The sequence below is a fragment of the Nitrosomonas sp. genome, assembly GCF_020852615.1.
In the GTDB taxonomy this organism is placed as follows: Bacteria; Pseudomonadota; Gammaproteobacteria; order Burkholderiales; family Nitrosomonadaceae; genus Nitrosomonas.
This window is the reverse complement of sequence record NZ_JADZAJ010000032.1, coordinates 57672-159802: the sequence shown is the minus strand read 5'-3', so window position 1 is coordinate 159802 and position 102131 is coordinate 57672. Positions and strand designations below refer to the sequence as shown.

The 102131-nt window shown below is 51.4% G+C and carries 97 protein-coding genes and 1 pseudogene (1 of these 98 only partly in view); 46 read left to right on the top strand and 52 right to left on the bottom strand.

What is annotated here, in order from left to right; all coding sequences use genetic code 11:
• Positions 1 to 190: 190 nt before the first annotated feature.
• The 15 genes and pseudogenes from IT527_RS08180 to IT527_RS09730 form a co-directional block, all read right to left on the bottom strand.
• On the bottom strand, positions 191 to 331 hold the full coding sequence (locus IT527_RS08180; RefSeq protein ID WP_292968037.1) for a hypothetical protein: 141 nt from the start codon (positions 329 to 331) through the stop codon (positions 191 to 193).
• 206 nt (positions 332 to 537) lie between these two features.
• Positions 538 to 972, bottom strand: a complete 435-nt coding sequence (locus tag IT527_RS08175; RefSeq protein ID WP_292968036.1) for a hypothetical protein — start codon at positions 970 to 972, stop codon at positions 538 to 540.
• 203 nt (positions 973 to 1175) lie between these two features.
• A pseudogene (locus IT527_RS08170) lies at positions 1176 to 1274 on the bottom strand (IS1595 family transposase); the annotation flags it as partial.
• A 405-nt stretch (positions 1275 to 1679) separates the two neighbouring features.
• Positions 1680 to 2006, bottom strand: coding sequence for a hypothetical protein (locus tag IT527_RS08165; protein WP_292968035.1), 327 nt, complete (start codon positions 2004 to 2006; stop codon positions 1680 to 1682).
• A gap of 76 nt (positions 2007 to 2082) precedes the next feature.
• Positions 2083 to 2484 carry a hypothetical protein gene (locus IT527_RS08160; protein ID WP_292968034.1) on the bottom strand — a complete coding sequence of 134 codons (402 nt, stop codon included), beginning with the start codon at positions 2482 to 2484 and terminating at the stop codon, positions 2083 to 2085.
• 108 nt (positions 2485 to 2592) lie between these two features.
• Positions 2593 to 2820, bottom strand: coding sequence for a hypothetical protein (locus IT527_RS08155; RefSeq protein WP_292968033.1), 228 nt, complete (start codon positions 2818 to 2820; stop codon positions 2593 to 2595).
• A gap of 322 nt (positions 2821 to 3142) precedes the next feature.
• Complete coding sequence (locus IT527_RS08150; RefSeq protein WP_292968032.1) at positions 3143 to 3370, bottom strand: VOC family protein; 228 nt, start codon at positions 3368 to 3370, stop codon at positions 3143 to 3145.
• Positions 3295 to 3534, bottom strand: a complete 240-nt coding sequence (locus tag IT527_RS08145) for a hypothetical protein (protein ID WP_292968045.1) — start codon at positions 3532 to 3534, stop codon at positions 3295 to 3297. Before IT527_RS08145 ends, IT527_RS08150 begins: the two co-directional genes overlap by 76 nt.
• Positions 3535 to 4088: 554 nt before the next feature.
• Entirely contained in the window at positions 4089 to 4637 is a 549-nt protein-coding gene (locus IT527_RS08140) for a hypothetical protein (RefSeq protein ID WP_292968031.1), read from the bottom strand.
• A gap of 95 nt (positions 4638 to 4732) precedes the next feature.
• Entirely contained in the window at positions 4733 to 5167 is a 435-nt protein-coding gene (locus IT527_RS08135; protein ID WP_292968030.1) for a GFA family protein, read from the bottom strand.
• Between the two features lie 69 nt (positions 5168 to 5236).
• Positions 5237 to 5614, bottom strand: coding sequence for a hypothetical protein (locus IT527_RS08130; RefSeq protein WP_292968029.1), 378 nt, complete (start codon positions 5612 to 5614; stop codon positions 5237 to 5239).
• Positions 5615 to 6127: 513 nt separating this feature from the next.
• Positions 6128 to 6331 (bottom strand): hypothetical protein, encoded by a 204-nt coding sequence (locus tag IT527_RS08125; protein WP_292968028.1) that lies wholly within the window; start codon positions 6329 to 6331, stop codon positions 6128 to 6130.
• An 85-nt stretch (positions 6332 to 6416) separates the two neighbouring features.
• On the bottom strand, positions 6417 to 6932 hold the full coding sequence (locus IT527_RS08120) for a DUF1993 domain-containing protein (protein WP_292968027.1): 516 nt from the start codon (positions 6930 to 6932) through the stop codon (positions 6417 to 6419).
• A 187-nt stretch (positions 6933 to 7119) separates the two neighbouring features.
• Positions 7120 to 7425: a hypothetical protein gene (locus tag IT527_RS08115; protein WP_292968026.1), complete on the bottom strand. Its 306-nt coding sequence runs from the start codon at positions 7423 to 7425 to the stop codon at positions 7120 to 7122.
• Positions 7400 to 7705, bottom strand: a complete 306-nt coding sequence (locus tag IT527_RS09730) for a cupin domain-containing protein (RefSeq protein ID WP_363278135.1) — start codon at positions 7703 to 7705, stop codon at positions 7400 to 7402. The genes IT527_RS08115 and IT527_RS09730 overlap by 26 nt, the downstream gene beginning before the upstream one ends.
• 116 nt (positions 7706 to 7821) lie before the next feature.
• Here IT527_RS09730 and IT527_RS08110 point away from each other — a divergent pair, with 116 nt between their 5' ends.
• From IT527_RS08110 to IT527_RS08090, 5 genes are all read left to right on the top strand, one after another.
• Positions 7822 to 8811, top strand: a complete 990-nt coding sequence (locus tag IT527_RS08110; protein ID WP_292968025.1) for an integron integrase — start codon at positions 7822 to 7824, stop codon at positions 8809 to 8811.
• Between the two features lie 289 nt (positions 8812 to 9100).
• The gene (locus IT527_RS08105) at positions 9101 to 10435 is read left to right on the top strand and encodes a pitrilysin family protein (protein ID WP_292968024.1); all 1335 of its coding nucleotides are present in this window, start codon (positions 9101 to 9103) and stop codon (positions 10433 to 10435) included.
• The gene (gene rsmD, locus IT527_RS08100) at positions 10426 to 10977 is read left to right on the top strand and encodes a 16S rRNA (guanine(966)-N(2))-methyltransferase RsmD (RefSeq protein WP_292968023.1); all 552 of its coding nucleotides are present in this window, start codon (positions 10426 to 10428) and stop codon (positions 10975 to 10977) included. Before IT527_RS08105 ends, rsmD begins: the two co-directional genes overlap by 10 nt.
• The gene (gene coaD, locus IT527_RS08095) at positions 10970 to 11449 is read left to right on the top strand and encodes a pantetheine-phosphate adenylyltransferase (RefSeq protein WP_292968022.1); all 480 of its coding nucleotides are present in this window, start codon (positions 10970 to 10972) and stop codon (positions 11447 to 11449) included. The genes rsmD and coaD overlap by 8 nt, the downstream gene beginning before the upstream one ends.
• A 17-nt stretch (positions 11450 to 11466) precedes the next feature.
• Positions 11467 to 11736 (top strand): YfhL family 4Fe-4S dicluster ferredoxin, encoded by a 270-nt coding sequence (locus IT527_RS08090; protein ID WP_292968021.1) that lies wholly within the window; start codon positions 11467 to 11469, stop codon positions 11734 to 11736.
• Here IT527_RS08090 and IT527_RS08085 read toward each other — a convergent pair.
• Positions 11702 to 12421 carry a YggS family pyridoxal phosphate-dependent enzyme gene (locus IT527_RS08085; protein WP_292968020.1) on the bottom strand — a complete coding sequence of 240 codons (720 nt, stop codon included), beginning with the start codon at positions 12419 to 12421 and terminating at the stop codon, positions 11702 to 11704. The genes IT527_RS08090 and IT527_RS08085 overlap by 35 nt on opposite strands.
• 184 nt (positions 12422 to 12605) lie before the next feature.
• Between IT527_RS08085 and IT527_RS08080 the strand changes: the two genes are divergently transcribed.
• Positions 12606 to 13649 (top strand): type IV pilus twitching motility protein PilT, encoded by a 1044-nt coding sequence (locus IT527_RS08080; protein ID WP_292968019.1) that lies wholly within the window; start codon positions 12606 to 12608, stop codon positions 13647 to 13649.
• A gap of 8 nt (positions 13650 to 13657) precedes the next feature.
• Positions 13658 to 14794, top strand: coding sequence for a PilT/PilU family type 4a pilus ATPase (locus IT527_RS08075; protein ID WP_292968018.1), 1137 nt, complete (start codon positions 13658 to 13660; stop codon positions 14792 to 14794).
• 185 nt (positions 14795 to 14979) lie between these two features.
• Here IT527_RS08075 and IT527_RS08070 read toward each other — a convergent pair whose 3' ends face one another.
• The 5 genes from IT527_RS08070 to IT527_RS08050 form a co-directional block, all read right to left on the bottom strand.
• Positions 14980 to 17244, bottom strand: a complete 2265-nt coding sequence (locus IT527_RS08070; RefSeq protein ID WP_292968017.1) for a DEAD/DEAH box helicase — start codon at positions 17242 to 17244, stop codon at positions 14980 to 14982.
• 925 nt (positions 17245 to 18169) lie between these two features.
• A complete protein-coding gene (locus IT527_RS08065) occupies positions 18170 to 19441 on the bottom strand; it encodes an aminotransferase class I/II-fold pyridoxal phosphate-dependent enzyme (protein ID WP_292968016.1) in 1272 nt (423 codons plus the stop codon).
• Positions 19442 to 19635: 194 nt separating this feature from the next.
• Complete coding sequence (locus IT527_RS08060; RefSeq protein WP_363278132.1) at positions 19636 to 23043, bottom strand: EAL domain-containing protein; 3408 nt, start codon at positions 23041 to 23043, stop codon at positions 19636 to 19638.
• Positions 23027 to 23464 carry a response regulator gene (locus tag IT527_RS08055; protein ID WP_292968015.1) on the bottom strand — a complete coding sequence of 146 codons (438 nt, stop codon included), beginning with the start codon at positions 23462 to 23464 and terminating at the stop codon, positions 23027 to 23029. The genes IT527_RS08060 and IT527_RS08055 overlap by 17 nt, the downstream gene beginning before the upstream one ends.
• A 2-nt stretch (positions 23465 to 23466) precedes the next feature.
• Entirely contained in the window at positions 23467 to 25350 is a 1884-nt protein-coding gene (locus IT527_RS08050; protein WP_292968014.1) for a PAS domain S-box protein, read from the bottom strand.
• A 316-nt stretch (positions 25351 to 25666) separates the two neighbouring features.
• Here IT527_RS08050 and msrA point away from each other — a divergent pair, with 316 nt between their 5' ends.
• The gene (gene msrA, locus IT527_RS08045) at positions 25667 to 27001 is read left to right on the top strand and encodes a peptide-methionine (S)-S-oxide reductase MsrA (RefSeq protein WP_292968013.1); all 1335 of its coding nucleotides are present in this window, start codon (positions 25667 to 25669) and stop codon (positions 26999 to 27001) included.
• 71 nt (positions 27002 to 27072) lie between these two features.
• Positions 27073 to 29691 (top strand): aminopeptidase N, encoded by a 2619-nt coding sequence (gene pepN / locus IT527_RS08040; protein ID WP_292968012.1) that lies wholly within the window; start codon positions 27073 to 27075, stop codon positions 29689 to 29691.
• Between the two features lie 118 nt (positions 29692 to 29809).
• Here pepN and IT527_RS08035 read toward each other — a convergent pair whose 3' ends face one another.
• Both IT527_RS08035 and epsC read right to left on the bottom strand, forming a co-directional pair.
• Positions 29810 to 30994, bottom strand: a complete 1185-nt coding sequence (locus tag IT527_RS08035; RefSeq protein ID WP_292968011.1) for an NnrS family protein — start codon at positions 30992 to 30994, stop codon at positions 29810 to 29812.
• Positions 30995 to 31091: 97 nt separating this feature from the next.
• Complete coding sequence (epsC, locus tag IT527_RS08030; protein WP_292968010.1) at positions 31092 to 32018, bottom strand: serine O-acetyltransferase EpsC; 927 nt, start codon at positions 32016 to 32018, stop codon at positions 31092 to 31094.
• Between the two features lie 237 nt (positions 32019 to 32255).
• Here epsC and glk point away from each other — a divergent pair, with 237 nt between their 5' ends.
• On the top strand, positions 32256 to 33293 hold the full coding sequence (gene glk / locus IT527_RS08025) for a glucokinase (protein ID WP_363278129.1): 1038 nt from the start codon (positions 32256 to 32258) through the stop codon (positions 33291 to 33293).
• 14 nt (positions 33294 to 33307) lie between these two features.
• Entirely contained in the window at positions 33308 to 34000 is a 693-nt protein-coding gene (locus tag IT527_RS08020) for a DUF4126 domain-containing protein (protein ID WP_292968009.1), read from the top strand.
• Here IT527_RS08020 and IT527_RS08015 read toward each other — a convergent pair.
• From IT527_RS08015 to IT527_RS07980, 8 genes are all read right to left on the bottom strand, one after another.
• A complete protein-coding gene (locus IT527_RS08015; RefSeq protein ID WP_292968042.1) occupies positions 33994 to 34353 on the bottom strand; it encodes a DMT family protein in 360 nt (119 codons plus the stop codon). The genes IT527_RS08020 and IT527_RS08015 overlap by 7 nt on opposite strands.
• Before the next feature lie 67 nt (positions 34354 to 34420).
• Positions 34421 to 35221 (bottom strand): hypothetical protein, encoded by an 801-nt coding sequence (locus tag IT527_RS08010; protein ID WP_292968008.1) that lies wholly within the window; start codon positions 35219 to 35221, stop codon positions 34421 to 34423.
• A gap of 21 nt (positions 35222 to 35242) precedes the next feature.
• On the bottom strand, positions 35243 to 35932 hold the full coding sequence (pgl, locus tag IT527_RS08005; RefSeq protein ID WP_292968007.1) for a 6-phosphogluconolactonase: 690 nt from the start codon (positions 35930 to 35932) through the stop codon (positions 35243 to 35245).
• Positions 35914 to 36582, bottom strand: a complete 669-nt coding sequence (locus tag IT527_RS08000; RefSeq protein ID WP_292968006.1) for an HAD family hydrolase — start codon at positions 36580 to 36582, stop codon at positions 35914 to 35916. The genes pgl and IT527_RS08000 overlap by 19 nt, the downstream gene beginning before the upstream one ends.
• Positions 36579 to 37526 (bottom strand): NAD-dependent epimerase/dehydratase, encoded by a 948-nt coding sequence (locus IT527_RS07995; protein ID WP_292968005.1) that lies wholly within the window; start codon positions 37524 to 37526, stop codon positions 36579 to 36581. Before IT527_RS07995 ends, IT527_RS08000 begins: the two co-directional genes overlap by 4 nt.
• Positions 37519 to 38454, bottom strand: coding sequence for a phosphoglycerate dehydrogenase (locus IT527_RS07990; RefSeq protein WP_292968004.1), 936 nt, complete (start codon positions 38452 to 38454; stop codon positions 37519 to 37521). Before IT527_RS07990 ends, IT527_RS07995 begins: the two co-directional genes overlap by 8 nt.
• Positions 38451 to 39212 (bottom strand): aldolase/citrate lyase family protein, encoded by a 762-nt coding sequence (locus tag IT527_RS07985; protein ID WP_292968003.1) that lies wholly within the window; start codon positions 39210 to 39212, stop codon positions 38451 to 38453. Before IT527_RS07985 ends, IT527_RS07990 begins: the two co-directional genes overlap by 4 nt.
• Before the next feature lie 19 nt (positions 39213 to 39231).
• Positions 39232 to 39990 carry a 3-deoxy-manno-octulosonate cytidylyltransferase gene (locus IT527_RS07980; protein WP_292968002.1) on the bottom strand — a complete coding sequence of 253 codons (759 nt, stop codon included), beginning with the start codon at positions 39988 to 39990 and terminating at the stop codon, positions 39232 to 39234.
• Between the two features lie 360 nt (positions 39991 to 40350).
• On the opposite strand from IT527_RS07980, the gene IT527_RS07975 reads away from it, so the two are divergent.
• The 5 genes from IT527_RS07975 to IT527_RS07955 all read left to right on the top strand — a co-directional run bounded on the left by IT527_RS07975 (position 40351) and on the right by IT527_RS07955 (position 43419).
• The gene (locus IT527_RS07975) at positions 40351 to 41472 is read left to right on the top strand and encodes an O-antigen ligase family protein (protein ID WP_292968001.1); all 1122 of its coding nucleotides are present in this window, start codon (positions 40351 to 40353) and stop codon (positions 41470 to 41472) included.
• A 26-nt stretch (positions 41473 to 41498) separates the two neighbouring features.
• Positions 41499 to 42149: an O-methyltransferase gene (locus IT527_RS07970; RefSeq protein ID WP_292968000.1), complete on the top strand. Its 651-nt coding sequence runs from the start codon at positions 41499 to 41501 to the stop codon at positions 42147 to 42149.
• Between the two features lie 56 nt (positions 42150 to 42205).
• Entirely contained in the window at positions 42206 to 42463 is a 258-nt protein-coding gene (locus IT527_RS07965; RefSeq protein ID WP_292967999.1) for a DUF2024 family protein, read from the top strand.
• Positions 42464 to 42542: 79 nt separating this feature from the next.
• Entirely contained in the window at positions 42543 to 43061 is a 519-nt protein-coding gene (locus IT527_RS07960; RefSeq protein ID WP_292967998.1) for an invasion associated locus B family protein, read from the top strand.
• 10 nt (positions 43062 to 43071) lie between these two features.
• Positions 43072 to 43419, top strand: coding sequence for an arsenate reductase family protein (locus IT527_RS07955; protein ID WP_292967997.1), 348 nt, complete (start codon positions 43072 to 43074; stop codon positions 43417 to 43419).
• Positions 43420 to 43473: 54 nt separating this feature from the next.
• Here IT527_RS07955 and IT527_RS07950 read toward each other — a convergent pair whose 3' ends face one another.
• From IT527_RS07950 to rpsP, 5 genes are all read right to left on the bottom strand, one after another.
• A complete protein-coding gene (locus tag IT527_RS07950; protein WP_292967996.1) occupies positions 43474 to 44508 on the bottom strand; it encodes a glycosyltransferase family 2 protein in 1035 nt (344 codons plus the stop codon).
• Positions 44509 to 44784: 276 nt separating this feature from the next.
• Positions 44785 to 45174: a 50S ribosomal protein L19 gene (gene rplS / locus IT527_RS07945; protein WP_292967995.1), complete on the bottom strand. Its 390-nt coding sequence runs from the start codon at positions 45172 to 45174 to the stop codon at positions 44785 to 44787.
• Between the two features lies 1 nt (position 45175).
• Complete coding sequence (gene trmD / locus IT527_RS07940) at positions 45176 to 45988, bottom strand: tRNA (guanosine(37)-N1)-methyltransferase TrmD (protein WP_292967994.1); 813 nt, start codon at positions 45986 to 45988, stop codon at positions 45176 to 45178.
• Positions 45989 to 45998: 10 nt separating this feature from the next.
• A complete protein-coding gene (gene rimM, locus IT527_RS07935; protein WP_292967993.1) occupies positions 45999 to 46511 on the bottom strand; it encodes a ribosome maturation factor RimM in 513 nt (170 codons plus the stop codon).
• Between the two features lie 28 nt (positions 46512 to 46539).
• Complete coding sequence (gene rpsP / locus IT527_RS07930) at positions 46540 to 46809, bottom strand: 30S ribosomal protein S16 (RefSeq protein ID WP_292967992.1); 270 nt, start codon at positions 46807 to 46809, stop codon at positions 46540 to 46542.
• A gap of 226 nt (positions 46810 to 47035) precedes the next feature.
• On the opposite strand from rpsP, the gene IT527_RS07925 reads away from it, so the two are divergent.
• From IT527_RS07925 to greA, 11 genes are all read left to right on the top strand, one after another.
• A complete protein-coding gene (locus IT527_RS07925) occupies positions 47036 to 48307 on the top strand; it encodes a (Fe-S)-binding protein (protein WP_292967991.1) in 1272 nt (423 codons plus the stop codon).
• Positions 48308 to 48387: 80 nt separating this feature from the next.
• Positions 48388 to 49014, top strand: a complete 627-nt coding sequence (gene coq7 / locus IT527_RS07920) for a 2-polyprenyl-3-methyl-6-methoxy-1,4-benzoquinone monooxygenase (RefSeq protein WP_292968041.1) — start codon at positions 48388 to 48390, stop codon at positions 49012 to 49014.
• A 44-nt stretch (positions 49015 to 49058) separates the two neighbouring features.
• Complete coding sequence (locus IT527_RS07915) at positions 49059 to 49619, top strand: YqgE/AlgH family protein (protein WP_292967990.1); 561 nt, start codon at positions 49059 to 49061, stop codon at positions 49617 to 49619.
• Positions 49612 to 50064, top strand: coding sequence for a Holliday junction resolvase RuvX (ruvX, locus tag IT527_RS07910; RefSeq protein WP_292967989.1), 453 nt, complete (start codon positions 49612 to 49614; stop codon positions 50062 to 50064). The genes IT527_RS07915 and ruvX overlap by 8 nt, the downstream gene beginning before the upstream one ends.
• Positions 50051 to 50554, top strand: a complete 504-nt coding sequence (pyrR, locus tag IT527_RS07905) for a bifunctional pyr operon transcriptional regulator/uracil phosphoribosyltransferase PyrR (protein WP_292967988.1) — start codon at positions 50051 to 50053, stop codon at positions 50552 to 50554. Before ruvX ends, pyrR begins: the two co-directional genes overlap by 14 nt.
• A 72-nt stretch (positions 50555 to 50626) precedes the next feature.
• On the top strand, positions 50627 to 51577 hold the full coding sequence (locus IT527_RS07900; RefSeq protein ID WP_292967987.1) for an aspartate carbamoyltransferase catalytic subunit: 951 nt from the start codon (positions 50627 to 50629) through the stop codon (positions 51575 to 51577).
• Between the two features lie 13 nt (positions 51578 to 51590).
• On the top strand, positions 51591 to 52862 hold the full coding sequence (locus tag IT527_RS07895; protein WP_292967986.1) for a dihydroorotase: 1272 nt from the start codon (positions 51591 to 51593) through the stop codon (positions 52860 to 52862).
• 41 nt (positions 52863 to 52903) lie between these two features.
• On the top strand, positions 52904 to 55009 hold the full coding sequence (locus IT527_RS07890) for a M3 family metallopeptidase (protein WP_292967985.1): 2106 nt from the start codon (positions 52904 to 52906) through the stop codon (positions 55007 to 55009).
• 208 nt (positions 55010 to 55217) lie between these two features.
• The gene (gene carA / locus IT527_RS07885) at positions 55218 to 56369 is read left to right on the top strand and encodes a glutamine-hydrolyzing carbamoyl-phosphate synthase small subunit (protein ID WP_292967984.1); all 1152 of its coding nucleotides are present in this window, start codon (positions 55218 to 55220) and stop codon (positions 56367 to 56369) included.
• Positions 56370 to 56394: 25 nt separating this feature from the next.
• Complete coding sequence (gene carB, locus IT527_RS07880) at positions 56395 to 59592, top strand: carbamoyl-phosphate synthase large subunit (protein WP_292967983.1); 3198 nt, start codon at positions 56395 to 56397, stop codon at positions 59590 to 59592.
• 172 nt (positions 59593 to 59764) lie between these two features.
• The gene (greA, locus tag IT527_RS07875; protein ID WP_292967982.1) at positions 59765 to 60241 is read left to right on the top strand and encodes a transcription elongation factor GreA; all 477 of its coding nucleotides are present in this window, start codon (positions 59765 to 59767) and stop codon (positions 60239 to 60241) included.
• A 3-nt stretch (positions 60242 to 60244) separates the two neighbouring features.
• Here greA and IT527_RS07870 read toward each other — a convergent pair whose 3' ends face one another.
• Complete coding sequence (locus IT527_RS07870) at positions 60245 to 61225, bottom strand: L,D-transpeptidase family protein (protein WP_292967981.1); 981 nt, start codon at positions 61223 to 61225, stop codon at positions 60245 to 60247.
• A gap of 274 nt (positions 61226 to 61499) precedes the next feature.
• Here IT527_RS07870 and IT527_RS07865 point away from each other — a divergent pair, with 274 nt between their 5' ends.
• The 6 genes from IT527_RS07865 (at position 61500) to IT527_RS07840 (ending at position 67620) form a co-directional block, all read left to right on the top strand.
• Complete coding sequence (locus tag IT527_RS07865; RefSeq protein ID WP_292967980.1) at positions 61500 to 63323, top strand: fatty acyl-AMP ligase; 1824 nt, start codon at positions 61500 to 61502, stop codon at positions 63321 to 63323.
• Between the two features lie 79 nt (positions 63324 to 63402).
• A complete protein-coding gene (locus IT527_RS07860; protein WP_292967979.1) occupies positions 63403 to 64326 on the top strand; it encodes an NAD(P)-dependent oxidoreductase in 924 nt (307 codons plus the stop codon).
• A 112-nt stretch (positions 64327 to 64438) separates the two neighbouring features.
• Positions 64439 to 64696, top strand: coding sequence for an acyl carrier protein (locus IT527_RS07855; protein WP_292967978.1), 258 nt, complete (start codon positions 64439 to 64441; stop codon positions 64694 to 64696).
• Positions 64693 to 65877: an aminotransferase class I/II-fold pyridoxal phosphate-dependent enzyme gene (locus IT527_RS07850; protein ID WP_292967977.1), complete on the top strand. Its 1185-nt coding sequence runs from the start codon at positions 64693 to 64695 to the stop codon at positions 65875 to 65877. The genes IT527_RS07855 and IT527_RS07850 overlap by 4 nt, the downstream gene beginning before the upstream one ends.
• Positions 65878 to 65889: 12 nt before the next feature.
• Positions 65890 to 66648: a peptidoglycan editing factor PgeF gene (gene pgeF / locus IT527_RS07845; protein WP_292967976.1), complete on the top strand. Its 759-nt coding sequence runs from the start codon at positions 65890 to 65892 to the stop codon at positions 66646 to 66648.
• Between the two features lie 183 nt (positions 66649 to 66831).
• Positions 66832 to 67620: a ZIP family metal transporter gene (locus IT527_RS07840; RefSeq protein WP_292967975.1), complete on the top strand. Its 789-nt coding sequence runs from the start codon at positions 66832 to 66834 to the stop codon at positions 67618 to 67620.
• Here the strand turns inward: IT527_RS07840 and IT527_RS07835 are convergent.
• The 10 genes from IT527_RS07835 to IT527_RS07790 all read right to left on the bottom strand — a co-directional run bounded on the left by IT527_RS07835 (position 67617) and on the right by IT527_RS07790 (position 77697).
• Positions 67617 to 70220 (bottom strand): glycosyltransferase family 39 protein, encoded by a 2604-nt coding sequence (locus tag IT527_RS07835; RefSeq protein WP_292967974.1) that lies wholly within the window; start codon positions 70218 to 70220, stop codon positions 67617 to 67619. The two genes, IT527_RS07840 and IT527_RS07835, sit on opposite strands and share 4 nt — an antisense overlap.
• Before the next feature lie 109 nt (positions 70221 to 70329).
• Positions 70330 to 71346 (bottom strand): endolytic transglycosylase MltG, encoded by a 1017-nt coding sequence (gene mltG, locus IT527_RS07830; RefSeq protein ID WP_292967973.1) that lies wholly within the window; start codon positions 71344 to 71346, stop codon positions 70330 to 70332.
• A 136-nt stretch (positions 71347 to 71482) separates the two neighbouring features.
• Positions 71483 to 72724, bottom strand: a complete 1242-nt coding sequence (gene fabF / locus IT527_RS07825) for a beta-ketoacyl-ACP synthase II (RefSeq protein WP_292967972.1) — start codon at positions 72722 to 72724, stop codon at positions 71483 to 71485.
• 33 nt (positions 72725 to 72757) lie between these two features.
• Positions 72758 to 72997 carry an acyl carrier protein gene (gene acpP, locus IT527_RS07820; RefSeq protein ID WP_292968040.1) on the bottom strand — a complete coding sequence of 80 codons (240 nt, stop codon included), beginning with the start codon at positions 72995 to 72997 and terminating at the stop codon, positions 72758 to 72760.
• Positions 72998 to 73150: 153 nt separating this feature from the next.
• Positions 73151 to 73894 (bottom strand): 3-oxoacyl-ACP reductase FabG, encoded by a 744-nt coding sequence (gene fabG / locus IT527_RS07815; protein ID WP_292967971.1) that lies wholly within the window; start codon positions 73892 to 73894, stop codon positions 73151 to 73153.
• A 55-nt stretch (positions 73895 to 73949) separates the two neighbouring features.
• Positions 73950 to 74888: an ACP S-malonyltransferase gene (gene fabD, locus IT527_RS07810; protein WP_292967970.1), complete on the bottom strand. Its 939-nt coding sequence runs from the start codon at positions 74886 to 74888 to the stop codon at positions 73950 to 73952.
• Between the two features lie 3 nt (positions 74889 to 74891).
• Positions 74892 to 75854 (bottom strand): beta-ketoacyl-ACP synthase III, encoded by a 963-nt coding sequence (locus IT527_RS07805; RefSeq protein ID WP_292967969.1) that lies wholly within the window; start codon positions 75852 to 75854, stop codon positions 74892 to 74894.
• 10 nt (positions 75855 to 75864) lie between these two features.
• The gene (gene plsX, locus IT527_RS07800) at positions 75865 to 76911 is read right to left on the bottom strand and encodes a phosphate acyltransferase PlsX (RefSeq protein WP_292967968.1); all 1047 of its coding nucleotides are present in this window, start codon (positions 76909 to 76911) and stop codon (positions 75865 to 75867) included.
• 50 nt (positions 76912 to 76961) lie between these two features.
• Positions 76962 to 77144: a 50S ribosomal protein L32 gene (gene rpmF / locus IT527_RS07795; RefSeq protein ID WP_292967967.1), complete on the bottom strand. Its 183-nt coding sequence runs from the start codon at positions 77142 to 77144 to the stop codon at positions 76962 to 76964.
• Positions 77145 to 77187: 43 nt separating this feature from the next.
• Entirely contained in the window at positions 77188 to 77697 is a 510-nt protein-coding gene (locus IT527_RS07790; RefSeq protein ID WP_292967966.1) for a YceD family protein, read from the bottom strand.
• Between the two features lie 68 nt (positions 77698 to 77765).
• Here IT527_RS07790 and IT527_RS07785 point away from each other — a divergent pair, with 68 nt between their 5' ends.
• The 9 genes from IT527_RS07785 to IT527_RS07745 all read left to right on the top strand — a co-directional run bounded on the left by IT527_RS07785 (position 77766) and on the right by IT527_RS07745 (position 88353).
• A complete protein-coding gene (locus IT527_RS07785) occupies positions 77766 to 78362 on the top strand; it encodes a Maf family nucleotide pyrophosphatase (RefSeq protein WP_292967965.1) in 597 nt (198 codons plus the stop codon).
• Positions 78363 to 78485: 123 nt separating this feature from the next.
• Positions 78486 to 78857, top strand: a complete 372-nt coding sequence (locus IT527_RS07780; RefSeq protein WP_292967964.1) for a hypothetical protein — start codon at positions 78486 to 78488, stop codon at positions 78855 to 78857.
• A 211-nt stretch (positions 78858 to 79068) separates the two neighbouring features.
• A complete protein-coding gene (locus IT527_RS07775) occupies positions 79069 to 80382 on the top strand; it encodes a TolC family protein (RefSeq protein WP_292967963.1) in 1314 nt (437 codons plus the stop codon).
• Positions 80379 to 81878 carry an efflux RND transporter periplasmic adaptor subunit gene (locus tag IT527_RS07770; RefSeq protein ID WP_292967962.1) on the top strand — a complete coding sequence of 500 codons (1500 nt, stop codon included), beginning with the start codon at positions 80379 to 80381 and terminating at the stop codon, positions 81876 to 81878. The genes IT527_RS07775 and IT527_RS07770 overlap by 4 nt, the downstream gene beginning before the upstream one ends.
• A 131-nt stretch (positions 81879 to 82009) precedes the next feature.
• Entirely contained in the window at positions 82010 to 85180 is a 3171-nt protein-coding gene (locus tag IT527_RS07765; protein ID WP_292967961.1) for a CusA/CzcA family heavy metal efflux RND transporter, read from the top strand.
• Positions 85181 to 85601: 421 nt separating this feature from the next.
• Positions 85602 to 86000, top strand: a complete 399-nt coding sequence (locus IT527_RS07760; RefSeq protein ID WP_292967960.1) for a hypothetical protein — start codon at positions 85602 to 85604, stop codon at positions 85998 to 86000.
• Between the two features lie 21 nt (positions 86001 to 86021).
• Complete coding sequence (locus IT527_RS07755) at positions 86022 to 86309, top strand: HPr-rel-A system PqqD family peptide chaperone (RefSeq protein WP_292967959.1); 288 nt, start codon at positions 86022 to 86024, stop codon at positions 86307 to 86309.
• Positions 86306 to 87229, top strand: a complete 924-nt coding sequence (locus IT527_RS07750) for an HprK-related kinase A (protein ID WP_292967958.1) — start codon at positions 86306 to 86308, stop codon at positions 87227 to 87229. Before IT527_RS07755 ends, IT527_RS07750 begins: the two co-directional genes overlap by 4 nt.
• Positions 87229 to 88353 (top strand): nucleotidyltransferase family protein, encoded by a 1125-nt coding sequence (locus IT527_RS07745; RefSeq protein WP_292967957.1) that lies wholly within the window; start codon positions 87229 to 87231, stop codon positions 88351 to 88353. Before IT527_RS07750 ends, IT527_RS07745 begins: the two co-directional genes overlap by 1 nt.
• On the opposite strand, the gene mgtE is transcribed toward IT527_RS07745, so the two are convergent.
• The 5 genes from mgtE to IT527_RS07720 form a co-directional block, all read right to left on the bottom strand.
• Entirely contained in the window at positions 88339 to 89769 is a 1431-nt protein-coding gene (gene mgtE, locus IT527_RS07740) for a magnesium transporter (protein WP_292967956.1), read from the bottom strand. The genes IT527_RS07745 and mgtE overlap by 15 nt on opposite strands.
• Positions 89770 to 89946: 177 nt before the next feature.
• Positions 89947 to 90681, bottom strand: a complete 735-nt coding sequence (gene mtgA / locus IT527_RS07735; RefSeq protein ID WP_292967955.1) for a monofunctional biosynthetic peptidoglycan transglycosylase — start codon at positions 90679 to 90681, stop codon at positions 89947 to 89949.
• The gene (aroE, locus tag IT527_RS07730) at positions 90678 to 91511 is read right to left on the bottom strand and encodes a shikimate dehydrogenase (protein ID WP_292967954.1); all 834 of its coding nucleotides are present in this window, start codon (positions 91509 to 91511) and stop codon (positions 90678 to 90680) included. The genes mtgA and aroE overlap by 4 nt, the downstream gene beginning before the upstream one ends.
• Before the next feature lie 26 nt (positions 91512 to 91537).
• Positions 91538 to 92452, bottom strand: coding sequence for a TonB family protein (locus IT527_RS07725; protein WP_292967953.1), 915 nt, complete (start codon positions 92450 to 92452; stop codon positions 91538 to 91540).
• A gap of 3 nt (positions 92453 to 92455) precedes the next feature.
• Complete coding sequence (locus IT527_RS07720) at positions 92456 to 94315, bottom strand: RNB domain-containing ribonuclease (RefSeq protein ID WP_292967952.1); 1860 nt, start codon at positions 94313 to 94315, stop codon at positions 92456 to 92458.
• 348 nt (positions 94316 to 94663) lie between these two features.
• On the opposite strand from IT527_RS07720, the gene gltX reads away from it, so the two are divergent.
• From gltX to IT527_RS07700, 4 genes are all read left to right on the top strand, one after another.
• On the top strand, positions 94664 to 96055 hold the full coding sequence (gltX, locus tag IT527_RS07715) for a glutamate--tRNA ligase (protein WP_292967951.1): 1392 nt from the start codon (positions 94664 to 94666) through the stop codon (positions 96053 to 96055).
• Between the two features lie 54 nt (positions 96056 to 96109).
• Positions 96110 to 99823 (top strand): methionine synthase, encoded by a 3714-nt coding sequence (metH, locus tag IT527_RS07710; protein ID WP_292967950.1) that lies wholly within the window; start codon positions 96110 to 96112, stop codon positions 99821 to 99823.
• Positions 99824 to 100114: 291 nt separating this feature from the next.
• Complete coding sequence (gdhA, locus tag IT527_RS07705; RefSeq protein WP_292967949.1) at positions 100115 to 101458, top strand: NADP-specific glutamate dehydrogenase; 1344 nt, start codon at positions 100115 to 100117, stop codon at positions 101456 to 101458.
• A gap of 247 nt (positions 101459 to 101705) precedes the next feature.
• A protein-coding gene (locus IT527_RS07700) for a lytic transglycosylase domain-containing protein (protein WP_292967948.1) crosses the window boundary here: on the top strand, positions 101706 to 102131 show its start. 1482 nt of this gene lie beyond the right edge of the window; the window shows 426 of its 1908 coding nt (coding positions 1-426); its start codon is at positions 101706 to 101708; its stop codon lies off the right edge, out of view.

Below are 102131 nucleotides of genomic sequence, written 5' to 3'. Positions count from 1 at the left end.
TTCTACAACCGCACCCGCAAACAGGCACGACTTGGTTATCTGTCGCCTGCTGCTTTCAGCCAACAATACTATGCAAAACAGATGACCGCTTAACCCGTTGGACTCTGTGATTGACGACCTACCTCACCTTTAGCTTTCCAACCTTGTCCATAGTCATGGGCGCTTAGTTTATTTCACTTTTGCCGGTGGCTCAGGTATGACGAGTTCTTTGGCGTCCCTCGGGTGGAGCATTACGGCGAGCACCCGTGTGCGCCCCCTGGCGCTCGGAAGGTGCAGTTCGAACCATTCGAATAGAGTCGTTTGCCAGCCGGGCAGAGACAGTATGAGCCATTTCCAATTCATGATCGACGAGATAGCACAGCCCGTGTTCGAAACTGCCTGGAATAATCTGCCGGGAGAAATTGACAGGTAACAGATCAGACCATTTTGAACCGGTTTGAATCGTGCCATCCCATAGCTCCCGATAATTTTCTCCACTCCTGATTATTCCAGAAAAACTAACAGGCTCAGGTTTTTCTACATCCTCAACGTCTGAGTTCAGGGGCGCGCCGCCGATAGGCGGAGCGTCCCCTGCAACGATGGGTAGGGGCGGTTTTCATATACGCGAACATTTGATGCTGCCTCCACGCATACGAATTGCATGTGCCCTTCCCTGGCTTTGGAGAAAGGACAAACCACGAAATTGCCCCAAACATCCCGGCCAAAACCGACCAACGATCTGGTATTTGGAGGAATGGATTTCGATTCCCCATCGTCAATGACGCCAAGCAAGCGATGCGTGCCTTTAGGCCAGATGCGGAGGCTTGGGTTGCCGTTGTATGTCGATAGCTTACCTTGCACACTGAAGCAGGAATCGACCAACAGCGGGTTCGTCTTGCAACCAAGCGCCATATCGACTTTCTCGGAAACCGCAAGAACTTCTCCGAATGCAAAATTTGCTATAGCGGCAACAACAAGCAATACGGTGCGCATACCACCCCTAACGAATGAAAGGGGCTTCCCCGTCCCAAGCGCAGCGCGCATTTGCGCAATACGGCATCACAGTGCCACGACGGGAAGTGCACTCTCTCATCAACACGCTTGTTTTGTGGAAGGGGAAGACCATGACCATCGTAACCGCAGGAATCGACTTGGCAAAGAACATCTTCGCTGTTCACGGCGTGGATGCCGATGGTAAGCCATTTGTCGCGCAAGTGCAGGTGCGCCAGCGGCGTGCCGCTCAAGGCGTTGAAGGTTTTGCCGCAATGGCGGCACAGGTAGCGTTGCAGGCGGCTGGCGTGCCCATCGTGGAGAACTTGCGCGCTGCTGCAATCAGGCATACGGGCCTGTCGTGCTGGCGCCGCTGGAGAATCTGAATGACTTCGGGCTTCTTGTCCATTTCCTTCAGATGCGCCAGCAGCCTCTGGCGCTGGCGCGTGCTCAGGGCCACTGCGCCAAGGTGAAAATCTGCTGCAGTGCCTTGTCCATCATGCGTTCCTCCACGTGGCTACGTCCCAATGGACTGCATAGGTGTTGGAGAATTTGCACCGCTCGATGTTCAATAGATACCGCTACTTGAGCCCATGAAAAGATAGCGGCTCGCGCTTGTCTGACAAGCGCTGGAGGCGTAAAACATTGCAACCAGCGCCGCAGCGGCAGGGCACCCCGGCCCCCAGCCCCCGGCGCGTGCAAAGCCGCGGTCAGAGGCTCGCCAGTTCAAGTATCTCCTGCCCCATCAGCAGGCACTCACCGCCCGCGCGGTAGTAGATTAGCCGCATGCGGTAATTGCCCTTGTAGATATAGCCCTTGACCTCGAAGACAGAAAACTTCTGGCGCTGGTTCGCCGGATTGGTGAGGGGCGGCAGCTCCTTCGCCTTCGCTTCGACGCCCGCCCTGTCGTCGTTATTGCTGTGGAACAACAGCAGCTTCCGGGCCTGGGCGATCGCATCCGCCGCACACCCGGTATCGGCCGCCAGGCAAGGGCTGGCCGCCAGCAGCAGCAAAAGAGGGGCGATTTGCTTGAACACACAGCCTCCCAATGAAAATGCGCTTGCTCGAAGGCGAGCACGCCCGGGTGAAAACCAGAAACAGGTTCGTGTTTCTTTACTGGGGCGGACCGAACAGGAGCATCAGTCTCTCCTTCTGTTCGGAGTACGTGAATTTCGGGTTGTTGAAAATGCAATTAAGTTTCACGGTATCGCATAGCTCCTGGATCCCTCCAGGGTTGCCCCTTGATTCGGCATACATTTTCCGCCTGCTTTCAACGAAACGCGTCCGATACGCTTCCGAGGAACGGGCAACCAAGGGGCGCGGGACCAGGATGGTGCCGCAACTGTAAGGCTCTGCCAGCAGTTGCCTGTATGAACTTTCTTTCTGACTTTCTACCTTGATGCAGGTTTCAATCATCGACTCGATTTCCGGGTTTCCCAATGCGGCATCGCTTTCCGCGGCATGCGATATGGGAAAAACTGCCTGAAGCAGTACCGATAAAACCAGTATTTTCATGCGCATCCATCAACCCCTTCATAAAAAAAGAAACCACTTCCGGAATCACGGAAGCTGGGCTCTTGCCGTTGTGGCAGTTATCTCAGCGCGGCGCTTGAAAATGTAAGACTAAATCAATTTCAGCCCTGCCAAAATCCATAAAATCAAAACGATCCAGATCACTGATGTGATAATTTTCCCTATTTTCGTCGAAACGATATACGCAACAATGAACGTTGTAATAATGGCTATCGATTCGTCTTTGGTCTTGACCCAGACATATCCGCCTGCGATGAGTCCTGTCAGAGCCGACAAGCCGTACGAGTTGCCCTCCCCTGAGGGAGGAGCATTCTCCATCGTGACTCCTGCCCCGTAACAACTGGGGCATGGTTTGTACACAGGCTTCATCTCTCCGCCAGGTTTTGATGAATCCAGAACGTAGGTAAGCGCTTTCCCGGAGCCTTCGCACTTACGACAGAGTCGACTAGTCATGCTGTGAACCCTGAGTAGTGAGCGTGTAGTGCCAGCAATCTGAATTCTCCACTTGGACTGATGGCTAGTGCCAATACATCTAAAAGAGAAAGAATTGATTTTCCATGATACTCACCGTCCAAATCAACCCGCAGCCATGACGCCGTGAAACGACGGCGGAAACAGCAGTTCGAATGCCTTATTGGATCTACACTGTTTCATGACAAACCGCTTCGATGTTGTGCCCATCTGGATCGCGGACAAAGGCACCGTAATAGCTAGGGTGATAGTGCGGACGTAAACCCGGTTTGCCATTGTCTTTACCGCCAGCAGCAATTGCAGCCGCATAGAACGCATCGACTACAGCACGGCCTGCAACGCGAAAAGCAATGTGAATAGGTGGGACGGGACATTGGGACCGCCACCACCAACCCAAAAGTCAGGCTTTGGAGCTACACCAAAGCCGGCTGCATCATGGCCGCCAGTTAGTTCCGCCGGAACCTCCAGCAATAACCGATAGCCCATGGGGGCCAACGCTGCGATATAGAACGCTTTGCTGCGCTCATAGTTGCTGACGGAGACACCAGTGTGGTCAATCATTTTGTATCCTTGCCAAGCCCAACGCAGAGCTAAGCGGCCGCTGGAGCGTAGCGGAAGCGGGTCGGCTTGAGCGCCGGGTTAGACAAAGAAGATGTTTCATAGTCCGACTTTTATCCAGGCAAAGATGAACGCAACAGGGAAAAGCAAAGCTGTCAACCAGCCTCCCCACGTTGTAGCCCAATGGACGCCTAAATCGCACCTTTAGAATACAACTGGCTGTAACAGCAGATACTATGCCAACTAAGATTAATAACGCAACTGAGATTCCAAGGAAAGGCAGCCAATACAGTGCGAGTTGTATCTTTTCAATTGACGCGGCCAATTTGTCTTTCTCTACCGTCAACAACACGGCGTATCCGGCAAAGAGTAACGATTGAGAACCGATTAACCAGGTAAGCCGATGGTTGATTAGCTCATCTTCGTGATGAGCAAGCTCAAAGTAACCTTCTTCACCTTGATACATTCATATTCTCCGTTACTGTCTAATGTGCAAGCTCAGCCGACGGCAAAAAAGTGCAGCTTTTTGACGGTCGGCTGGAGCGGGATGTTAGATTTCATTGGCCAATGATCGCGGCAGATCCAAGCACTTGAAGTTGTGCTGTTTCAGACGAGGCGGTTGTTAAGGTGAATAGCATCTTGCGCGGCGCGTTTGGGACAGACCACTCGTAGGCGACGGTCTGAGTTGAGCCGTTCGCTGTGGTTTGCGCTTGCTCATTTCTCACTTGTCTCGCTACGAGTGGTGAAGGCGCGCTAGCCACGAGGCCGGCGAATTTTTTCTTTGCTGTCTCTGTGTCCGCTCTGCGTGCGTGTACTGCACAAAGATTTTTCCCAGTAGGAAGCGCCAATACAAACGTTCCGTACTTGTCTGGAACGGGCCATGCATCCCCGGCGTTGCCAGCTAGAAAATGAGCTGCCTTTTCAGGAGGTAACTTTGGCATTGGTTCCAACTTTTCATGCAGTGCCTCAAGGTTATTTAGATGCTTGAGGCAAAGTGAAGCGTAGATGTTTGCGAATGAGCTCGCTTGGTTTTCTCCGTCGGTAGCAGCGAATGAAAAATTTGAGATAAGGCTGAAAATGGCGAGTGTGGCGATAAACTTTGGCATAAGCGCTCTATGAAATCTAACGCAGAGCTAACCGGCGCTGCGCGGCTTTATCGCGCAGCGTCCAGCGACTGAAAGGAGCGAGGTTGAGCGCCGGGTTAGGCATGTGTTTTTGAGTGAAGAAGCTCAAGAAATTCAGATAACTCAGGCACGGTTTCATATTTCACTCCGGGCGAGGCAATTGTGTCCCAGGCGGCTTTGGACGCAATAGACAAATGAGCACAGATTTCCAACTGCGCGTTTGCATCGAGCAAACCGGCAGGCACCCAAACATAGGGCAAATTTCTAAGTGGATTGGGTACAGGAGAGCCGCATTTTGAGCAAAAATCAGAGCGAAACCCCGAGTCTTTAACCCAAGAACTAATGATCTCCTCGCCACGAAGCCAGCGGAAATTTTCAGCGGCAACAATCGTTGCTGCATTTGAAGAAGAGCCGCCCTGCTTACGACAAAGTGAGCAGTGGCATTGGTAGAGCTTTGGAATGCGGCCAAGGATTTCGAACTTGACTTGGCCGCACAAACATTCACCATGCATAGAGAACTCCTAAATGCCTAACACCTGAGTTAAGCCGCGCCGCGAAGCGGCGTCGGCTTGGACGAATTGTTAGGCCGCATCTGACTCCTCCCGGGACTCTTCGATCAGCCGAGAGTCTTCAAAAGCCGACTGGAGGCTTGTGTACCAGCAGTAGTCCGCGCCGAAATTGTTCGCGGACGAAAAGACCAAACCCCAAGGCGCGCTCGGCCCAAAGCCGCGCTCTGCGTAAACGATGCCGTAGTCATATTTCGAGCTCTCCGCGATGACCCAAGTGGGGAGTTCGATGTGATCGCGGGACCAATCCCACTGTCGCAGCTCGAGGCGGGGTTCAACCAGGAACTTGCGGAGCGCATTGACTATGTCTGGACTCGAGAAGTGCTCAAGCTCCGCCGCGACCACGCCGGCGATTTCCGGGGCTCTACGTTCGGGCGCGGGTGAGATATCCATGTGGCCTAACGCTTGAGGTAAGCGGCGCCGGCCGCAAGGTTTGCAAGAACGAAAGCGGTTGACCGGCGTCCGCTTGACCGAAATGTTAGGCGGCAGCCCCGCAATCTTGCCGCTCGGCCGAAAGATACCGCTGTGGCTGTGGTGCCACAAGTGCGATAACCGTTGTGGCCTGCGCCCAAAGCGCTACCCGCTTGCGACGACCGGACGGCTGCGACGAACCGCGCGCGTTGAACGCATGGAAACGCGACAAGCCACCACGCAATGCGCATCCGCCAAAACCGAAACGCGCGCGTTGGCTGCGAAAGACTGGCTTGCGCCGACTGGCCACCACGCAGGCCAAGCGCGGCACCCACCGAAGCAAAGCGATGCGCCACGAAGCACGCGCAAAACGATTGCGACACCCCACCTGACAAAAGAAACGAGCTGCCGCCTAACGTTTGAGCTAAGGGGCGCAGGGGCAGGCGAAGCCTGACACTGTGTCCCGCTTGAGCGCATTGTTAGGCCGCAGATCCGTCACGGCAGTGGACCAATCTTGGAAATCCAAGGGCGCTTGCCGATGAGTCCACCGTAGACAGCATTGACCCCAAGCGCGAAAAGCACTCCGCCACCGATGTACCGCCAAGCACCTGGCGTCTCTGTCAGAAGTGCGGCGTAGATCCCTGCGCCGAGTAAGAGGAGACCAAAGAAGATGACGAACGCACGTTCTCCGTTCTTCATGAATCCCCCGAAAGTATGGCTGAGGTCTAACGCCTGAGTTAAGCCGCGCCGCGAAGCGGCGTCGGCTTGAATGAATTGTTAGGCTTCATTGCGCCTGCCTTACCAAAGGCGCAAGGTGAAGCATGTAGTCGCCTTTTCCGATCTCCAGTCCTTTCATCCGAAGAATGTCATATGCGGTTACCATGTGAAAATAGAAATTGGGGATTAAGAAGTCATTGATATATTCCTCTCCGCGAAGCTCAATATAGAGTCCTCCGCCCAATTCAATGCGGGCCGTTTCAGATCGCTTGGAGTCGTTGGTATTGATGGCATGGAGCAACTGCTTGGTGCTGCTGATATGGGACTGAGCGTGAGCTACGGAGGTAACGCTAGGGTCAAGGTTGTCATTGGGCATCCCTCCGCACCACAAGGAGAAGTTCCTTGGCTGATTGCATGTGAAAGCTATTTGCGTGCCCAATGGGTGCATGTCCGGGGCAATGCGCTCAGCCAGGAATGACTCGTCACTGCCGAAATGGGTAGATGCTTTCTTTAGAAGTTGCTCAAGCGTGTCCAGACGAGAGGAAAAGATGGACTGCGCTGTAGCGATTGCGCTCTTACTCACACGACCTCCTGATATCACCCATGAAGCCTAACGCAGAGCTAAGCTGCCGCCGGAGCGCGCAGCGCGAAGGGAACCGAAAACGGGGCTAAACTGCGAAGCAGCCCCGTTTGAGGCGGTCAGCTTGAGCGACTTGTTAGGCTGGTGGTTTGCTGTTGAACTCACTGCACTTTCTCCGAAAGCTGCTGAGCTAATGCTGCAAGATTATGCCAAGCACGAAAGCCGCGCAAGGTTCTAACAAGGTGACGCGCCCGCACCACGGCGAGCAGATTTTCAAACACTGCGTTGCTGACACAACACAAACAAAACTGCTGTGCAAAAGAACACGCGGAAGCTGGGGCGAACGCGGCACACCATTTGCTAAAACTACAGCAATAAAATGCAACCAAAAAACAAAACCGTGTTTGACGCCTAACGCTGAATTAACCAGCGGAAAAAGCGCAGCTTTTTGCGTCTGGTTGAATGACTTGTTATGAGCTGACGATGTTGAAGTCATACTCCCCAACTCCTTGCACAAGAAGGTATTTTGCCTCCTTCTCCTGAGGATTTGAAACCCGATGTACTCGGCCAGGCTTAACCTCACAACGATGCCCTGGCTCTAGCAAAAGGCTCTCACTAGGGTTTTGCAAATCGATGAGGATGCTACCAGACAAGCAAAACATGTTATCGACCACGTTCTGGTGAAAGTGCCACGGAGCGACCTCTTTAGGTGCCAAGGACAAAACTCGGACGCTCACGTTGTTGGTCTTAAGGATTACTTCCTCACTCCATTGCATACTCAAAATCCTGGTGACTCATAACGTCCAGTATACACCGCAAGCGGTGTATACTTCCTTGTAAAGAGGTGTATAACAAACATGTTATTCCGTAACATATTGAATGTAAAATGAAAATGAATAAAACACCACCGATTTCTGTACCTGAACCACCCAAGCTGCTCGATCAGTTGCGTGGCAGGTTGCGTTTAAAGCATTACAGCATAAGGACCGAGGTGCAGTATGTCCAGTGGGTACGGCGCTTTATTCTGTTTCATGATAAACGACACCCGCAAGAGATGGGAGCCGGAGAGGTTGAGTCTTTTTTGACGCATCTTGCTGTGTCGGACAAAGTGGCGTCATCGACACAAAATCAGGCACTTTCAGCTTTGCTGTTTTTGTATCGGGAGGTGTTGGAGGTTGATTTACCCTGGCTCGACAACATGGTGCGGGCGAAGCGGCCGGCGCGTTTGCCGGTGGTATTGACGGTGCAGGAAGTCCAGGCGGTGCTGGAGCGCATGGAGGGAACACATGGGCTGATGGCACGCCTGTTGTATGGCACGGGTATGCGGCTGATGGAGTGTGTGCGTTTGCGGGTGAAGGATGTGGATTTTGCCCGGGGCGAAATTCTGGTGCGGGATGGCAAGGGGGCGAAAGACAGAGTGACGATGCTGCCGCAGCGCCTCATACCGGCCTTGCAAGAACATCTGCAGCGGCGGCGCCTGTTGTACGAGGATGATTTTGTGAAGGGGATGGCTTCGGTGTATCTGCCGGATGCGCTGGAGCGAAAGTATCTGAATGCGGCGACTGGCTGGGTCTGGCAGTACATTTTTGTTGCCAGGAGTTATTCGATCGACTCGCGCAGCGGCACGGAGCGGCGCCATCATATGGATGAAAAACTGCTGCAGCGCGCGATGAAGAAAGCAGTGTTGGCAGCAGGGCTAACCAAGCCTGCCACACCGCATACCTTGCGCCATTCCTTTGCCACGCATCTTTTGCAGGCGGGCTACGATATTCGTACGGTACAGGAATTGCTGGGGCATAGTGATGTAGCAACCACAATGATTTATACCCATGTGTTAAACAAGGGGGGTAAAGGTGTGATTAGCCCGCTGGATCACTTGTAAGTTATTTATTTCCCGACCGAAACGGTCATTTCCCTGTTATCCGGGTTTTTCTTCATTTTCTTCAGATGTCACCTGTTTTAGTCATTGGCTGTGAAAGGTGAGGTAATTTTTCTGGCCTTGTGATTGGAAACTTCTGCCGGCATTGGCATACAATGTTTGTGCATTTAACACTAAGGAAAGGCTGGTTAAAGCGACAAACGTCATTGCGACTGCGAATGTAATGGAGCAGGAAGCAACCCAGATGATGGGATAAATCAGCGTTTCCCTAAATTTACCGGGAAAGGGATATATGCGATTTTTACAGTTCTTGATCATATTCTGGCTGGGTATTCATGCGCAGTGGGCGCTGGCCTTCCTGCCAATTCAGCACTGGCAGACGGCTAACGGGGCGCAGGTTTATTTCGTTGAGAATCATGATTTGCCGATTCTTGATCTCAGTGTTGAATTTCCGGCAGGCAGCAGTACTGATACGGCGGAAACCTCCGGCCGTGCTGCGCTGGTGCAACGGTTGATGAGTATGGGGGCAGGTGGCTTGTCTGAAGATAAGATTGCCGAGACACTGGCGGATGTGGGAGCCAACCTGGGTGGATCGTTTGATCTGGATCGGGCGGGGTTGTCGTTGCGGACACTGAGCCGGGAGAAGGAAAGAACTCGTGCGCTGGATGTGCTGGCGCAGATTATTCAGCACCCCGAGTTTCCCGGGAAAATTCTGGAACGGGAACGGGCCCGTATCATCGCTGCACTCAAGGAGGCGGATACCAAACCGGAAGTCATTGCTGACCGGGTGCTGATGAAGCTGTTATACGGTAAACATCCTTACGGTCTGCGTGAAACAGGAGAGGCAGCCACGCTGACTGCACTGCAGCGACAGGATCTGGTTGATTTTTACCGCGCACGTTACACGGCCGGCAATGCCATCATCGCAATAATAGGGGATATCCGGCGTGAAGAAGCGGATCGCATTGCGGAAACATTGACACGGAATTTGCCGGCAGGGAAATCAGATACAACCCTGCCACCAGTCGGGAAGCCGGTACCGGCGACCGAGAAGATCGCACATCCGGCAACGCAAAGCCATATCCAGCTGGCGTATCCGGGATTAAGCCGCAAGGATCCCGATTATTTTCCTTTGCTGGTAGGTAATTACATTCTGGGAGGGGGCGGGTTTGTTTCCCGGCTGATGAAGGAAATTCGTGAAACACGCGGGCTGGCTTACAGTGTTTACAGCGTATTTATGCCGTACCGGGAAAAAGGGCCTTTTGAAATCGGTTTGCAGACGAAGAAGGAGCAGGCAGAGCAGGCGCTGCAACTGACACGGAAGACGCTCAGCGATTTTGTTGAGCAAGGGCCGACCGAGGAAGAATTACAGGCTGCCCGGCAGAATATTGTGGGAGGTTTCCCGCTGCGTATTGATAGTAATCAGAAAATTCTGGGATACCTTGGAGTTATCGGTTTTTACGATTTGCCGCTGACTTATCTGGAAGATTATGTGAAGGCAGTGGAAAAAGTGACGGTGGCGCAGATTAAGGATGCATTCCAGCGCCGGATTGATCCGGCAGGGATGGTGACAGTGGTTGTGGGTGCAGAGCAGAAGCAGACTGCTCCTGATTTTTCATGTTGTTAGCAGGCAAAGTTCGCATTATCGGCGGGCAGTGGCGCAGCAGGCTGATTCAGTTTGCGGATGATACGTTAATCAGGCCGACACCGGACCGGGTGCGGGAAACATTGTTTAACTGGCTGGGACAGGATTTGACCGGTAAAACCTGCCTGGATCTGTTTGCCGGCAGTGGTGCGCTGGGGTTTGAAGCCGCTTCGCGAGGGGCGGAACGGGTGGTGATGGTCGAGCAAAGTATGAAAGCAGTTCGCAATCTGCGCGATTCAATCGAAAAACTGGGGGCGTCACAGGTGGCGCTGGAACATGCCAGTGCCGGAACATTTCTTGCGACCGGTGCAGAACGCTACGATATCGTTTTTATTGATCCTCCGTTCAAATCCGGATTGCTGGTTGAAGTGTTACCGTTATTGCCGGAAAAACTGAAGGAAGGAGGGGTGGTCTATGTTGAAAGCAGTGACAGGCTGCTTCCGGATAATACCTGGTCAATCTGGAAACAGAGCCGGGCGGGCCATGTTCATTACGGGTTGTTAAGCCTTAATCTTGATGGATAAAGTTATTTACCCGGGTACTTTTGACCCGATTACACGTGGACATGAGGATCTGGTTCATCGCGCATCCGGGTTGTTTGATCAGGTAGTCGTGGCTGTTGCTGCCAACAGCGGAAAAACTCCTTTTTTCTCGCTGGAGGAACGGGTGGAAATGGCTCGCACGGTTCTGGCCGGGTACGCTAACGTGGAAGTAACGGGGTTTTCCGGTTTGCTGATGGAGTTTGCACGGCAGCAGCAGGCCCGTGTCATCGTGCGGGGTCTGCGGGCAGTATCTGATTTTGAATATGAATTTCAGCTGGCAGGAATGAATCGTGGTTTATACCCTGATGTGGAAACAATATTTCTGACGCCGTCAGAACAATACACATTTATTTCAGCCACTATCGTGCGTGAAATTGCACGCCTGGGTGGAGATGCGAGCAAGTTTGTACACCCGCTCGTGGCTGAACGGCTTTATGAAAAACGAAACAGGTAAATAAAGAGAGTAAAGAGATGGCGCTGATTATTACTGATGAATGTATCAACTGTGATGTATGTGAGCCTGAGTGCCCCAACCGGGCAATTTCACAGGGTGAGGAGATTTATGAAATTAACCCGGACTTGTGTACGGAATGCGTGGGCCATTACGACACGCCGCAATGTGTGGAAGTTTGCCCGGTCAGTTGCATCATTACCGATCCCGGCAGAGTTGAAAACCACGAACAGCTGATGGAGAAATACCGGTTTCTCACTGCCGGCGCGAACCAAGCTCCTCGGGGATAGCGTAGCGCCGCGGACCAAAAATAGCAGTACCTATTCTGACCATTGTGGCACCTTCTGCAATCGCATTCTCCAGATCTTCCGACATACCCATTGAAAGCGTGTCCAGGTTAAAACCCTGTTGCTTGAGCTGTTCATAAACCTCGCGCAGCATCTGAAATTGTTCACGCTGCAGTGCGGTTACGGCGGTCAGTTCCGGAACCGCCATGATGCCGCGTAACTGAAGACGGGGCAGCTCGCTGACGAAAGCGGCCAGTTCAGCTGCTTTCTCCGGATCCACGCCGCTTTTGGTAATTTCTCCGCTGACATTAACCTGTACGCAAACCTGCAGCGGCGGCGATGATTCCGGCCTGGCTGCTGAAAGGCGGGCTGCAATTTTTTCCCGGTCAATTCCGTGTACCCAGGAAAAGTTTTCGGCAATCAGTTTGGTTTTGTTGCTTTGAATCGGACCAATGAAGTGCCATTCAATCGGTAAGTCTGCCAGCGCATGGATTTTTACCAGACCTTCCTGAAGATAATTCTCACCAAATACGGTTTGCCCTGCTTCCCAGGCCTCGCGCAATTTATCCGGTGTGTTGGTTTTACTGGCTGCCAGCAGCCGAACACTTTCCGGATCACGCCCCGCTTTTTTTGCAGCTTCAATAATGCGGTTTTTGACGTTTTGCAGGCGGGAAGCGATCGTTGTCATGGTGATTGAATAAATGGGTTAAATAAACGGGTGTGAGGAACATAACAGCGGGATTTTACCGGCCGTTTGGAAATACATTCAATTTTGGGAGATTTTTTCCGTTTTAGATCAGGTCGACCTGTTAACGCCGGCCATAAAACACTGCCAGCCGGTCACTCCCAACAAAGCTGAGGAAATATTCCGAATGAACATAGTAGAACTACTCTCATTTGTGGTCAAGAATAGCGCTTCTGATCTGCACTTATCTGCCGGCATGCCACCTATGATCCGGGTGCATGGAGAAATCCGGCGCATCAATCTTCCGGTGCTGGAACACAAGGATGTGCATGACATGGTGTACGACATCATGAACGACAGTCAGCGTAAATCTTATGAGGCCCATCTGGAATGTGATTTCTCGTTTGCTATCCCCGGTCTGGCACGCTTTCGTGTCAATGCCTTCAACACCCAGCGGGGAGCAGCGTCAGTTCTGCGTACTATTCCATCCAAAGTGCTGACACTTGAAGAGCTGAAAGCTCCCAAAATTTTCGCTGAAATTGCGCAACAGCCGCGTGGTGTAGTGCTGGTTACGGGGCCGACCGGATCAGGTAAATCCACCACGCTTGCGGCCATGATCAATGACATTAACGAAAACCAGTATGGCCATATTCTAACGCTGGAAGATCCGATCGAATTTGTGCATGAAAGCAAAAAATGCCTGATCAATCAGCGTGAAGTCGGGCGGGATACACACAGTTTCAGTAACGCATTGCGTTCTGCGCTGCGGGAAGATCCGGATATTATCCTTGTGGGGGAAATGCGGGATCTGGAGACTATCCGTTTGGCAATGACCGCTGCAGAAACCGGTCATCTGGTTTTTGGCACACTGCATACCAGCTCGGCTGCCAAGACCATCGACCGGATCATTGATGTATTTCCGGCCGAAGAAAAGGAAATGGTGCGTGCGATGTTATCGGAATCATTGCGTGCCGTTATTTCCCAGGCGCTGCTGAAAACCAAAGATGGTAAGGGACGGGTGGCAGCTCATGAAATTATGGTTGGAACACCCGCTATCCGTAATCTTATCCGGGAAGGCAAAGTGGCACAGATGTATTCAGCGATCCAGACCGGGCAGGGGGTTGGAATGCAGACGCTCGACCAGAATCTGGCGGATCTGGTGAAGCGTAGCGTTATTTCAGTGGCGGAAGCACGTACCAAAGCCATGAACAAGGATAATTTCCGGGGTTAAGTACCGTTATGGAAAAAGAACAGGCACTCAAATTTATGCATGATTTGCTGCGGCTGATGCTCAGCAAGAAGGCTTCCGATTTGTTTATCACGTCAGGTTATCCGCCGGCGATGAAAATTGACGGCAAGATGACACCCGTTACACAGCAGCCGCTTTCTTCCGTACATACCGCAGCACTGGCGCAAGCCATCATGAATGACAAGCAGGCAGCAGAGTTTGAATCCAGCAAGGAGTGCAATTTTGCGATTAATCCGGAGGGGATCGGCCGCTTTCGCGTCAATGCCTTTGTTCAGCAGCAGCGAACAGGGGTTGTGTTACGGACAATTACCACGAAAATCCCGGATTTTGATGATTTAGGGTTGCCCCAGGTACTGAAAGAAATTGTCATGAGCAAGCGTGGCCTGGTGATTTTTGTCGGTGGAACCGGTTCGGGAAAATCAACCTCAATGGCAGCGCTGATCGGCTATCGCAACAAAAACAGCCACGGACACATTATTACCATCGAAGACCCGGTTGAATATGTGCATGAGCATATCAACTGTGTCATCACCCAGCGGGAAGTCGGGGTGGATACGGAATCATGGGAGGCTGCGCTGAAGAATACGCTGCGGCAGGCGCCCGACGTTATCCTGATTGGCGAAATTCGTGATCGGGAAACAATGGAGCACGCCATTGCCTTTGCCGAGACCGGGCATTTATGCATGGGCACCCTGCATGCAAACAGTGCCAATCAGGCACTCGACCGTATTATTAACTTCTTTCCGGAAGAGCGGCGTGCTCAGCTGCTGATGGATTTATCCCTGAATATGCGAGCACTGGTGGCGCAAAGGCTGATTCCCAAAAAAACAGGCAGCGGACGTGCTGCAGCGATTGAAATAATGCTCAACTCTCCCCTGATTTCCGATCTGATATTCAAGGGAAATGTGCATGAAATCAAGGAAATCATGAAGAAATCAGGTGAGCTGGGTATGCAGACTTTTGATATGGCGCTGTTCGAACTTTATGAGAATGGCGTCATTTCCTACGAAGATGCCTTGCGCAATGCCGATTCCATGAACGAACTGCGGCTGCAAATCAAATTGCACGGATCGGAAGCGAAAAAACTTGATACCGGGGCAAGTATCGAAAATCTGACCCTTATTTGAAATTGAACAATCAGGAATCTTCTGAAAAACGTAGGTGAGGCGGTGCAAGCTGTTTTTCAGGGCGCGGCCTGATGGTTGCGCCAAGTTTTAACAACCAATGCAAAAGCACCACGTCGCTGCCAGTGTTTCACTTACACCTGCTCAAACACAAGCTGCAGAACGACCCAGTCGACCCCAATATGCGGTTATTGAGGGAGTGACATCTGTTCCCGTTCGCGCGCCGGGATTTTCTGGAGGGGCAGAAGATCCATGACATCACAGAATAGCGAGCGATTCTTCCAGTCGTTTCTGTCGCCGACCACATAGAAACGTCGCTTGGCCCGCGTCGCAGCCACGTTGAGGAGATTGGGCTCCGAAACGGCCCAATTGCGGGCGCCTGAGCCAGCCGTGTTGCCACCCAGTACCAGGATGACAACCGGCGCTTGCTTGCCCTGCATGGTGTGAATCGTACCGAACACCATTTTCTTGCCCACTATTCGTTTGAGATTGTTTCGTACGTCGGTGAAGGGCGTGATGACGGATATGTCTTTGGCCTCCACGCCATCCTCACGCAATAGCGCCAGCAGTTCCTGCAATACCTTCCCTTCGGCGGGTACCCAATTCCCTTGCGACGTGCCATTAGCATGTATCCAGCCAGTCAACAAGCTGGCGCGCGTCTCCTTCTCGGGATCTGGTGCGATCGTTCCGTACACCATGGCACCGTCATAGGCGATACGATTGGCGAGCTCGTGCATCGGCCTGTCGCAGCGGCGATGTACGACCAGTGGCAACCCAACCCAAGTCTTGCTACCGATCGGCCCGGCCATGCGTCCCCACGGGGTGGCTTCGTCGGCCAGTGTCTGTGCGGATTGTCGGTTGGGGAGCCAATGTGCCTGGCGTTGTTCCGATGAGCGGGCCGCATTGATCTCGGCATGCGTGTTGAGCCAACCCCAGAAGCCCTGCGGGCCTTTGTCTTTTTCGGGGGACGCATTGTCGTGATCATCGTTGCCACCGTCACTCTCTTCCAAAGTTTCCAAAGCGGAAAGGTCGGAGGACTGGGTATCTACGGTGTTCTCGATTTCCTCGTCTGACTCGACATCTGCATCTTCTTCAGCTTCCGAATCTGCCTTGTCCTTGCCGCCAAAGGGGCGCTGACCAAAGAAATAGCAATCCACGAAATTTTTCCGCCGGGCCTTGCTGCCCAGTGCACCGGAAATCAGTCCCCAGGCTGGTTTGCCGCTGGTCAGCTCCCCCAGATCGGCGAAGTACTCAGCATCCGGCAGCCAGCTCTCGTCGATCTTGTCGCGCTGGGGCAATTCGAGCGTGACATTCTCCACGGCGCCGTTATTGGACGAGGCGACCACGATCTCGAAGCCATATAGCGCTGGGTTGAGCCTGAAGCAAGCCTGCGGCTTGCCACCGTCACTGGCCTCTTCACGCCCGTTGTTCGCGAACCCGTCGGAGGCTCGGCGCAACTTGGCAAGTGCATCGGCCCGGCTGGCAATAATGGTGGCAATCAAGTCGCGCAGCAGCGTCGTCTTACCCGTGCCTGGCGGGCCGTTGATGCCCAGCAGTCCCTGGCCATTACCTGGGGTGGCCAGGATCGTATTAACGGCCAGTTGCTGAGAATGCACAAGTCCCAAATGCCGCTCGGAGGGCCAGCAGCTATTGGCGTAGGCATCCGGCATCAGTCTGTCGATCAGCGGCAGGGACGCGCGATCATCGTCAACGTGCAGACGCTGCTGGGGGTCGTACTGGCGGAGGTATTGATCCAGTGGGTCACTTTTCACGCCCTGACTGATGCTGTCGGCGACATCGGCAAGATCATCGAGCAAGAAGCTGTTGAGCGGATTGTCTTCCGATTCGGGCTTGTCAGGCTTGACGGGTTGGGAACGAAAACGAAATTGATGCCGATCCATATGACCAAAGAAGTCAGCCACGCCGAGGAACTGGAGAATCCATTGGGTCAACTCCCGCAGGGAGTCTCCGGATACCTGGCCTGCAAGCAGAGTTTTCGCCTGATCGCCGGCAGCTTTTTGATCGTCCTCGAATCCCCTTGTCCAATCCTTTCCAGTCAGTACCCGCCCCAAGAACCACGCCTCACTGGAGAGTACGAAACTGTTATCGACCATTTGGCCGGCCATGGTGAACTTCGCAGCGAACAGCGCCGATTCTCGAAACTGTGGCTCCCGATAACCTTGATCGGCCCCATAAGCTTCCTTCAGTTTTTCCGCGACGAGCCGACTGTCATACAGGTGAGCATAGAGTGTGTGGCTCCAAACGCGCTTCTTGGGTAATACCTGTTTGCTTACGACACTCTCAGAAGCCCAGGGAAGAACAGGATGCCGGATTGGCGTGTCGTGAATGAACGCACTATATGAGTTACTGCGTTTCTTTAGTTTGGGCGCTGATTGGGGTTGAAGCAGCTCGACTGCGTACCAATACCGGACGATGTTCTCCTGCTCTATCAAGATTTTCTCCCCTTCATATTCAATTTTTTTCCTTGCGTTTGGTAAAACCTAACTTTCAGCTTGCTCGTTTGAGCTGGAATAGATCTTCGATCTTGGCAATTAGGCCCTAATAATGCGCATTTCCTAAATGATCGCGTGCCATGGCGATGCGATGGTCGCTGTGTTTTTCCTTCACTTGCTGGACTGGGTTGTGCAAATGGATGCCGTGCTCAATGCTGACGGTTCATCTCCACAATGTTATGAAGGGTGGTCCCTGATATGCCGCACGAACTCGTCATGGAACTTCATGCCATGCCTCAAGCATGCTACCGCAGGGCGCGACGGGGGGATTTGCGCTTTCTGTTGAGGTGATCGGCCTTGTCCGCATCAGGGGGCAAGCCGGCGAAGCAGCCTGGCCGGGAAGCCGAGTCGGCTCAGTCTCCTTGCGAGGGCAGTTGGCCCATACGTCCTTAGTTTGTTGTGAATCCTGACTGGGGCACGGCTACGCCTTGGACTTCATGGCTGCAGCTACGGTGACGCTGATCCCGCACATGCTAAAGGTGTTCATGATGGGGGATCAAGGATTCAGAAGAGTACTTCCCCAAAGCCAGAGCCACAAAAGCCAATCTGGCAGTATGAAATCCGCCCGCTACACATGAAAGTGCAGCGAACGATTGTACTTTCGCTTTTGGGGAGCGATGAAGGTATGGGAATATACGATGAAGGGTAAGTCGTGTGGTTGCTGGTTGTGAGCTGACTCGCCCGCTGCAGCGCTCCCAGGCTTGCTGCCGCGATGCTCCTGTGCGGCACCTGGCCCGCAGGTCGCCAAGTACGCGCGGGGCTGGAATTTGGCCTGACTCATTGCCCTGTATAACCTTTAGTGCTGCTGTCCAGTTGCACCAGAAGCTTGATAGCGTATAGGCAGCGATTTACACGTACGGTATACCTATACTTCCTCAAATGCCTGTTCAATATCGGCAATCAGGTCATCAATGTGCTCGATACCGACACATAAACGTACCAGATCGGCACTGACACCCGCTTTGGCCAGTTCTTCATCATTGAGCTGGCGGTGAGTGGTCGTGGCAGGGTGGCAGGCCAGGGTTTTGGCATCACCAATGTTGACCAGCAGTGTGATCAGCTCCAGTTTATCCATGAAACGGGCGCAGGCTTCACGCCCTCCCTTGATCCCAAAGCTCAGGATGGATGAAGGAATACCGCCATCCATGTATTTCTGCGCCAGTGCGTAATCGCGATTATCTTCCAGGCCGGCAAAATTGACCCAGTTGACTTTGGGGTGTTTCTGCAGATAGCGGGCAATCTCCAGCGCGTTAAAACAGTGGCGTTCCATCCGCAGCGGCAGGGTTTCAATCCCCTGTAAAATCAGGAAGGAATTAAAGGGTGAAATTGCCGCCCCCATATTGCGCAGCGGCACCACTCGTGCGCGGCCGATAAATGCTGCCGGGCCAAACGCATCCACGTACACCACACCGTGATAGCTGGGATCAGGCTTGTTGAATTGCGGAAAACGCGGATTGTCTTTCCACGGAAACCTGCCGGAATCCACAATAATTCCGCCGATACTGGTGCCATGCCCGCCCATATATTTGGTTAAGGCATGGACGATAATATCGGCACCATGCTCGAAGGGGCGGCAAAGCACCGGGGTGGGTACGGTGTTATCCACCACCAGCGGTATGCCGACTGCATGCGCTGCTTCAGCCAGTACCGCAATATCCACCACGTTACCCGCCGGATTACCCAGTGATTCGCAATAAACCATCCGGGTTTTATCGTCGATGGCAGCGGCAATCGCTGCCGGATTGCGTCCATCCACCATGCGGACTTCAATCCCCTGATTGGGCAGCGTATGGCAAAAAAAATTGTAGGTCCCGCCATACACCTGGCTGGTGGAAATGATGTTATCACCCGTCCTGGCCAGCGTCTGTACACAGGCGGTGATGGCCGCCATACCGGAAGCCAGCGCCAGTGCACCCACTCCGCCTTCCAGCAACGCCACCCGCTCTTCCAGCACAGCTGTGGTCGGGTTCATGATGCGTGTGTAGATATTGCCCTGCACCTTCAGATCGAACAGATCAGCTCCGTGCTGGGTATCGTCAAAATAGTAGCTGGTGGTCTGATAGATGGGGACTGCTACCGCATGTGTCTGCGGATCACCGGCAAAACCACCGTGAATGGCAACTGTTTCTCGTTTCATTGTGTTTCCTCCACTATGTGTTTGACACTGCAAATCAGTCCGGGAGTCTAGCATCACCCGTGATTTTGTGCCCGCAGCCGGTGCCGGGCTTGTTTCCGGTCACAATACGCTGTGAATGCGGATGCAGATGCCGGGTCTGTACATGGTGCGATGGGTATCTGCAGCCACCTGTTCCACCCGCTGATACCGGTAATTTACTGAAAAGCCGAGTGCTCGCGCAGCCATGCTTCAAGCTCGGCTGCCGGCACCGGGCGATGAAACAGGTATCCCTGGTAATAATCGCAATCGTGCTGGCGCAGAAAATCCAGCTGCTGTTCCGATTCGATTCCTTCTGCCAGTACGCCCAGTTTCAGCCCGCGCGCCATGGCAATAATTGTTGCGGCAATTTCACGATCATTGGGGTCATGTGCCAGGTCACGTACAAAACTCTGGTCAATCTTCAGCTTGTCGATAGGAAAACGCTTCAGATAAATCAGCGATGAATAGCCGGTACCAAAATCATCAATCGCCAGCCGGACTCCCAGCGCTTTCAGTTGATTCAGTATCTCAATCGAATGCTCGGCATGTTCCATGAACATGCTTTCGGTCAGTTCCAGTTCCAGGCAGGCTGCAGGCAGCCCGGTTTCTTTCAGTATTTTCCACACCTGCTCGATCAGATTTTCTGCCTGGAATTGCCGCACCGACAGGTTGACAGCCATCGTAATGGGGGGCAGACCGGCATCAATCCAGGCACGGCCCTGCATACAGGCAGTGCGCAGCACCCATTCACCCAATGGCACGATGAGGCCGGTATCTTCTGCTATCGGGATAAATTTTCCAGGCGGAACGAGTGCCTTTCCCGGCGGCTGCCAGCGTACCAGCGCTTCCACCCCGACCGTATTACCGGTACGCGCATCAATCAAAGGCTGGTAGTGCAGGATAAATTCCCCGGCAGCAAGCGCGTAGCGCAAACGGTTTTCCATGATCAGCCGTTCATTCGCTGCAACACTCAAGGCTTCCGTATGATAGTGGTAGGTATTGCGGCCCTCTTTCTTCGCCTGATACATCGCCATATCCGCATGCTGAATCAGCTCGGTTACACTATGCGCATCACCCGGAAAAAGGCTGATCCCAATGCTGGCACTGATAAAAATTTCGTGACTGCTGGATAACATAAAAGGTGTTGCAAGCAGGTTGATCAGAATTTGTGCCACAACTGCCGCTTCCCCCGGTTCCTTGATGTCTTCCAGTACCAGCAGAAATTCATCCCCTCCCAGGTGCGCGAGGGTATCTTCTTCGCGCAAGCGGTTTTTCAGCCGTTCTGTCAGCTTGATCAGTAACTCATCTCCTGCCGGATGACCCAGGCTGTCATTGATATTCTTGAAACGATCCAGATCGATATAAAGTACGCTCACCAGCAATCCATGCCGTTGTGCGCGTTCAATTGCGTGCTGCAGACGGGTTTGTACCAGCAACCGGTTGGGCAGACCGGTTAGCGGATCGTAATGTGCCAGGTGTGCCAGCTTGGCTTCAGATTGTTTGAGCTGTGAAATGTCAGTAAATACCCCCACATAATTGCAGGGCCCTTCTTTGTTGCAGTTTGCCTGATTGATGCACACGGCACTGATTGCCAGCCATTGCGGGTAAATTTCGCCATTTTTACGGCGATTCCAGACTTCTCCGCTCCAGTAACCTTTTTCCTTCAGGCTGGACCACATCTCCTGATAAAACGCCTTGTCATGGCGGCCTGACCGGATAATCTTCGGATTTTTGCCTAATACCTGAGCTGTGCTGTAACCGGTAATCTCGGTGTATGCCTGATTAACCGCAACGATGCGTGGCTCCAGATCGGTAATCACTACGCCTTCGCGAATAGATTCAAATACGGTAGCCGCCAGTCTCAGGGCTTCTGCCGCATAAATCTTTTGTACGACCAGTGCCGTAAAGGAGGCAAATTCTTCAATCAGCGCCAGATCAGCCGGCGCAGGTTCACGCACGGTACGGTAATAAACAGCGAACGTACCCAGTACACTCCCTTTCTCATCCTTGAAAGGCAGGGACCAGCATGCATGCAAATCCGCTTCGTGCGTCAGCTCCCGGAAAGGCTGCCAGTTTGCGTGGTGATCAATATCCGAAATAATGACTGCCTGCCCCCGGAAAGCAGCTGCGCCACAGGAGCCTACACCTTCGCCAATTTGCAGCTGATCAATCGCGGCGTTGTAGTCATCCGGCAAACTGGGTGCCGCCCCCAGTTTCAGGCATTTTGTCTGCTTATCCAGCAGCAGGATGGAAACGAGCATGCCGGGGCTGATCATTTCAAGGCGCCTGGCAATATCACTCAGAATGGCTGGAAGTGGCTGGCCGGCAATAACCAGATCCAGTGCCGACTGATGTGCCTGCCTGATAAGCTCGATCCGTTTGTGTTCGCTGATGTCCAGAAAAGCACCAACCACTTCTTGCGGCCGACCCCGGGCATCACGAATTAACCGCAGGTCATCGAACAACCAGATGATTCGTCCGTCGCGGTGATAAAAACGGTATTCATGCGCCAGTTTATCCTCAGCCGTCAGGAGTGACTGGTGTGCCAGTGCCGACTCGCGATCATCCGGATGCAAGTGCGCAACCCACCAGCCGGGGGCAAATATTTCTTCCCGGGTGTAGCCAAGCAGCTGTTTGCAGTTTTCACTGACCCAAACGATCTGCAGTCCGTCGTCTGCAAAATGAAGGTTGTACAATACGACCGGACTGGCTGCCAGCAGATGGGAAAGACGCAGATTTGCCTGCCTCAGGCCGATCCGCTGACGTGTCAGCTCGGCCAGCCACCGTGCTTTCTCCAGCATGGCAGGAATTTCATACAGATAACCCTCATGCTTGGACAGGTAATCTTCCACGCCCAGATGCAGTGCATACGCGGCTACCTGCTCATTCCCCTGTCCGGTAATCAGCACGACAGGAATATCCAGTTTGCGTTCCTCGCGTAACAGCCTGACAAGTTCCAGGCCATCCATACCCGGCAGGCAGTAATCAATCAGCAGGATATCGAAATCCGCTGCCTGATCCGGATCGGCCGGCAGCAGTGCCAGTGCATCCTGTGCATTTGTTACTGCTGTCAAATGCAAATGCGGCGCATACCTGGCCAGATGACGGCGCATCAGGTCGATGTCAAAATGGTTGTGTTCAACATACAGCACTCGCGACCAGGGTGAATCCTGATTCGGGCTTCTGGTACGAAAACGTGCACGCGCGTTATACAACACACGCGGCAACCGCTGCAGATAATCGCCTTCCTTGATGAGATAACCATCAGCACTGCCCCTGAAGGCGGCAACCGCCCTGGCATGACTGCCTGATCCGGTAACAATCACCACAGCCAGTGGCAATCGCTGTTCCCGGACATAGCTCAGCATTTCCAGGCCGGAGCCATCCGTCAGGTTGAGATCAGTCAGCAACACATCAAACTGATCCGGCTGTTCCAGATAGCGCAACCCCTCAGCCAGTGATACCGCCGTGGTCAGGGTAATATCAGGTGCGATACGCGCCAGTGTGCGGCACGCAATATCTGCATCACTGGGACTGTCTTCAATATAGAGGACATGCATTGGGGTTTTATCTTTTTGTTTCATTGAGTACGCACCAGTAGAGCTTGATCTGCTGTGCCACATCCATAAAATTATCGAAATCAACCGGTTTGACAATGTAGGAGTTGGCTCCCAGATCATAGGCGGCCTGAATATCACGATCTTCTTTGGAAGTGGTCAGCACGACAACCGGAATACGGCGTAATGCGGCATGTGATTTGAGTGTCTGCAATACGGTAAGGCCATCGATCCTGGGTAATCTCAGGTCAAGCAGAATAACTGCCGGCAGAGGTTCTCCGGCTTCCCAGCGCGGTATCCAGGCAAGGGCTTCCTCACCATCCCGTGCAACCAGAACGGGACTGGCCAGTCTGCAGCGCCTGAAAGCACGCAGAGTCAAATCCACATCCTGCGGATTATCTTCAATAAGGAGGATGGGTGGAAGTAAATCCATTACAGAAGATGACATCGTTACTCCTGTTTTTCCTGGAATTCAGATGGCTGAAATTCAGGCAGATGGAAATAGAAAGTGGCACCTTCTCCGGGTGCACTTTGTACCCAGATCTGTCCCCCCATGCGATGAATGGCTTTTCTGGCCAGCGCCAGACCTATTCCTGTCCCGGGGTAATCTTCCTGATGATGGAGACGCTCAAAGATTTCGAAAATCCGCTGACTGTATTTCATGTCAAAACCGATACCATTGTCACGGATCCACAGGGTGATCCGTTCATTGTCGCGCGCGAAGCCGAATTCGATACGGGGGTGCGCTGCATGCCGGCTGAATTTGATTGCATTTTCCAGCAGATTGCGCAGTACCATGGCCAGGCCGTCGCGATCTCCTTTTACCATGAGTGGTGGCAAATCGGCGATGATTTCAACCCGGTTCATAATATCCTTGTGAAACTCTGCCAGTACCTGCCCAACCAGTGCGGATAAATCCAGCGCGGCAGATTCCAGCTGACACCGTTCCATACGCGAATAAGCCAGCAAATCATTGATCAGCGCATTCATCTGCTGTACTCCCGCCCGTATATTGCGAATGAACAGACATCCTTCGTCATCCAGCTGATCGGCATAATCTTCTTCCAGCAGCCGGCTGTAACCATCCACACCACGCAGTGGCGCTTTCAGATCGTGAGAAACGGAATAGACAAAACTTTCCAGTGACTGGTTGAGTGCCTTCAGCTCAGTGGTGCGGCTTGCAATACGCTCTTCCAGATCGATATTCAGTTGTTGCAGGGCTATTTCAGTCTGTTTCTGGCGGGTAATATCTTCGGTAAGCATGACAATACCACCGACTGTGCCGTTCCCCTGGTACCAGGGCCGTATTTCCCAGCGAAGCCACTGTACACTGCCGTCAGCCCGCACGAGACGGTCTTCCTCGGCATGTATGATTTCGCCATTCAGGCAGCGGCGATGAAGGGCTTTCCATTCTTCGCCGATTTCCGGAAAAACGTCATAGTGACTCATCCCTGACAAATCACGGTCATCCAGCCGGTAATCCGTGCGCCAGCGCTGACTGTAGGTCAGGTAGCGCATTTCCCGGTCAAACATGGCCAGTGCAGCCGGTGCATGTTCAATGAACAGCCTGAGCTGTTCCCTGCTTTCCTGCAGGGCCATTTCAGCCAGTTTGCGTGCGGTAATGTCCTGCGTTGTGCCATGCATGGCAATAATACGTCCATCAATATCCCGGATTGCTTCTCCGCGGGTGATGACCCAGCGGTGGGAGCCATCCTGACGTACGATTTCCGCGTCACACTGAAATACGCTGCCCTCACTCAGGCATTTCTGCATCGCGGCCGATAGCCTGTTCCAGCTTTCTGCCGTGTAGTAACCGGCTGTTTCATGATCATTTGCCGGCGGCAGTGCCGGATCCCGGCCATAAATGGTGTAAACCTCACTGGACCAGGTCAGTTTGTCAGCACCATTCCATGTCCAGTGCCCAAGACAGGCAATACGTTTTGCTTCTTTGAAATCGGCCTCAATTTCCTTGCGGCTTTGTATGTTCTCGATAATGGAAATGAAATAGTCCGGCGTATCATCCGGTTTACGTACCAGGGAAGCCCGGAGATTAATCCAGATAACGCTGCCATCCTTGCGGATATAGCGTTTTTCCATGGCAAAAGTGGAAACTTCACCACCCAATATGCGCCTGGTGTTGTCGAGATCGGCTTTCAGGTCATCCGGATGCGTTACATCCTGGAAAGTCAGTGCCATCAGTTCATCCCGGGTATAGCCCAGCATGGCACACAATTTGTGATTGACGCACAGCCAGCGCCCATCCAGCGAAATAATCGCAATACCTACCGTCGCCTGTTCAAATGCAGCCTGAAAATATGAATTGCTTTTCGACATGTCATTTACAAGGGATTTCATCGGAAAAACTGCCATCAGAATGTTATAAACGTTTCATATTTTGGAAGAAAAACAGCCGACTATGAATCTTAAACCCGATTTCAGGACAGTGTTCTTCATTTCCATCATAAAGGCTTTTTTAACAGGATCGTTGGCGGAATACCCGGCCAATTCCGGTTTTGATCCCGTTCCGGGGGAATTCATGGCATGATCCGCCAGAACATTTACCGGGAACGGAACCTCTGATCATTTTTCAGGCCCAACCGGAAATATGCATGAATGTCAAAAAGTTGTTCCTGTCTCACGTCTGGAAAAAATGAAAATAATAATTGCTGCATTCACCGGCCTGATACTGACAATGGCCGTAACCATCTTTGCTATGGAGCGCACTGTGACATCCAATTCCACTCATACCGGCAGGGTTACCGGTGCAAACACAGAATCTGTTGTGCTGGGCATGGGCTGCTTCTGGGGCGCCGAAAAACGTATGAATGAACTGCCCGGGGTTATTGATGTGGAAAGCGGCTATGCCGGAGGGGATAATACTCATGCCGGTTATGAAGACGTATTAGATTTTGAGCGCAGGTTGCATATGGGCAAAGCCGGCGGACGCAACCATGCTGAAGTCGTCAAAGTTACCTTTAATCCGGAACAGGTGTCGCTGAAAAGCGTACTGGCAAAATTCTGGGAAAGTCACAATCCTACCCAGGGAGATCGTCAGGGTAACGACATCGGCAGTAATTACCGCAGTGCCATTTACCATCATGACGAAAATCAGAAAACCCTCGCGCTGGCCACACGTGACGCCTATCAGCAAGCACTGTCTGCCGCGGGATTCGGCCAAATTACCACTGAAATTTTACCGCTGAAAAATTACATCACGGCGGAGGAATATCATCAGAATTATCTGGAAAAAAATCCGGATGGTTATTGCGGCCTGGGTGGTACTGGCGTGAAATACCCTGCCAGCCATCATTCACACGACACCTCCACGACCTCGCACGCTCACCAGACGCAACCACTTAACAGCAGAGATTTGAGCTTTGAACAGCAACTGATAGTGTTTGAATCTGAAAACTGCGAATTCTGCGCGCAGTTCAAACAGGATATGCTTGATCACTGGCAGGCGGATATTCCTGTTGCCACGACACTGAATGCCAGCCTGCCCGCTGGCTGGGTGCTGGATAAACCGCTGTTTGCCTCTCCCACCATGGTGTTATTCAGAGAAGGCAGGGAAGTGGCGCGCTACACCGGCTATAACGGAGAGAAGGAAAAATTCTGGCAATGGCTTGGATTTCAGTTATTGACACCGGAACAGCAGAAAATTGCCTTTGAACAGGGGACTGAACGTGCTTTTACCGGCTCCAATCTGGATGAAAAACGCCCCGGCAGGTTTGTGGATCCGATTACCGGTGCCACGCTGTTTCTCAGCCAGACTAAATTTAACAGTGGCACCGGCTGGCCCAGTTTTATTGAACCCATGGAAGGATCCGTTACCTATCATGAGGACAACTCCGGCTACATGCAACGGATTGAAGTGCGCAGTGCCAGTTCCGGTATCCACCTTGGCCATGTGTTCAATGACGGTCCGCCTCCCGGCCACAAGCGCTACTGCATCAACGGCAATGTCCTGAAATTCATACCGGATTGATCTGTATAACTTGAAATCAGAAGGCTGAAGTGGGTTAATGCAGATTTTCCACCTATTGCTTACGATTGATTATGTCTGCCACACCTGTTACTTACCTTGCCGATTACCGCGTACCTGAATTCCTGATTGAGAAAACCCACTTAACCTTCGAACTGCACGAAGGCTATACCGATGTCAGCAGTCGGCTGACTGTTGTCCGTAATCCGCAAAGCATCAAAACTGATCACCTGATCCTGCACGGCGAGCAGCTGGAATTACTTGCCCTGGCCATTGACAAGCGCTCGCTTGGTATCGGGGATTACCGGACAACACCGCAAAACCTGATGGTTTACAACGTGCCGGAACGTTTTGTTCTGCACTGCAAAACCCGTATCTATCCCGAGAAAAATACTGCACTGGAAGGACTGTATCGCTCAGGTGGCATGTATTGCACGCAATGCGAGGCCGAGGGTTTTCGCAAGATCACCTATTACCTGGATCGCCCGGATGTCATGAGCGAATTTGAAACAGTGATCATTGCCGGAGAAGGTATGTGCTCGACCATGCTATCCAATGGCAATTGTGTGTCTGACACCGTACAGGATGGCAAACGCATCGTTCACTGGCACGATCCTTTCAAAAAACCCGGTTACCTGTTTGCACTGGTTGCAGGCAACCTGGCCTGCCTGGAAGATCACTTCACCACACAATCAGGCCGGCAGGTTTTATTGCAAATCTATACGGAAGCCAAAGATCAGGACAAATGCCATTTCGCCATGCAGTCACTCAAAAAGGCTATGCGCTGGGATGAGCAAACCTATGGCCGTGAATATGATCTGGATCGCTTCATGATTGTTGCTGTGGATGATTTCAATATGGGAGCCATGGAAAACAAAGGGCTCAACATATTCAATACTTCCTGCGTACTGGCTCATCCGGCCAGTACCACTGATGCGGCATTTCAGCGTGTGGAAGGGGTGATTGGCCATGAATATTTTCATAACTGGTCGGGTAACCGCGTTACCTGTCGTGACTGGTTCCAGTTAAGTCTGAAAGAAGGGCTGACGGTTTATCGTGATTCGGAATTTTCAGCAGACATGAACAGCCGTGCAGTCAAGCGTATTGAAGATGCCAACCTGATGCGCAGCGTGCAGTTTGTTGAAGATGCCGGTCCGATGGCACACCCGGTACGGCCGGATTCCTATATGGAAATATCTAATTTCTATACCGTCACCATTTATGAAAAAGGGGCTGAAGTGGTGCGCATGCTGGCCAATATTCTGGGACCCAAGCTGTACCGCCAAGCCACTGATCTGTATTTCAGCCGCTTTGATGGTCAGGCAGTCACCTGTGATGATTTCGTGCAATGCATGGAGGAGGTATCCGGCAGGGATTTGCGCCAGTTTCGTCTGTGGTATTCACAGGCCGGCACTCCGCAGCTGTATATCAGCGACAACTATGATGCCGTTCAGCAGCAGTACAGTCTGACAGTTCGCCAGCACACCCCCGCCACTCCCGGGCAGGCAGAGAAAAAGGCACTGCACATCCCGCTCAGAATTGCACTGTATGGCGGTAAAGGTGCACTTGCTCTGATGATTGACGGGCAGAACAAAGGCACAGAAACCGTACTGGATATCTGCCGGGAACAGCAAACTATCGTCTTTGAACAAATAGCAGAAAACCCGGTACCATCTTTATTACGTGGTTTTTCCGCACCCGTTAAAGTGTTTTATGACTGTCAGCTGGCACAACTGCAACAGCTGATTCTGCTGGACAGCGATGGTTTTTGTCGCTGGGATGCCATACAAAGCCTGATGCGCATTGTGTTGTGCAACGCTATCGACGGCAAAGACAACCGTGCCGAACAAGCCGTGCTGCTGGATACATTCAGACCGCTGCTCACCGGTCACGCTTCCATGGATACAGCATTACTGGCCTGCATGTTAAGTTTGCCTAACGAACCATATCTGGCCAGCCTGTATGACAAGGCTAATCCGGCAGCAATCAGCCAGGCCAGAACACAATTGCAGCAGCAGATTGCCACGCAGTTGCAGACAGAACTGCTGAGCTGCTATCAGACGCTGCAGGACAAGTCACAGGGGTTATCCGCGTCTGCCATGGCAGCACGCAGTTTACGCAACGCAGCACTGGCATATTTGCTGCATCTGGACAACGCTGATTACCGCAACCTGGCGCAGCAGCAATTTGCCCGGGCTGACAACATGACCGATCAATTTGCTGCCTTGCGGGCACTGGTGCATGCTGAACATGCCCATGTAACCGCACAGGAGGCGTTACAGGTGTTTTATCAGCAATGGCAGCACGAGGCACTGGTGGTCAATATGTGGTTTCAGGTACAGGCCACCCGACCCTGGGGGGAGGTATTACAAACCGTGCACCAGCTCTTAAACCACGCGGCGTTCGATGCGCGCAACCCGAATAAACTGCGCGCTGTGATTGCCGCGTTTGCCAATCAGAACTTTGCCGGTTTTCATGATCGTTCCGGCAAAGCCTATCAGTTCCTGGCAGATCAAATCGCCGGTATTGATCAGCGCAACCCGCAAATAGCCGCCCGCCTGCTGACGCCATTAACACACTGGCGTCAGTTTACTGACGAACACGCCACATTGATGCGCAAAGCACTGGAATCTCTTGCACAACGGGAATTGAGCAAAGATGTGTATGAGGTGGTGAGCAAAAGTCTGGGCTAACAGGAAATTGCCGGAAAGCGCTGCGTATGGGCGCTTGTTGCTACTGTCATTGTTGCTGGATAAATAGAGCGTAACGGTGGTATTGCTCTGCCTGCCACAGCATCGCTACCGGTTGCTTTCACACTGCCGGCGTTTGTGATGACTGGGTGGAAGTGCGTTTTGCGCGCGGTTCAATCAGGCCTTTCAGCACGATGAAGAGCGCAAACAGGAAAGCGAGGCTCCAGCCTGATGCGGCCACGATCAGCAGTATTTCCCGGTGATCACTCAGATTGGCCGCCATGCGTGTGATGGCGGCAATCGACATGAATCCCGTCATGACCACGATCAGTAATAGGCGTGAAGGATATTGCTTCACGTGCAGCAGGGTGACGCGCACGATGACGTTGGTTGCCAGTGTACCCAGCGCGCCGACGGTAATGGCGTGTACCACCGTGCTGAAATGACTGCCACCGTTCAGTTTTGCCCATCCCAGCAGGATCAGGCCCAATGCCAGCCAGCCGTAACCCAGCCCAAGACAGATCAGATCAGGACGCGCCAGGCAGTGCCATAACTGCCAGCGGAGCAGGCGTATTCCCGCCAGTATCCCGCTCAGGATCAGCAGGGTGCCGGAAAGCGGGACAGCAATGGGTGCCAGCAGATAGGCAGCAGTTATCGTGATGATCAGACTGCCTTCGATATTGGGTTGTACCCGGGCCTCCAGCTCCCTGCCCTGACGATAAAATTCCCCGGCGGCTGCCGGAGCCAGCATGCGGCCACCGATAAACAGCATCAGTAAAGCGAACAGTTGCACGCTTTCATCGACCAGGTAGCGGTGCAGCAGGTATGCATCAAACCGGCCGGCCAGGATGACCGCAATGGTGGTCATACAGATCAGGCCAAGCAGAGGGACAAGTGAGCGGTTACGCCATTTTTTGGCGGCCCACAGGCGGGGAAGCAACTGTCGGGCGAGCAGTATGACAAACAGGGCATTGAACGCCAGTGTAAACCAGGCAAAAGGGGCCGTCAGACCAGTGATTCTTGCCAGCAGCCAGCAACCCAGAAACCACGCCAGCCGCCGGGCAGGCATCGGTCCCAGCAGATAACCGGCGATCAGCGCCGGGGCAAGCCCAAACAGCATTTCAAAGGCATGTCCGGCGGGTAAAGCCAGGGCTGCCGGACCAAGGCCATGCCTTGCCAGCATGGCCAGCGGGATGACCAGTATTGCGTAAATGCATGCTGCCGTAAAAAACCACTGGTGAGCGTAGGCTTTAGTTTCCCCCGGCAGATACCGGGAAAATCCTTTTGCCGATTGTTCGGTATTCATTTTCGTGTTGGCTGGTTCCTGCAAACCGGTTTGCAGGAAATGAAAAAACGGGGTGAGAGGAATCCGTGTTGTCCGGGTGTGATGGATTGACCGTGTTTCAGTCGTTATGCGTTTGCGCCTGGGTGATGCGGCTGCCGGGAGGCACACTGCGTGTCAGCCAGACATTGCCGCCGATGGTGGAGCCGCGTCCGATGGTGATACGCCCCAGAATAGTTGCTCCGGCATAGATGACCACATCATCTTCTACAATGGGATGGCGGGCGATTCCCTTGACCAGTGAACCGTGCTCGTCCACCTGAAAACTTTTGGCACCAAGAGTGACTGCCTGGTACAGACGTACGTTGTTGCCAATAACCGTGGTTTCACCAATAACGACACCAGTACCGTGGTCGATAAAGAAGCTTTTGCCGATTTGCGCCCCCGGATGGATTTCGATACCGGTTTGCGAATGGGCAATTTCAGAAATCATGCGGGCGATCAGCGGTGTGCCCAGCTGATACAGCTCATGCGCCAGCCGGTGCCAGGTAACGGCAGCAACACCCGGGTAGCACACCAGCACCTCATCAATTCCCCGTGCAGCGGGATCGCCCTGATAAGCAGCCAGTACGTCTTCATCAAGTATGCGACGAATTGCAGGCAGGCGTCTGGCAAATGCCTGGGTGATTTCGGCGGCCTGTGCGTAGGTTTCATGATTGAGTTCTTCCGTTCCCGAATTGAAATACAGCTCATGCTGAATCTGGACCAGGAGGGCGCGCAATGACGAATTCAGGGTATGACCAACGTAATGGTCGACGCCTTCCACTGCCAGATCGGATGGCCCCAGCCGGTTGGGATACAAAGCGGTACGCAGGCCATCGATAATCCCGGCCAGTACCTTGCGGGAAGGGAGCTGGGGTGGATTAAGATTTCCCTGCCGGTTGAGAAGTGCGGTGGTGCGCACATCCCGCAATTCCGCCACAACGTTGTCGAGCTGTAAAGTTGTGGTTTTTAACAGCAAATCACCCGCAACACTGATATCTGTCACAATACCCCCATATTTTTTATCACGATCTAATCAATCCCGGGAGAACGGGCCCGGAATAAACCTGCCGGCCATGCCGGAATTCAGCCCGGGCTTCTGGTCGTTAAACTGGAAACATTAAATTGGAAAAACTGGCGGCCTATTGTACCCGCCCCCGTCGCTTTTGCTACCTTGAGATTATTGACTGAGGGTAAAAACAGTCGGTTTCCGGGTATTTTTACCGGTATAAATGATATAGATATGCATACTGAACCGGAGAGGATAGAACGGATGGATCAATACCTGTTGTATGGTGATATTGGTGGCACCAAGACGTTATTACGCTCAGCTGTAATCAGGGGCGGGGTGGTTGAATGTCATCATGAGCATCTTTATGACAGTCATGAATATGCTGATTTTGACGCCATTCTGGCAGATTTTCTGGCACAGTCCGGCTGCCAGCCGGCTGTTGCCTGTTTTGCCATAGCCGGGCCGGTCGTTGAACAGGAAGTACACCTGACCAATCTGCCCTGGATAATCAGTGCACATGCCATTGCAGAGAAATTCTCGATTCCCGCTGTAAAAATTGTCAATGATTTTGAGGGAACCGCAGCTTCTATCGACGTACTGCCACAGGGTGATCTGGTCACCCTGCAGGCCGGCAAGCCTTCCCCTTCGGCACCGCGTGTGGTACTGGGAGCGGGCACAGGCATGGGGGTTGCCTGGCTGATAAAGCACGGACGGTATTACGAACCGCTGGCAACGGAAGCGGGACATGTCGATTTTGCACCAACCAGTGCGACTCAGATTGAATTGCTTCGCTACCTGATGGCAAAATTCCATCGTGTTTCAATTGAGCGACTGCTTTCCGGCCAGGGGCTGACTCATATTTTTAATTTTCTGCAGACCGACGCAGCTAAAGGTGAGCATCTGAAAAGTATTGAACTGAATACAGATGATGGCGCAACCGTAACCCGTCTGGCATTTGAGCACCGGTATCCGATCGCCTTGCAGGCGCTGGATCTGTTTGCAGAAATTTATGGCACTTACGCAGGCAACCTGGCGCTGACCGGATTATGCCGGGGCGGTGTTTATATCGCAGGAGGGATTGCACCGCGCATCATTCAGGTTCTGCGGCAACCCGGATTCATCCGGGCGTTTGTAAACAAAGGGCGATACAGTGCACTGGTACGCGAGATTCCGGTTTATGTGGTGATGAATCCGAAAGCCGGCCTGCTGGGGGCCGGGCTGCTTGCGCAGCGTCTGCTGCAGCAACCGGCGATAGCACTTGCGGAATAATGGAGATTGACTGAATGAACGGCTATGAAAATCTGGTTGCAACCCTGGCACTTACCATGGGCAGCTCCTGGGCAAGCGGCATCAATCTGTATGCAGCATTACTGATACTGGGCCTGGGCGGCGCTACCGGCAATATTACTTTGCCGCATGAGCTGGCTGTACTGGAAAATCCTTTCATTATCGGAGCAGCGGGCGTCATGTATCTGGTGCAGTTCTTTGCTGACAAGATACCGGGTGTGGACAGTATTTCGGATGCCTTGCAGACCTTCGTGCGTATCCCGGCCGGTGTCATGCTGGCTGCGGGTGCTGTGGGGGATGTCTCGCCCGCACTGGAAATTGCAGCAGGTATTCTTGGCGGAGGAGCGGCGGCAACCAGTCATGCTGCCAAAACCGGTACACGCCTGATGATCAATACTTCACCAGAGCCGGTGTCCAACTGGACTGCTTCCATCAGTGAAGATTTAATGGTGGTTGGCGGACTGTGGACAGCGCTGAATCATCCGATTCTGTTTCTGATCCTGTTTGTTATATTTATCGGCCTGGCAATCTGGCTGCTGCCAAAACTGTGGAGACTGATCAGGGGGTTGCTGGTGAAAACAGCGCAATTCCTGAGGATTATGTCACCACCCGCAGCAGCGGAGGCTGCAAGCAGCCGGGAGGACGGGAAATCTCCCCGGCATCCTCCTGAATCTTCAGATGGTTACTGATCCGCCGCTATCTCGCCGCGAAAAATGAAGTACACCGCACCGAGAATGCATAACCCCGCCCAGAGGTAGTCGAGCTTGAGCGGTTCTTTCATGTAGAGCAGGCTGAAGGGTACGAATACAGACAGAGTGATGACTTCCTGCAGGATTTTGAGCTGTCCCAGGGATAAAACACTGAATCCGATGCGATTTGCCGGCACCTGCAGCATGTATTCAAAGAAGGCAATTCCCCAGCTGACCAGGGCTGCCACCAGCCATGGTTTGCTGCTTAAATCCTTCAGATGTGCATACCAGGCAAATGTCATAAAAATGTTGCTGATGGACAGCAGTCCGATGGTAAGCCCAATCTCGCGCATAATGAACCGGTGTCTGGTTAATGGTTGCATTCCGTCAGAATCGGGACAGCGTGGCGGGTGACAGCCGCTACGGGTCCGAAATCCGGTCTGTGATCCAGGTCGATGATTTATTGCCTTTCAGGTAAGTTGATCGCTGGTGGGGCGAGAGCAGATCCAGATCGGGAAACCACGGCATGTGCAGTGCGGAAAAATTGCCGGCAACCCGTACCGCATCGAAAAAATCCCCCCGATAGTATTTTTTGTGATAGATCGCGAAAGTGGTATCGATTGGCGCGGCGTATACTTCCAGCCGGTCATGCTTGAGCGGCTTATTCCAGAACCGTGATTCCCATTGCGATACAGTCACCAGTTTTTCGTAAGGAATAATTTTACCGAGGCTTGACTTCATGCGGCAACTGGTCAGCTCGTGCTCGGTCTGATAGGGCAGGGCAAAGCCCGCCTTGAAGCACTTGAAGTAATCGCAGACACCGATAAGTTGCTGAATAAAATCTGCAGGCAGATGCCGGTTAAACAGCAAATCCGGATCGGTGTAACCGAAAATATCCGGTAAAACATCATAAATCGGGCACTGAAACCCGGTGCGTGCCCCCATGTTGATCGCAGATCGTACGACAAAAGCCTGTTTTGCCATGCTGATTTCAGAAAGGATAGCGAGTGTTTCAGCATCCTTCGAGGCGTTATCAATAATGAGCGGTTTGATGGATCGTGCATTGAGCTGCCGTACACAGTGATCGACATAGATACCGTTGTTATAGGATATGACGATGATCGGCAGGGCTCCTTCCAGAGAATCCACTGCTGATTTGACTTGTACAGCGAGTTTCCGGGCAGGTTTTTTATAAAGATAGCGGCGCAGAAATTTTTTCAACGTTCAGTTCACCCGGGTGCGTTATGAGTCCGTTTCGAATAACTCCACCGGTTTCAGCTGCATGAGCCGGACAAACGGTATATTTGGGTCGGGTAACGCAATGAGCCGGTCAACCCGTTGCCTTTTTTCCTTCCCTGAGATGACCAGTACGATACGTTCACTGTTGACGAGTGCACGCAGGCTCAGGCTGATACGCAGGGAGGGTGCCGCTGGTGGTGTGGCGGTCTGGCACAGGCTGGCTGAGTTCATATCCAGCGTCATGCCGGGAAACAGGGAAGCGATGTGACCGTCCGTTCCCAGACCAAGGATAACAAGGCTGAATGGCAACGGTAATCCGAACAGGCGTTCATTGAGGCCGGTGATAGCCTGATCAGGGTGAGCACATTCAGTTTTGAGGGGGATGAAGCGGGGTTGCCGCGGCATATGCTGCAAAAAATGTTCGTGTACCAGTCGCTCGTTGGATTGCTCGCTGGTAGGTTCAACCCAGCGTTCATCACTCAGCGTGATGAAAACCTGCTGCCAGGGAAGATCCATTTGTGCCAGCCGGGGAAGATAAGTAGCGGGCGTGTGTCCGCCGGGAACGACCAGGCTGGCCTGGCCGTGTTGTGCAATCGCATTGCGCAGTGTGATGGCGGCAGACCGGGCCAGTGCTTCCGATAACGAGGTCAGGTCACTGAAAGTATGGCGTTTGATCAGGTGGTCAGTGGACACAGGTCAGATACGGTTTCGACGGGTTCGGGAAAAGGGTTGATATCGCCCGGGCGGACGCGACCCAGAAATACGATACCGTTTTGATGTGCACTTTCATAATCGACCAGTGCATCCCCAATCATCAGTACGCGTCCGGGGTCAAGCGGGTAAGCGGACAGAATGTCAGCCACCAGATTTTCCTTAAGTCGGGGAGAGCCGCGTACCTCAGTAAAGTAGCAGGATAACCCGCGCCGTTCGACAATGACCTGTAACTCGTTTTCCGGGGTGCCGGAGGCAACGAACAATGGGATCTGGTTTGCCATTTTATTCAGCAATGCTTCCGCGCCTGCAACCGGCTGGCAGGCAATGACCGCGTTCATGACCAGTTCGGAAAATTGCCGGTCCAGCTCCTGTTCTTCTTCTCTGGTGAGCGGGGGATTGTTCAGCAGATTCTGCTGGAAATAGTGAAATTTAAGGTAGCGTGACATACCGCCATTGGCGCGGTGGTAATCCACGGCTGCCTGTGCGATGGCATCACCATGATGCCGGTACAGATCGGCAAAGGCTTGCGCTTTGATGTCACCGGATTCTACGATGACACCATCGAAATCAAAGATGATAGCCTGCCAGTAATCAGCAGGCCGGGCTGTTATGTTTCTGTTTGTGTTCATGCCTGATTATCGGTAGAAGAGGGAATGGCATCATTCTCTGCTGTATCACCATGATTGATCTGCTGGTGAATTTCCTGGATACAGTCAAGCAACCCCTGGCCCAGGTCGACATGTTCATTAAGCACCAGCTTGCGGCCAATGCGCGGCTGAAATGCGTACGGCGTAATCTGGTAATGGTGCCCCGGTTTGTCCTGATCGAAATGCAGTGCAACATCCCATGGCATCATTTCCGAGATCATGGTCATAACATCGCGGATACGCATTTTTTCCTGCCCGGTCAGGATCAGGTGGCGGTTGGCAAATTCCGGAGCAAGCACCTGCACACTCATGCGGGCGGCATCTTCGACATGAATATATTCCCGGATCGCATCACCGCTGCCGTGATAAGTGACAGAATGGTTTTGTATGGCTTCATACAGCATGCGGTAGATGCCATTACGCCTGTCGGAACGGCGGCCGTAGAGCGAGCCGTAGCGCAGAATAGTGTATTCCAGCCCGTAGCGTTCATGGTAGGTCTCAGTGAAGCGCTCGGCAGCCTGTTTGCTGGCGCGGTAGAAGGAACCGGATTCCGAGTAAACATAAATGCTGCTGGCAAAGATGAAACGGCGGACACCGGTGATCCGGGCTGCTTCCAGCGCGTGCATGTTACCGATCACATTGATATTTGCAGTGCCCAGCGGGTTGTCATTGGCTTCGTCGATATCAGCGATGGCAGCAAAGTTGTAAACTGTCGTTGCCCCCTCGACAGCCCTGATGACCTGATTGATGTCCATCAGGTCGCCGGTAATCATTTCCTGATCGGGGTGCCGGAACGGCGAAGGATGGCGATCAAACAGCCGTACCTGATAACCGGCATTGGACAGGGCATCAGCGACATGGCTGCCCAGAAACCCGCCTGCTCCCAGTACAACGGCTGTTTGTCCGGGCTGTATTCCTTCATGCATTGATCAACCCTGCTTCGATGAGCCCTTTTCGCAGATTTTCAGCGGCTTCGAGTTCCATACGCTGCCGTGTTTCTCGTGCAAGCGAGCCAATATGGGAAGTCAGTATCGCCTGATTACACTTGCACAACGGGCCCTGATACGGTTCCTGTTCAAAACTGTCCAGGGCAGCCGCTTCAATATAGCCGCTATCCAGTGCTGCACATAAGGCGGCCTCATCGACTAATCCGCCGCGGGCAGCATTGATGAGGATCGTCCCCGGTTTCATGCGGGCAATGGCATCAGCGCTGATCAGGTGGTGAACTGACGGAGAATAGGGTAAGTGCAGGGTAATGAGGTCGGCCTGTTCGAGCAGATCAGCCAGGGAAACGAGTTCGATTCCAGAGGGCGCCTGTTGCAGATAAGGATCATGTGCGATGACTTTAGCGCCGAATGCCTGGCACAGTGCCGCAACACGGCGACCGATATGCCCCAGCCCGATAATGCCAACGGTACGTGCAGCCAGCAGTCTTCCCTGCGAGCGTGGCCACTCTCCCTGGCGCACGGAACGATCGGTATGATTGATCTGGCGCAGGCAATCGAGCATCAGTCCAAGTGTCAGCTCCGCAACGGCCTGTGCCGGGGCCTCGGGTGTGTTGGAAACTCTAATGTTCCGTCGTTGGGCAGCTGCCAGATCGACACTGTCCATCCCGGTACCGCAGCGTGCAATCACCCGCAGAGCGCTGGCGCTGGCCAGTACCCGTTCTGTCAGTGGTTCGACTCCTGCCAGCAGGGCAACAGTGTCATTTCCCAGCAGGCCGATAATTTCATCTTCGGTGAGCTTGCGCTGGTAAGGGTTGCCGGTGATGGTGAAGCCTTGTGCACGCAGTTGCTGTATGGCCGGATTATGATCGAAGCCGAAGGATGAAGTGGAAACGACGATTTTGCTCATAAAGATGCTTTGATGTGGTTCAGATGAGTGCGGCAGAGGGAATCAAGCATACGAATATCCAGGCCGTATCCCAGAAACGTGAAACCTTGCCCGATACGCTGTTGCAGCAGTGCCGGATCAGGTTCGACAACATGAATACCGCCTGCTGTCTGGTGACGGATTCCAGCCTCAAGCACCACCTGAATGGCGGCCTGTACATCAGGATGATCCAGTTCACCCGGTCGTCCCATTGAGCCTGATAAATCGTAAGGGCCGATGATGTAGGCATCAATACCAGGGGTGGACAGAATTGCGTCGATATGTTCGATGGCCTGGATATGTTCAATCATCGCGATGACGACGGCGCTGTCACGCAGCCATTGCCGGTATGCCTGAAAACTGGCGCCATAACCCTGTGCACGCGCCAGTCCGACGCCGCGTGTTCCTTCAGGCGGGTAGTAGACAGCACTGACTGCAGCGCGAGCATCTTCTGCAGATTTGATCATTGGCACCATGATTCCGCTGGCACCGGCATCCATGACGCGCTTGATCTGGTCGGGATGATTGGAAGTCAGCCGCACAATCGCCGGACACTGCTGTCCATCCAGCACCTGAATAAGGGCCTGTACTTCACTGAGTTCCAGCACACTGTGTTCGGTATCCAGCACCAGCCAGTCGAAACCGGCTTTAGCCATGATCTCGGCAACTGAAGGGTGCCCAAGTGTGACCCATGAACCAATGGTCAGTTCACGGCGGGCGAGTCGGGTTTTGAGTGACATGAAAATTTCGGGTAGGATTTCAGGGTTTTTGATAGCTGGCCAGCAGCGGATCGTTGGCCATCAATTCTGCAACGCGTGCCAGATCCGCTTCGGTATCAACGGCTTGCGTATCATATTCAGTTTCTATCATCCTGACACGGCGACCATGTTCCAGCAGGCGCAGCATGTCGATTGATTCGAGTTTTTCCAGTGGCGTGGGGGGCAGCCGGCTGTATTCAATCAGGCAGGTGCGAGTGAAGGGAATGATACACACCTGTTTGTAGGCAGCGGTTGCACCAAAACCATCCGGCGCCAGCGTTGGGACCGGCTGGCGGGTCATGTACAGGGCGTTTCCCTGCTGATCCATAACCACCTTGATGGTGTTGGGGCTGCGGAAATCAGCTTCATCGTCGATACGTTTCGTCAGATTGACACATTCCAGACTGGAATCATTGCGAAAAGGTGCAATGGCGGCATCAATCATGGCAGGGTACGTCATCGGTTCATCTCCCTGCACCATGACAATCAGATCGGCATCCGTGTGTGCAGCAGCTTCTGCGATGCGGTCACTGGCGCGTTCGTGGCGATCTGCAGTCATGATGACAGGTGCGCCAAAGGCGGCTGCAGCCTGCCGGATTTCCTCATCGCAGGTGGCGATATAGGTTGTGCTGAGCGACTGGCTCATGGCAACGCGCTGGTAAACATGCTCCAGCATGGTACGGCCCAGCAGTGGCGCCAAAGGCTTGCCGGGAAAACGCGAAGAACCCATGCGCGCGGGAATGATGGCAATTGTTTTCATGATGTTGAAATGAGTGGCCGGATTTGCGGAAAGTGATGAAACAACCGGGATTTGCTCAAGATGTTCTGTTGGCGAGACAGGTAAATATTACTGTAAAGTGCCGCATTCCGGAATATTCTGCGCTTTTATAATAACGCAGCTTTTGCCGGTGTCATGCGCGTTTCACCAGTTCGGGGCATGATAGCACAGGTATGAAAGCCTTATTTCTGCGCTACGGTAATAGGTTGAGCATGGGGCGTTACATGTAAAGGAGTTTTTTTGGAAGAATGGATTACACAGAACTGGCGCGAACTATTTATACGGTTTGTACTGGTGCTTTTTTGCTTTACGTTGTGGCCAAAGGGATTCATATACTGGGGGATGGGTCTGCTGGTTTTTGCCTGGCTGATGGATGGAGGAATATCCAGATGTTCTGATCTGCTTCAAGAGCCGCTGGTCATGGGTATTCTCGTTTTTTGCGGGTTATGGCTGCTTGGTCTGCTGTGGAGCGATTCTGCTGCCATTTTTCAGGGGAAATGGAGAAAATACTTTATCCTGCTGACATTTATTCCCCTGTTTTCACTTTTGAATAAGGAACGTTTGCCCTGGGCAGCCGGGGCGCTCCTTTGCAGTTATCTGGGGATAGTGGCTTTGGGGGGGTATCAGTGGGCCACACAGGGAACACAGGGAATTGCCTTGCTTGACATGTCCTACCTGTCCTATTCGTCGGCTTTGGGAGCGGGGGTCATTCTGGCGGTTTTTCTGGGCTGGGAAACGTTATCAGGAGGGAAAAGACTGCCGTCCGTTCTGTTATGGCTGACCGCCATATTGCTGTTATTCCTCCAGTTCAATCAGAGTGCGAGAGGTATGCTGATTGCCACGCAGGCAGCACTATTGCTGATGATGGTTTTACGATACCGGATAGCGTGGAGAAGGCTGGCAGGTGGTTTGTTTTTAATTATGGCCATGACGGTATTGTTTGCTGCCAGCAGTGATATTTTTCGCGACAGGCTGCAGCAGGCTGTTGCAGATTTACATGCTTTTCAGCAGGGGTACTACCAGACCAGTGTGGGCTATCGGCTGGCAATGTGGGATGTCGGTTTGCATGGTATTGCCGAGCATCCTTTACTGGGCCATGGCTCCGGTATGGCAGAAAAATATTTCGATGACAGCATTGCCACCTATAAACAGGGAATTTACAGAAAGCTGCCGGAATTTCAGGAAACTGCACATTTTCATAATGAGCTGATCGAAATTGGCATGCATCTCGGATTACTGGGTATATTGGCCTTTGGTTTTTTGTTATGGTGCTGGTTCCGGAGCTTCAGGCAGAGCCAGGTGGCTTTATTGGGCAGTGCAATCGTATTTTTTATTTTTATGTCCGGATTGACTGATACTTTTTTGTTATACGGTAGGATTCCGCCATTTCTGCTTACAGTGACGGCCATAACCGTTTGCTGGCGGAAGTATCAGAAAAATTCCGGCGCGGCCGGTCTGAAATAAGGATAAGGGAAGCCGGTAACTCAGGTATGTTGACACCCGTTAATCCAGTTATTGAACATTACATGTATGCCCTGGCGGAGCAGTTTGATCATCCTGTTCTGGATGAAATGGAAATGTTTGCGCGAGAAAATAATTTCCCGATTATCGGGAGGCTGGTTGGTGTTTCGCTGGAAATTTACGCAAAAATGATCGGGGCACGCAGGGTATTTGAGTTTGGCAGCGGGTACGGATATTCGGCTTACTGGTTCAGCAGGGCGGTTGGTCCGAATGGGCGGGTTATTTGTACAGACAGTAATCCGCGCAATCGGGGCAAAGCGGAACAGTGCCTTGCAGCTGCCGGATTATGGGAGAGGGTGACGTTCAGCACAGGCTATGCTCAGGATGTGTTTGGCCGGACAGAAGGGGATTTTGATGTCTGCTACAACGATGCCAATAAAGTCGGATACCCCGATATCTGGCTGATGGCCAGAGAACGGATTCGCCCCGGTGGCCTGTATATTGCCGACAATGTATTGTGGCATGGCTGTGTGGCGGCAGAGGACGCTGCAGATGCCAGACCGAATTGGACGAAGGCAATCAGGGAGCATAACCGGTTGATTTCGGCTGACACGGAATTCGACAGCTTCATTAACCCAACGCGGGATGGCGTTATCGTGGCACGTCGAAAAATGGCATAATAACGTTCATTTTCAGTGTTTTCGTTACTCAACATTTCTTATCAAGGAGAGTTTTTATGCAGATTCACGTTTATGACACTTACGTCAAGGCCAAAGATGGGCATGTGATGCATTTTGATGTATTTACCGATGTCAGGGATGACAAAAAAGCAGTTGAATTTGCTAAAGAATGGCTTGCTTCGATTGGAGAGGAAGGAGCAACTGTAACCAGTGAAGAATGCCGTTTTTGCCATAGCCAGAAAGCACCTGATGCAGTGATTGAAGCGATTAAACAGAATGGCTATTTCATTTATAAAATGGAAGGATGTAACTGATAACCTCGGGGATAGGCGGCTCTTGCCCCGGGTGTTGAGCCGTCACTGTTCTGATCTGATAATGATGGAGTTTGGTGAAATGAGGCGGATATTTTCGAAGGTGCTGTTGCTGTCAGCCATTTCTTTGATGGCGGGTAATGTGGTTTATGCGGCTGATCCCAGGCTGGTTGGGGAATTTGAAGATTGGGCGGCCTATGTTTATACCGAAGATGGTGGCAAGGTCTGTTATATGGTTGGCAAGCCCAAAAAAGAGGAAGGCAACTATACCAAGCGTGGGGCGGTTTATGCATTAATTACCCACCGTCCTGCCGAGAAAAGTAAAAATGTGTTCAGCTTTGTTGCAGGTTATTCGTATAAACCAAACAGTGATGTGACGGTCAGCATTGGCAGTCAGCGTATTAAGCTGTTTACCCAGAATGATACCGCCTGGGCACCGGATTCAGCGACTGATAACAAGCTGATATCAGCGATACGCAGCGGCAGCCAGATGGTGGTAAACGGGGTTTCTTCGCAGGGAACAGCTACAACAGATACTTTCGGTTTGAAAGGATCGACAGCAGCCTATAATGCGATTTCCAAAGAATGCGGAGTCAAGTGAGACTGGATTCATGGGCAATAAAATAACCATTTATCAAAAACCCACCTGCAGTAAATGTCGTGAAGCCCTGACCATTCTCAGTGAAAGTGGTCAGGTGTTTGAGAGTATTAATTACTACAACGACCGTTTAACTGTTGATGTTTTACGTGAACTGGTGCGTAAGCTGGGTATTCCGGTGAAGGGTTTGTTGCGTGCGGATGAGCCGCTTGCCAGGGGTTCAGAGTCAGCGAGTGACGATGAGCTGTTACGGTTGATGGCGGAAAATCCTGACTTAATTCAGCGTCCGATAGTGGTTCGTGGTGATAGTGCCGTACTGGGGCGGCCGCCAGAGAAAATAAAGAAGCTGCTGGATGAATGAATCCATGCGGTTTGAGACAGTCTGATTTCTTGCTGCAGAGTGTCGGTAGCTGCTTTAATTTTCTGTTTTCCCGGGTAGCAAAACGTTAATTCCCCGACATTTTCCCCAGAGAGTCAGAAAAGTGCGCAGCAAGAAGGGGACATCTGGTGTAATCCATATTTCAGCGATCTTCCTGTCTGCCCGTTTCCAGCCTCGTAATGGGATTCTGATCACGGAATACCAGTTCAGACGGTAGTTATACATTTGTAAACAGGGCAGCTGGTTTTGCGGGGTTGGTGTTAACCAGTGAACATAACCGCCATTATGAAAGATTTTATTCATGGTGCTGATCAGTTCTTCATCAAGGTCGGCCAGGGTATCATTCCATGTGAGTAACAGGAGGTTTCGCTGTGCTTTTGGGTAACGTGACAGGTAGATAGCCCGATTCTTCCGTGCCAGCGGTACACGGGCGCTGCCGAATGAGCCACCTTTCTTGTGGTAAATGTAAGCTCCCGGGAGGACTCCAAAACGCCAGCCGTTAAGATCAAGACGGCGCCCAAGGTCAATGTCCTCGTAATATCCGCGACCAAAAATCGAATCAAATCCGCCAACGGCAAGGAACACATCGCGGCGTATTAAAACAGCATGGCCGCGCAGGTAATGTGTCTGAATGTAGTTTCCAGGCTGCAGTGTATAACGGCTCAGATCAAATTTATCGTAACTGTTTCCTGTGGGGATAATGGCAGCCAGCCCGGGGTCTGCATCAAATGCTGCACAAAGCGACGGCAGGATATTTGATTTAACTTCAGTATCGGAATTCAGAATAAATACATAGAAAGCATTTGACCGACTGATTGCCGCATTAACTGTCTTGCCGAACCCCTGATTTTTTTCTGAGTGAAAGACTTTCGCACACGGGTGGGGTAAGTGGTCCAGCATTTCACGCGTTTCACTTTCAGATGCGTCATCCTGGATAAGTACCTTATGTATGGACGGGCTCAGATGGTGAATGACGGAATCAATACAACGCCTGGTTAGGACTGGTGCATTGTAGACAGGTATTACGATATCAACCTGCTTTGCGCTGGGTGGTATTGTTTCATTCGGCATAGCTGGCGGAGAGCTGGCTGTACTATAGGGGAGGGGGTTCTGCCGAGAACTTCCGGAAACGGGTTCTTCAGGTGCGGTGTTGTGCGGCACTCACGGTCTCGTTTACGTATTCAATATATGTAGTAGAGGCGTGCCTTGAACACCTCGTGCTCAGTCCATATTAAAGCACTGTAAAGACCTGTATTCCAGGTGCAGTTGTTAACTGTACCTGGAATAACGCTCTTTTTGCCGGAGAGAAATTGTAACAGCCAGGGAGTTTGCTCTGTTAGAGCTGAATTACTCTTGTGCTGCACTTTCCTGCCGCGTACCACGGGCTGGCAATTTTTCCCGGATCCTTGCTGCTTTACCGGATCTCTCTCTCAGATAGTAAAGTTTTGCTCGACGTACATCACCTCGCCGTTTAACTTCCATGCTGGCGATGAGAGGGGAGTAAGTCTGAAATGTGCGTTCGACTGCTTCCCCGCTGGATATTTTTCTGACAATAAATGAGGAATTAAGTCCGCGATTACGCTTGGCAATAACAACTCCTTCAAAAGCCTGAACACGTTTGCGGTCGCCTTCTACTACATTTACATTGACTACGATTGTGTCACCGGGTGAGAAATCAGGAATAATTTTTCCCAGTCTTTCAATTTCTTCACGTTCCAGCTGTTCTATCAAATTCATTTCATTGCTCCTGTTCTTTAATTTTATCCATCGATTGGTCAGCAACTGCTGCACACCGTAACTGCCTGAATTCTTCCAGTAACTTCTTTTCCTTTTCCGGGAGCTTTTCCGGATATTTTTCTGCCAGTAAATCCGGCCTTTTTAGCCACGTCCTGCCAATTGACTGTTGCAGGCGCCAACACTCTATTTTTGCGTGGTTGCCGGACAGCAGCACCCGAGGAACCGGTTTCCCTTTGTATATCTCGGGTCGGGTATAGTGCGGGTATTCAAGCAGCTGGTTAACGTGAGAATCCTGACCGGCTGATTGCGCATCACCTAACGCACCAGGCAGTTGTCTTACCACGGCATCAATCAAAACCATTGCTGCCAGCTCTCCACCGGATATCACATAATCCCCGATTGAAATTTCTTCATCTACCTGATCCTCTATTAGCCTTTCATCAACCCCTTCATAGCGACCACAGAGTAACACTACTCCATTTAATGCGGAAATTTGCAAAACTTTTTTATGATTCAGTAATTTACCTTGTGGTGAAAGATAAATTACGCTGGTCTTTCCAATGCCATTTTCAGCCTGTCTGGTCTTGGCATCTGTAATGGCTTTACCCAATGGCTCAGCCATCATGACCATGCCTGGCCCTCCACCATAAGGCGAATCATCTACCGTCCGGTAACGGTTTGCAGCATAGTCGCGAGGATTCCAAGTGTGCAGATGGTATAAATTGTCTTTATTTGCTCTGCCTGTTACACCATACTGTGTAACGGCGTCAAACATATCGGGCAGTAGCGTGATAACATCAAATTCAAACGACATGGTACCAAGTTTAGTAATCCAGCTCCCAATCTACCGTGATTTGTCGTGATTTCAGATCTACACGCATGATAACCTGGTCAATGAAGGGGATTAATTCTTCTTTGTTATCTCCAGACAGCCGGACACGTAATACATCATTTGCACCAGTCTCAAACAAACCTGCTGCCGTACCGAACAATTCCCCCTGAATATTAACAACATCCATCCCGATCAGATCCGCCCAATAGTAGCCCTCTTCACCATTTTCTGATAACAGAGGCAGTTGGCTGCGTGGTACGGCAACCAGTAAACCTTTCAATTCAGATGCGCTCGTTCGGTCTTCGTGTTCACTGAGGCTAACGATGAGCTCACTGTTGTTATGGCCGGAAAATGAAACGGGATGCACAACCTGCCACTTCTTTTCATCTTTACTCAGCCACCACACGGCGTACTCCATCAGCCCGCCGGTACATTCGGTAAAAGGGGTAACCTTTATCTGCCCCCGAATACCATGTGGCCCGATGATCCGACCCAGCACGACCATAGGCTCCTTTGCTTCAAGGAGCCTCGTTTCACCCTTGTGGTTGTGCAGCCTGCTGCTGTCTGCCAAACTGTTTGACAAGTCGTGAAACGGTATCGGACAGTTGTGCTCCCTGGGATTGCCAGTAAGTCAGGCGATCCATCTGAATGCGCAGACTTTCTTCTCCACCCGTGGCGCGCGGATTGTAGAACCCGACACGTTCTATGAATTTTCCGTCACGCCGATTGCGGGAATCAGCCACGACCATGTTGTAAAAAGGACGCTTCTTGGCACCACCTCGTGCCAGTCTCACTACTACCATGGTACCCCTTGTAATAAAAGTAGTTGTTTGTTAACGATAACCCCTAATTTTATTGCAATTTCATCTTGCATGGCAAGAAGTAAATAGAATGGCAATATGGCTGCATTTGAGAAAGAAGATCGTGGCAGAATCGGGAGAGCAACAGTAATTGCCTGGGCAGGCGTGAGTTACAAATTTTATATAACCGGATTTCGCTGAAATGGTTGACCTAAAAACAAAGAGGGATATGGATCAGGATCAGGATGCTTCGCCGGCGGAAGCTCTGCTGGCTGAAGCAAATCGTTGTGTGGCGTGCGGGCTTTGCTTGCCGCATTGTCCAACATATCATCTGACATATTCTGAAGCAGATTCGCCGCGTGGGCGGATTGCGCTGATGAGTGGAGTCGCAAACGGGCATATTCCTCTGAATGAAAAATTTATTCAGCATATGGATCGGTGCCTGACTTGCCGTGCCTGTGAGCAGGTTTGCCCGAACAGCGTTGCTTATGGTCAGCTGATTGACGGTGCGCGTGCCATGATTTATGCGCATTCATCTGCGCAAGATGTAAATCAGCGTAAAAAAAATGGGCTGAGGGATTTCTTTGAGCGGAAGCTGATAGCTCAGCCAGCCCGGTTCGATATCCTGCGGCCAATGTTGCGTTTACTCACCAGGATGGGCCTGCTGTCATTGTTGTTGCGATTGGAAATGCTGAGAAAAAATGATCTGGCCCAATCGCTGCTGTTTTTGACAGTGCGCAATCTGCCGGGAACATTATGGCGGCGTAAATACCCGGCCAGAGGCGCCTCACGTGGGGAGGTGGCCCTGTTTGTAGGGTGTGTTGCGCGGCTGATTGATACCGAAACGCTGCTTTCATCTATACAGGTGCTTAACCGGATGGGCTATACGGTACATGTACCCGGTAAGCAGACCTGTTGCGGGGCATTGCATCAGCATAGTGGCCGGATCGATATGGCCAGGTCGTTTGCCCGACAAAATCTTCGTGTATTTGAAGATTCAGGTGCTCAAACCATTATCAGTACTGCTTCCGGTTGCGGTGTGCAGCTGGCGGAATATTCATCGCAATCGGGTGTGGGTTTTTCTGTGCCGGTAATGGATATCAGTCAGTTTCTCGATGGACTGGAGTGGGATGCAATCAGTTTTAAGCCGTTGGTGCGCAAAGTAGCTGTGCATGAACCCTGTACGCTGCGTAATACGTTGTGCGCCTCAAAGCATCTGTATACTTTGTTGCAGCGTATCCCGGGAATAGAGGTTGTGGAACTCCCCGGAAATGAGCGGTGTTGCGGCGCTGCCGGTACGTATTATCTTGATCAGCCTGAGTTTGCAAAATCGTTACTCGATGCAAAATTACAGGCTTTCGAACATACAGGGGCGGACTGTCTGGTGACGGCGAATATCGGTTGTGCTTTGCATATTGCTAATGGACTGGTGAGGAAGGGTATCAATATAGAGGTTTTGCATCCGGTAACATTGCTCGCGCGGCAAATGCGTATAAAATAAGGGTTCGTGTGGTCTCCAGGTGGTTTGCTGATTAAAAACAGCAGGCAGGGATGGAGAGAACGGAGAGTGGAGGGGTTGTTATGCTGAACGTGGACAAGTTGATTATAGGTTTTGATAGCGCCTTGCGGACATTGCTGGCGCCGGCCAATACTGTGCGCCCGGTGCCCGGGAAGGATCTGCCCGAGAATGCATTGAGTGAGATCGAAAAGCGTGAGTCTGCTGCGCTTATGCGCATTAATCATGTGGGTGAGGTGTGTGCTCAGGCACTGTATCAGGGCCAGGCGCTGACAGCACGTAATGAGCAGGTCAGGCAGGCGCTGGATCAGGCGGCGCGTGAAGAAACCGAACATCTTGCATGGACGGAGCGTCGCATTGTGGAACTGGATGGACGTAAAAGTTACCTGAATCCGTTATGGTATGGCGGGTCGTTTGCGCTGGGACTGGTGGCGGGTGTGCTCGGTGATAAATGGAATCTGGGTTTTTTGGCAGAAACCGAGCGCCAGGTTGAGGCGCATCTGGCGGATCATCTGCAGCGATTACCTCATCAGGATGTTCGCAGCCGGGCGATTGTGACACAAATGAAGACTGATGAGGCCTGTCACGCTACCATGGCTGTTTCGCACGGTGGAGGGCAGTTACCTGCTCCGGTCAGGCGTGTTATGAAGTTCAGTTCCGGGATCATGACGCGTACCGCCTATTGGGTGTGAAGTCAGAGGAAATTTCTTATTTGTTCCTGGATGGCACAATCTTAATGCAAAGCATCAATCTTACCGATCATTTCCTGATTGCCATGCCGGGGCTGGAGGATTCCTTTTTTACCCGGACGCTGACCTATATCTGTGAACATAATGAACGGGGTGCGCTGGGTCTGGTGGTGAATCGTTCGACGGATTTATCGGTAGAAAAATTATTGCTCCAACTGGGAATGTCCCCCAAAAATGCGACGATTTCCAATTCGCCGGTATTACTGGGCGGACCGGTACAGGTTGACACCGGGTTTGTGCTGCATGAACCGGTTGGGTCATGGAAGTTTACGCTGTCTGCCAATGAGTCGATCGGTTTGACATCTTCCATTGATATTTTGCAGGCGGTTGCCGATTGCCGGGGGCCGGAAAGAATGCTGGTGGCATTGGGTTACTCAGGCTGGTCGGCGGGGCAGCTTGAGCAGGAGCTGGCGCAAAATGCCTGGCTGACGGTGCCAGCTCAGTCGCAGATATTGTTTGAGCTGTCCTTTGAAGAACGATTGCCTGCAGTCATGAGCTTGCTGGGAATCAATTTTTATAATCTGTCCAGTGACGTCGGTCATGCCTGATGCGCTTGGTAATATGGTGTCCGGTACGGTGCTGGCGTTTGATTTTGGTACGCGGCGCATTGGTGTTGCGATTGGAGAGCTTGAGTTGCAGATGGCTCATCCGCTGACGACGATCGATCAGGCCATGACTAAACCCCGTTTCGAGAAAATTGCAGAACTGATCAAAACATGGCAGCCGGTCTTGCTGGTGGTGGGGCTGTCGGTTCATGCTGACGGTACTGAGCACGAGATCACCCAGTTGTGTCGCCGTTTTGCCAGGCGGCTGGAAGGGCGGTTTGATATTCCGGTAGCAATGGCAGATGAGCGTTACACCACAGTGATCGCACGTTCGGCACTGGAAGAAGCGGGTGTCACCGGTAGAAAAAAGCAGCGGCCAATGCTCGATCAGATTGCCGCGCAACATATCCTCCAAATTTATTTCGATTTATCTCATGCAGCTTCCTGACGCAGAACAACTGCTGGTGCAGCTTATTGAAAAAATACGGCCGGATGTAACCGGGAGTACTGCTATTGTGGGAATTCATACCGGGGGTGCCTGGCTGGCTCAGCGTATTCATCAGATATTGGGGGTTGTGCTGCCGGTAGGGGTGCTGGATATATCTTTTTACCGGGATGATTACAGTAAAATCGGCCTGCATCCACAGGTTAGGCCCTCTCAGCTTCCTTTCGATGTTGAAAACAGCCGTATTATTCTGGTGGATGATGTGCTTTACACCGGCAGGACGGTGCGTGCAGCCGTAAATGAGCTGTTTGATTATGGTCGCCCGACCAGTATTGATCTGGCGGTACTGGTGGATCGTGGCGGGCGGGAGCTGCCGATTGCTGCCCGATATACGGGAGCCATTATCACCTTGCCGGAAAACAGTATGTTGGAGTTGAGGCAATCAGATGACGGCAGGCTGAGTCTGGATTTACGCAACCTGACGGCAGGCTGATGCGTGATTCCCGGATTTTTACCTGTATTTAGAACCTATGTACCATCGTAATTTTTTCGGGATCTCTGTGTAATGGGCCTGCATCCCCAGCTGAACAGGAATGGTGAGCTGCAGCACCTGCTGACGACAGAGGGATTGCCTGCTTCAATCTTGCAGCATATTCTTGATACGGCAGAATCGTTCACCGGTGTGACTGAACGCGATGTCAAGAAAATTCCTCTGTTGCGGGGTAAGTCAGTGTTCAACCTGTTTTTTGAACCAAGTACCCGGACCCGTACCACTTTCGAAATTGCAGCAAAGCGTCTTTCGGCGGATGTCATTAACCTCAATATGGCAGTCTCATCCCAGACCAAGGGTGAAACGCTGCTGGATACGGTGGATAACCTGTCTGCCATGCATGCGGATATGTTTATCGTACGCCATAATCAAAGTGGGGCGGCGCATCTGATTGCCCGCCATGTCAGACCGGAGATTCATGTTATCAATGCGGGTGACGGGTGGCATGCCCACCCCACGCAGGCATTGCTGGATATGTTTACCATTCGCCGCTACAAGCAGGATTTCCGCGCATTACGCGTGGCAATCATAGGGGATATTCTGCATTCCAGGGTGGCGCGCTCACAGATTCACGCGCTGACAACACTGGGTGTGCCTGAAATCCGTGTTATTGCTCCCAAAACACTGTTACCGGCCAAAGTTGAGCGGCTTGGCGTGCATGTTTATCACAACATGTCGCAAGGTCTGAAAGAGGTGGATGTACTGATGATGTTGCGGTTACAGAATGAACGCATGAAATCGGCACATTTGCCGGGCACGGAAGAATATTTCAAATACTATGGGTTGACGCCGGAAAAACTGGCACTTGCCAGACCGGATGCAATCGTAATGCATCCGGGTCCGATGAATCGTGGCGTGGAAATTGATTCAGAAGTGGCGGATGGCACCCAGTCCGTCATTTTGTCCCAGGTAAACTTCGGTATTGCCGTTCGTATGGCGGTGATGTCAATTCTCGCCGGAAATTAACACGTACTGTCCTATGCACATTTGTATCCGAAATGGCCGTTTGATTGATCCCGGCAGCAGGATGGACCGTATCGGTGATCTCTATCTGGCTGAAGGCAAAATTGTATCAATCGATTCACGGCCGGAAGGGTTTTGTGACGATCGCGAGATTGATGCTGACGGAATGATTGTATGTCCCGGCCTGGTTGATTTGTCAGCACGGTTGCGCGAACCGGGGTTTGAGTATATGGCTACGCTGGAATCAGAGCTGGAGGCTGCGGTAGCGGGGGGGGTAACCAGTCTTGCCTGTCCTCCTGATACGGATCCGCCGCTGGATGAACCGGGTTTGGTGGAAATGCTGAAACATCGTGCGCGCATCCTGGACCGGGCACACGTGTATCCGGTGGGAGCACTGACTCGGGGGCTCAAGGGCGAGTATTTGACAGAAATGGTTGAATTGCATGACGCTGGTTGCATTGCATTCAGCCAGGCTGATGCGCCGATTGTCAATCTGCATGTGCTGATGCGAGCCATGCAGTATGCTGCCACTTTTGATTTCAAGGTCTGGTTGCGCCCTCAGGACAGGCATCTGGCCAATCATGGGGTTGCACATGAAGGAGAGGTTGCCACCCGTCTGGGTTTGCCGGCAATTCCTGTATGCGCAGAAACGATTGCGCTGACCAGTATTCTGTCACTGATGAAAGAAACCGGTGCCAGCGTGCATCTCTGTCGCATTTCCAGTGCCGAAGGAGTTGCGCTGGTACGGGCGGCGAAACGGCAGGGATTGCCGTTAACTTGTGATGTTTCTGCTCATCACGTGCACCTGACTGACATGGATATCGGTTTTTTTGATGCCAACTGCCATCTTATGCCGCCACTGAGAAGTCTGGCTGATCGGGATATGCTGCGTGCCGGACTGATGGATGGAACAATTGATGCGATCTGTTCGGATCACGCACCAGTCGATGAAGATGCCAAGTTGCTGCCGTTTGCTCAAGCCGAAACTGGCGCAACCGGATTGGAGCTGCTGCTGCCGCTTACGCTGAAATGGGCCATGGAAAACAGACTGTCATTGTCCGAAGCATTGGCAAAAATTACGCTTCACCCTGCACAGGTTCTGGGAATCGGGGCGGGGAAGCTTGCAGCGGGTGCTCCTGCAGATCTATGTATTTTTGATCCGGATGAAAGCTGGGTCGTTAATAATACCGAACTGAAGAGCCAGGGGAAAAATACTCCTTTCCTTGGAATGGAGTTGTATGGACGTGCCCGGTTTACCCTGATTGACGGGCGTATTGTTTATGGCTGACAAGATTCCATCTTGAATAATAAAAACTTTTTACTGTTGATATGAAAAACCCGCTACTTGATTTTTCCACACTTCCGCACTACGAAGAAATTCGCAATGAACACATTGCGCCGGCCATAGATGAGCTGTTGCGTGATTGCCGCGCCGTGGTGAATGCAGTTAAAAATGCAACAGAAATTCCCGACTGGCAGGACTTTGTACAACCGGTGACAGATGTAAACGAACGTTTATCGCGTGCGTGGGGGCAGGTAACGCATTTGAATGCGGTCATGAACAACCCGGAGTTACGAGAGATTTATAACGCTAACCTGCCGCGTGTTACGCAGTACTATGCCGAATTGTCGCAGGATCAGGTGTTATTTGAAAAATTCCGACAGTTACGGGCAGATTCGTCGTTCAATGCATTAAACCAGGCGCGCAAAAAAATTGTAGATAACCAGCTGCGCGACTTTCGCCTGGGAGGTGCTGAACTGCCACCGGAAGATAGAGCCCGGTTTATGCAGATTCAGGAAGAGTTGTCAGCATTGAGTGCGAAATTCAGCGATAACCTGCTTGATGCTACCAATGCATTTTCCCTGCTTGTGGAAAACCGGGATGAACTTGCCGGGATTCCGGAAGATGTATTACAGGCAGCACGCGAAGCAGCGACCGGGGATACATCAGTTACTGCGCAGTGCTGGAAGTTTACCCTGCACGCACCGTCCTACCTGCCGGTTATGCAGTATGCAGACAATCGTAATTTACGCGAACAGATGTACCGGGCATATGCGACACGGGCGAGCGAGCTTGAAACGGTTTCAGATCAGGCGGCAAATCGCGACAATATGCCTTTAATCGAGCAGATTTTACGCTTGCGCCGGGAGGAGGCCCGGTTGCTGGGCTACGACTGCTATGCGCAGGTCTCTCTGGCACCAAAGATGGCAGAAACACCACAGCAGGTGCTGGGTTTTCTCAATGAACTGGCTGCCAGAGCAAGATCTTATGCAGAAAAGGATCTGGTGGAGCTGCAGCAGTTTGCCGCCGAAAAACTGAAGCTGGCTCAGCTTGAGGCTTGGGATATTGCTTATGTCAGCGAAAAACTGCGTATTGAGCGTTATGCTTTCTCCGATCAGGAGGTTAAACAGTATTTCCCGGAAAATAAGGTGTTGTCCGGCATGTTCCAGCTGGTGGAGGCTTTGTACGGGATACATATCAGCGAGGCAGGGGCGGCACGCCATGTTCAGCGTTGGCATCAGGATGTGAAGTTTTTCGATATCACAGATGCCAAAGGTAATTTGCTGGGGCAATTTTATCTGGATCTCTACGCCCGCCCCGGCAAGCGCGGGGGAGCGTGGATGGATGATGCCATTACACGGCGACGGATTGACGTACCGGAGATCGGTCGTTCTGAAATTCAAACACCGGTTGCCTACCTTACCTGCAATTTTTCTGCACCGGTGACGATTGACGGACAGTTGCGCCCGGCGTTGTTTACACATGATGAGGTAATTACGCTGTTTCACGAATTTGGCCATGGCCTGCACCATTTGCTGACTCAAATGGAGGAATTGGGGGTTTCTGGTATCAATGGAGTTGAGTGGGACGCAGTTGAGCTTCCCAGCCAGTTCATGGAGAATTTTTGCTGGGAATGGGAAGTGCTGCGTGATATGACGGCACATGTGGAAACCGGTAATCTGCTGCCGCGCGTATTGTTTGACAAAATGCTTGCTGCCAAAAACTTCCAAAGCGGTCTTCAGACTTTGCGCCAGATCGAATTCGCATTATTTGATATGCAAATACACACTGACTTTGATCCGCAGGGAAGTGAAACAGTATTGCAGCGCCTGGATAAAATCCGTCAGCAGGTGGCAGTTATTATTCCCCCTGCTTTCAATCGGTTCCCGGACAGCTTCGGCCACATATTTGCCGGAGGGTATGCCGCTGGTTATTACAGTTATAAATGGGCAGAGGTGTTATCTGCGGATGCTTACAGCCTGTTTGAAGAAAATGGGACCGGCCAGGTGGTGAGTGCGAAAACCGGCCAGCATTTCCGGCATGAAATTCTTGCTGTAGGCGGCAGCCGTTCGGCACTGGAATCATTTATCGCATTTCGTGGACGTGAGCCAAAAATTGATGCGCTACTGAGGCATAACGGTATGATGGCTTGAGAAAACCATTTTTCTGAAAGGGGGTATTTTGCCTTTGATCTGTAATCTCTGATTTATATAGGGCTTATACAGGGCATGTGCGGGCAAGGTTGTTTCTGGAAAAGCTTCTGTTTCTGGCGTATAATTAACGTATAGCGGTGTAGCGTCAACTTCAAACCGCTTTTTTTCTGTCTGTCTGTATCGTATTACAAAAATATTGGGGAATTCTGTGTTGAACCGTCCGCGTGCTGTACTTGTTCTGGCTGATGGTACTGTTTTTCACGGAGATTCAGTCGGTGCGGAAGGTATCACTACCGGGGAAGTGGCTTTCAATACAGCCATGACCGGTTACCAGGAAATTCTCACTGATCCTTCTTATTGCCGCCAGATTGTTACGCTGACTTATCCTCATATCGGTAATACCGGTGTTAATGATGAGGATATAGAATCTGTAATTTCTTCCAGAGTTGTCCATGCGGCAGGGCTGGTGATTCGTGACCTGCCGCTTATTGCCAGCAACTGGCGCAGTCGCCAGACATTACCTGATTTTCTCAAGCAGTACGGCGTCCCGGCAATTGCCGGGATAGATACACGCAAACTTACACGCATTCTGAGAACGAAGGGTGCACAGGCCGGTTGTATCATGGCTGGCCATGTTGATGAGGCTGAAGCATTGCAGCAGGCGCAAATGTTTCCCGGTTTGACGGGAATGGATCTTGCGCGTGTGGTCAGTTGCAGCCGATCATGGGAATTCAGTGAGGGGGCGTGGTCACCTGAAAAAGGTTATCAGGCAGCGGGTGAGCGCCTTTACCGGGTTGCTGTGCTGGATTATGGTGTCAAACGTGCAATTTTGCGCAAACTGGTTGAGCGTGGCTGCCAGGTGACCGTCTATCCTGCGCAGACACGGGCTGATGAAATTCTTGCTGCCCGGCCGGATGGTGTGGTGCTTTCCAATGGTCCGGGTGATCCGGAAGCCTGTGATTATGCGATCGATACAGCCCGTGCATTGCTGGCTGGCAAAATTCCTGTTTTTGGTATCTGTCTCGGTCACCAGCTAATTGCACTGGCGATAGGTGCCAAAACAATCAAAATGAAATTCGGGCATCATGGTGCTAATCATCCGGTGCTGGATATCGATAGTGGCCGTGTGATGATTACCAGCCAGAACCACGGATTTGCAGTTGATGTTGACACCTTGCCTGCCAATGTGCGTGTTACGCACCATTCATTGTTTGATGGCAGTCTTCAGGGGTTTGAGCTGACAGATCATCCGGTTTTCTGTTTTCAGGGACACCCTGAGGCCAGCCCGGGCCCGCAGGATGTGGATTACTTATTTAGTCGTTTCATCAGCCGGATGGCGAAAAACAAGCAATCAGTCTGAGCCACCGGAATAACCTTCATCACAAATGCCAAAGCGTACCGACCTGAAATCTATCCTTATTATTGGTGCAGGGCCGATTGTTATCGGCCAGGCTTGTGAATTTGACTATTCTGGTGTGCAGGCGTGCCGGGCATTGCGAGAGGAAGGTTATCGCGTCATTTTGATCAATTCCAATCCGGCAACGATCATGACTGACCCGGAATTAACCGATGCTACTTATATAGAGCCGATTATCTGGCAGGCTGTTGAAAAAATAATCGAGATTGAGCGGCCGGATGCACTGTTGCCAACCATGGGAGGGCAAACAGCACTTAACTGTGCTTTGGATCTGGTGCGGCATGGTGTGCTGGAAAAATATGGTGTGGCGTTGATTGGCGCTTCCCGAGAAGCTATCGACAAAGCGGAAGATCGCGAGAAATTCAAACAGGCAATGACACGTATCGGCCTGCAATCTGCACGCTCTGCTATGGCACACAGCATGGAAGAAGCGATACAGGCACAAGCCATGATCGGCTACCCGGCCATTATCCGGCCTTCTTTCACCCTGGGAGGGAGCGGGGGGGGGATTGCGTATAACCGGGAAGAATTTATTGAGATTTGTGAGCGCGGCCTGGAAGCTTCCCCTACCCGGGAGTTATTGATCGAAGAGTCGGTTATTGGCTGGAAAGAGTATGAGATGGAAGTTATCCGTGATAAGCAGGATAACTGCATTATTGTTTGTGCTATCGAAAATGTTGATCCCATGGGGGTCCATACAGGTGATTCGATCACAGTTGCGCCTGCTCAGACACTGACGGATAAAGAGTATCAGCGTATGCGCGATGCATCAATTGCGGTACTTCGGGAAATTGGCGTGGAAACAGGCGGTTCCAACGTGCAGTTCGCCATTAATCCCGAAAACGGAAATATGCTTGTGATCGAAATGAATCCCCGCGTATCACGTTCTTCTGCACTGGCTTCGAAAGCAACGGGTTTCCCGATTGCCAAGGTTGCCGCCAAGCTGGCCGTCGGTTATACACTCAACGAACTGGGCAATGATATTGCCGGTGGTATTATTCCGGCCTCGTTTGAGCCGACCATCGACTATGTTGTAACCAAGGTGCCTCGCTTCGCATTTGAAAAATTCCCCCAGGCAAATGATCGTTTAACTACACAGATGAAATCAGTGGGTGAGGTCATGGCGATTGGGCGTACTTTCCAGGAATCGCTGCAGAAGGCGTTACGCGGGCTGGAAACAGGTGTGGACGGTCTGGATGAAAAGACCCTGGATCTTGAAGTCATAAAGGCCGAGCTGGGTCATCCCGGGCCTGAGCGCTTGTGGTATGTGGCTGATGCATTTCGCTGCAATATTCCTTTCGATCAAATTCACGCACTTACCCGGATTGATCCGTGGTTCCTGGTTCAGATTGAAGATCTGGTCAGACAGGAGCAGGCATTTTCGGGAAGACAGCTGGACACACTGGATCGGCGTGAGCTGCTCCATTTGAAACGCTGCGGTTTCTCAGACAGGCGGCTGGCAGCTTTGCTTGGTACCAGCCAGGATAAAGTGCGTGCCAGACGGCATGAACAGGGTTTACACCCGGTCTATAAGCGAGTGGATACCTGTGCAGCCGAGTTTGATACACATACGGCCTATATGTACTCAACCTATGAGGAAGAGTGCGAATCTCATCCAACTGATAAAAAGAAAATCATGGTGCTGGGGGGTGGGCCTAATCGTATCGGCCAGGGAATCGAATTTGATTACTGCTGTGTACATGCTGCATTGGCACTGCGTGAAGACCGGTATGAGACAATTATGGTCAACTGTAATCCGGAAACAGTCTCGACTGATTATGATGTTTCTGACCGGCTGTATTTTGAACCGCTCACGCTTGAAGATGTTCTGGAAATTGTGGCAGTGGAAAAACCGGTTGGTGTTATCGTGCAGTACGGTGGGCAGACCCCGCTTAAGCTGGCGCGTGCACTGGAAGCAAACGGAGTCCCTGTTATTGGCACCAGCCCGGATATGATTGACTGTGCTGAAGATCGTGAGCGTTTTCAAGCCATGCTGCAAGAGCTGGGTCTTAAACAGCCCCCCAATTTTACCGCGCGTACTCCGGAAGCAGCTCTGGCTGCAGCGGATAAAATCGGTTATCCCCTGGTTGTCAGGCCAAGTTACGTGCTGGGTGGCCGTGCCATGGAAATTGTGCATGAGGCGCGCGATCTGGAGCGTTATATGCAGGAAGCCGTGAAGGTATCAAATGACTCTCCTGTATTGCTGGATCATTTCCTTAATAACGCAATCGAGGTGGATGTTGATGCGATTTTTGACGGGGAAACCGTACTGATCGGTGGAATTATGGAACATATCGAACAAGCCGGAGTTCATTCCGGTGATTCTGCTTGTTCATTGCCTCCTTTCAATCTTTCTGCTTCTCTGCAAGATGAATTGCGTCGACAAACCGGGGCCATGGCGCGTGCACTGAATGTCAGAGGACTGATGAATGTCCAGTTTGCCATCCAGGATGATACTGTCTATGTGCTGGAGGTGAATCCCAGGGCATCGCGTACGGCTCCTTTCGTCTCCAAAGCAACTGGTTTACAACTGGCTAAAATTGCAGCTCGCTGTATGGCAGGCCAGACCCTGGCTGATCAGGGCATCAAAAAAGAAATTCATCCTCCTCATTTCTCAGTCAAGGAGGCTGTTTTCCCGTTTGCTAAATTTTCCGGTGTGGATACCATACTTGGGCCGGAGATGAAATCAACCGGTGAAGTAATGGGGATCGGCAGGACTTTTGCTGAGGCATTCATCAAATCACAGCTTGCTGCGGGTGTTCAGTTGCCGACATCGGGCAATGTACTGATCAGTGTAAGAGATAGCGATAAACAGGAAGCTGTCTCCATCGCTGCCAAATTAATTGAACTGGGATTTTCGCTTTATGCCACACGCGGAACAGCTCAAATTTTACAAGAGGCGGGATTGCCGGTGATTGCAGTCAATAAGGTGACGGAAGGCCGGCCACATATTGTGGATATGATCAAGAACGGAGAGATTGTTCTGATCATCAACACGGTAACAAATAAGCGCAGTGCGGTGCGGGATTCTTATTCTATCCGGCGTGCTGCTTTACAGGCCAAGATAACTTATTACACAACCATTGCCGGTGCACGGGCCGCTTGTGCCGGCATGGCCGCTCGTCAGGAATTGCAGGTTTATCGTTTGCAAAATCTGGCTGTCTAGGCAACAATTATTTCTCCTCCTGAGCCTGTTGGGTACTAATCTGAAAGGATAGGTGTCTGTTTGTGAGATTTTTAATCAGATAGCTAATGTGCTATGTGCTTTCAGGCAATGTGCTGAATGCAGCCTGTTGTTTGAATAACGTTGTTTTTTAGATCAAAAGAGAACCTAGGTCATGAATGTCATTCCCGTTACCCAAGCTGGCGCAGAGAAATTGCGTGCAGAGTTACATGAAATGAAAACAGTTCATCGTCCTGCTGTCATTGCTGCCATTGCAGAAGCACGTTCCCATGGCGATCTGTCGGAAAACGCCGAATATGATGCTGCCAAAGAAAAGCAGGGGTTTATAGAGGGACGTATTGCAGAATTGGAGAGTAAGCTGGCCAATGCGCAGATTATTAACCCCGCAACATTAAATGCAGATGGCGCCTGTGTATTTGGTGCCACTGTTGATTTGATGGAACTGAGCAATGATACTGTCGTGACCTACCAGATCGTGGGTGATGATGAAGCTGATATCAAGGAAGGTAAAATTTCTGTCAGTTCACCTATTGCCCGGGCACTAATTGGCAAATACGCGGGGGATGTGGCTGAAGTGCAGGCGCCTGGCGGTATTCGGGAGTATGAAATTCTGGACGTTAAATATATTTGATGGCTAGTTTTCCTGATTTTCTGAAATCAGGGTCGGTATGCCGTTCCTGGTCCGGATCGCTGATGCCAGAGCTTCCATATTAATTCTGGTTTCTTTTATGATTGTCCCACTGGAATTTCTGGTGGTTTTTTCGAGAAATTCCGAGATTGTGCTATGGACCTTTCGCTCGTAATCAGAAAAGCTGGTGTTATCCTCTTCCAGCGGCGGGTGCAGTTCAATAAATAAAATACTGCCCTGCCATCCCAGTTTGATAGGCTGGTTAACGATCTGCACTGGTGTGCCTGCAGGTACAAGATTAAACAGTTTTTCAATGTCTTCAGGGTACAGGCGCATGCAGCCGTGTGTGACGCGCATGCCAACTCCAAATGGTTTATTGGTGCTGTGGATCAGGTAGCCGGACAGGCCAAGATATAGTGCATATCGTCCAAGAGGATTGTCAGGGCCGGGTGGGACGATATCTTGCAGAGGAGGCTTTCCCTCTGTTATTGCCTCAATTTTGAGTGATTGAGGGGGAGTCCATGTCGGGTTTTTTTGTTTTCTGACAATAGTTGTTCTGCCCAATGGTGTTTTCCAGTCCATTCTGCCGATGCTGACAGGATAGGTGATAATTTCGGGTTTTTGTCCCTTTGCCGGTTTGGGAAAATAATAGAGCCGCATTTCCGGCAGATTGATGACAAGACCGGTTCGTTCAGCCTGTGGGATGATAAAACGTAACGGCAGTACGACTGTGGCGCCATCTTCGGGTAGCCAGCGGTTTACCTCGGGATTGGCCAATACCATTTCATCCTGACCAATATCGTACCGGCGTGCTATATCAAGTAATGTTTCTTCACGACTGGCTGCTGTTGTTTGAATTTGACCGAAAATATCAACGTCATCTGGCGGCCGTATCCAGCTTTCTGCATGAATGTAAGTTGACGCAGATAGTATTGCAAAAAACAGGAACAAACCGATTCCTGTTTTTGTGGGGAGCTTATGCTTCATTTCGTGTTGCGTCGTAAACGATTTATAATGCCGGTGATTTTATCCAGCATGAAGTTTAAAAGCTAATATTTTGGTTTTTTACAGGTGGAATGCGATAATTATATCGTTGTTGAAAAACAACAGTAGAGAGGGTGTCTTCTTGACAGTTAAAGGGCCCTTCTATAAGCTCGCAGCCCATATATACACCATGGGTGGTGGTACTTACTTGTTGCGTAAGTGGCGAGTTGTGTATCAATTCAGCAAATTGGCCAGAAAATATTTCTAGGGGAAGATTTTGAGTTCGACAATAGCCAAGTTGGGCATTCCGCCAGTACAAAAAAATGATTCCCAGTCGCTCAGGATAGGTATTGCGCCAACACCTACTCATAATTTGTTGGCCCAGAGAAGAGCAAATTTTACAACCTTAGTGGAGTCACTTGAGTACGCGGCTCAAGGTGAGACTGGGTACAATTTTTACGATTCAAGAGGTAATCTTAAATCTGTACTTCCGTACAGGGTGTTGTGTACAAATTCAAAAATAATTGCAAAACGGCTGTCCGGTCTTGGATTGGCTCGTAACAGCCGGGTTGCACTGATCGCTGATACTACTCCGGCGTTTATTGAGCTGTTTTTTGCCTGCCGGTTTGCTGGCCTTATTCCCTTTGCGATGCCGGTACCCGTAAATCTTGGCAGTCGTGCAATTTATGTGCAGCAGCTTAGAGGGATGCTTGAGAGCAGTAGAGCAAACGTGGCTGTAGCCAGCCTCGATTTTATTGAATTTCTCAACGAGGCTGTTAATGGCCTGGTAAATAACGAGCTTAAATGGAGCGGTACACCTGAGCAGCTTGATTTGTTACCGGAAGCCGATGTGGCACTCCTCCCCAATACACCGGACGAAACAGCCTACCTGCAGTTTACTTCCGGCAGTACTCGTTTGCCAAGGGGAGTTGTTATTACCGAGAAAGCTTTAATGGCTAATCTGCAGGGTATCGTCTGCAATGGTCTTGATGTCCGGTTTGGTGACCGGTGTGCATCGTGGTTGCCTTTTTATCATGATATGGGCTTGGTTGGCCTGGTGCTGGCCCCTTTGGCGGCTCAGCTGTCTGTAGATTATCTGGCTACCAGGGATTTTGCTGTTCGTCCTTTGCAGTGGCTTAAACTAATTAGCCGTAATCGCTGTACTATCGCTTTTAGCCAACCGTTCGGTCTTAAATTATGTACTTTGCGTGCACGTGAATCGGATCTGGTGGACTTGGATCTGAGTAGCTGGCGAGCAGCAGGTGTAGGGGCTGAAATGATCCGACTGGATACGCTGAAGAGTTTTGCTGCCAAATTTTCTGCTGCAGGATTTGATGAGCGTGCTTTTTTACCATGTTATGGGTTGGCTGAGTCAACACTCGCAGTATCTTTCCCTGATATTGGTTTGGGGGCAAGAAGTTTACGTGTAGATGCCAAGACGCTGATTGAGAAAAAAATTGCGGTAAGAGTTCAGGCAGACGGCAGGAAGTATAATGAGTTCGTGAATTGTGGCCGCCCGTTGCCAGGCCATGAAGTCAGAGTGGTTGATGAAGCAGATCATGAAGTTCCCCATATGACGGTTGGAAGTATTCTGGTTAGAGGGGAAAGCGTGATGAGTGGATATTTTAATAATGCGGATGAAACTGCGAGAGCAATCAGATTAGATGGCTGGCTGGATACAGGTGATATTGGTTTCCTGTTTGAAGGGGATCTGTATATCACAGGAAGACGTACGGATGTCATCATTGTCAACGGTAGAAATATACGGGCGCAGGATGTCGAAGAACTTGCCGAGCAGCAGCCGGAAGTAAGGGCACGGGAAGCCTCTGCATTTGGTGTCAGTAATGAGGATGGCTCAACATCGGTGGTACTGGTTGTTGAATGCAGACTTGCTTCAGCAGTAGACCGGCAGTCGCTAATTAACAGACTTCAGCAGATGGTGTATATGGCTTTTGGGGTTAGTTGCCTGGTTGAACTGGTGCCGCCCCATACACTGCCTCGGACTTCGTCAGGGAAGTTGTCACGTTTTGCAGCACGCCAGGGTTTCTTGCAGCGTGCAAACTTGGAGCAGCCTGTAGCCACTACTTATACTGCTGGCTGACAGCTCCATTATCTATCAATAAATCATTTCTTTATGTGAGAAGGGGCTGTAAAATTCCTTCTCACTTCCGGTAGTATCTATGGTTAGAGCTGTTGCATTAACGGGTGCCACAGGTTTTATCGGCCATGTTCTAATCTCAAAGTTGACAGCATCCGGGTGGAGGGTGCGTGCACTGGCCAGGAGAGCAGCACCAGGGCAGGATTTTCCCCTTGTGGAGTGGGTTTACGGCGACTTGAGTCGTGATGGTGTATTGCGTGACCTTGTTTCTGGTACTGAAGCAGTTATACATTGCGCTGGAGCAATTAGAGGAAAATCTTGGGATGATTTCTTCCAGGCTAATGTGATTGGAACAAAAAATATTTTGCGGGCCGCTTCTGACTCGTCTTCATGTTCAAGGTTTTTATTTATTTCTTCACTGGCCGCTCGTGAGTTCCAACTTTCCTGGTATGCACGAAGTAAATATGAGGCGGAACAGTTAATCCCTGAATTTTCCGGGAAATTAGCTTCAACTGTATTCAGGCCGGCAGCAGTTTATGGCCCTGGTGACAAAGCGATGCAGCCATTTTTTCGGGCCATGGGTTATGGTATTCTTCCGGTTCCAGGTAACGCCGGTAACCGTTTTGGTCTGATCCATGTGGACGATGTGGTTGCGGCTATTTACGGCTGGCTTGAAGCCGGCCGACCGGTGAGCGGGGTTTATGAAATCGATGATGGAACGCCAGGCGGGTATGATTACACATCTATTGCTGCAATAGCTGAACAAGTGCTGAATAAACCGGTACGCTGTTTTCAAATACCTCTGAGTGGCATTCGTGTGCTGTCCTGCTTTAATTTATGGCTGGCACGTTTTTTGAACTATGCACCTATATTAACGCCAGGTAAAGTCTCGGAATTTCGACATCCGGACTGGACGTGTGATATTTCTTCTTTAAAAAAGGAACTGGCTGGCTGGTCTCCGGCAATCAAGCTGCAAACAGCACTGCCCTTGCTTGTTAGAGACTAGCAGGTATTTGTTCTTGAAGTGCTGCTAATGTTCGTCGACAATAACCGCCTATTTTGCGAACATTACCTCTGTTCTAATATTATTTTTCTCCCCCGATGATGGGACTGATTTCATGTCTGAAGTAACTCAGGAACAAATTACAGAGCTGCTTTGCCAGCGTCTGGCATATTTTACAGAGACCAGGATGGAAGTATTTCCTGAAACAAACCTCATTACACACCTTGCAATTGATTCGGTCAAACTGTTGAATCTGGTAATGGAAATTGAAGATCAGTTTGATATATCCGTTCCTTTGAATACGCTCGTAGACGTTTTAACAGTACAGGATCTTGCCGATTTAATCTACAAAATCAAATTGTCATCACAATGAGTCTGCTGGAAAAACTTGACGCTGCAGCAGCAGCAAGGAAGGCACAATTACCCGAAGGTGTCGGTGCTTTTGGCATTCCTATAGAAGAATCCTACTCAGCGACTGAAGCCAGAATCGGTGAGCGCCGGGTATTAATGCTGGGTACAAACAACTACCTTGGACTCAGTTTCGCACCAGAGTGCCGAGAAGCGGCTCACCGGGCTATTGATCAGGAAGGTACCGGAACAACAGGCTCACGAATGGCCAATGGTAATTATTATGGCCACCGTGCGCTGGAGCATGAATTTGCCGAGTTTTATAACTGTCGTGAATGTGTTGTTTTTACGACAGGCTATCAAGCAAATTTAGGTACGATCTCTGGACTGGTGGGGCCGGGTGATGTTGTGCTGATTGATGGAGATTCCCATGCCAGTATCTACGATGGTTGTGTCCTGAGTGGGGCTGATATCCTCCGCTTTCGGCATAATGACCCGGCGGATCTTGAGAAACGACTGCGTCGATTGGGTGAACGCAGCCGAAATACACTGGTCATTGTTGAAGGTATTTACAGTATGCTGGGCGATCAGGCTCCTCTGGCTGAGATCGTGGCAATAAAAAAAGCCTACCAAAGTATTTTACTGCTTGATGAAGCTCATTCACTTGGTGTTCTGGGAGAAACGGGCCAGGGGCTAGTGGAGAAAACTGGTGTGAATGATGATGTGGATTTCATTACTGGAACTTTCAGTAAAAGCCTGTGTGGTATTGGCGGTTTCTGTGTCAGCAATCATTCTCAGCTTGATCAGCTCCGATACGTCAGTCACCCCTACATATTTACTGCATCTCCCTCACCCGCCACGATCGCTTCCACACGTGCCGCATTGAAACTGCTGCGAGAGGGGCGTTTGTTGCGTGAACAGTTATGGCAGAATGCCCGTCACCTTTATTCCAGCCTTGAAAAAACCGGATATCGTCTCGGCCCGCATCCTGGCCCGATTGTGGCAGTTTTGCTTGATAGCGCCAGGCAGGCGCTCGCATTATGGAATGGATTGATGGAGCACGATATTTACGTGAACCTGGTGTTGCCGCCCGCTGCTCCGGAAGGAAAATCGCTGGTACGCTGCAGTATTAACGCAGCGCATACGACAGAACAAATTGACAAGGTTTGTGACGTCTTTTCCAAACTGTACTCCACTGTAGCGTAGAGCGCTCACCTGATGATTGACCGGATTGTACCGGACTGGCCAGCTCCTGCGAATATCAGTGCCATGTTCACCACCCGGAATATTCAGCCTGCTGCCGGGAATAGAAACAGTCATGCCGGCCTGAATCTGGCCAGCCATGTTGATGATGATCCACTGATCGTTCAGCAGAATCGCAATCAGCTTCGTCAATACCTGCCGGATTCTCCCCGCTGGCTGACGCAGGTTCACGGTTCCAGGGCAGTATGGGTTGACCCGGATACTCAAACATTTGAAGCCGATGCCGCGATGAGTCGCTGCCCAGGTGTAGTGTGTGCTGTTTTAGTGGCAGATTGTTTACCGGTATTGTTGTGCGACACGGCAGGCAGTGTAGTGGGGATTGTTCATGCCGGTTGGCGCGGGCTGGCTGGTGGTGTTATCGAAAATACTCTCGGAGAGTTACGCAAGTATAGTCGCAGTGAGCAGATAATTGCATGGCTGGGCCCGGCAATTGGTCCACAGCACTTTGAAGTAGGCAATGAAGTGCGAGAGGTGTTTGTCGGACATGATCGATACGCAGCCCGTGCTTTTCTGCCGGGAAAGGAACACGGGAAATGGTATGCCAACCTTTTTGAACTTGCGCGTCAACGACTGTCGCATGTTGGGGTTAGTCAGGTTTACGGTGGTGATATATGTACGTTCAGCAATCCTGAAAAATTTTATTCCTATCGTCGTGATGGAAAAACAGGCAGGATGGCCGGTTTGTTGTGGATGAATCCGTCTTCTGACGTGTAATGGCTCCCCTCTTAATCCTGCTGCCGGACAGAGACAATAAAGTCACATTTTCTGTTGCAGCCTCAGTGTTGATTCATCGGAAATCTTTATTCTTACTGTCTTCCGTCGTTACTTGTCTGCATTTCAACCCGTAAGTGATTGTGCGAGCTGTTTCTGCCTGTTCCTGATTACCTTGGATAACCCATGCCAGTATTAGCCTGGATCATTTTTGCCAGTATAGCCAGTGGTTTGTTGAGTATCGGGGTGGCAGCCTTATTTGCGCTCAATGTCCGTAGCAGCAAATGGATTTCCATACTGGTTTCCTATGCCATTGGCGCATTGCTTGGTGCAGCATTTCTGAATGCACTACCTGAAGCACTTGAACTGGCAGAATCCCCCAAGCAGCTGACGTTAATTCTGCTGCTGGGTATTCTTGTATTTTTTATACTGGAGAAACTGTTGTTATGGCGCCATTGCCACCTGTCTGAATGTGAGGTACACGAATCTGCCGTTCCATTAACATCGTCAGACGATCATGGCCGCAGCGGCATGATGATTATTCTGGGTGACACTTTCCATAATTTTGTGGATGGTGTCCTGATCGCCGCAGCTTTCATGGCGGATACCCAGCTTGGTGTCATTACAGCCATTGCAATTACTGCTCACGAAATTCCGCAGGAAGCCGGAGATTTCATCATTTTACTTAACTCGGGTTTTACCCGGGCTCGTGCGTTGTGGCTTAATTTGCTATCGGGTACGGCAACCCTGTTTGGGGGACTGCTGGGCTATTTTATGCTGAACCGGCTGGATCACATGATCGCACCCATACTTGCCATTTCTGCTGCAAGTATGATTTATGTGGCAATGTCAGACCTGATTCCGGGCCTGCATAAACGCCCGGAAATCGGGGCAACTGTCCAGCAGGTTACGCTCATTACGCTGGGAATCAGTACGATATGGCTGATTGGGCTGTTCTTTGGCCATAACCACTAATCTGATTTTTGCGTATGCTGCTGTGGTGCCGCGGAATTTCCGCGATACCCTTCTGCTGTCCGGTAGTAGAGTGTTCGCAGTAAAACACCATCATGCCGATAGATGGAGCGGGTCTGTATCTTTCCGGGGTTGACCAGTCTGGCCTCAAAATTTCCGGTTGCATCACTGGATTCCAGTGCCTGAGGCTTCATTCCTATCAGCAGTATCGGCCGATCAGTCGCCGGTTCAACAGGATTCCAGAAACTGTACATGGAAGCATGCTGACCAAACAGATTGCGTGACCGGATATCCAGGACCGGTGTTTTGTTATAGAACGCAAGTGCACTGGCGGTTGACCATTTACTCATTCCAATCACGATTGGTTCTTTTTCTGTCGTTTGCCTGATTTTCCCGGCAATCTGTTCGACTTCTGCCGTAGTTTCTTTCCAGAAATAATGCTCGCTCAGAAACTGATAAGGTAGTCCCGGTATTCCCAGTGTGACGTAATGCAAAATAAAGGCATAAGTGAGCAGGGATAGGATAATCATTGGCTGCCAGGCTGCGCTGAGTCGCGTCGAGATACATTTGAATGCATTATGCTGGCCGATCATCCAGGCCATGGTAGGAATGAGTGCCAGCCAGAGCGGAGCAGTCCAGTGAAAACGCAGAGAATCAAAGGTGCTGATAATCAGGAAAACCAGTAACGGGACACCGGTGAATATCCCGATAAAAAGATATTTTCGAGGGGTTTTCCGGTAATACAAAGGAATGGATCGCAATGCGAATGCAGCTGCAATCAGACCGACCGGTGTCAGTACAGTTGCTATCTGGAGTATCAGCTTGGGGGTGGAGAATGTATGTGTACTGCCAACTCTGCCAGTCTGAAACAGGAATGATGCCCAGTTATTTTCCATATTCCAGATAATTACCGGGCTGAACAGGGCCAATGCAATCAATACAGCAAGATAGGGGTGGGGACGAAGTAACCAGCGACGTGCAACCGGATCCAGGATTGTGTAAAGCAGCGCAGCAATACCAAGTAAGCCAAGCGTATATTTGGATAAAATCCCTAACCCGAAAGCAATGCCGATGCCAATCCACGCCCGGCCCTGACTGGCAAGCAAAGCACGTTCCATGTAGTAAAGTGTGGCTGCCCAGGTGGCAATCAGCGGTGCATCCGGTGTCATTACCAATCCTGACGCAAAACCGACTGGCATAATGGCAAACAGCAATACCGAACGCATGGCGGTAGACTTGTCGTAGAGGTTGCGTGCCAGGGCAAATAAATAAGCCATTGCGACCAATCCACACACGAAGGCACCGATTCTGACTCCGAATTCATCTTGCCCCGCCAGTGCTATTCCCAGCCAGATCAGCCAGGCAACCATGGGTGGATGGTCAAAAAAACTTAAACTCATATGCTGTGCATATTGCCAGTAATAAGCTTCGTCAGGGATCAGCTGCGCCACATCCATGTAAACCAGGCGTAACAGGATGACGAAACATACGACGCCTACAGAGGCAATACGCCATCGTGTATCAGTGGAAACAGGAGGTTCTGTCCGGGGGAATACATAGAAGGCAGATCCAAGATAGTTCACTATGGCTGTTGTCAGGATGGCGGGGAAAATTGCCCATTCGGCAGGCATGTCCCAGGTATAAACCAGCCAGGCCAGGACAGCTCCCCGTAGAAGCATTGCAAATATGCCCACTGTCAGAAAACGGGCGAATTGATTCCAGTGCAAATGGCCTGCGTGATGCAGCCGGAATGACCATTTTGAATTTAGCGCATAGTTGAAACTGGCTGCCGTGATGAAGCTGGAGATATGTGCTGAAGCCAGGCTGGCTCCATGTTCAGTCATCCACCGGAAAATCAGTACATCAATGAAAATACCCAGAAACCCGACTATGGCAAAGCGGCTGGCTGTGTGGAAAGAGATGGTACCGCCCGCCAGGGTGATAAGCTGCAGCAGATAGGCCAGGTGATGGGTAAGAGACAGTTTTGAATTACCATATTGCCGGTCGCGGAAGCTGATGGGGATTTCCTTGACACGCAAGCGACCTTGCCCTGTCATCAACAGTTCCAGCAGGATCTTGTATCCTCTTGCATTCCGGGTAATGTTGCTGATCAGCTCCCGCCGGAAAGCAAAGAAACCGGAAGTGGCGTCATTGACATCACAGATACTGCGCGCAAGCCAGCCTCCAACCCGGGACAGCCAGAGGCGATAAAAGGGCCAGCCAACTGTATTGCCACCGGCAATGTACCGGCTGCCAATAGCAATGTCATGTGTGCCATCCAATACAGGCTGGACAAGTGCGCTCAGCCGGTCTGATGGGTGGCTCAGATCGGCATCCATGACAGCAATAACTTCATATTTGGCAGCAGCCGTCCCTTCGATAATGGAAGCTGTTAAATCTGGCTGCCCATGCCTCTCAATCAGGCGTACGTTATGCGTGCGCTGCCATTGCCTGACTTTATCAGGCGTGCCGTCAGCAGAACCATCATCGATGATAATGACCTCAAACTGATTTCCCAAATCGGTAAGCGAAAAGATACCTGATAGTAATGGATCAATATTTTCTGCTTCATTCAGAGTGGGGATAATGAGTGAAAATGGCATGTTAGGCTCAAATTTTTTCCAGAAACCCTGGTAATTAAGATTGGGGAATGCTTTCCTGAAGTGGATGGTGTGTAGTAGCCGGGGATCTGTAATGAATGGGCCGGAAGTGCTATGGACGGTTTTTCTGGTATTTCACGACGGCACGATTATGTTCTTCAAGTGTTGATGAAAAATGTGAGGTTCCATCACCCCTGGCCACAAAATAAAGTTCATCAGTTATCGCAGGATTAAAGGCAGCCCGGATGGAGGCCAGCCCGGGTATGGCAATAGGAGTGGGAGGCAGGCCGGAACGGGTATAAGTATTGTATTCATGGTCAGTTTGAAGATCGGTTTTGCGCAGATTGCCATCAAATTTTTCACCCATGCCGTAAATTACAGTTGGATCAGTCTGGAGTCTCATGTTATGACGCAGTCGGTTGATGAATACGCCGGCAATCTGGGATCGCTCGCCATCAGTACCGGTTTCTTTTTCGATGATCGAAGCCAGAATCAGGCCCTCATACCGGTTCTTTAACGGGAGAGATGGCTGTCGGGCGAGCCAGGCTGTTTCAAGGTGCTGCTGCATTGCCTGGTAGGCTCGTTGCAGAATAACCAGATCACTGCTGTTTCTGGTAAAAAAATAAGTATCCGGGAAAAACAGGCCTTCAGCACTGGATTCTTCTGCCCCAATGGCACGCAATATTTCCGGATTACCGAGTTTGCCAGATTCATGACGGAGAGCAGGGTGTACATCCAGCACTTTTCTGAACTGCGAGAACGACCATCCTTCGAGAAAGGTAATTGCATATTGCCTGACTTTCCCCCGGGCAAGATATTCCAACAGGTCCAGAGGGGATAGTTTTTCAGTAAGCTGATAATCGCCGGCTTTGAGTGAAGCGTTGTACCCGGTGACCGTGGCAAGCAGTATGAAAGACCATTCGTTAGGGAGAATACCTGCTTCAGTTAATTGCCGGGCGATATTACGCAATCCGTTTCCGGATTCAATTGAAAATTCGCAGGGTATTGCCGGGAGGCTTAGCGGGGTTGTAGCCAGCCGGTAAAACCATGCTGAAAACAACGTGCAGCCAATCAGAGTGGTGATAAGGATAAAACGGATAAATTGCCTGAGACGTGTTGATTTAGACATATCAGCACATAAACCGGGTGATCAGTTGGTCAGACAGCAGGTCATGCTTCTTCCTGTCTATGTAAAGTATGGCCTGCTGTTTCTGCCTGGGGTCTATTCTTACAGACGGTGTATTCCGGGAATCCCTGAATGATTCTCAGATTTTTCGAAAGACCAGTGTGCCGTTAGTTCCGCCGAATCCGAATGAGTTTGACAGGGCTGCATCAATTCTCATTTCTCTGGCACTATTTGGCACATAGTCCAGATCACATGCGGGATCAGGATCATCAAGATTAATGGTAGGAGGGGCTATTTGATGGTGAATCGCCAAAGCCGAGAAAATTGCCTCCACACCACCTGCTGCACCTAACAGATGTCCGGTCATTGACTTGGTGGAGTTGACAGCGATATTTTTTGCATACTCACCAAAACACCGTTTGACTGCAACTGTTTCCGCAATATCCCCCAGAGGAGTTGATGTTCCGTGTGCATTGATATACTGGAGTTCATCAATGTTCATCTGCGCATCAGATAAAGCGTTCGTCATACAGCGGGATGCACCCTCTCCATCTTCGCACGGTGCAGTCATATGATATGCATCCGCGCTCATACCAAATCCGGCCAGTTCCGCGTAAATGTTGGCACCGCGTTTTTTCGCATGCTCCATCTCTTCCAGAACAAGGATACCCGCACCTTCTCCCAGAACAAATCCATCTCGTTTGAGATCCCAGGGCCGGCTGGCTAATGCCGGATTATCATTATTTGATGACAGGGCACGTGCCGATGCAAATCCCCCTATAGCCAGCGGTGTAACACATGATTCTGTACCACCGCAGATCATGATATCGGCATCACCGTGTTCGATCATTCTGGCAGAGTTGCCTATGCAGTGTGTTGCAGTCGTACAGGCAGTAACGATGGCAAGATTTGGCCCTTTGTATCCAAACATGATGGACAGATTGCCGGCCACCATGTTGATGATAGTGCTGGGGATGAAGAATGGAGAAATTTTCCGCGGGCCTCCTGCATGATAGGCGGCATCGGTATTTTCGATCATGGGCAGGCCACCGATTCCAGAACCAATGTTTACACCGATACGTTCTGCGTTGAACCCGGTGACATCACTGATTCCGGCATCTTTAATGGCCTGAATGGCGGCTGCCATTCCATACTGGATAAATATATCCATACGACGCGCTTCCTTGGCAGAGAGATATTCTGTTATCTCAAAATCCCTGACTTCTCCCGCAATTCTTGAGGAAAAATCTGATGCGTCGAAGCGCGTGATCTGTGTGATACCGGATTTCCCGGCAACGATGTTTTCCCATGCTTCGGAAACGGTGTTACCGACTGGTGAAACTATGCCTAATCCGGTAATGACGACTTTACGTTTGGACAAGACAACCCCAATGAATCATTGAAAAAATAGGTTTTATTGAGCTGCGTTAGCTGCTACAAAATCAATTGCTTCCTGAACCGTATTGATTTTCTCAGCCTGCTCATCAGGAATTTCGCATTCGAACTCTTCTTCAAGTGCCATGACGAGTTCAACGGTATCCAGTGAATCTGCTCCCAGATCGTTGACAAACGAAGATTCATTTTTAACGTCAGCTTCATTGACACCCAACTGTTCAGCTACGATTTTCTTGATACGTTCTTCTATTTCAGTGATTTCCATTGATACACCATCCTTTTCAGGTAAAAAACTTCCGCAAGTTTAACAAATTTCAAACTACTGGCAAAACCTGCACTGTTCTGCAGGTAAAACATGCTTTACTGCTATAAAAACATTAAATTCTTTTCAGGTCCGAAATGATTAACCCGGTTATTCCATAAACATGCCACCGTTAACATGCAGCGTGGTACCGGTAATATAATCTGCTGCCGAGGAAGCCAAAAAAACGACGGCAGCAGCGATATCTTCAGGTTGACCAAGTCTGCCAAGCGGAATGTGCTGAATTAACGATTGCTGCTGATCGGATGAAAGGGAACGCGTCATATCGGTATCAATAAAACCCGGAGCCACGCAGTTTACGGTAATGTTCCTGCTGCCAATTTCTTTTGCAAGTGATTTGCTGAATCCAATTATGCCCGCTTTGGCAGCCGCATAGTTGGTTTGCCCGGGATTCCCGGTCGCTCCCACGACGGATGAGATATTGATAATTCGGCCGCTGCGAGCTTTCATCATGGCACGCAATACAGCACGGCTGAGGCAAAACACGGATTTCAGATTGGTTTGAATGACGCTGTCCCATTCATCATCTTTCATGCGTGCCAGCAGGTTATCTCGTGTAATACCAGCGTTATTAACCAGTATCGCAACATCACCCAGTGATTTTTGTATGGTTTCAATACCGCTGTTTATGTGCTCGATATTGTTGACATCCATGACCAGGCCCATGCCTGATATCTGGGCTTTGCCGAGGTATTGGCCAATGTGTGCAGCGCCAGTTTCAGAAGTGGCAGTTCCGATAACAGTTGCACCGTATTTGCCGAGTTCCAGTGCAATAGCTTTACCGATTCCACGACTTGCGCCGGTTACCAGTGCGATTTTATGTGCTAGTGGCATCTGAGGATTAATGAGTAATTGGAACAAACATTCCCGAATATATAGTGCCGATGTGCTATTTCAGCGTTTCTGCCGTTTTGAGCAGGGTACCGGTATCCGTCAGTGCAATATTTTCCAGGCTCTTGTCAATACGGCGGTTTAGTCCGGACAGCACTTTACCCGGGCCACATTCCACAACATGTTGTATACCCTGTGCGGCAATCGTTTTAATTGTTTCTGTCCAGCGAACAGGGCGATAAAGCTGATGTGCAAGTATTTCGCGAATGGAGGCTGCTTCGGGATGTTGCTGAACATCGGCATTGTGGAAAACCGGAATCTCAGGAGGGCGTAATGTGGTTTCTTCCAGCAGAAATGCTAACTTTTCAGCAGCCGGTTGCATAAGAGAGCAATGTGATGGAATGCTCACTGGCAGCGTGACAGCCAGCTTTGCTCCTTTTGACTTCGCAAGTGTTACGGCTTGTGTAACCGCCTGGGAATGGCCGGCGATTACCACCTGGCCCGGCGCATTGAAATTTGCCGGTTCAAGTGATATTCCCGGCATTGTACTGATTACCTCAGTACAGACTGAAGCGACGGTATCATCATCCAGACCCACAATGGCCGCCATGCCGCCGACGCCTTCCGGGACGGTTTCCTGCATGACTCTTGCGCGAAAACGGACCAGCTTCAAAGCATCCGGGAAAGTAAGTGATCCTGCTGCAACCAGTGCAGCATATTCTCCGAGACTGTGACCGGCCAGATAATGTGGTTTGATTCCTCCAGCCTGCTGCCATGCCCGGTAAATAGCCACATCCGCAGTCAGCATAACAGGCTGAGTATTGGTGGTGAGATTCAGACTGTCCTCAGGCCCGTTACTGACCATCGACCATAAATCCTGCTGCAGAATGTCGGTGGCCTCACTGAAAGTGTCACGAACGGATGGAAGCTCTGAATAACTGCCCATCATGCCAACTGATTGTGACCCCTGCCCGGGAAAAACAAAAGCGATCTTCATATTTTACCAGCGCACCAGAACGGATCCCCAGGTGAACCCGCCACCCACCCCTTCCAGTATGATATGTTGGCCCGGCTGGATACGTCCGTCACGCACAGCCTGATCCAGTGCCAGCGGAACAGATGCGGCCGAGGTGTTGCCATGCTGTGAAACAGTCGCTACTACTTTTTCTTCGGGAATGCCGAGCCTTTTTGCTGTTGAGGTAATAATACGAATGTTGGCCTGGTGTGGAATCAGCCAGTCAATATCAGAAGGTTGCAGCTGATTTGCCTGTAATGCTTCCAATGCCGCTTCTTCCAGTACTTTAACCGCAAATTTGAAGACGGTGCTTCCTTCCATGGTAATGAAGGGTGTACCTTGTATTTTTCCGGAATGAATGGATGCAGGAGCAGAAAGAACCTGGTTATAGCTCCCATCCGCATGCAGATGGGATGAGAGAATACCCGGCTTCTGGTCTTGCGTAAGAACGACGGCTCCCGCACCGTCACCAAACAGAACACAGGTACTGCGATCATTCCAGTCTATAATGCGCGAATAAACTTCTGCACCCACCACCAGCGCGTTTCTGGATTTTCCGGAGCTGACAAACATATCTGCTGTAGCTAATGCATAGATAAACCCGCTGCAGACAGCCTGAACATCAAACGCTGGTCCACTGGACAGGCCGAGCTTGTGCTGCAGAATACAGGCCGTGCTTGGGAAGATCATGTCCGGTGTTGTTGTTGCGACAATGACCAGATCAATATCCTTTGTCTGAATTCCTGCAGCCTCAATGGCCTTGCGGCTTGCCTCCAGTGCAAGGTCACTTGCCATCTGGTTTTCTGCGGCAATATGCCGCTGCTCAATACCGGTACGTGTTCGTATCCACTCATCGCTGGTGTCAACCATCGATTCGAGGTCCCTGTTAGTCAGAACCTTTTCTGGCAGATAACTGCCGGTGCCAATGATTCGTGAATACATGGTCATGTTCAGCTGCTCACTCTACTGATACCGGTTGCCCGATGTTATGTCCGGCGTTATACCGTAATGCTTCAATATGTTCGACAATGTTACGCAAGGTGCCGCCACGCACTTCTTCTGCTGCTCGTCTGATAGCACACCGAAAAGCATAGCTGTCCGCGGAGCCGTGACTCTTGATGACAATACCACGTAAACCCAGCAGGCTTGCACCGTTGTACTGGCGGTGATCAACTCGCCGCCTGAAGGCATTGATAACCGGTAAAGCCACTAATCCTGCAAATCTGCTGAATAAAGAACGTCTGAACTCTTCTCGCAGGTAACTGGCCAGCATTTGGGCCAGCCCCTCGGAAGTCTTGAGTGCAACATTGCCAACAAAGCCGTCGCATACTACTACGTTGGTTGTCCCGCGGTAAATGTCATCACCCTCAATGTTGCCATAAAAGTTCATCCCGCTGGAACGAAACAGTTCAGCTGCCTGCTTGACAACATCATTGCCCTTGATTTCTTCCTCGCCAATGTTCAGCAGGCCGATGCTGGGATTGGGTTTATTCTCGACAGACGAAACCAGCGATGCCCCCATCATGCCAAACTGGAGCAGATGTTCTGCTGTGCAGTTTACATTGGCTCCCAGATCAAGCACGTAGGTATGGCCGGACATGGTTGGAAGCACAACTGCCAATGCAGGCCGATCTATCCCGGGAATGGTCTTAAGTACAAACCGGGAGGTAGCCAGAAGCGCTCCGGTATTACCTGCGCTAACACACGCTTGTGCTTCACCATTTTTGATGAGATCAAGCGCTACACGCATGGAGGAATCTTTTTTATTGCGCAGGGCAAGAGCCGGATGCTCATCCATACTGACCACTTCACTTGCCGGGTGTAATCTGAGCTGTTCACCAGGCGAAACCTTGAGTGTATCCAGCTCCCTGGAAATCACATCAGGATTACCGACCAGAATGATGTTGGTTTTACGGTCAAGACGCAAATATTCAACTGCTGACGGAATCGTGACATGCGGGCCATGGTCACCCCCCATACAATCGATTGCTACTGTTATTTTCACTTGTTAAAAAGGAGTTGGCAGCAGGATTAAGGCAGCAGAAACCAATACCATCAATCGTCGTTTTTGGTTTTAATAACTTTTTTACCGCGATAATAGCCATTCGGGCTAATGTGGTGCCGTAAATGAGTTTCTCCAGTAGCAGGCTCAATCGCCAGTGGGGGGGTGGTTAGCGCATCGTGAGAACGATGCATCCCGCGCTTGGAAGGGGATTTTTTATTTTGCTGAACAGCCATGTTTAACTCCAGAGTAAAAGCGACTTGTAAAAACAGTTCAAATTCAGTGCGGCCGTTTCAGTGATGCCAGTACGGTAAAAGGGTGTTCTTTTACAGAGACAGAGGTTTCACACTTTTTGGCCCGGGCCGATATATGGCACTCAATGTTCTCGTGGCGCGGGGAAACCGGCAGGCTCAGAATCACCTCATCTTCTATCAAAGCCAGAATATCCAGTTCGGTTGAAGCATAAATTGCATCCGCAAAAATATCTTCGTCGTAGCGTTGCAGCTCATCCTCATTTCTGGCCAGAAGTAATACCGCTTTTACATCGAGTGTGTGCTCAATTTTCCCCAGGCAACGCTGACAACTTAAATCGATAGCGCCGTTTACAGATATTTCCAGCATTGGCCTTTCCTGTTCATCCAACAGGCCAGTGACCAGGTAAGTCAGCTTTCCCGTTGAGCTCGCCAGATAATCTTTTAGACGTTCAAGGTTAGACAGCGGGACATTTCCCTGAAGTGTTTTGCTGCTGTAGACAAAATCCAGCGTATCTATAACAAGTTGGTCAGACATAAGGCGCGCATGTTATATTTTTTATAACAAAGTGTCAAAATCACGGATCGGCACATTACTATAATATTTTGAAAAATCGTACGAATTACCCACCTCTTGTGCTGGGCTCCAGCTCGGTTTACCGATGTGAATTGCTGCAGCGTCTGCAAATTCCTTTTGAAACAGCAAGCCCTGCCATTGATGAATCGGCCTTATCCGGAGAAATGCCTGAGATGACGGCATTACGTCTGGCCAGGGAAAAGGCATATGCAGTTGCAAAGCTGTTTCCCGATGCGCTCATTATTGCAGCAGATCAGGTTGCAGCCCTAGGGGAAATGCAGTTGGGCAAGCCGTTGAATCATGAAAATGCAGTTCGCCAGCTTCGCCTCATGCGTGGGAAAGAAGTTGTTTTTTATTCAGCACTGTGTCTGTTTAACAGCCGAACAGATCATTTGCAGGCGCGAGTGGTTCCCTGTACGGTGAAATACCGCGAATTGAGCGACAGCCAGATCGAGCGCTACCTGATAAAGGAACAGCCTTATCACTGTGCCGGCAGCGCAAAAGCGGAAGGATTGGGGATCATGTTGATCGAACGGATCACAGGAGATGATCCTAATGCCCTTATCGGACTGCCCCTGATCGCATTGGTGGAAATGCTGATGCAGGAAGGGGTGGAGCTGTTTTAGTTCGGGATTTTTTCCAATCCTTGTGCCGGATTCTTTCGGTATTTCAGCCGGGTGTAAAATGGCAGAAATCTGCATTTTCGTGTTACATTGGCAGCATCTTATACAGATATCTGCTGTTTCCAAATGAATAAACCCTCTGCTGTCAGGCTGGTCGTTCTGGCGTTTCTTGTCAGCATGCTGACAAATACGTTCGGATGGTCGTTCAACGGCAAGGTATTTACACATGAGCTGGCGCATCATTACTACAGAGAGCTGTTTCTGATGTATCCGGATGTGCATCTTGAACTGCATCACGCGCTTGATGGAGATGTGGATCTGGACACTGCCACGCACTCGTGTCTGCACGCTGCCGGCCAGCTTCAGGCGTTTTATCTGCCTTCGTTATTGCAGATAAATGCTGCCGATATCAGTGAAAGGGTGCTGGAAGCCGTTGACAGCACATTCCCGGAAACAATACCTGATCGTCTTTATCACCCCCCTCGGTTCTTCTCCTGATTTATTTCCGGCTGGTTATTGCAGTAAAGCCGGGTAAAAACACCGGGTACCAGACAGTTTTCAGTATCTCGAAACGGATATCTGTCCGGCAGCCTGACCTGTTCGCTGTCCACATTCGATACGTTTGTGCAGCATAACTTCGTTATCAATCATCATGATCGAATATCAGGTAATAAAAAGAAGGCAGGGATTATTTCGCCCGGGGCGGGTAATGTTTTTTCTGGCATCTTTGCTGACAGGAGCGCTCCCCGCCCTGGGCGATGGTGCGGTGCCGGTCATGAATGTCCAGGCCGGTGCTGTTGGCGGGAAGGGTGAGCTTACCTTGCGGCAGGCGTTGCAGCTGGTCCTGCAGAACAATCCCGAGCTGGCAGCCTTTTCTAAAGAGGTCACTGCTTATGAAGGGACTAAATTACAGGCAGGGTTGTTTAACAATCCTGAATTCAGCATCGAAGCAGAGGATATCAATTCCTCCAGAAGTGACATCCAGAAATTTACGACTTTTCGTATCAGCCAGCTGATTGAGCTCGGTGGCAAGCGGCCGGCCCGGGTGAATGTGGCAACACTGGGGCAGGAGATGGCAGACCAGGCGTATGCGGCCAAACGGCTGGAAATCATTGCCCGCACGGCCAGTGCTTTTGTTGATGTGCTGGAAAACCAGGCGCAGGTCAGTGTACTGAGCGATACCTTGCATCTGGTTCAGGCTGCCATGGAGACAGTGGTGAAACGGGTTGAGGCGGGAAAATCGCCGCCCATGGAAGCGATACGTTCGAAAGTTGCGCTATCTACGGCAAATATCGAGCTGGAGCAGGCACGGCACAATCTGTCAGCCGCCAGAACCAGGCTCGCCCTGCTTTGGGGAGAAGCGGAACCCCGGTTTAGTCAGGTGCTGGGCGAACTGGAGTCATTCGTTGAGATACCGGAGTTTAATCAACTGGTAAATCGCCTCGAAGAAAATCCGATCGTACTGCAAAGCCTTAAAAATATTGCACAGCGTGAGGCAATGGTTGCGCTGGAAAAAGCGAAAAAAATTCCGAATATCACTGTTGATGCAGGTATTCGGCGCTATCTCGGGGTAGATGCCACAACCGCTGTGGTGGGAGTAACCATCCCCCTCCCGGTTTTTAACCGCAACCAGGGAAATGAACTGGAAGCACACCACCGCCTGAATAAGGCAATAGACGAGCGTGCATCAGTTGAATTGCAGCTCAGAACTGAATTTACACGCAACTACGAAAACCTGCTGGCTGCCCGGAATGAAATCCGGCTATTGCATGATGAGGTATTGCCAGGTGCGAAAAATGCTTTTGAGATTACCAATCGGGGTTACCAGCTGGGTAAATTCAGTTTTCTGGAAATGCTGGATGCCCAGCGTGCCTTTTTTCAGAATCGCATTCTTTATGTGCGGGCGCTGGCCAGTTATCAGCGTCTGGTCAACACCATCGAGCAGCTGATTGCAGCACCGCTTGCTGATTCAGCCGCAGATTCCACGAGACTCAATATTCAAGGGAAGGAGCGCAATCAATGAACGTTACCGGACGATTACCCATCGTGGCGGTTATTCTGGCCGGCGTCCTGCTGGGAACCTGGATACTGATACAGGATAAATCTGTAACACCGGATACTGCTGGGCAGCCTGTTTCAGAAAACAAAGCTGCGCCTGGATCTGGATCTGCAATCGGGCCGCATGGAGGAAATTTATTCTCGGAAGATGGTCTTGGTCTGGAACTTATCATTCATGAAAGTGGTGCATTTCCACAGTTCAGGATATATCCGTACCAGCAGAAAAAATCCTTGCCACCGGCAGAAGTGAAAGTAACGGTGGCATTGTCGCGCCTTGGCCAGCCGGCGCAGCTGTTCCATTTTCGGCCGGAAAATGATTTTCTGGTCAGTGATCAGGAAGTCAAAGAGCCCCATTCTTTTGAGCTGGTTATCGCTGCTGAATATCAGGGGAAAAGCTATCGCTGGAATTACAGCCAGGTCGAAGGGCGAGTGGAAATGTCCGATGCAACAATGCAAAACAACGGCATCAGGCTGGCTGCAGCCGGCCCGGCTGTCATCCACTCAGAGATTACCCTGCCGGGTGAAATCATCTTCAATGAACACAAGATCGTGCATGTTGTGCCGCGTCTGCCCGGTATGGTGGTATCCATCGAGCGTCATCACGGCCAGCGTGTAAAAAAAGGAGAGGTGCTTGCTGTCATGGAAAGCGCCATACTGGCTGATTTGCGCAGTCAGTATCTGCTTGCCCGCAGGCGGCAGGCGCTGGCACAAACGATCTATGATCGGGAAGAACAGCTGTGGCGAGAAAAGATTACTGCCCGGCAGGATTATCTCTCCGCCCGGCAGCAGTGGGACGAAGCCAGTATTACGACCCAGCTGGCAGCCGAACGTCTGCTGGCGCTGGGGGTATCACTGGAATCCGGATCGTCAGTAAAAAATATCACCCGTTATGAAATCCGTTCTCCCATTTCCGGAATTGTTATTGACGAGACAATTGTTACCGGAGAAGCGGTCAAGGAAGATAAAACCGCATTCATCATTGCTGATATTTCCACGATCTGGGCAGCTGTCAGGGTATTTCCCCGTAATCTGCACCAGATTCATGCGGGGCAGCCCGCAATTATCCGGGCAGATGCTTATGATCTGATACGAAAAGGAAAAGTGATTTATGTGACGACGCTGCTTGATGAGCAGACTCGCACGGCGGTTGCCCGGGTGGAGCTGGAAAATAAGGATGAGCAATGGCGGCCGGGTATGTTCGTCAAAGCGGATTTGCAGACCGAAGCGGTTGAAGTCCCGGTTGCGGTGTCGCTGGACGCCATACAGACAATAGGCGATCAGTCGGTCGTATTTGGCCGTTACGGTGATGTTTTCGAAATGCGTCCACTCAAACTGGGACGTAGCGATAAACAAATGGCCGAAGTCGTTGATGGCCTGTCTGCCGGAGAATACTACGCTGCGGGTAACAGTTTTATTCTCAAATCCGAACTGGGCAAGGCAGAGGCAGCGCATGAACACTAAGGACATTTCCGGGAACTGGTTTTTCGGGTGCATCGCAGTGCTGCACGATGCTCGCTTCTTGTGTTATCCGGTAACTGATTCCGCCGTGCCGGTTTTTTTTCATCCGGCCGACAGCAGTCGGGAGGTATCCCATGTTTGAACGTTTGCTGCAGGCGGTAATCCGGCACCGCGGGCTGGTGCTGCTGCTGGTGATGGTGATGGCCGTACTGGGCTGGTACAGCTACCAGCAGTTGCCAATTGATGCCGTGCCGGATATTACCAACGTGCAGGTACAGATCAATACGGCTGCGCCGGGTTATTCGCCAATGGAAGTTGAGCAGCGTATTACCTTCCCGGTTGAAACGATTATGGCCGGGTTGCCCGGGCTGGAGTATACGCGCTCATTGTCCCGCTATGGACTGTCTCAGGTGACAGTGATATTCCGGGAGGGGACCGATATTTATTTTGCCCGTCAGCTGGTGAGCCAGCGTATTCAGGAGGCAAAAGGGCAGTTGCCCGTCGGGATTGAACCCATGATGGGGCCAATTTCCACCGGCCTGGGTGAGATATTCATGTGGACGGTCGAAAGTATTCCGGAGGCGCGCAAACCGGATGGAACAGCGTACACCCCTATAGATTTGCGTGAGATCCAGGACTGGATCATCCGTCCCCAGTTGCGCATGGTGGAGGGGGTGACCGAAATCAATACTATCGGGGGGTTCGTCAAGCAATACCATGTGACTCCCTATCCGGAAAAACTGGTTGCCTACGGGCTAACCCTGCAGGAAATCGTTGCAGCACTTGAGCGCAACAATATTAACCTGGGAGCCGGTTACATCGAAAAGCAGGGAGAGCAATACCTGGTACGTTTGCCGGGCCAGGTTACCAGTCTCGATCAGATCGGTGAAATCACACTGGGCAGCAGACAGGGGACGCCGCTGCGTATCAAGGATGTGGCTGATATCCTGATTGGCAAGGAATTGCGTACCGGCGCGGCCACCCGCAATGGTGAGGAAGTGGTGCTGGGAACTGCCCATATGCTGGTCGGTGAGAACAGCCGTATCGTGGCACATGCCGTGGCTGAGAAACTGGCAGAAGTCAGCCGTTCACTGCCGGCAGGTGTGGCGATTGTCCCTGTTTACGACCGAACCACGCTGATTGATGGCACGATTCACACCGTCTCCAGTAATCTGGTCGAAGGTGCTTCCCTTGTTATCGTTGTGCTGTTCCTGTTTCTCGGTAATTTTCGTGCTGCGGTGATTGCCGCGCTCGTTATTCCGCTGTCAATGCTTTTTACATTCAGCGGCATGGTTATTAACCATGTCAGTGCCAATCTGATGAGTCTGGGTGCGCTGGATTTTGGCATCATCGTTGATGGCGTCATTGTTATCATCGAAAACAGTATTCGCTGTTTTGCACTGGAACAGGCCAGGTTGGGGCGGATGCCGACCCGGGAAGAACGGCTGAAGCTGGTGTTTACTGCAACGCAACAGGTGCGGCGAGCCCTGATTTACGGGCAGATGATCATCATGATTGTTTATCTGCCGATTTTTGCCCTGTCTGGTGTGGAAGGCAAAATGTTTCACCCTATGGCGTTTACCGTGGTGGCGGCATTGCTGGGCGCATTGATTTTGTCGGTTACGTTTGTGCCGGCGGCCGTTGCGCTGTTTCTGACCGGTAATGTGGCGGAGCACGAAAGCCGGATTGTCGTGTGGTGCAAGCATGTCTACCGGCCGATGCTTGCTGCGGTCATGCGTAATCAGGGACTGACTGTCACGGTGGCAGCGGTCGTCATGACGTTATCGGTATTGCAGGCCACCCGTCTGGGCAGTGAGTTTGTGCCCAGCCTGAATGAGGGCGATATTGCACTGCATGCAATTCGTATCCCCGGTACCAGCCTTTCCACGGCGATTGCCATGCAGAGTGAGTTGGAGAAGGTTATCCAGTCATTTCCCGAGGTGGAGCGAGTGTTCAGCAAAATTGGAACGGCGGAGGTGGCGACCGACCCGATGCCTCCCAGTGTGGCTGATATTTTTATCATTCTCAAACCGCAGACAGAGTGGACCGGCAAATACCAAACCAAGGATGAGCTGATTACGGCAATGGAAAAAGCGGTGTTGCAGGTGCCGGGCAATAATTATGAATTCACCCAGCCGGTCGAGATGCGTTTCAACGAGCTGATTGCCGGTGTACGTGCAGATATGGCCATCAAGGTATTTGGTGATGATCTGGATAAACTGCTCGCACTGGGGAAGCGTATTGAGAAGCTGGTGGCAACTGTGCCGGGGGCGGCGGATGTGAAGGTGGAGCAGGTGACCGGCCTGCCGGTGCTGTCCATCCAGATTGATCGTGCCAGCATTGCACGTTATGGCCTGAATGTGGCGGATGTGCAGGATGCAGTGGCGATTGCCGTGGGAGGTAAGCCTGTCGGGCTGATTTTCGAGGGAGACCGCCGCTTTGAATTACAGGTACGCCTGCCGGAATCGCTGCGTGCCGATATTGAGGCATTGCGTTATTTGCCGATCGGCCTGCCGATTCCACCGGGATCGCAGGGGGGAATGCTTGCCGGCCAGATGCCGCTGATTGCGTCTACCGCTTACGTGACACTGGGTGAGGTGGCCAATTTCAGCCTTATGCAGGGGCCCAATCAGATCAGCCGTGAGAACGGCAAACGCCGGGTGGTGGTATCAGCCAATGTGCGCGGGCGTGATCTCGGTTCTTTTGTCAGGGAGGTGCAGGTGCAGGTCAATGAAAAGATCGGGATACCACCGGGCTACTGGCTGGCCTGGGGCGGCCAGTTTGAACAAATGATGTCGGCAGCACAGCGACTGGAGATCGTGATCCCGGTTGCACTGGCACTGATTTTTATGGTGCTCTATACCATGTTCGGCAATTTTCGGGATGGGTTGCTGGTATTTACCGGTGTTCCGTTTGCACTGACAGGAGGAGTGCTGGCCTTGTCGCTGCGTGACATTCCGTTATCCATTTCTGCCGGGGTTGGATTTATTGCACTGTCAGGAATTGCAGTGATGAACGGCCTGGTCATGCTGACATTTATCCGGGAGCTGCGTCAGGATGGGCATGTGCTGGCGGATGCCGTACAGATTGGGGCATTGACCCGGTTGCGCCCGGTGCTGATGACTGCGCTTACCGATGCAGTCGGGTTTATCCCCATGGCACTGGCGACCGGCCTGGGTGCAGAAGTGCAGCGCCCACTGGCTACAGTAGTGATTGGCGGCATTCTTTCTTCGACCATTTTGACTTTGCTGGTGCTGCCCGTGTTGTATTACACGTTTTACAAACATCAGGAAAGAGGATCATAAAAGGGGTAATCATGCCATGACTGAATTGTCGGTTAAGATACAGCACTTCATGAAATTTCCCGGCGATTCGCCGGGATTTTTTCATTTTTGCAGTAATACCAGGTTTTCTGTATCGGGAAAATAACCGCAATATGATCAGAGATCGTTACAATGCAGGCCGTGGTTTTCTCGGGAGTTGTCTGGATTATGAGAAAATAACTGTCGGATTATTTTACATTTTTATGGATATTTGGCCTGTCATGGCCGATATATGGTTTTAACTGATTGTTTCTTAATGGAATAGAACTGGTTTTTTAGTATGGTATGAAATCTGCTTGTATGAAATATAAAGAAGGCAGGTGGGCAATAACCTGCTTCCTGTTGTTATACTGACGGCAGGGTCTCCGGAATTTTATATGTTTTTACATGAAAGGTGATTAACGTGTCGGAAGAAAAAATACAGGGACAAACAGGTCAGATTATTACCGGTGAACAAGTGGCTGCTGCTCCCCAGCCGGCTCGCAGACGATTGCTTAAAAGTACCGTTGCTATCCCCGTCATCATGACACTGCATAGCGGTGCAGCGCTGGCACGATCGAGTAATCTGGTGGGTGCAGTCGATGCAGGTAATGCGCACCAGGTCGATGGTAAATATGTATGTGTTAACGGTGCGACTCCTGTAGAAAATGGCAGCTCAACTTATGATTTGGGCGAACCTCCGGTTGCTACGCTGAGTCTGGAAGATTCTTCGGAGAATTGCCTAAATAATGGCGGCATTCTTATTTCCTCGGCTGCATATACCTCTTTATCGGGCAAGGGGGTATTTCTTCCCGGGCTGTAATTAGCTGTCACGCCGGCCTGAATGGATCACTGGCAAGTACACGGCTTTTCATCACTCCGCATAGAAAACTGGGATGGTGAATTTACTGTCTTCCAGCCGGAATCCGGCAAAACCCATTTCCTGAATGAAATGGGATTGCAGGTTCTTATAATGCTGGGCCAGTCTCCTGTTACCCTTGAGGGATTGTGCCAAAAATTGTCGGAATATTTTACATTGTTGCCTGATACGCAATTTCCCGAACAAATCGCCCGGACCTTGCAGCGTTTTGAAGCACTGGGCCTGATTGTGAGAGTAAAAGAAAGCGCGTGAGGGCTGGACAACTGTCGCGGGATGCATTCCGTGTACTGCTTACCGGGTCGGGGTTGCGTGTAAAAACAGGGCCGTTCAACCTGTCCATTCGCACCCGGCTGCCCCAGCTTATTGATCAGCTTTACCGGATGTATGCCCATTATTCGCTGATGGGAGAGGCTGAGATTGCCGAGTTCCACGTCAGGGTAATATCAAGGTGTTCGATCAGGCGACCGTTTGCCCGGCTGATTCAGTTTGAGGTTGATGGCCGCTCTCCATTTCCACCTGTTCCTGCAGAGCAGGCGCTGGCAACGCTGGAGTGGGGTATCAATCTGGCCATCGCCATGCGTATCAATCACCTTCTGCTGTTTCATTCTGCTGCCGTGGAACGCAATGGCCATGTGCTGTTGCTGCCAGCCTGGCCCGGCAGTGGTAAGACAACCTTGTGCACGGCACTGATTCACCGCGGCTACCGGCTGTTTTCCGATGAGTTCGGGTTGATGGATCCGCAGTCTGGTGCGTTTTTTCCACTGCCCCGGCTGATGCCACTCAAGAACCGGTCCATAGAAGTCATTCGCGATTATCTGCCGGAAGCTGTGCTGGGGCCGGAAATACCTGGTACGCTGAAAGGTACGGTTGCCCATGTGCGCCCGCCGCAGGAGAGTATCAGGCGTACCGATGAGACAGCACAATCCCGCTGGATTGTTTTTCCAAAATGGTCAACTGGTGCAGCGTTGCAACTGGAGCCGCTACCGCGATCCGAGGCATTTCTGTTACTTGCCAGCAATGCATTTAACTATGAGCTGCTGGGAGAAACCGCGTTTAATGCGGTCACGCATCTGGTTCGGAATTGTGAATGCCGCAAACTGGTGTATTCCGATTTTGACAGTGTGCTGGCAGCACTGGATGCGCTGACTGATATGCCGGCTGATATGAACTGATGATTGAATTTAAGACAGGTCTCCGGGCGGAGCATCACCGGCTGCTGCTGGAAGCGATCATTCAGCCTGCTTCCCTGATCGGATACGATAATCGGCAATGGGAATTACTGCTGCGGCTGGCAAGACGGGCGCAGCTATCCGGCTATCTGGCAGCCAGACTGGAAAGAGAAGGATTGCTGGACAATATCCCGATACGTGCCGCCAATCTGTTGCGTTCCGGTCTGATCCAGGCGAGAAAACAGCAGCAATCAGTACGTTGGGAGCTGAACCGGGTGCGCTGGGCGCTGGATGATTCTGATATGCCCGTCATTGTGCTCAAGGGAATGGCCTATCTGCTGCAGGATCTGCCGAATGCGGCAGGGCGCATGTTTGCTGATCTCGATTTGCTGGTGTCAAAGGAAAATCTGCGCCGGGTTGAAGCTGCCCTGCTGAAGAAAGGCTGGCAGCATCACGCGCTGACTGATTACGATGAGCGTTACTATCGTGAGTGGAGCCATGAAATTCCCGCGCTGGTACATCCTGAACGCAGTATTGAAGTGGATGTTCACCATACGCTTTCTTCTCCACTGGGCAAACTGAAAATTGACCCGCAGTCATTCCGGGAAGCGGCAATTGAAGTGAAAGAGGCCGGGTGCTATGTATTAAGCCCGGAAGACATGGTGCTGCACTGTGCCGTCAATCTGTTCCAGAACAATGAGCTGGCCGATGATCTGCGTCATCTGGTGGATTTCAGCGAGCTGTTACTGTTTTTCAGCAACCGGCAGCCACTTTTCCGGCAGAAACTGATCGGGCGCGCCAATCAGCTTGGGCTGGGAAAGCCGTTGTTTTATGGTTTGTATTTCAGTCGCCTGCTGCTGCGATCTGCTATTCCGGATGGCCTGGAAAAGCAGCTTGACCGGCGGCCTGGCCGAATTGCGCAATGTGTCATGCATTACTGTGTACCGCTGGCATTGCTGCCGCAACATCCTGATTATCCTGCCAGAAGAGCAAAATATGCGCGCATGTGGCTTTACTGGCGCAGCCACTGGCTGCGAATGCCGCTATACCGTTTGCTACCGCATCTTGCCTATAAATTCTATCTGTCGGTATTGCCTGCCAGAACTGAAATTTCAAAGCAGAAATAACGTGGCCAGACCCAGGAAAATAAAAAAACCGCCGCTGTCAGTGACAGCCGTGATCATGACGCTGGAGCCAAGAGCGGGATCGCGCCCGAGTTTTATGCGAATCAGCGGGATAAGCACGCCAACCGTTGCTGCCAGCAGCAGATTCAGCAGCATGGCCAGAGAAATGACCAGACCCAGCTGGACATCATGGTAGAGGGTGTAAGTGAATATCCCGACCACACTTCCCCATACGATACCGTTGACGATACCGACACCGATTTCCTTGCTGATCAGTTTGAGCGTGCTGTCCTGATTCACCTGTCCCAGCGCGATGGCGCGGACGATCATGGTGATGGTCTGATTGCCCGAATTCCCGCCAACACCTGCCACAATCGGCATCAGCGCCGCGAGTGCTACCAGTTTCTCGATTGAATCCTCAAACAATCCAATGACACGGGAAGCAATAAACGCCGTGACCAGATTGATCGCCAGCCAGGCCCAGCGGTTGCGTACACTTTTCCAGATGGGGGCAAACAGATCTTCTTCTTCACTCAGCCCGGCCTGGTTGCGCGCTTCGAGATCAGCTCTTTCGCGGATGAAATCAATGGCTGCATTGACAGTTACCCGGCCCAGCAATTTTCCTTCCTGAGAGACAACCGGAGCCGTGACCAGATCATAGCGTTCAAATGCATGAGTGGCCTCTTCCGCTTTATCATCCGGCAAAAATTTGACGGTGTCGTGCGCCATAACTTCTGCCACTGAAGATTCAGGGTCACTCACCAGTAACTGATTCAACAGCAATGCACCCTGCAGCTGCTCATCACGGCCAACCACGAACAGCTGATCGGTGTGATCCGGTAATTCACCCAGCCGGCGCAAATAGCGCAGCACTACCTCGATGCGCACATCGCTGCGCACGGTAATCACATCAAAATCCATTAACGCGCCGACTGCATCCTCGGAATAGGACATGGCAGCGCGCAGTTGTTCACGTTCTTCCGTCGGCAATGCCCGAAAGACATCTTCCATGACTTCAGATGGCAAATCCGGTGCCAGGTCGGCAATTTCATCTGCATCGAGCTGTTCTGCCGCCGCAACCAGCTCCCTGCTGTCCATGTCCTCGATCAGTGTCTGGCGAACCGCGTCGGAGACTTCAAGCAGCACCTCACCATCCTGCTCGGCCTTGACCATCCCCCAGATAATCAGGCGATCTTCAAGCGGGAGGGATTCAAGGAGATGGGCGATATCTGCCGGATGAAGTCTGTCCAGCGCCTGTCGCAAATTGGCCAGATTCTGCTTTTGTATGATTGATTCGATCAGCTCCGGCTCCGGGGAATCCTGCAGGCGGACAAATCCTTCGACCAGCTTGTATTTTTGCAGCAGGGAAATTACTTTCTGCTGTTTCTCTTCCGGATTTTCGCGGTTTTCTTCAGTCATGGCAGGTTTGCTGTTCAGGTTACTGGGCGTTATAAAAAAGCAAGGCAATTATATCCGCTGATATCCATTACCATTACCCGGAAACTGGTGTGGAGAATACCAGTTAGTGCAAGCGTGGAAAGGGAAGATTACAAAAAAATCTTTCCGGGAGAATGAACCGGGTTATTTTCAGCAAGGTTAGGGAATTTTTGCTGTCGGCAGGCGTGACAGAATAATTTCGGATTTTCTGAGCAGTTTAGGCAGTTTGCGGTGGCTGTCATAAAAACGTGGATTCGGAATGATGGAGGCCAGCCAGGCGGCCTGTGCAGGGGTGAGTGATGATGCAGGTATTCCAAAATAATGGCGGGCGGCAGCCTCGATGCCGAAGATACCATCACCCCATTCGATGATGTTCAGGTAGATTTCCAGAATACGCCGTTTGGTCAGTATTGCTTCCAGCATCAGGGTGATAAGGGTTTCCTGGAACTTGCGCAACACAGTTTTCTCTGTGGATAAAAACAGATTCTTGGCAAGCTGCTGGCTGATGGTTGATCCGCCGGCTGCCCATTTGCGCTGTTTCAGGTTTTTTTTCCAGGCGGTTTCAATCGCCTGGTAATCAAACCCCTGGTGCTGCAGGAAACGGGCATCTTCAGCGGCAATAACAGCCCGTTTGAGATGGCCGGAGATCTGTGCGTAATCTGCCCATTGGTGCTGTAATTCTGCAGCAGGGTTTTGCCGGCGCATGGTTTCCAGCCGGTCCCGCATCAGTGCGCTGGTGGTGACAGGGTAGGTGTGCCAGTAGACGATGTGCAGCAGGAACCAGGACTGGTAAAGCAGGGCTGTCGTCAGGAGCAGTAACAGCGGACGCAGCAGCCAGGTGCTGATCAGCCTGGATTTGGATGGGGAAGATGGAGGTGTGCGTGTGAATTTCACGGGGCATGACAATGCAACTCATCCCGGAGTTGCCGGATAACAGGCTGTGTTTCAGGGTGAATGCCATGCCACAGAGAAAAAGATTCTGCCGCCTGTTCCACCAGCATACCGGCGCCATCAGCCAGATGTGTCACTCCCTGTGCTTTGGCGAATTCCAGAAATGGTGTCAGCCTGCTGCTGTAAAGCATGTCATAGGCAAGTGCTGTGCCATGCAGTAAATCTGCCGGTACAGGGGGAAGTGCATTGTGCAGGCTGGCAGAGGTGGCGTTAATGATGAGGTCAAAATGTTGCCCGGTAAAATCCTGATAATGCCCGGCAACGATATCGCCGTAGCCTGTAAACTGCTGCTGCAGTAACACGGCTTTATCCGGATTGCGGTTGGCGATAGCCAGCAGACCGGGGTGCTGTTGCAGCAATGGCAGAATGACGCCGCTGGCGGCACCCCCTGCTCCCATCAGCAGAATCTGTTTACCTTCCAGCGGAAAATTCAGATTGATCTCAATATCACGTACCAGCCCAATCCCGTCGGTATTGTCGCCGAGTATTTCTCCAGCCTCCTCAAACCGGAATGTGTTGACTGCACGCGCTGCGCTGGCACGATCTGTCAGCCGACTGGCAAGGGCGTAAGCCTCAAATTTGAACGGAACGGTGATGTTCATGCCTTTGCCGCCTTCTTTCCGGAAATCCAGAACAGTTTGTTCAAATCCGTCCAATGGTGCTGACAGGGCGATGTAGCGCATGATCCGGCCGGTCTGCTGTGCAAATCGGGTATGAATAAATGGTGATTTGCTGTGTGTGACCGGGTTGCCAATGACTGCGTAGGTATCCATGCCTGCTGATTCCGGTTATCTGAGCGTTATTCACTCAGCAGTTTGTCTGAGCGGGAAAATACCCAGGTGCGGGTAATATGCAGGATGTCGGTATCACGGCTGATATCGGGCGGGAAGGGCGCAAATCCGTTACGTGCGGCCAGCCGTACAATGTGGATGGCGGCATCGTCCAGTGCCTGTATTCCGGAAGAACGGTCAATGCCGATTGATTCCAGACTGCCATCGGAGCGCACACCCACGGTGAGCTGCAGGCTGCCGTAAAGTTTTTGTTTTCTGGCAATTTCCGGGTAATTCAGGTTACCGATACGTTCCACTTTGAGCCGCCAGTCTTCCAGGTAGCGGGCAAAGCGGTATTCGCGGGTACGGGCCCCGATATAGGTACGCTTCGGCCGTTTCTGATAGGCCTCGTGATCTTTTGCGATTTGTGCTTCAAGACGCGCAATTTCAAGGCTGCGCTGCATAAAATCATTGTAATTATCCGGTTTGGCGGCAGGTGGATTCCGGACGGGTTTATCTTTCCCCGGCTTTGCCTGGGGTGGCGGCTGGATAATTTGGGTTTTGCTTTCAGCTGCCGTCAGCAGTTTTTTGACTTCCTGTTCCAGTTGTCTGGTTTTCCGGGTGGCTTCAGCCAGATTCATGACGGGTTTCACACCAGGCAGTACCGGCAGCGGCGTTTTTGCCCGCCGGTCTTCCGCCACGTTGCCGCCACCATCAAGGTTGGCCTGGGCCAGTACTTTCGCATCTGCCGGCCTGGTTGAGGATTGACTGTTGACCAGAATGACATCCATGGATCTGGTGATCCTGGTCGTTTTCTGCTGGGGGAGACTGAGTGATACACCTGCAATGACAGCCATATGCAACAGCAGTGAGATCAACAGTGCCGGATAAATTTTGTGATCGGGTTGCATGGGGTAGCGGATAACTGCGGTGAGCTGCGTCAATCGTCAACCTTCACTTTTACCAAGAAAACTGGCGTTGAGCGAACGATCAAGCAGATTGATCTGTGAGATGCCGATCGCGACTGGCGTGCCGGGAGACAGATCCGGTAACGAGGGTACGCGGACAACCAGCGGCAGACGATCCAGTTTAACCAGATTTTCCCTGATGACGATGGCGCCGGATGTGCTGACGTTTTCCTGCAGCAGCCAGCGCAGGCACCAGTAGCGTTCCATACCGCGCTGGAAATCCGCATAGGTTGCATACGCAATTTCAAAATCACGCATAGTGATCAGCAGTGTGTCGTTTTCCCGGGTGTAGGGTGGAGGGGTGCCCGACACCAGTGCGATTAACTGGCGCTGGTTGATAAGATCGACGTATCGCCGCATGGGCGAGCTGCTCCAGGCATATTGTGATACACCCAGCCCCTGATGTGGCGCAGGGGACAGGCTCATTTTCACTTTGCCGTTTCCCTGACTGCGGTAAATCCCGGCATAACCGGCATCTGCCAGCTGCTTGCCCCATTCAGCATTGGCGAAAATCATCAGTTCTGATACGACCTTGTCAATAGGGGCACCCCGGCGACGTTCGTAAACCGAAACATGATCCTGAACTATGACGAAACTGTAATCGGTTTTTTCACTGTTGATGTCCTGATCCTTGCCACGTAATTTTTCCATTTTGCAGGCAAAATTCCAGAGCAGTTTCAGCTCATGGGCAAAAGGGTAATCTGTCCGGTTGTCTTGCAGGGTGATTTCGTTAAACTGCTGTTCGAGTGAATCAAGGCGCAGGTTGGTTGAAACTTCAATGGTCTCGATCCGGCTGAAAGTGCGGGTGACGGTGAAATCATCCGCCACCTCCAGATATAACGAGAGTACCGGCCGCTGGTGCGTTTCTCCCAGGGTGAAGTGCTGAATGACACTTTCCGGGAGCATGGTGATTTTACGGCCGGGGAGATAAACCGTGGACAGACGTCTTGCTGCCAGTTTGTCAAGCAGGGAATCTGGTGCCACTCCCAAAGCGGGCGTGGCAATGTGTATTCCAATCCGGAAACTGCCGTAGCTCAGCGGGGTAACAGAGAAGGCATCATCGATTTCAGTTGTAGTGGCATCATCGATACTGAATGCCCTGACACCGGCTTCCGGTAAATCTTCCGGAGCCATGCCGGCTAAATCGGCAGGGTATGAATCTGTGCTGATCCCTTCCGGGAAATGTTCGTGTAAAAACTGGTTGAAATGGTAATCATGTGTTGAAGGAATCGCACCGCATTGTTCCAGTAATCCGGGCACGCTCAGTCGGGTAGCCTCACATGCGGCTTCCAGCGCTTTCCATTCAACTGTATTTTTATCCGGCCGGTATAACAGGTCATCAATCAGCGGCCGGAAGGTGTCGGGCAGCTCAAATTTTGTCAGTTGCTGCACGTAGCCGGCCTGTTTCTCCTCAGCCAGTCGTTTCTTTTCACGGCTGGCCAGTGCCGCCCGCAGGATTTCCGGCGGGGCTGCCCTGAAACGGCCTGCCCCCTTTTTATGAAAATAAACCGGATTCTGGCTGAGCAGAATCGTGATGGCAGCAATTTCGACGGGATCCGGTGTGTGGCCAAAATAATCGCCAGCCAGTTCCTGTCCGGTGAATTCCCGGGTTTCTTCACAACATTCCCACAGGAAATTGACATCAATATCGGCCGCTTTTTCCTGTGCCTGCTGTATGAATCCATGCATTGGCGGATTTTCAAAACGTAACAAAACCGATGTTGCCTTGATTTTGGAACGTTTCCCGTGCGCCGATTCGATTTGCAGGGAAGCAGTATTGTCAGTCAGAACACTGCCGACTTTGAGGGCACCGGCTTCTTCGTAAAAGACATTTACCAAATCAACCTCAGCTCATCCCGGAAAAGCGTATGAAAAAACATTTTCTAATTGTTATCCGATTCAATAAATGACGAACAATGGAGCAAACAAGCGGATTATGCCTGCAGGATCAACGGCTGGGGCGGTAAAGGCTGTGCCAGTCAGCTACCCGGGGAGACAGGGAAACGCGCCGTTCATGGTAACATAATGACCCCTTATCAAAAAACAGGGGCTGCAGGCAATAGTGTTTGATTATCTGCTCTGCTCGGCTTAACCCGGAGATATTTTCACCTTGCCCGGGTGAGAAAAAACAGCTCTGGAAACAGAAATGACCGCATACAACCACACTCCAATTTTTAGTGTAATCAGATGGTAAAAACACGCTTTGCTCCCAGCCCTACCGGATATCTTCATATTGGCGGGGCACGTACTGCGCTTTTTTCCTGGGCGTTTGCCCGGAAATCAGGCGGAAAATTTGTACTGAGAATCGAGGATACCGACCTTGAACGTTCGACCCAACAATCAGTGCAGGCGATTCTTGACGGCATGGCCTGGCTGGGGCTCGATTATGATGAAGGGCCGTATTACCAGATGCAGCGGTTGCATCGCTATCACGAAGTTGCGGAACAGCTGCTTTCGCAAGGGCTTGCCTATCAGTGCTATGCCAGTAAGGAGGAGCTGGATGCGCTGCGGGAACAGCAGCGCCTGGCCGGGTTAAAACCACGTTATGACGGTCGCTGGCGTGACAGCAGGCAGACGCCGCCGGCAGGCATCAAACCGGTTGTGCGCCTGAAAACCCCACTGGAAGGGTATGTGACGTTCAATGATCTGGTAAAAGGCAAAATCAGCGTGGCTAACCACGAGCTGGATGATCTGGTATTGCTGAGGAGTGACGGTACCCCTACCTATAATTTTGGTGTGGTGCTTGATGATCTCGATATGGGAATCACACATGTCATCCGCGGGGATGATCACGTCAACAATACACCGCGCCAGATCAATATCCTTAAGGCACTGGGAGAATCCGTACCACAATATGCGCATGTGCCCATGATTCTGGGGGCGGACGGAGAACGGCTTTCCAAGCGGCACGGAGCAGTGTCGGTGATGCATTATCGGGATCAGGGTTATCTGCCGGAAGCGTTGATCAATTATCTGGCGCGGCTCGGATGGTCACACGGTGATGAGGAAATCTTTAGCCGGGAGGAGCTGGTAGAGTGGTTTGACCTGACAGCAATCAATCGCTCCCCGGCAAAATTTAACCCGGAGAAACTGACCTGGCTGAACCAGCATTATCTGAAGGTGGCTGACGATGCGCGGCTGACAGAGCTGGTGATGCCGTTCCTGCTGGAAAGAAACTATCGTCTGCCGGCAGCAGAAAGCCTGCACAGGATTGTTGGTTTACTGAAAGATCGTGTCAGTACCGTTGAGGAACTGGCTGATGCTTCAGTTTATTTTTTCCAGACGATCGAACCTTCTGAGGCATTCAGAACGCAGTATTTCACTGCTGAAATCCGTCCGGTACTGGAATATCTGATTGATCGCCTGGTACAGATTGAGTGGAAGCGGGAGAGTATCCACCATGAAATCAAACAGACAGTTTCCTCGCACAATCTGAAATTTCCCCATCTGGCGATGCCGTTGCGGGTCATGGCCACCGGCGAGACACAAACCCCGGCGATCGATGCTGTACTGGAGCTGCTGGGGAAAGAGGAAACATTGCTTCGCCTGCGTGATGGCATGACTGCGTTTCCCAAATAAAATCTCCCCCGTTTTGTTTTCACTGACTGAACAATTTCAACCTGAAGGTCTGTTATGACTATGCATGAACGTGCTGATTTGCTGAAACAGTTACTGGCCGAGCGCATCGTATTGCTCGATGGTGCCATGGGGACGATGATCCAGAGCTACAAGCTGACTGAAGCAGACTACCGGGGCGAGCGTTTTGCTGATTTCCCGCATGATCTCAGAGGTAATAACGACCTGCTCTGTCTGACCAGACCGGAGGGGATCCGCGCCATTCATCGCGCTTATCTCGAAGCCGGGTCGGATATCATCGAGACCAATACATTCAACTCGAATGCGCCTTCAATGGCTGATTACCACATGGAAGACCTGGTTTACGAGCTGAATGTGGCGGGCGCACGTCTGGCGTGTGAGGAAGCACGGGCGATAGAAGCAAAACTACCGGGAAAGCCCCGTTTTGTTGCCGGTGTGATCGGGCCTACCACCAAAACAGCTTCGATTTCACCGGATGTCAATGATCCCGGATTTCGCGCCATCACATTTGACAGTCTGGTGGAAAGCTATACCGAATCGGTGCGCGGGCTGGTTGATGGCGGTGCGGATATTTTACTGGTCGAAACCATTTTCGATACGCTGAATGCCAAGGCAGCGTTATTTGCCATTGACCAGTATTTTGAAACGCACGGATTACGTCTGCCGGTGATGATTTCAGTCACGATCACTGATGCTTCCGGGCGTAACCTTTCCGGGCAGACACCGGAAGCTTTCTGGAATTCGGTACGGCATGCGCGCCCTCTCTCGGTAGGGATCAACTGTGCGCTGGGAGCGGAACTGATGCGCCCGTATGTGGAGGAATTATCCAATGTGGCCGAGGTTTTTACCAGCGCGCACCCCAATGCTGGCCTGCCTAATCCACTGGCTGAAACCGGCTATGACGAGACACCGGAATATACTGCGCGGCTGATCAAAGATTTTGCACAGTCGGGGTTCGTCAATATTGTTGGCGGGTGTTGTGGCACCACGCCGAAGCATATCGCTGCCATTGCTGAAGCGATCCGGGAGATTCCACCGCGCAGGCTGCCTGATATTCCCAAAAAATTACGGCTTTCCGGTCTTGAGCCCCTCAATATTGATGAGCATTCCCTGTTCGTCAATGTGGGGGAGCGTACCAACGTCACCGGTTCCAAGGCATTTGCCCGGCTGATTCTCAACGGCAATTACACCGAAGGACTGGCGGTGGCGCGCAGTCAGGTGGAAAACGGTGCGCAGATTATTGATATCAACATGGATGAGGCAATGCTGGATTCGCAAAAGGCGATGGTGACCTTTCTGAATCTGGTGGCCGCTGAACCGGATATCTGCCGGTTGCCGATCATGCTCGATTCCAGCAAATGGACAGTAATTGAAGCGGGTCTGAAATGCATTCAGGGCAAGGCAATCATTAACTCGATCAGTCTCAAGGAAGGGGAAGCGGAATTTCTGCACCACGCCAGGCTGGCACGCCGTTATGGAGCCGCGGTGATTGTGATGGCTTTCGATGAGACCGGGCAGGCCGATACCTTGCAGCGCAAGGTGGGCATCTGTACACGCAGCTACCATACGCTGATTGAGCAGGCTGATTTCCCACCCGAAGATATTATCTTTGACCCCAACATTTTTGCGATTGCCACGGGTATTGAGGAGCACAGTAACTACGCGGTGGACTTCATCGAGGCTACCCGCATCATCCGGCAAACACTGCCTTACGCTAAAGTGAGCGGTGGTGTTTCCAATGTGTCTTTCTCATTTCGCGGTAATGAACCGATCCGCGAGGCGATTCATACTGCCTTCCTGTATTACGCGGTTAAAGCGGGGATGACCATGGGGATTGTCAACGCCGGCCAGCTGGGGGTGTATTCCGATATTCCCCCTGATCTGCTGGAACATGTTGAGGATGTGTTGCTGAACCGGCGGCCGGATGCGACAGAACGTCTGGTGGAGTTTGCAGAACACTTCAGGGGACAAAAAAAGGAACAGATTGAGGATCTTGCCTGGCGTGATGAACCGGTACGGCAGCGCCTGATCCATGCGCTGGTCAGGGGGATCAGTACTTACATTGTTGAAGATACCGAGATTGTCCGGCAGGAAATCATCAGTCAGGGCGGCAAGCCGATCGAGGTGATCGAAGGCCCGCTGATGGATGGCATGAATGTGGTCGGTGACCTGTTTGGTGCCGGCAAAATGTTTCTGCCGCAGGTGGTTAAATCGGCGCGCGTGATGAAGCAGGCGGTTGCCCATCTGCTGCCATACATCGAGGCAGAGAAAAAGATTTCCGGTGACAGCAAGCCCAAGGGCAAGCTGGTGATTGCCACGGTCAAGGGGGATGTGCACGATATTGGTAAAAACATCGTTTCCGTTGTGTTGCAGTGCAATAATTTTGAAGTCATCAATATGGGCGTGATGGTGCCCAGTGCCCAGATCCTGGAAATGGCGCGTCGTGAACAGGCTGACATGATTGGTCTGTCCGGCCTGATTACCCCTTCGCTGGAAGAAATGGCGCATGTGGCGAAAGAAATGGAACGTGAGAAGTTCACCATTCCTCTGCTGATTGGTGGCGCAACCACTTCGCGTGTGCATACATCAGTCAAAATTGCTCCGCATTACAGCGGGGTGACTGTCTGGGTGCCGGATGCCAGCCGGGCTGTTGGAGTGTGCAGCAATCTGATGTCACAGGATCAGCGTGACAGTTATATTGAGCAGGTTAAGGCCGAGCAGGAAAAGAACCGGGCACAGCATAAAAATAAAAAAGGGCCATCCAAATTGCTTACATTTGAGGAAGCCCGGGCCAACGCGTTCAAAACCGACTGGAGCCGTTACACGCCACCAGCTCCGGATTTTCTGGGGCTGCGCACACTGAACAGCTATCCGCTGGAAACGCTGGTTCCGTACATCGACTGGACACCGTTCTTCCAGGCGTGGGAACTGCACGGGCGTTACCCCGCTATTCTGCAGGATGAGGTTGTCGGCGAAGCGGCGAGCAATCTGTTTCGTGATGCCCAGACCATGCTCAAGAAGATCGTCGAGCAGAAATGGCTCTCAGCCAATGCCGTCATCGGTCTGTTTCCGGCCAATACCGTCAATGGCGATGACATCGAGATTTATGCCGATCGCAGTCGCGGCAAAGTGGTTATGACCTGGCATTCCCTGCGGCAGCAGACAGCCAAGCCGGCAGGGCGTCCCAATCTGGCCCTGGCCGATTTCATCGCTCCGCGTGAAACCGGGATAGATGACACCATCGGTTTGTTCGCAGTCAGCTCCGGTTTCGGTATTGATGAGCGGGTGCGCGCCTTCGAGGCGGCAAATGATGATTACAGTGCAATCATCCTGAAAGCACTGGCTGACCGTCTGGCTGAAGCATTCGCAGAGCACATGCATGCACGGGTGCGGCGGGAATTCTGGGGGTACGTAAAAGACGAGAGCCTTGGCAATGAACAGCTGATCGACGAGCAATATGTGGGAATTCGCCCGGCACCGGGTTATCCCGCCTGCCCTGACCATACCGAAAAAGGACCGCTGTTTGCTCTGCTGGAAGCAGAAAAACGCAGTGGAATCATTGTAACGGAAGCTTTTGCCATGGTGCCAACCGCAGCGGTTTCCGGTTTTTATCTTTCCCACCCCGAATCTGATTATTTTGCAGTCGGGAAAATCGGTAAAGATCAGGTCGAGGATTACGCAAGGCGCAAAGGCTGGACCCTGGAGGAGGCAGAACGCTGGCTGGCCCCTATTCTGGCCTATGAGCGCTGATCTATAAGCGTTGATCATTGTTTTTGTCAACCGGCTGGCCAGCAGTTTCTCTGGCAGGATATTGCTGAACATCCATCTGTTTTATAACGGATTTATTTGACAGCCGATTTTGTCTTGCCGACAGGATGGGTTGATTGTCGCAACCGGTTTCCATCCCTTTAGTTTTTTTTCAGAAATGGCTTGCAAACTTCCCCGTAATCAGTGAAATTTTGCGATGATTATCAGCCGTATGTCGGGCGGCCGGTTTCTTTGAGCACTTACTATTACATTAATTTACGGAAGGGGATGGAGATGAAGTACGGCAGTATCGAGGAGTTCAAGCAATACGTTTCCGAGAGGAATCCGGGGCAACCTGAGTTTCTGCAAGCTGTTTCAGAAGTGATCGAAAGTTTGTGGCCGTTTATTGTCGAGCATTCCCGATATGCTGAACAGGGATTGCTGGATCGGCTGATTGAACCGGAACGCGTGATCATATTCCGGGTGGCATGGACTGATGATCGTGGTGAGGTTAAAGTGAACCGCGGGTACCGTATTCAGTACAACTCGGCGATCGGACCATATAAAGGAGGTACGCGCTTCCACCCGTCTGTCAATCTTTCCATTCTTAAATTCCTTTCATTTGAACAGACATTCAAGAATGCACTGACAACGCTGCCGATGGGGGGCGGTAAAGGAGGGTCGGATTTTGATCCAAAAGGTAAAAGTCCTGGGGAAATCATGCGTTTTTGTCAGGCGTATGCGGCTGAGTTGTTCCGGCATGTTGGAGCCGATACTGATGTGCCGGCCGGGGATATTGGTGTGGGGGGCCGGGAAGTTGGATATATGGCCGGGATGGTCAAGAAACTGACTAACCGGGCAGATTGCGTGTTTACAGGTAAGGGATTGAGTTTCGGAGGATCATTGCTGCGACCGGAAGCGACAGGTTATGGTCTGGTTTATTTTGCTGAAGAAATGCTGAATCATGCCGGTCGTTCACTGAAAGGCTTGCGGGTATCGGTGTCCGGCTCGGGAAATGTGGCACAGTTTGCCATTGATAAAGCTATGTCACTGGGTGCCAAAGTTGTCACTATTTCAGATTCAAGCGGTACGGTAGTAGATGATGCCGGATTTACACCTGAAAAACTGGTCATTCTGGCTGAAGTCAAAAATCGCCTTTATGGTCGTGTCAATGAGTACGCTGAACGGATTGGAGCACAATTTCTTCCGGGTGAGAGGCCGTGGCATGTGCCGGTGGATGTTGCCTTGCCTTGCGCGACGCAGAATGAACTGAACGAGCATGATGCGGCTGCACTGGTCAAAAACGGGGTGAGCTGTGTAGCCGAAGGTGCCAATATGCCAAGTACTGCGGGAGCGATTGAACGGTTCCAGCATGCGAATGTGTTGTTTGCACCGGGCAAGGCAAGTAATGCGGGCGGGGTGGCTACCTCAGGCCTGGAAATGAGTCAGCAGGCAATGCGGCTTTCCTGGACCAGTGGAGAAGTTGATATGCGATTACAGGAAATCATGCGCGCCATTCACTGTTCCTGTACCCAGTACGGCAAAAAACCGGATGGCACAGTCAATTATGTGGATGGTGCAAATATTGCCGGATTCGTGAAAGTGGCCGAAGCCATGCTGGCGCAAGGGGTTATCTGATCATAAAAATAAGTTGTATTGCTTTCTGAATGAGTGGATCCCGGCAGGAAAAGATGAACGATACCCCCTTTTATTGTCACATGAATATGTGATTTCCTCTGTAGGCTGGGTTTGTTGAAACAATTGCCGGCTGAACAGCTGGCTGTGCGGTTAAGGCACCTCTGCACGAACGAGTGGAGGGTTCAGGCAGAGGTGCCTTACGCATTGTTTCAGTACAGATCATGGTTTTGGATAAACGGGTTAAGTTATGAGCAGGATGCTTGCCGGGTTGTTTTTGGCATTTTGGGCGCAGTTGTTGTTTGCCGGGGGAGATGAAGATTACCTGGAAGTGCGGGAAGCCTTCCGGGCAGGTAACGCGGCGCGTGTTGCCGAGTACGTCAGCCGTATGAAATACCACGTGCTGGCACCTTATGCGGAATACTTCCAGTTGCGTCTGTCTCTGGATACAGCGGACACAGGGACGGTTAAAACATTTCTGGCACGCTATGATGGCAGTTTTGTGGCAGACAGGCTGCGGGCGGACTGGCTGCAGCTTCTTGGCAAACGTCAGCAATGGGCGCTGTTTTCTGAGGAATACCCTAAACTGGTTAACCGTGAGGACAGCCTGCAATGCTATGCCTTGCGATACCGGCTGGCCAGGGGGGACAGAACAGCCAGTGGAGAGATCCGGACA

Coding starts and splice junctions, on each gene's coding strand:
- IT527_RS08180 (WP_292968037.1), bottom strand. CDS start 331: ATGGCTCATACTGTCTCTGCCCGGCTGGCAAACGACTCTATTCGAATG.
- IT527_RS08175 (WP_292968036.1), bottom strand. CDS start 972: ATGCGCACCGTATTGCTTGTTGTTGCCGCTATAGCAAATTTTGCATTC.
- IT527_RS08160 (WP_292968034.1), bottom strand. CDS start 2,484: ATGAAAATACTGGTTTTATCGGTACTGCTTCAGGCAGTTTTTCCCATA.
- IT527_RS08155 (WP_292968033.1), bottom strand. CDS start 2,820: ATGGAGAATGCTCCTCCCTCAGGGGAGGGCAACTCGTACGGCTTGTCG.
- IT527_RS08145 (WP_292968045.1), bottom strand. CDS start 3,534: ATGATTGACCACACTGGTGTCTCCGTCAGCAACTATGAGCGCAGCAAA.
- IT527_RS08140 (WP_292968031.1), bottom strand. CDS start 4,637: ATGCCAAAGTTTATCGCCACACTCGCCATTTTCAGCCTTATCTCAAAT.
- IT527_RS08135 (WP_292968030.1), bottom strand. CDS start 5,167: ATGCATGGTGAATGTTTGTGCGGCCAAGTCAAGTTCGAAATCCTTGGC.
- IT527_RS08130 (WP_292968029.1), bottom strand. CDS start 5,614: ATGGATATCTCACCCGCGCCCGAACGTAGAGCCCCGGAAATCGCCGGC.
- IT527_RS08125 (WP_292968028.1), bottom strand. CDS start 6,331: ATGAAGAACGGAGAACGTGCGTTCGTCATCTTCTTTGGTCTCCTCTTA.
- IT527_RS08115 (WP_292968026.1), bottom strand. CDS start 7,425: ATGACTTCAACATCGTCAGCTCATAACAAGTCATTCAACCAGACGCAA.
- IT527_RS09730 (WP_363278135.1), bottom strand. CDS start 7,705: ATGCAATGGAGTGAGGAAGTAATCCTTAAGACCAACAACGTGAGCGTC.
- IT527_RS08110 (WP_292968025.1), top strand. CDS start 7,822: ATGAATAAAACACCACCGATTTCTGTACCTGAACCACCCAAGCTGCTC.
- IT527_RS08105 (WP_292968024.1), top strand. CDS start 9,101: ATGCGATTTTTACAGTTCTTGATCATATTCTGGCTGGGTATTCATGCG.
- rsmD (WP_292968023.1), top strand. CDS start 10,426: ATGTTGTTAGCAGGCAAAGTTCGCATTATCGGCGGGCAGTGGCGCAGC.
- coaD (WP_292968022.1), top strand. CDS start 10,970: ATGGATAAAGTTATTTACCCGGGTACTTTTGACCCGATTACACGTGGA.
- IT527_RS08090 (WP_292968021.1), top strand. CDS start 11,467: ATGGCGCTGATTATTACTGATGAATGTATCAACTGTGATGTATGTGAG.
- IT527_RS08085 (WP_292968020.1), bottom strand. CDS start 12,421: ATGACAACGATCGCTTCCCGCCTGCAAAACGTCAAAAACCGCATTATT.
- IT527_RS08080 (WP_292968019.1), top strand. CDS start 12,606: ATGAACATAGTAGAACTACTCTCATTTGTGGTCAAGAATAGCGCTTCT.
- IT527_RS08075 (WP_292968018.1), top strand. CDS start 13,658: ATGGAAAAAGAACAGGCACTCAAATTTATGCATGATTTGCTGCGGCTG.
- IT527_RS08065 (WP_292968016.1), bottom strand. CDS start 19,441: ATGAAACGAGAAACAGTTGCCATTCACGGTGGTTTTGCCGGTGATCCG.
- IT527_RS08060 (WP_363278132.1), bottom strand. CDS start 23,043: ATGAAACAAAAAGATAAAACCCCAATGCATGTCCTCTATATTGAAGAC.
- IT527_RS08055 (WP_292968015.1), bottom strand. CDS start 23,464: ATGTCATCTTCTGTAATGGATTTACTTCCACCCATCCTCCTTATTGAA.
- IT527_RS08050 (WP_292968014.1), bottom strand. CDS start 25,350: ATGTCGAAAAGCAATTCATATTTTCAGGCTGCATTTGAACAGGCGACG.
- msrA (WP_292968013.1), top strand. CDS start 25,667: ATGAAAATAATAATTGCTGCATTCACCGGCCTGATACTGACAATGGCC.
- pepN (WP_292968012.1), top strand. CDS start 27,073: ATGTCTGCCACACCTGTTACTTACCTTGCCGATTACCGCGTACCTGAA.
- IT527_RS08035 (WP_292968011.1), bottom strand. CDS start 30,994: ATGAATACCGAACAATCGGCAAAAGGATTTTCCCGGTATCTGCCGGGG.
- glk (WP_363278129.1), top strand. CDS start 32,256: ATGCATACTGAACCGGAGAGGATAGAACGGATGGATCAATACCTGTTG.
- IT527_RS08020 (WP_292968009.1), top strand. CDS start 33,308: ATGAACGGCTATGAAAATCTGGTTGCAACCCTGGCACTTACCATGGGC.
- IT527_RS08015 (WP_292968042.1), bottom strand. CDS start 34,353: ATGCGCGAGATTGGGCTTACCATCGGACTGCTGTCCATCAGCAACATT.
- IT527_RS08000 (WP_292968006.1), bottom strand. CDS start 36,582: ATGAACACAAACAGAAACATAACAGCCCGGCCTGCTGATTACTGGCAG.
- IT527_RS07995 (WP_292968005.1), bottom strand. CDS start 37,526: ATGCATGAAGGAATACAGCCCGGACAAACAGCCGTTGTACTGGGAGCA.
- IT527_RS07990 (WP_292968004.1), bottom strand. CDS start 38,454: ATGAGCAAAATCGTCGTTTCCACTTCATCCTTCGGCTTCGATCATAAT.
- IT527_RS07985 (WP_292968003.1), bottom strand. CDS start 39,212: ATGTCACTCAAAACCCGACTCGCCCGCCGTGAACTGACCATTGGTTCA.
- IT527_RS07980 (WP_292968002.1), bottom strand. CDS start 39,990: ATGAAAACAATTGCCATCATTCCCGCGCGCATGGGTTCTTCGCGTTTT.
- IT527_RS07975 (WP_292968001.1), top strand. CDS start 40,351: ATGGGTCTGCTGGTTTTTGCCTGGCTGATGGATGGAGGAATATCCAGA.
- IT527_RS07970 (WP_292968000.1), top strand. CDS start 41,499: ATGTTGACACCCGTTAATCCAGTTATTGAACATTACATGTATGCCCTG.
- IT527_RS07965 (WP_292967999.1), top strand. CDS start 42,206: ATGCAGATTCACGTTTATGACACTTACGTCAAGGCCAAAGATGGGCAT.
- IT527_RS07960 (WP_292967998.1), top strand. CDS start 42,543: ATGAGGCGGATATTTTCGAAGGTGCTGTTGCTGTCAGCCATTTCTTTG.
- IT527_RS07955 (WP_292967997.1), top strand. CDS start 43,072: ATGGGCAATAAAATAACCATTTATCAAAAACCCACCTGCAGTAAATGT.
- IT527_RS07950 (WP_292967996.1), bottom strand. CDS start 44,508: ATGCCGAATGAAACAATACCACCCAGCGCAAAGCAGGTTGATATCGTA.
- rplS (WP_292967995.1), bottom strand. CDS start 45,174: ATGAATTTGATAGAACAGCTGGAACGTGAAGAAATTGAAAGACTGGGA.
- trmD (WP_292967994.1), bottom strand. CDS start 45,988: ATGTCGTTTGAATTTGATGTTATCACGCTACTGCCCGATATGTTTGAC.
- rimM (WP_292967993.1), bottom strand. CDS start 46,511: ATGGTCGTGCTGGGTCGGATCATCGGGCCACATGGTATTCGGGGGCAG.
- rpsP (WP_292967992.1), bottom strand. CDS start 46,809: ATGGTAGTAGTGAGACTGGCACGAGGTGGTGCCAAGAAGCGTCCTTTT.
- IT527_RS07925 (WP_292967991.1), top strand. CDS start 47,036: ATGGATCAGGATCAGGATGCTTCGCCGGCGGAAGCTCTGCTGGCTGAA.
- coq7 (WP_292968041.1), top strand. CDS start 48,388: ATGCTGAACGTGGACAAGTTGATTATAGGTTTTGATAGCGCCTTGCGG.
- IT527_RS07915 (WP_292967990.1), top strand. CDS start 49,059: ATGCAAAGCATCAATCTTACCGATCATTTCCTGATTGCCATGCCGGGG.
- ruvX (WP_292967989.1), top strand. CDS start 49,612: ATGCCTGATGCGCTTGGTAATATGGTGTCCGGTACGGTGCTGGCGTTT.
- pyrR (WP_292967988.1), top strand. CDS start 50,051: ATGCAGCTTCCTGACGCAGAACAACTGCTGGTGCAGCTTATTGAAAAA.
- IT527_RS07900 (WP_292967987.1), top strand. CDS start 50,627: ATGGGCCTGCATCCCCAGCTGAACAGGAATGGTGAGCTGCAGCACCTG.
- IT527_RS07895 (WP_292967986.1), top strand. CDS start 51,591: ATGCACATTTGTATCCGAAATGGCCGTTTGATTGATCCCGGCAGCAGG.
- IT527_RS07890 (WP_292967985.1), top strand. CDS start 52,904: ATGAAAAACCCGCTACTTGATTTTTCCACACTTCCGCACTACGAAGAA.
- carB (WP_292967983.1), top strand. CDS start 56,395: ATGCCAAAGCGTACCGACCTGAAATCTATCCTTATTATTGGTGCAGGG.
- greA (WP_292967982.1), top strand. CDS start 59,765: ATGAATGTCATTCCCGTTACCCAAGCTGGCGCAGAGAAATTGCGTGCA.
- IT527_RS07870 (WP_292967981.1), bottom strand. CDS start 61,225: ATGAAGCATAAGCTCCCCACAAAAACAGGAATCGGTTTGTTCCTGTTT.
- IT527_RS07860 (WP_292967979.1), top strand. CDS start 63,403: ATGGTTAGAGCTGTTGCATTAACGGGTGCCACAGGTTTTATCGGCCAT.
- IT527_RS07855 (WP_292967978.1), top strand. CDS start 64,439: ATGTCTGAAGTAACTCAGGAACAAATTACAGAGCTGCTTTGCCAGCGT.
- IT527_RS07850 (WP_292967977.1), top strand. CDS start 64,693: ATGAGTCTGCTGGAAAAACTTGACGCTGCAGCAGCAGCAAGGAAGGCA.
- pgeF (WP_292967976.1), top strand. CDS start 65,890: ATGATTGACCGGATTGTACCGGACTGGCCAGCTCCTGCGAATATCAGT.
- IT527_RS07840 (WP_292967975.1), top strand. CDS start 66,832: ATGCCAGTATTAGCCTGGATCATTTTTGCCAGTATAGCCAGTGGTTTG.
- IT527_RS07835 (WP_292967974.1), bottom strand. CDS start 70,220: ATGCCATTTTCACTCATTATCCCCACTCTGAATGAAGCAGAAAATATT.
- mltG (WP_292967973.1), bottom strand. CDS start 71,346: ATGTCTAAATCAACACGTCTCAGGCAATTTATCCGTTTTATCCTTATC.
- fabG (WP_292967971.1), bottom strand. CDS start 73,894: ATGCCACTAGCACATAAAATCGCACTGGTAACCGGCGCAAGTCGTGGA.
- fabD (WP_292967970.1), bottom strand. CDS start 74,888: ATGAAGATCGCTTTTGTTTTTCCCGGGCAGGGGTCACAATCAGTTGGC.
- IT527_RS07805 (WP_292967969.1), bottom strand. CDS start 75,854: ATGACCATGTATTCACGAATCATTGGCACCGGCAGTTATCTGCCAGAA.
- rpmF (WP_292967967.1), bottom strand. CDS start 77,144: ATGGCTGTTCAGCAAAATAAAAAATCCCCTTCCAAGCGCGGGATGCAT.
- IT527_RS07790 (WP_292967966.1), bottom strand. CDS start 77,697: ATGTCTGACCAACTTGTTATAGATACGCTGGATTTTGTCTACAGCAGC.
- IT527_RS07780 (WP_292967964.1), top strand. CDS start 78,486: ATGAATAAACCCTCTGCTGTCAGGCTGGTCGTTCTGGCGTTTCTTGTC.
- IT527_RS07775 (WP_292967963.1), top strand. CDS start 79,069: ATGTTTTTTCTGGCATCTTTGCTGACAGGAGCGCTCCCCGCCCTGGGC.
- IT527_RS07770 (WP_292967962.1), top strand. CDS start 80,379: ATGAACGTTACCGGACGATTACCCATCGTGGCGGTTATTCTGGCCGGC.
- IT527_RS07765 (WP_292967961.1), top strand. CDS start 82,010: ATGTTTGAACGTTTGCTGCAGGCGGTAATCCGGCACCGCGGGCTGGTG.
- IT527_RS07755 (WP_292967959.1), top strand. CDS start 86,022: ATGGATCACTGGCAAGTACACGGCTTTTCATCACTCCGCATAGAAAAC.
- IT527_RS07745 (WP_292967957.1), top strand. CDS start 87,229: ATGATTGAATTTAAGACAGGTCTCCGGGCGGAGCATCACCGGCTGCTG.
- mgtE (WP_292967956.1), bottom strand. CDS start 89,769: ATGACTGAAGAAAACCGCGAAAATCCGGAAGAGAAACAGCAGAAAGTA.
- aroE (WP_292967954.1), bottom strand. CDS start 91,511: ATGGATACCTACGCAGTCATTGGCAACCCGGTCACACACAGCAAATCA.
- gltX (WP_292967951.1), top strand. CDS start 94,664: ATGGTAAAAACACGCTTTGCTCCCAGCCCTACCGGATATCTTCATATT.
- metH (WP_292967950.1), top strand. CDS start 96,110: ATGACTATGCATGAACGTGCTGATTTGCTGAAACAGTTACTGGCCGAG.
- gdhA (WP_292967949.1), top strand. CDS start 100,115: ATGAAGTACGGCAGTATCGAGGAGTTCAAGCAATACGTTTCCGAGAGG.